Source organism: Nocardiopsis nanhaiensis (genome assembly GCF_054778635.1).
In genome coordinates, this window is the sequence record NZ_BAAGZJ010000001.1 from 1 (window position 1) to 114362 (window position 114362).

The following is a 114362-nucleotide window of genomic DNA, read 5'->3' on the forward strand; positions in this document are numbered from 1 at the left end:
GTGCCGATCTCCGTGGTGCGTGAACTCCTGGGTGAGAGCTGGATCCGCCGCCTGGTGGTGGAGCAGAAGAGCGGGCAGGTGTTGGACGTGGGCCGGTCCTGCCGGTTGGCTCCGCCCAAGATCCGGGCGGCCGCCTTCCACGGCCACACGTCCTGCGCCTGGCAGTACGGGTGCGACGTGCCCCTGCCCTGGACCCAGGCTGATCACATCGTGGAGTTCTGGCAGGGCGGCACCACCAGCGCCGCTAACATCCAACCCCTGTGTGCGACCCATAACCAGATCAAGCACCGGTGGGCGGTGCGCACCGCCCACCGGATGTGGTCGGGCCGCAACCGAGGCCGTACCGGTAACCGGGATGGGGGTGGGGGTTCGGATGCGGATGGGGACCCAGCCCCAACCCCGCACCCGTAACCGTCCACCCCCAACAAACCCCCACCCGCTTGCGCCGGGCCGCTATCCCCGCATGGCCAGGCCCCGACCCGGCCCCTGGCCCCGCCCTGCCGGTACCGGTCCCGAGCGCCCACACCCGGGGGTGGGTGTGAGCCCTGGTCCTGGAGTCACTCTCACCCCTGTTTTTGCCTCCAACAGGGGGGCTCACCCACACCCCCGGCACCGGCCGCCCCCAGACACCACCCCCCACACCGGCCGAGGTCCGCCACACACCATGACCAGCCGCGACACCCCACCCGTCAACGCTCCGGCGCAGGGGCAGGCACCGGCCGCCAGGCCGACCGGGGTTACCCGGCCGAAGGCCGGGGCCGCATGGACCTCAACCACCCGTCCCCCTTTCCCGATAGCCGCCAACCCGCCGTCGCAGCGAAGCGGGTCAAGGTGGAGCGCCCCTGCGGGCGGAGCCCCCACCGCGACGACCTTGAGGCGCGTAGCGGAGACGGCCACAATCACGCGGCGGGAAAGGAGGACACCCCAGCGTGAATGGCAGCCTCAGTTGAGGCAGCCCTTCCTCCCCTTGACCAGCGCCGCCCCCTGGCCAGTGCTTCCTGACCAGTACCCCCTGACCAGTGCCTCCTGATAAGGGCCGCCCTTCAGGCTAGCGCTAGCCCCCCTCACCCAGGGCCATTGGTGGGTGCCTTGTCATTCGAGGTCACCGCATGCCGCATTACACGCGGACCTGTGAGGCGGTTACAACCCCTCAAAACCCGTGGCTGTGGCACCGGCCGGGACGCCCTAGGCTGGAGGCATGCCGGAGTACATCTACACCATGCAAAACGTGCGCAAGGCGCACGGCGACAAGGTCGTCCTTGACAACGTTTCGGGGTCGTTCCTGCCCGGAGCCAAGATCGGTGTCGTGGGCCCGAACGGTTCGGGAAAGTCGACGCTGCTGAAGATCATGGCCGGCATCGAGCAGCCGTCCAACGGTGAGGCGCGGCTCATGCCCGGTTTCACCGTGGGTCTGCTCGCTCAGGAACCTCAGCTCGACGAGAGCAAGACGGTCCTGGAGAACGTCGAAGACGGTGTCGCCGAGACCAAGGCGATGCTGAACCGCTTCAACGAGGTCGCCGAGAAGATGGCGACCGACTACTCCGACGACCTCCTCGAGGAGATGGGCAAGCTTCAGGAGCAGCTCGACCACCGCAACGCCTGGGACCTCGACAGCCAGCTGGCGCAGGCCATGGACGCCCTGCGCTGCCCGCCCGGCGACGCCTCCATCGGCCAGCTGTCCGGTGGTGAGAAGCGCCGCGTCGCGCTGTGCAAGCTCCTGCTCGAAGCGCCCGACCTCCTGCTCCTCGACGAGCCCACCAACCACCTGGACGCCGAGAGCGTGAACTGGCTGGAGCAGCACCTGGCCAAGTACGCGGGCACCGTCATCGCGATCACTCACGACAGGTACTTCCTGGACCATGTCGCCACGTGGATCCTCGAGCTGGACCGCGGCCAGTTCTACCCCTACGAAGGCAACTACACCACCTACCTCGAGACCAAGCAGGCCCGCCTGAAGGTCGAGGGGCAGAAGGACGTCAAGAAGGCCAAGCGCCTCAAGGACGAGCTGGAGTGGGTCCGCTCCAACGCCAAGGCCCGCCAGACCAAGAGCAAGTCCCGTCTGGCCCGGTACGAGGAGATGGCCGCAGAGGCCGACAAGACCCGCAAGCTGGACTTCGAGGAGATCCAGATCCCGCCGGGTCCTCGTCTGGGCGACACCGTGGTCGAGGTCAAGAACCTCACCAAGGGCTTCGGCGACCGCGTGCTCATCGAGGACCTCAGCTTCTCGCTGCCGCCCAACGGCATCGTCGGCATCATCGGTCCGAACGGTGTCGGTAAGACGACCCTGTTCCAGATGATCGTCGGTGAGGAGTCCCCCGACGAGGGCAAGATCAACATCGGTAACACCGTGTCGACCTCCTACGTCGACCAGTACCGTGGCCGGATCGACGACACGAAGAACGTCTGGGAGACCATCTCCGACGGCGAGTCCTTCATCACGGTGGGCAAGGTCGAGATCCCCAGCCGCGCCTATGTCGCCGCCTTCGGTTTCAAGGGCTCGGACCAGCAGAAGCCTGCCGGTGTGCTCTCCGGTGGTGAGCGCAACCGCGTCAACCTGGCGCTCACCCTCAAGCAGGGCGGTAACCTGCTGCTCCTGGACGAGCCCACCAACGACCTGGACGTCGAGACCCTCGGTTCGCTGGAGAACGCCATCCTGGACTTCCCGGGCTGCGCCGTGATCACCTCCCACGACCGCTGGTTCCTGGACCGCGTCGCCACCCACATCCTCGCGTGGGAGGGCGGATCCTCCTGGTACTGGTTCGAGGGCAACTTCGAGTCCTACGAGAAGAACAAGGTCGAGCGCCTCGGCCCGGAGGCCGCGCGCCCGCACGCGGTCACCCACCGCAAGCTCACCCGCGACTAGTCGCAGGGGATACAGCGTCATCAGGCCCCGCCAGTCGGATCCGTCCGGTCGGCGGGGCCTTGCGCGTTCCCGACCCGGCCCTCCCGACCCGGCCCTCCCGACCCGGCCCTCCCGACCCGGCCGTCTCGGATCGGGCTCCGGGCCCGGAAACCCGCTGTACGTCGGGGTTCGCACGTCGCTAGTGTCGCCGCATGACGATGCTGTGCGTGCCTTACCACCTGGACGAATACCTGCCCGGCTTCCGCGTCCCGATGCCCACGGAGACGCTGGTGGAGGACCTGCCGGACGCCGACCGCTGGACCCGCATGGCGGCGCTGCACACTAAGGTCGCCGACCGGGTCGCCGACGACATCCGCGCCGGACGGGTCCCGATCGTGATGTCCGGAGACTGCATGGTGGCCCTCGGCACCACCGCGGGGGTTCAGCGCGCGGCCGTGGACCCCGCTGTCGTGTGGTTCGACGCGCACGGGGACGTCCAGACCATGGAGACCAGCGCGTCGGGGTACGAGGGCGGGATCCCGCTACGCGTACTCGCGGGTTACCGGCCGGCCCCGGCCACCGACCGGCTCGGGCTGAAGGACATCCCCGAGGAGCGGCTGCTCCTCGTCGACGGCCGCGACCTCGATCCGCCCGAGGTCGAGTACCTGCGCGGGTCCGACGTACGGCAGGCTGACGTCGTCGATGTCGAACCCTCCGTGATCCCGGACGGTCCCCTTCTCCTCCACCTGGACCTGGACGTCGCCGACCCCTCTGAGGTGCCCGGTGTGCTCTTCCCTACGCCCGGCGGACCAGCCCTCGACGAGGTAGTCACGGCAGCTCACATGTTCTTGGCAACGGGCCGGGTCGTCGCACTGAGTATCGGCTGTACCTGGGGACCGGACGAGGAGCTCGACGCCGCAGGAGGCGCCCGTGCACGACTGCTGGCCGACCTGCTGGAACCCTTGGGCTGACGGCCGGCCTCGGGACCTTTGCCGGTTATTCCCGGGTACCCGCCCGGCCTGACGGACCTGGGGCCGTCGCATACCCTGGACGCGATGACTTCCGCGCGTGATGACCACCAGGGCGCGGGCGAAGAGCCCGTGCGAATGACGTTCTACGAGGCCGTGGGCGGTGAGGAGACCTTCACCCGGCTGGTTCGCCGGTTCTACGAGGGCGTGGCCGACGACCCCGTGCTACGGCCGATGTACCCCGAAGACGACCTGGGTCCCGCCGAGGAGCGGCTGCGCCTGTTCCTCATCCAGTACTGGGGCGGCCCGCGCACCTACAACGAGCAGCGCGGCCACCCGCGCCTGCGGATGCGGCACGTCCCGTTCCGGATCGGTGCCGCCGAGCGCGACCTGTGGCTCGAGCACATGCGAGCCGCGGTCGACTCCCTGGAGCTGGACGAGGCCCTCGACCGCCAACTCTGGGAGTACATGGTGATGGCCGCGCACAGCATGGTGAACGTGCCGGAGGAGGCCACGCCTCCGGCCGTGGTCAACCCGACGTCGGTGCGCGTGGGCGGTGACGGCAAGGTCACCCGCGACACCGGGCGGGGCGGCGACGATGACGACGGCGAGCCCATCACCATCTCCCTGAAGCGGTGACCCCGGAGGAGGTTAGGAGTACTGGGCCAGGAGTGTGCGCTCGGCGTCGTTGAGGCGCCGGGCGCTCTGCGTCTCGACGTCGAATCCGACCAGCACGGTCTTGGCCCGCAGGTAGACGCGGTCGTCGTCGAGGATCTCGTAGGACATGCTGAAGCTCGCGTTGCGGACCTCGGTCACCCACAGCTCCACGCGTACCGGCTCGGTGCGGGGTAGCAGCGGGGCGACGTAGTCGGCCTCCTGACGTGCCACGACCGTCGCTCCGAAGCCCTCGGCGCCGATCTCTCCGATACCGAAGTGCAGGAAGCCGACGCGGGCGTCCTCCAAGTAGGTGAGCATCCGGACGTTGTTGACGTGCTGCTGCGGGTCAAGGTCGGCGTAGCGCACCTGCGCGAGGTGCACGTAGCGCTGCGGCCCGGTGGTCGTGGCGCTCTCGGCCTCGATCTGTGTCACGTCCTGGATCCTCTCCTGCGGTACTCCCGGGGTGCCCCGGGAGGGGTGCCGTGGTCGCGCTCTCTGTGTCGTGCACGGAACTCGTACGCGCAACGGGCACTCGAACCACGCCTCGGGTAGGGCGCGATCACCGATCGCGCCCTACCCGATTGTCTCAAAGGGCCTTCCACAGAACCGCTGTCCGGGATGTCGGAGGCCTGTGTCCTTGCTCTCCCGCCAGGCTCTGCCCAGCTGGAACGGAGCGCGGGTCAGGGGACCGGCAACCCCAGGTGGTGCGCGAAGAAGGCGAGCTGTTCGGCGGACAGGGCCACCGTCCGGCTCACCGACCTGGAGCTGTGCCCGACCTCGGCCTCGCGGCGGAAGAGGATCGGGCGCCCGTCGATCGGAGCGGAGGTGGACCGCTGCATCTCGGCGCACATCTTGCGGGCGTGCAGCGGGTCGACCCGGGTGTCGTTGTCGAACACCGTGAACAGGGTCGCCGGGTAACGGGTGCCCTCGCGCACGTTGTGGTACGGCGAGTACCCCAGCAACCAGCCCAGCTGCTCGGGCTCCTCGGCGGTGCCGTACTCTCCGCTCCACAGCTGGCCGAGGCCGAAGCGTTCGTAGCGCACCATGTCGAGCAGGGGCGCGGAACACACCGCCGCGGCGAACAGGTCGGGCCGCTGCGTGACCATGGCGCCCACCAGCAGTCCGCCGTTGCTGCCGCCCAGGACGGCGAGCCGGTCCGGGCTCGTGACCCCGGTGGCGACCAGGTGATCGCCGGCAGCGGCGCAGTCGTCGAACACGTTCTGCTTATTGCCGAGCATTCCGCCCCGGTGCCACTCCTCACCCTCCTCGAGGCCGCCGCGCAGGTTCGCGACGGCGAAGACGCCGCCGGCACTCACCCACGCCAGGACCGTGGCGGAGTAGCCCGGGGTGAGCGGGATCTGGAAGCCGCCGTACCCGTTGAGGATGGTCGGGCGCGGGCCGTCGGCCGGTTCCGCGGGGGAGACCACCAGCATGCGCACGGTGGTGCCGTCCTTCGACGTGAAGGGGATCTGTTCGGTCCGCACCTCGGGCAGGTCGATCTCGCCCGGTGGCCTTGCCCACAGCGCCACCTCACCGGTGCGCGCGTCGTAGTGGTACACGGACGAGGGGTGGGTGTTGTCGGTGTAACCGAACCACGCTTCGTGCCCGCCCTCGAGACGGTAGGTCAGGCCGGTCAGACTGCCCAGGCCGGGCATCGGCAGGGTGCCCAGGCGCTCGCCGGTGCTGGGGGAGTGTCTGCCGATCTCGCTGATCGCGTGGCGGCTCCAGGCCACGAGCAGTTCGGGTGCGTCGAGCCCGGCACCGTCGAGGAGGGCGTGCCCCTCCAGGACCGCGTCGGGGTCCTCGGGAACCAGGGTGGTCCAGTTCTCGTACCCGGGGGCGGCGGGATCGGCCACGCACAGGCGCCCGCGGGGTGCCTCCCGGTCCGTGAGGAGGTACAGGCGGCCGTCCCGGCCCAGGTGGGGGCGCAGGTCGGCGTCCACACCCTCCTGGACGGTGACCAGGCGGGGACTCTCCAACGGCCCCTCTGCCAGGTCCGCGACCCACGCGTCGGTGGCGGAGGAGGTGCCCTTCGCGGAAGTGAGGACGAGCCAGCGCCCGTCGTGGCTGACCGAGACCCCGTAGAACGCGGTCTTGTCCCGGCCGCCACCGAAGACCAGGGCGTCTTGGTCGGCGGGGGCGCCCAGGCGGTGCAGGTAGACCCGGCGGTGGTAGGAGTCCTCGCCCTCGGGGACCTCGCTGACGGGCAGGCGGCGCACGTAGTAGAAGGCCGACCCGTCGGGGAGCCAGGCCACCGGGCTGTAGCGCGTGCGGTTGATGGGTTCGTCGACGAGTTCTCCCGAATCCACGTCCATGACGCGCAGGAGCGACTCCTCGTCGCCGCCCTCGGACAGCTGGTAGGCGAGCAGTCGACCGTCCGGTGAGGGGCGCCAGGAGTCCAGGGTGGTCAGGCCGTCGGGGTCGAGGGCCCCGGGGTCGATCAGCGCGCGCTCGGGACCGTCGCCGTCCTGAACGTGCAGCACGGCGTGCTCCTGTTCGGCGGTCCGGCGGGCGAGGAACCGGCGTTGGCCGCGCCACACCGGTACCCCGATGTTCCCGGAGCCGAGGAGTGACCGTACCTGTGCGGCGAACCAGTCCCGGGCGCCGTACTTCTGGGAGACCTGGCTGTACAGGGCGTCCTGGGCGGTCGACCACTCCTTGGTCTCGGTGGAGCCGGCCTCCTCCAACCACCGGTAGGGGTCACGGACCGTGTGGCCGTGCAGGGTCTCGTGGATGTCCAGCCTGGTGGCCGGGGGATAGCGGAGTTCGCGCATACTTCGCACTCTATACACCGTTATCTCACCGAGTGTGTTCGGCGCGGCGACAGCGTGAATCCTGGCGAGTCGGCCGCACAATGGGTTTCAGAAAGCGACAACGCGTGCTTTCTGGGCAGCCCGACGTAAATTGGGGTGGCGCCGGGGCGGTCCGAACCAGCAAACTGAATGCGGGACGCAACTCGGCGGGAACCACCGGGAGGTCCGTGTGGCAAGGCGTACAGAGACACCGATCCTCGGGTCGGTGCACAGGGAGGTTTCCTGGCTGGCCGAACGGCTGGCCGGGGAAGAGACACGGCCGTCGAAACCGGCGGCAGGGGCGACACGATGAGCGCCCGGAGCGGTCAGCAGAGCGGCACAGGTGCCGCCCGTCGCCACGTACTGCTGCTCAACGCAAGCTTTGAACCCTTGACGACCCTTCCGCTGCGCAGAGCAATTCTGCTCGTTCTGCGGGAAAAGGCGGAGGTCGTGCACGACGACGGCGCTGGGGCGGTGCTGCACTCGGCGACACGAGCCTACGACGTGCCGTCGGTGATCAGGCTACGGCGCTACATCAGTATCCCGTACAGCCGCCGGGTGCCCCTCACCCGGGTGGCGCTCATGCGGCGGGACCGGCACATCTGCGGCTACTGCGGGAAGAAGGCGGAGACGATCGACCACGTCGTCCCGCGCAGCCGCGGCGGTGCCCACGTCTGGGAGAACGTGGTCGCGGCCTGCAAGCCCTGCAACCACCGGAAGGCGGACAAGTTCCTGGACGAGATCGGTTGGCAACTGCACCTGACTCCCAAGGTGCCCAAGGGCCCCCACTGGCGGTTGATCAACGGTGACATGCACGGCGATCCCCAGTGGGAGCCGTACATGGCGCATCTGGCCGCGTAACGGCGGCCGCAAGGGTCGGTTCCGGGCGTCCCACCCGGCCTAGCCAGCGCCCTCGGGAGCGCCGAACCCCCCACGGCACTCCCGGGGGCGCACCTCTGTCCGCTCCCGGCACCGCCCGTCCGCGCACGGTGCCTCGGGCAGTGCCTGGTGCCCCTGTCAGCGCCCGCCGCCCACCCGTATCCTTGGTCCATGCCCCGATGCGACTTTCGCTGCCGCGAGTGCGGCGACACCTTCGAACTCTCCCGCCCCATGGCGGAGTCCGACGCCGCCGCCGACTGCCCCCAAGGCCATGACGACACGGTCCGGCTCCTGTCCACCGTGGCGGTGGGCGGACGTGCCGCCGCCCCCGCGCCCTCCGGTGGTGGCGGGTGCTGCGGGGGCGGCTGCTGCTCCTGAGTCCTACTTCTCGATCTGGCTGATGTCCCGGGCGGCGCCGGTGGAGGCCGAGGTGGCCATCGCGGCGTAGGCGCGCAGTGCCGGCGTCACCGGGCGCTGGCGGTCGCGGGGCTGGAATCGGCCCAGTTCCTTGAGCAGGCGCTCGCGGCGGGTGTCCAGCTCGTCCTCGGGGACCTCCAGCACGATGCCCCGGTTCGGGATGTCGATGCTGATGGTGTCGCCGTTCTCGACCAGGGCGATGTCGCCTCCGGCGGCCGCCTCCGGCGAGGCGTGGCCGATGGACAGGCCCGAGGTGCCGCCGGAGAAGCGCCCGTCGGTGATGAGCGCGCACGCCTTGCCGAGGCCGCGGCCTTTGAGGAAGCTCGTCGGGTACAGCATCTCCTGCATGCCGGGGCCGCCCTTGGGACCCTCGTAACGGATGACGACCACGTCACCGGGCTCGATCTGCTTGTTGAGGATGCCCTCGACCGCCTGGTCCTGGGACTCGAACACCTTGGCGGGGCCGGAGAAGGTCCACAGCTCCTCCTCCACACCGGCGGTCTTGACGATCGCGCCGTCCGGGGCGAGGTTGCCGAAGAGCACGGCCAGACCGCCGTCCTTCGTGTAGGCGTCCTCCACCGACCGGATGCAGCCCTGTGCGCGGTCGGTGTCCAGCGTGTCCCACCGGACGCTCTGGGAGTAGGCCTTGGTGGTGCGCTTGCCGCCCGGAGCGGCGTGGAAGAGCTCCACCGCCTCGGGCAGGACCCGGTCCGAGACGATGTCCCACTCGGCGATGAACTCGCCGATGGTCTTGCCGTGCACGGTCGGCAGCGAGGTGTCGAGCAGGCCGCCGCGGGCCAGTTCGCCCATGATGGCGGGGATGCCGCCGGCCCGGTGCACGTCCTCGATGTGGTACTTCTCCGTGTTCGGAGCGACCTTGCACAGGCACGGGACGCGACGTGAGACCTCGTCGATCTCGGGGAGGCCGAATTCCACACCGGCCTCGTGGGCCGTGGCCAGCAGGTGCAGGATCGTGTTGGTGGACCCGCCCATGGCCACGTCCAGCGCCATGGCGTTGCCGAAGGCCGCCGGGGTGGCGATGGACAGCGGCAGCACCGAGTCGTCGTCATCCTGGTAGTAGCGCTTGGCCGCTTCCACCACCCGGCGCCCGGCGTCTTCGTACAGGGCCTTGCGGGCGGTGTGGGTGGCCAGCACAGTGCCGTTGCCGGGCAGGGCCAGTCCCATGGCCTCGGTGAGGCAGTTCATCGAGTTGGCGGTGAACATGCCGGAGCAGGAACCGCAGGTCGGGCAGGCGTTCTCTTCCATCTCGTCCAGCTCGGACTGGGAGACGCTCTCGTCGGCCGCGGCGATCATGGGGTTGATCAGGTCGAGCTTCTTGACGGTGGTGGCCGTGCCCTCGACCACCGTGACCTTCCCCGCCTCCATGGGGCCGCCGGAGACGAACACGGTGGGGATGTTGAGGCGCATCGCCGCGAGCAGCATGCCAGGGGTGATCTTGTCGCAGTTGGACACGCACACCAGGGCGTCGGCGCAGTGCGCGTTGACCATGTATTCGAGGGAGTCGGCGATGAGCTCGCGGCTGGGCAGCGAGTACAGCATGCCGCCGTGTCCCATGGCGATGCCGTCGTCGACGGCGATGGAGTTGAACTCGCGGGGGACGCCACCGGCCTCCTTGATGGCGTTCGCGACGACCTCGGCGACCTCGCGCAGGTGCACGTGCCCGGGCACGAACTCCGTGAAGCTGTTGGCTACGGCCACGATGGGCTTGCCGAAGTCCTCGCGCTCTACGCCGGTAGCGCGCATGAGAGCGCGGGCGCCAGCCATGTTCCTGCCGTGGGTGACCGTGCGTGAGCGTAGGGCGGGCATCGGGTGGACTCCCATCGTTACGGGTGTTTCCCCTCGATGGTAATCCCCTCCGGGGGCAGGTTTGGTCTCGACTCGAAAGACCACCGTTCCGCATGCTGAGACCCTTCGGAGGGCTCGGAGGTCAGCGAGGGGCTTTCCAGCCTTTCGGGGCGCTCTGGCCCGAACGCGGCCGTAGCGGGGTCTTCCGGGGCGAGTCGCTCGGCCCCTGGCATGCGTAGGGCCCGGAGGCCACCACGGTGTGGCCGGTTTCCGGGCCGTTCCTCGACGGGGGAGGGGGGTCAGTAACGGGGCGGCAGGGCCTTCTTGGCTGCCTGGTAGATCTCCTCGATCTCGGTCTCGCTGAGGCGGTCGCGCCCGCTGCGCAACCACTTGCGGACCTTGTTTCCGGTGATGATGTCCACGCCCCTGAGCCGATGGCTGTCCCAGGGCATGCCTGGTCCGTAGATGGCCAGGGACGCGCGTACCGAGATTTCCCGGCCGAGCTCCGTGCTGATGAGCTCCTCAGCGCGCTTGGCCTCCTCCAGGGCCTCGTCGATCCGTTCGTTCTTGCTGAACCGTCCGTGGTAGAGCTTCTCCAGCTTGTTTCGCAGCGGGAGGCGCTTGTCCCAGGACTCCGAGTCGATGGCGAACGCGCCGCGCCGACCCACGATGAAGTGGTCGATCTGGCCGTTGCCGCCGGGCACGGCGCGTGCGTGAAGCACGCGGTAACCGAGCTGCTTCATGAGCTTGAGCTGGGCTTCGGTGCGGCGCTGGGCGGCCGAGGGCTTGCGCCAGCGGGGGATCTCCGACTCGCGCCGGGAGCTCCAGACCATGACCGCGACCAGGGCGATGATCCCGAAGGTCACACCGACCCTCCAGTCCCCGCTGAGCATGCCGAAGGCGCCCGCCGCCAGCGCGGCGGCAGCGCTCCGGAGTATCCACCGGCGCGCAGCGTCGTTGGACTTGAGGCTCCCGTAGAGGGCCTTGCTGCCCGACCCGCCGGACTCCTTGCGCTGGTTGGGGAAGAAGAGGGCTTCGGGTCGTTCGGGCTCCGACCCGTCAGACGATGGGCTACGACCGTTCACACTGGTTGCCGATTCCACGACGGACAGGTTAGTTCCATCCATATCTGAGTCCTAGAGCATTACTTCTCACACTTTGCTTCCCTTGTGTCCCCTGGCCCATGCGTGTTTGGGACACCAGGACAGGGAACGATTACCTTTTCGTCACCTCTCTAGAGAAGGCCCGTCCCACCGCCCTAGTTCCCGTTGCCCTACCCGGATAATCTCGGTGGGCATGACCCGGATTCACGAACTTCCCGCGCACCGTCTTGCGGCGTTGGTCCGCAGTCGTGAGCTGTCGCCTGTTGAGATCACTGAGCACCATCTGGAGCGGATTCACCGCCTGGACGACCGTTACGGTGCCTTCGTTACGGTCACGGATGAATTGGCACTGGAACAGGCCCGAAACGCGCAGAAACGGGCGATGAGCGACACGCCGGACGACCTGCCACCCCTCCACGGCGTTCCCGTGCCGATCAAGGACCTGGACACGCTCGCCGGGGTCCGGGTCACTTTCGGCTCACGCGTCTACTCCGACCTCGTCGCCCCCGCCGACTCCGGAATGGTCGCCCAACTGCGCGCCGCCGGCGCCGTCTTCCTCGGAAAGACCAACACCCCCGAGTTCGGGGCCACCTGTTACACGGAGAACGACATCGCACCGCCCAGCCGGAATCCCTGGGACACACGGCTTTCCCCTGGCGGCTCCAGCGGGGGAGCGGCCGCCGCGGTGGCCGCCGGGCTGGCCCCCGTGGCCCAGGCCAGCGACGGCGGCGGGTCCATCCGTATCCCCGCCAGCACCTGCGGCCTGTTCGGCCTCAAACCCACCCGGGGCCGGATCTCCGGCGGCCCAGACCGCGCCGACCTGGCGGGCCTGTCCACGGCGGGCCCGATGACCCGGTCGGTGCTCGACGCCGCCCTGCTCCTGGACGCCATGGCCTTCAACATGCCGGGCGACCTCTACTCCGCACCGCCGCTGCCGACCGGCGAGACCTTCGCCGACCATGTCCGCCGTGAACCCGGCAAGCTGCGGATCGCCCGCTACGCCGACACCGGTTCCGCCGGCATCGAGGTCCACCCCGACGTGCTCGACGCCCACGAAAGGGCCACCGAGCTGCTCCGGGACCTGGGACACGAGGTCGAGGAGATCGAGAACCCCGCCGACACCGCCTTCGGGGGCGCTTTCGCGGAGGACTTCCAGCACCTGTGGGCGGCCATTGCCTCAGCCACACCCGTCGCCCCGGGCAGTGAGGGCGAACTGACCCCGATCTACCGTTGGCTGCGCGAGCGCGCCCGCACCACCGCGGTCCCCCAGTACGTGGCGGCCAGCGTCCGCCTCCAGCGCGGGGTGCGCGCGATGCTGACGGCCACGGCACGCTTCGACGCCGTGCTCAGCCCCACCCTGGCGCGGCCTCCGGTACCGATCGGGCACTTCAACTCGGGCGGGCCCGAAGCCGAGTTCCAGCGGATGACCGAGTTCACACCGTTCACCTCGCTCTACAACGTTTCCGGGCAACCTTCGGTGAACGTCCCGCTGTACTGGTCGGAGGGCGGTCTGCCGATCGGCTCCATGCTCACGGGCCGGATGGGTGCCGAGGGGACTCTGCTGTCCCTGTCGGCCCAGTTGGAGCGGGCCCGGCCGTGGGCGCACCGGGTGCCCGACGGCTGGTCGGAGTGACCGAAGCGGGAGCCGAGGCCGAGTCGGGATCCGACGCCGAGGCCACAGCAGACGCCGCGACGGCAGGACGGGGCAGGAACAGGCTCAGCACCGCCGCCAACAGGACCAATCCGGTGGCACCCAGCACACCGCCCGCGATCCCGTTGGTGTCCACCAGGGCTCCGGTCACCGGACCGGCGACCGCGGCGCCGGTGCTCATCGCCGTGGCCATCCAGCCGAACGCCTCGGCCCGCCGCCGGGCGGGAGCGGTGTCGCCCAGCCGCCCCATGACGGCGGCCAGGGTCGGCGCCAGCGCCAGCCCGGACACGAACAGCAGCGGTGTGATGAGCAGCGGGGTGGGCAGGTGGGTGATCGGCGGGACGAACGGGACGAGTACCGCGAGGCCGAACGCCGCGGCGAAGGCCCGCAGCGCCACGCGAGGGGTACCCTTCAGTCCGCCCGCGACCGCACCGCCCACCAGGGAGCCCAGCGCCCAGATCGAGGCCAGGACCATCACGTAGTGGGGCGCGTTCAGCTCGTTGGCCCAGGCGACGATCACCAGGTCCATGCCGACCACGCCGGAGACGATCAGCAGGCACATCGCGAACACCAGACACAGCGCGGGGTGGAACAGCAGGCTGCGGCGCGGTTTCCGAGCGCTGCCCGACCCCGCCCCGCGGCTCCCGGAACCGTCCTCGGAAGCGGTATCGGCTTCGGCGTCCTCGTCCTCCACCGGGGCCGGGCCGGTCACCCCGGCCCGCCGCAGCGACAGCGCGAACCCCACAGCTCCTACCAGCCCCAGAACTCCCAGAAGCAGCAGCGCCCACTGAGGCCCCGCCATCGCGACCACACCGGCGGTCAGGATCGGGGAGAAGATGAACAGCAGTTCCTGGGTGGTGGCCTCGGTCGCGTAGACCGCCTGCCGGGCCGGCCCCTTGGTCAACCGGGGCCAGAGCGCACGCACGATCTGGTTGGCCGGGGTACCGAAGAGCCCGGTGCCCAGGGCCAGCGGAAGCGACAGCCACCACAGCGACGCGGGCAGCAGAGCCAGGGTCGTGAGGCCGACGGTGAACACCGCGCCGCACACCAGGACCAACTTGTCACTGGCGCCACGGTCCGCCATCCGCCCGCGAAGCGGCCCCACCAGAGCCATTCCCAGGGTGAACGCGCCCGCGACCAGCCCGGCCAGGGTGTAGGAGCCCGTCCAGCCTTCGACCAGGAAGGTGACCCCGATCATCAGCCCCGGGGTGTAGAACCGGGCCGCCAGGGACCAGCTCAACAGGGACAGGACGTGGGGAACGGCGAAGAGGAGCCGGTAGTTCGCGAGCACAGCATTGATTATGCGGTCTGTGCAGGATTTACGCGACGTGTTTATCACCATGTGCGGCCGGGGCCTGCGGTCGTTCCGGAAAGTCGAGGGTCAGGCCCGGACAGCGGGAATGTCACGCGAAGAAAGGAGGATCTTCTGACCCCACGCCGGGCCGACCTCCGGTGTACGCGCCTCCCCTTGGGGCATGATCGGTGTCTGTGAGGGACGTTCAGCTGGCCCGGATAGCCGAGCAGTACGGGATCGCGACCACCTACGAGGACTGGCGGGGACGACAGGTGCCCGTCAGCCCGGACACGATCCACCATGTTCTGTCCGCTTTGGGGGTGGATCCGGAAGATCCCGACAGAGCCAGGCCCGGGCGAGGCCTGTTGCCGCCCGCGGTGGTGGTCCGCGAGGGCAAGGCACCCGATCTGGTGTTGCCGGCGGGGGCCCGGAGCGCCGTGGAGACCGTCGACGGATCCCTGTTGCCCTTCGACCCCGGGCTGCCGCTTGGGGTGCACACGCTGCGGGTGACCGACAATGGTGCCGAGCACGACGCCCCGCTCTTGGTGGTCCCCGACCGGATCGAGCCCACGGCCCTGCGCGACCACCCGCGCCTGTGGGGCCTGATGACCCAGATCTACAGCGTGCGCTCCCGCGCCTCGTGGGGGACCGGTGACCTTCGCGATCTCGCGGAACTCGCCGACTGGAGCGCCCGCGACCTGGGCGCCGACTTCGCCCTGATCAACCCGGTGCACGCGACCGAGCCGCTCACGCCCGTCGAGCCGTCCCCCTATCTTCCGGTGAGCCGCCGCTACTCCAGCCCGCTCTACATCCGCGTGGAGGACGTGCCCGAGTACGCGCGCCTCGACCCGGCCCAACGAGAGGGGATCCAACGCCTGGCCCGGCCGCTGCGCGAGCGCGGCCGCACCGCCGACCTCCTCGATCGTGACGCCGTCTGGGAGGCCAAGCGCACCGCCCTCGAGATCCTCTTCACGGTGCCCCGCGCACCCGCCCGGGAGGCGGAGCTCCACGCCTTCCTGGAACGCGAGGGCCAGCCCCTGGTCGAGTTCGCGACGTGGTCGGCCCTGGCCGAGGAGCACGGGCCCGACTTCCGCACCTGGCCCGCGCGCCTGCGCGACGTCGGTGCCCGGACGGTGGGCGAAGAGGCCTTGAAACTGTGGCCGCGCGTGGAGTTCCACCGGTGGCTCCAGTGGATCCTCGACGCACAGCTCGGCCAGTCCCAGGAGAGCGCCCTCAACAGCGGCATGGGCGTCGGTATCGTGCAGGACCTCGCGATCGGTGTGCAGGCGGGCGGCGCGGACGCGTGGATGTTCGGGGACGCGCTCGTGCCCGGCCTGCACGTGGGTGCCCCGCCGGACGAGTTCAACCCGCGCGGCCAGGACTGGGGGCAGCCCCCGTGGAACCCGACCCGTCTGGCCCAGCTCGGCTACGGTCCGCTCCACCAGATCCTGTCCCACAACCTGCGGCACGCGGGCGGCCTGCGGATGGACCATGTCATGGGTATGTTCCGGCTGTGGTGCGTGCCCGAGGGCGCCTCCGCCGACCAGGGCACCTACCTGCGCTACGACCACGAGGGCATGGTCGGAACTCTGGCGCTGGCCGCGCACCGCGCCGACGCGGTGATCGTCGGCGAGGACCTGGGCACCGTGGAACCGTGGGTCCGCGGCCACCTGGCCGACCGGGGCATCCTCGGAACGTCCGTGCTGTGGTTCGAGAACGACGAGGACGGTGACCCGCTCCGCCCCGACCAGTGGCGCAGGGACTGCCTGGCCACGGTGGCCACCCACGACCTGCCGCCGATGGCGTCGTACCTGTCCGGGGAGCACGTCGACCTCCGGCACCGCTTGGGCCTGCTCAGCCGTTCACCGGATGAGGAACTGGCCGACGTCGAGGCCCGCGTGGCCCAGTGGTGTGCGCTCCTGGTGTACCTGGGGCTGCTGGAAGAGGACGCGGATCCGGTGGGTGACCCCGCCTCCGTCGCGTCGGCGATGCACGCCTTTCTGGCGGCGACCCCGGCGAGGATGCTCGGGGTCGCACTCACCGACATGGTGGGGGAACGGCGCATGCAGAACCAACCGGGAACCAGTACCGAATATCCGAACTGGCGGATACCGCTCACCAGCGGCGAGGGCGAACCCGTACTGGTGGACGAACTACTGGCGGATCCCCGCATGGTCGCCCGGATCCGCCGGACCCTGGGCCCGCTCGGCGGCCAGAACCGGAACACCTAGTGCCGCGTCAGTCGGGGTTTGCCCGTTACGGAGCGGCATTCAGGATGGTGCATCGCAAGGCGGCGGAGAGTCCTCCTAGTGGTTCCTAAGTGGGCTTTTCGCCAACGCAGCGAGGTGCCGTGCTGAGCGTCGCGACGGGGTGAACCTTGGCAGACGTGGCACTAGCGTTCAGGTGGCCGTCCACACGGTCACCTTTCCTCCCGACGTGCCCTTCCCGCCGGAAGCACCGGCCAGCGAGACGCCGTCGGTTCCGAACTCCAACGTGTGCAGCTGCTCGGTGTGACCTTCGAGTACCGCCGTTTCCGTCCAGTCCGAGGTGTCCCACAGCCGGACCGTGCCGTCGTGGTCGCCCGTGGCGACGGCACTCTCGTCCGGGCTCACCGCCACTGCCTGCACGGACGCCTCGTGCACGAGGGGCTCGGTCACCGGTTCCCCGCCGGGGAGTGAGCGGATCTGTACCAGTTCCTCCTGTGCGGAGACCACGGCGAAGGAGCCGGCGGGGGACACCGCTACCGCGCCCCGCCCCGCGACGGAGGTCGGCCCCAGCTCCCGCACGCTCGATTCATGCAGGTCCCAGATCCGGTTGGCGGCGGTTCCGGAGGTCACCACGTGCTGCCCTCCCGGGGCCGGGTGCGGGCTCACGATGGTCTCCGCGGAGGCGTGCAGTTCGTGGACCGTCTCGCGCCCGCCGGTGTCCCACAGGATCACCGCCGCCTGTGCCTCGTCGTCCTCCCTGTCGAACGCGCCGGTCATGACCAGCCATGCCCCGTCGGGGGTGAACGCGGCGCTGTGGTACCGGTCCGCTTCGTCCGGCCCGTCCAGCTCGGACCAGGTCCCGGTCTCCCACACATAGGCGGTGCCCCCGTTGCCAGCCGCCACGAGCAGGTCTCCGTCGGGGGAGAGGGCGACACGGTGCAGCAGCTCGTCCGCGTCTTCGAGCAGGTACTCCTCCGTGCCGGACTCCAGGTCCCAGACCGCTAGGTTGTTGTGCCAGGTCGCGGCGGCCAGGGTGCCGTCGGCGCTCAGGGCACCGGTGAAGAAGGCCAGGTAGTGGTCCGGGTTGACGTCGCGGAGTACCGGGCCCGAACGCCACTCGCCGGGATCGCTGGGGGACGCCGCCAGCATGTGTCCGCCGACCTCCATGACGAGGAGGGTGTCACCCGAGAATGCCATCGACTCCGCGTTGGTCTCCCACACTCGCGGTGCCGGCTTCGCCGCCAGGAGGTCCACGGTCCTCTGGGCGCCGGATGCGGTGTCGGGGCCGGGGTTCGTCTCCGGCGAGGGCTGCGGCGGGGACGGCGGCGTTGCCATGAGCCCCAGGAACATCACGATGGTGGCGGCCAGCGCGTTCAACGCGAGCCGGAGCGGACCGAAGTGCTGCCGGTGTGCCCGGCCCCGGCTCTGCTCCGAGTCCTGCTCAGCGGGGATGCCGGAATCCAGCGTCCAGTCTTCCGGGCCGTTCTTAGGGCTCGCCTGTGCCCCGGGCTGTGCTTCGTGTACCCCGGGCTGTACCGGGGGCAACGCGGGAAGGTGAGCGGGCGGCCACGCCGCACCCGGGCCCTGTCCGCCGACGTGCTGGAGCACCTGCTCCAGAGCCCACTGCGCCGAAGGGCGCCGCCGCGGGTCCTTGTGCCAGCATTCCCGGACCACCGCCCGCACGCCTTCGGGAACCGTGCCCAAACCCGGCTCCAGGGTGCGGATCCGCCACATGGTCTCCTCGTGGTTGCGGCCCCGGAAAGGGTCGCTCCCGGTCGTGGCAAACACGATCACGGTGCCCAAGGAGAACAGGTCCGATGCTTGGCCGACGGGCGCGGCAAGGGTCTGCTCGGGAGACATGTACGGGATCGTCCCGGCGATGCTTCCCCTCGCCGTCAGCGTCCCGCCGTGCGGGAACCGGGCCAGCCCGAAGTCGATGACCAGCGGACGGTCAGCGGTCAGGATGATATTGGCGGGCTTGAGGTCGCGGTGCACGAGACCCTGGCGGTGGATCGCGCTGAGCCCTTCCGCGAGCCCGGCTACCAGCGCCCACAACCCCGGGGCGCCCCGCCCGGAGCCACCCCATCCGCCGTGCTCGCGCACGGCCTCGGCCAGGTTCGGTCCTGGAACGTATGAGGTGGCCACCCAGGGCCGCTCCGCCCAAGGGTCCGCGCCCACGATCGGCGCGGTGTGGAACCCGCCGACCTGCCGGGCCGCCTCCACCTCGCGCACGAACCGGCCGCGGTGCAACCACCGCTCGGCGTGCTGGGGCAGGATCGTCTTCACCACGACCCGGAAACCACCGGGACTCTCGGCGAGGTAGACCTGCCCCATCCCGCCCGCGCCCAACCGGTGGGTGAGCCTGTGGGGGCCTATGTACTCCGGATCCTCGGACGACAGGGGCAGCACCGCAATACCCGTTCTCTCACACCGCCCCCCACCTCCCCAGTATCGGCGGCGGATGCCCCGCATACCAGGGGAGGGCCGCTACCGGACAGCACGCATCGGTGGCCTGGAACGGCACCCGGGGGCGCTCCCCGAGCAGGAGAGAACAGGAGAACGGCCCCGGAGGGTGAACACCCGCCCCCGGGGCCGTCCAAGACGCAGCACCCCGAGGGCGCCGCGTCAGGCCAACGATCAGCCGTTCTGACCGGCGGCGATGTCCGTAGCTCGGGCGCGCAGGGCGCGCTCCACCCCGGCCCGGCCCTCGATCAGCAGGCGGCGGAGCGCAGGAGCCGGGGAGTTCTCGGCGATGTAGGAGTCGGTGCGCTCCAGCGTCGCCTCCTCCACCAGCTGGCTCGGGTACATGACCTCGGCGAAGGTCTGTGCGAACTCACCGGTCCACTTGTCCCAGGCCGGGGCGAGCTGGTCGAAGTACCGGTCCAGGTAGGGCCGGTACAGCTCGGCCTGGCTCGGCTCGGTGAAGCCCAGCAGGGTCGCGCGGAACTCGGCGTTGGCGAGGTCCCCGCCCACGATCCGGTTCCAGGCGGTCTCCTTGGCCTCGGGGGTGGGGATCGCGGCCCGGGCCCCGGCGGCGTTGCGCTGACCGGTGGCGGTCGGGTCGGCCGCCACCTCGGCGGCGATCTCCGCTTCCCCGGCCTCGCCGGCGGCGACCAGGCGGCGCAGCAGCGTCCAGCGCAGGTCGGTGTCGACGGTCAGACCGTCCACGGTGAGAGCGCCGTCCAGCAGGCCGCGCAGCAGCGACAGGTGGGCGTCGCTCACGGCTGCGCCCGCCAGCGCGTTGATGTAGGCCAGCTGCAGATCGCCGCCGGGCTCGGCGGCGGACAGCAGGTCGCGCAGCCGGTCGGCCAGCTTCTCGAAGCCGAAAGGGCGCCACGCCGGGTCCGCGTAGTTGTACAGCGTGCCCGAGGCCTGGCGGAGCAGGGTCTGGGCGACCGTGACGTCGTCCACGCCGCTGATCCCGGAGATCACCAGGGCGACGTAGTCGCGGGCGGCCATCTCGCCGTCGCGGGTCATGTCCCAGGCGGAGCTGAAGGCCAGGGCGCGCGGTAGGGACTCGCGGATCTCACCGGCACTGTCCACCACGGTGCGCAGCGAGCGCTCGTCCAGACGGATCTTGGTGAAGGTGAGGTCGTCGTCGTTGATGAGTACCAGGTCCGGCTGTGCCTTGCCGACCAGCTCGGCGACCTCGGTGCGCGCCCCGCTGACGTCCAGTTCCACGCGCTCGCGGCGCACGATGCCGTCCTCGGTGCGGTCGTACAGGCCCACGGCCAAGCGGTGCGAGCGCAGCGTCGGGTGCTCCGGGGCGGCCTCCTGCAACACGGCGAAGGACGTGAAGTTGCCGTCCGCGTCGACCTCGAACTCCGGGCGCATGGTGTTGACGCCGGTGGTCTCCAGCCACTCGCGTGACCAGCCGGACAGGTCGCGGCCGGAGGCGGCCTCCAGGTGCTTGAGGAGGTCCTTCAGCTCGGTGTTGCCGAACGCGTTCTCCTTGAAGTAGGCGCGCACACCCGCGAAGAAGGCGTCCACACCCACGTACGCCGCCAGCTGCTTGAGCACCGAGGCGCCCTTGGCGTAGGTGATGCCGTCGAAGTTCACCTCGACCGCCTGGATGTCGACCATGTCGGCGGCGATCGGGTGGGTGGAGGGCAGTTGGTCCTGGCGCAGCGCCCAGGCCTTCTCCACGTTGGCGAAGGTCGTCCAGGCATCGGTCCACTTGGTGGCGTTGACCATGCAGTACACGCTGGCGTATGTCGCGAACGACTCGTTCAGCCACAGGTCGTCCCACCAGCGCATGGTGACCAGGTCGCCGAACCACATGTGCGCCATCTCGTGGAGGATCGTCTCGGCGCGGACCTCGTAGCGGGCGTCGGTGACGCGCGAACGGAAGACGTAGTCTTCCAGGAACGTGACCGCGCCGGCGTTCTCCATCGCGCCCGCGTTGAACTCGGGCACGAAGAGCTGGTCGTACTTGCCGAACGGGTAGCGCAGGTCGAACAGGCCGTGGAAGAAGTCGAAGCCCTGCTTGGTGACCTCGAACAGGGCGTCGGAGTCCAGGTGTTCGGCGAGCGAGGCGCGGCAGTACAGGCCCAGCGGGATGCCGTCGTGCTCGTCGCGGACCACGTGGTACGGGCCGGCGATCAGGGCGGTGATGTAGGTGGACATCACCTCGGTGGCGGGGAAGTGCCAGCGCACCCGCTCGTCGCCCGCGGCTTCGCGCTCCACGTCCGGGGCGCTGTTGGACACGATCTCCCACGACGGGGGAGCGAACACGGTAAGTTCGAACGCGGCCTTCAGGTCCGGCTGGTCGAAGCACGTGAACATGCGGTGCGCGTCGGCAGTCTCGAACTGGCTGTAGAGGTACACCGAGTCGTCGACCGGGTCCACGAACCGGTGGAGGCCTTCGCCGGTGCGCATGTAGGCGGCGTCGGCGACGACCGTCAGCTCGTTCTCGGCCGCCAGATCGGGCAGAGTGAGCCGCTCTCCGTCGAACAGCTCCGCCACGTCCAGATCGCGGCCGTTGAGCACGGCGCTCCTGATGGTGGGCGCGACCAGGTCGATGAAGCTCCGGGCGCCAGCCTCCTTGCTGGAGAAACGGACCTGGGTGGTGGACCGGAAGGTCTCGTCACCGGTGGTCAGGTCCAGTTCCACAGCGTAGGAGTCGACGCTGAGAATGCGCGCCCGCTCCCGAGCCTCGTCCCGTGTCAGGTTCCCTGCCACGCCACGCTCCCTCCACGGCCGCCATCGTCGCCGGCCGGAAAATTGTTGCCGACCACGGCGAGCCTGCCGACTGGGGTGGGCATCGTCGGGCCGGAGGTCGTCTTCTCGTCGGCATCGATCCTGTCACGCGCGGGGGTGGAATGCGCAACCGATTCCCGTGGTTGGGGCTCTACGGCGAGATATTCGACCTTCCAGACAGAGGAGCAGCGATGACTCAGACCGCCGGACAGCGGGCTGGTGAGGCTGGCGGGGAGACCGCCTACGCCGACATGTGGTTCGACCCCGCCTGCCCTTGGGCATGGATCACCTCGCGCTGGCTCGTGGAGGTGGAGCAGGTCCGTCCGGTGCGGGTGCGGTGGCGCGTGATGAGCCTGGGCGTGCTCAACGAGGGCCGGGACCTGCCCGAGGAGTACAAAGAGTCGATCGCCCGCTCCTGGCAGGCGGTACGCGTGTGCGTGGCCGCCGAACAGCGCTTCGGGCCCGAAGTCCTCGGTGGCCTCTACACCGCTCTGGGCACCCGCATCCACAACAACGGCGAGCCGCGCACCCTGGACACCGTCCGTGCGGCGCTGGCCGATGTCGACCTGCCCGCCGACCTCGCCGAGGCGGCGGACTCCACCGAATACGACGAGGCGCTACGGGCCTCGCACGGTGAGGCGATGAAGCTGGTCGGCGAAGACGTGGGAACCCCCGTCATCCAGGTGGAGGGCGTCTCGTTCTTCGGCCCGGTCGTCACCCCCGCCCCGCGCGGCGAGGACGCCGGGAAGCTGTGGGACGGCGTACGCATGGTCGCCGGAACCGACGGTTTCTTCGAGCTGAAGCGCACCCGCACGCGCGCACCCGCCTTCGACTGATTCCTCCCCTTGCGGGCTGCCGAGGCGGTGGGCCGACCGCCCCGGGCAGCCCGCATAGAGTTGGGGTAAGGCTTGTCAGTACCACAGGGAGGAAGGCCCATGCCCGGACCCGACGACGACTTCGAGCTCTTCCCGGACACCACCCGCGACGAGCGGGCCGAAGGCTGGGGAGACGGTGAGGACGACTCCACGGCCCGCCTCATCGCCGAACGCCCCCCGCACTGGGACTGACCCGTCCCTTGGGGCTGGATGCCGTACCTCCGCGTTGTCCGGTCATCGGTGGAAGCACCGGTGCGCCCACTGGGGCACCTCCCGCACTGGTCAACCAGAATCGCGTTCTGAGACAGTGGTTCCATGCGATCCCTCTACATCGACGGCGCCTGGCGCGACTCCGCCTCAGAAGAGGCCCTGGACGTGGTCAACCCGGCGACCGAGCAGGTCATCGACACCGTTCCGGCCGGATCCACCCTTGACGTCGACGCCGCGGTCGAAGCTGCGGCTGTCGCCCTCCCCGCCTGGTCCGCGCTCACGCCGGGACAGCGGGTCACGCACCTGGCCAAGGCGCTGGAGCTGTTCAACGCCCGCCTCGGCGACATCGCCACCGAACTCACCCGTGACATGGGCGCGCCCGCGACCTTCGCCACCAAGGTGCAGGCGGGGCTCCCCTCCCTCATGTTCCGCACCTACATTGACCTTGTCGAGGAGCACGGCGAGCGCTACTTCAACGGGGAGCAGGTCGGCAACTCCCTCGTCGTGCACGAACCGATCGGCGTGGTCGGCGCCATCACCCCGTGGAACTACCCGCTGCACCAGATCGTCCTCAAGGTCGTCCCCGCGCTGCTCGCGGGCAACACCGTCGTCCTCAAACCGAGCGAGGTCGCCCCGCTGAGCGCCTACGCCCTGGCCGAGGTGTTCGACGAGGCCGGGCTGCCCGCCGGTGTGTTCAACCTGGTGTCCGGTACCGGGCCCGTCGTGGGGGAGGCGATCGCGGCCCACTCGAAGGTCGACATGGTCTCCTTCACCGGTTCCACCCGCGCCGGAACCCGGGTGTCCCAGGTCGCGGCCGAAACGGTCAAGAAGGTCGCTCTGGAGCTGGGCGGTAAGTCGCCCAACGTGGTCCTGCCCGGCGCGGACCTCACCAAGGCGGTCAAGCGCGGCGTCGCCGACGTCATGCGCAACACCGGGCAGAGCTGCAACGCGCTCACCCGGATGCTCGTGCAGCGCGACTCCTACGACGAGGCCGTGGAACTGGCCGCGGCCTCCGCCGCCAAGTACGTTCCGGGCGATCCCGCGGACGAGGGAACGAGGATGGGCCCGCTGGTGTCCGCCGCCCAGCGCGACAAGGTCCGCTCCTACGTGGACCTCGGGGTGGAGGAAGGGGCCCGCCTGGTCGTCGGCGGCTCCGAGCCGGTCGAAGGCCAGGAGAGCGGTTTCTACGTCCGCCCGACGGTCTTCGCCGACGTGCGCAACGACATGCGCATCGCCCAGGAGGAGATCTTCGGCCCCGTGATCGCCCTCATTCCCTACGACACGGTCGAGGATGCGGTCGAAATCGCCAACGACACCGTCTACGGGCTCAACGCCGCTGTGTGGTCCGGCGAGCCCGAGGAGGGACTGGCTGTCGCCCGCCGCCTGCGGGCCGGCCAGGTCGAGCTCAACGGTGGGGCGATGAACCCCCGAGCGCCCTTCGGCGGGTACAAGCGTTCCGGCAACGGGCGCGAGTGGGGGCTGCCCGGCTTGGAGGAGTTCTGCGAGGTCAAGGCCGTGCAGATGTGACGCCTGTGGCCGGAGTCACAGCCTGATTCCGTACTCGCCGGGAATCACCCCCGGTGACGTGCGCGTTGTGTGGTGTGGAAAAATTCCGACTGGTCATCCTCTGGTCGAACCCAATCGAGGTGTGAGTTGAGCAACAAGCCCGCGGTCTCCAAGGCTGGTCCTCTCGGAAAGGACCTGAAGGCCATCTTCGTGTACAACCTGATCGCGATCCTCTCGATGGCTGGCTTCGCCGCCCTCGGCCTGAGCGTCGCGGCCGCGGCCGCTGGCGCCTGAGCCAGCCGGATCCCGCACGACGAACGCCGCGCCCCGCCCGGTCCCCGACCGGGCGGGGCGCGGCGTTGCGCGCGACAGGGAGCTGTCACACTGGTGAGGTGCGTGTTTACCTTGGATCAGATCATGCGGGCTTCGAGCTCAAAGAACACCTCGTCTCCTGGCTGAAGGGGCAGGGCCACGAGGTCGTCGACGCCGGACCGGCCGTCTACGACGCGGTCGACGACTACCCTCCCTTCGTCCTGCGGGCCGCAGAGGGCGTCGCCAAGGACCCGGGTTCCCTGGGCATCGTGATCGGCGGTTCCGGCAACGGCGAGCAGATCGCGGCCAACAAGGTCAAGGGCATCCGCTCAGCCCTGGCCTGGAGTGAGGACACCGCCAAGCTGGCGCGTGAGCACAACGACGCCAACGTGCTCAGCATCGGCGGCCGGATGCACTCCCAGGAGGAGTCCACCCGGTTCGTCGAGCTCTTCCTCGCCACGCCGTACAGCGACGAGGACCGGCACACGCGCCGGATCGCCATGCTCAGCGACTACGAGGAGACCGGCGAGCTTCCCCCGCTTCCGTAACCCCGCCCGTCCTTGGACGGGGCCATGTGTCCGCCCCCGTGCGCAGGTCGCACGGGGGCGTTCGTGTGCCCGGGCGCGGCCAACGGCGGGCGGAGCCACGGCACGCCCTCAGGGGCTCTGTTCCCGCCCGGCAGGGCTGTGGGATCCTGTTCTCGCACAAGGACCCGCCGCGACCTCCGCCTGTCCTACCCCCAGCCCCCGGGTTTAGGCGGAACCCAAACCCGGGTTTACGGGGTGGAACACCCCTGGTTGCACGTGCTACGGCCGCACCGCAAGCGCTACAGTTCGTGCACAGCGGCGGGCCATCGTTGTCCGCGACACAGCGGTGCCCGCCTTCGGGCGCAACCAGCCACCACGATCCGGGCGCGTGTCCCCCACACCGCCCCAGCCCGCCGACGCAGACCGGCACCGGCGCGACCGTGACCGCACCGGTGTGCCGTGCCACGACCAGGAGTGACCCCCGCGGGTGAGCGGGTGTGCCGAGCCAGAGGATTCATGAACGCCACACCGACCGCCAAGACCACCCGGCTGCTGCGATCCACCACGCAGCGGCTTGTCGCGGTGCTCCGGCGCAAGGTGCTCTTCCGCTACCGACTCGTCCTCATCACCCTCGTCGTCATCGCCGTGGGTATCGGGATCGGCGCCGTCTGGGGCCCCGCAGGCTGGTTCCCGCCCAGTTCCACCATCCTCACCGTCCTGGCCGGGGGCCTGCTCCTCAAACGCAAGAGCCTCGCCTTCCTGCTCGGCGTGGTAGCCGCGGTCCTGGTGTTCGTGGCCTCCATGCTCGACTTCGGCCAGGTGGGACCGGGACTCCTGGTCACCATCGGTGTGACCGCCGTCCTGTCGTACCTGCTGTCCGGGGTACGTGAACGGCTCGGCGTGCAGGGCCTGAGCGGTGAGATGATGCTGTTGGACCTGCGCGACCGCCTGCGGCACCAGGGCAGGATGCCCGAGGTCCCGTCCGGGTGGGGGCGCACCGCGGTCCTGCGCCAGGCGGGCGGCTCGTCCTTCGGTGGTGACTTCGTCGTCTCCATCCGGCGGGAGAACCGGCTCGACATCGCGGTTGTGGACGTCTCCGGCAAGGGCGTGGACGCCGGAACCCGCGCCCTCATGCTCTCCGGGGCCTTCAGCGGCCTGATCGGCGCGGTTCCGGCCCGGGACTTCCTCGCCCACTGCAACGACTACCTGATGCGCAACAGCGGCGGAGAGGGCTTCGTGACCGCCGTGCACCTGAGCGTGGACACCGACACCGGCGCCTACCAGGTCGCCTCGGCAGGCCACCCTCCCGCCCTTCACTACGACGGCGGCACCGGGGTGTGGAGCACCACCGAGGCCAAGGGCGTGGTCCTGGGGGTCATCCCCGAGATGACCTACGCCTCCGTGGAGGGCAAGCTCCGCCCCGGCGACGCGATCATGCTGTGCACCGACGGCCTCATCGAGACACCCGGAGAGGACCTGGACGAGGGGATCGACCGCCTCCTGGGTGCCGCCGACACCCTGGTCACCCAGGGCTTCGCCACCGGTGCGGGCGAGGTGGTGGACACACTCAGCAAGGACAAGAACGACGACTGCGCACTCGTGGTCCTCTGGCGCACCTGATTCGGTCGGTATTCCGCCCCGCCTCCTGACACGGGGGTGCGACACGAGCACTCTTCCTGGCGGTAGGGTCGGGATGTTCCCCGACCCCGGTACGAGGTCTTCGTACACGTCCCCGGATCGCCGTGTCCGCCCTCTTCGCCCCCGGGCGCCGACGCCGCACGGCCCATCACACCAGTGACGAGGGGCCGGGACCGGGCTGTTGACCGGCCCTGGACTTCCCAGATTTCCCGGCTCCGCGGGTGTGCCCGCCGGGCCCTGAGGACAAAGGGGGTGCTTCGCATGGACGGCGAGCGCGCTGACGAACTCACCGATCTGGTCGAGAACAACGACCTGACGGGGATCAGGATCTGGTTGGCCGAACACAGGCCCCACGAGATCGCGGACGAATTCGCGCGCATATCCAGTCGTGAGGCGATCATCCCCTTCCGGCTCTTGGACAAGGACCGGGAACTGGAAGTCTTCGAGGAGCTGGACCCCAGCCAGCAGCAGGCCATCCTCCTGGAACTGCGCCGCACGGACTTCCACGACCTGCTCGAGGAGATGGATCCGGACGACCGGGCCCGGCTGATCGGGGAGGCGCCCGCCAAGATCGCCACCCGGGCCCTGGCCGGGCTGAGCCCCGCCGAGCGCAAGATGACCGCCTCGCTCCTGGGCTACCCGGAGGACTCGGTCGGCCGCTACATGACCCCGGAGACGGTCATCCTGCACCGGGACCTGACCGTGGGCCGCGCTTTGGAGGTGGTGCGCGCCAAAGGGGCCGACGCGGAGACGATCTACACCCTGCCGGTGGTCAGTGACGGCCGCCGCCTGGTCGGCACCATCACCCTGAGCGACCTGGTGATCAGCGACGACGACCGGCTCCTCAAGGACCTGGTGGACGTGTTCGCCCCGCGGGCCGGGGTCAGCGAACCGGTCGAGGACGCCGCCCGACTCATCCAGGAGGCCAACCTGGTCGCCCTGCCGGTGGTGGACTCCGAAGACCGCTTCGTGGGCGTGTTCACCTTCGACGACGCCTTGGAGGTCATCGAGGCGGCCGACTCCGAGGATATGGCCCGCCAGTCCGGTGCCAGCCCGGTCGGCGACCACTACGTGACTGTCGGGGTGTTCCGGCTGGTCAGCGCCCGTGTGGTGTGGCTGTTGCTGCTCATCGTCGCGGCGACGCTGACGGTCAACGTCATGCAGGTCTACGAGGCCACCCTGGAAGAGGTCACGGCACTGGCGATGTTCATCCCGATGCTCATCGGGACCGGCGGTAACGTCGGCGCCCAGTCGGCGACGGCGATCGTGCGCGCCCTGGCGGTCGGTGAGGTCCGGATCCGGGACCTGCCCTCGGTGCTGTGGAAGGAGAGCCGGGTCGGGCTGCTGCTCGGAGTGGTGCTCGCCGGGGTCGCCCTGGTCATCGGCTCGGTGCTGGTGGGCTTCGACATAGCGGTGGTGGTCTCCTTGTCGGTGATCGCCATCTGTACCTGGGCGGCGGTCATCGGTTCCGCGATGCCGCTCCTGGCCCGCAAGGTCGGGGTGGACCCGGCGGTGGTCTCGGCCCCGATGGTCGCGACCCTCGTGGATGCCACCGGTCTGCTGATCTACTTCTCCGTCGCCCGGATGGTGCTCGGCCTCTGACTCCGCCCTCCGAGAGCGCGGAGCGGTGGTGACGCGGAGCGGTGGGGATGTGTTCACAATGGTGGATGCCCTCCTCCGCTCCGCGCCGTCTGCCCGTCCTCCTCGCCAGGGTCCGCATGCCGTTGATGTGGCTGGCGATGGCCGCCCTCCTCGCCGGTTACCTCGGCCTGCCCTGGTGGGTCGGCGGAGCCCTGCTGGTGGTGGCGCTCGCGGTGAACCTGCGCCTCGGAACGGTCCGCTGTGCCCCGCGCGTCCTGGCTCCGCCGGTGCGCGGCCGTTGGATGGCGCTGAGCAGCCCGGTGGACAGTGTGCCGAGCCAAGGCACCCATGCCTACGGCCAGACCCATGCGCTCGGTCTCGTGGCCGAGGACGGCACACGCCCCGACATCGCCTGGCGCCCGCTCAGCCGGCCGCCGGAGGACTTCCCCGCGTTCGGCGCCCCCGTGTACGCGCCCGCCGAGGGGACCGTGGTCCGCGTGTACGACCGCCAACGGGACCACCGGAGCCGCAACTCCTGGCTCTGGCTGCTCGGCACCGTCCTGGAGAACACCCTCCGCGAACTACGCGGTCCCTCGGGCCTTCTGGGAAACCACGTGATCATCGATATCGGGGGTGCCCACGTACTCCTCGGCCACCTGCGTCAGAGGTCGGTCACCGTGGTCTGCGGAGACAGGGTGGTGCTCGGCCAGCGGATCGCCCACTGCGGGAGTTCGGGGGCCTGCACCGAACCGCAGGTGCGGGTGCAGCTGATGGATCTGCGCCACCCGCTGTTCGCCGCTGGGATCCCCATGGTGTGGGGGAGCGGCTGGCGGGCCAAGGCCCCGGAACGGGAAGGACTCCCCGAGACCTGGCGGCCGGTTGAGATCATGGGGCCCGAGGTTGTACCCGCCGGTCAGTCCAGTTCGGCGGGAGATTACCCTGGTAGTGAGGTAAGGCGAGCCTAACGATCTGATGGGCGGGGGTGTGCGGTGACCGCGACCGACGGTGCGCCCTGCAAGCTCACGGTCTGCCGCGGCTGCTGCTGCGGCACGAAGAAGAAGGTGCCGGGCGTCGATCACAAGGCCCAGCTCGCCCGGCTCAGCGCCATCGACGACCATGCCGCCCGCCGCATTCCGGTCCGTACCAGCAAGTGCCTGGGGATCTGTTTCCAGTCCAACGTCGTCGTGGTCCAGCCCTCCACGGAGGGGCGCGCCGCGGGCGGCCGCCCCGTCTGGTTCGGCCAGATGACCGAGGACAAGCTCCTGGACGCGCTGGACGACTGGATCTTCGAGGGCGGCCCCGGCCTCACTCCGCTCCCCGCGGTCCTGCAAGACCACGTGACCTCCAAGGACGCCAAGAAGCCGAAGAAGTCCAAGAAGCCCAAGAAGGACAAGGGTTCCAAGGCTGAGAAGAAGGAGCGGAAGAAGGCCGCGGAGAAGAGGGCCAAGCGTGAGAAGGAAGCTAGGAAGCCCAAGGACAAGCGGCCCAAGAGCGAGGGCGACAAGGGTCTGAAGAAGGCCAAGCAGGAGAAGAAGGCCAAGCAGGAGAAGAAGAGTCGGCGCGAGACTGGGGCGCTGCCGCTCTGAGAAGGTCTGGCCTCTCACGCGCTTGTCGACTGGCGGCACGGCCGGGAGAATGTCGCTATGCGCATCGGTGTGCTCGGCACGTTGCGGGTGGTCGCCGACGGACGGGACACCGACGTCGGCGGAGTCCGGCTGCGTGTCCTGCTCACCCGGCTGGCCCTGGGCGTCGGGGACACCATCCCCCCGACAGCGCTGACCGAGGCGCTCTGGCCGTACGAGAGCCCCGCGAAACCCGATTCGGCGCTGTACTCACTGGTCTCCCGGCTGCGGCGCGTGCTCCCCGAACCCACAGTGGTCCGCTCCGAACCGGCCGGCTACCGGCTCGCCCTTCCGGCCGACTCCGTCGACGCCGTCCGCTTCGAACACCTCGTAGCTCACGGGCGCCGGGCCTTGCGGGTCGGGCAGCGGGAGGAGGCGGTGGACCTGCTCCGGATGGCCTTGGACCTGTGGCGCGGCCCGCCGCTCACCGACACCGCCCACCTTCCCTTCGCCGGAGCGGCCGCCGTCCGGCTGGAGAGGGTCCGGCTGGGGGCGCGGGAGGACCTGTTCGCCGCCGAACTCGGATTGCCGGAGGCCGACGCCGGCACACGGGTGGTGGAGCTGGAAAAGCTCGTGGCCGACCACCCGCTGCGCGAACGGCTCCGCGAACTCCTGATCGCCGCACTCACCGCTGACGGAAGGCGGGAGGAGGCGCTCCTCGTCCACGAGAACTACCGGCGCCTCCTCGCCGAGAAACTGGGCGCCGACCCCGGCCCGAGGCTGCGGGAGCTCCACCTCCGCCTGCTACGCGACGACCCCGCCCGGTACGACCCCGGCCCCTGAGAGAGCTCCCTGGCCCCCGGCTGCGTTCTTACCGCGACTGGGGGGCGAACTGGGTCCGGTACAGCGCCGTGTACAGGCCCCCCGTCTCCAACAGCTGGTCGTGTGTGCCGCGCTCCAGGATCCGGCCGTCCTCCAGAACCAGGATCTGGTCGGCCTCCCTGACGGTGGCCAGCCGGTGCGCGATCACCAGCGAGGTGCGGCCCTCCAAAGCGATGGCCAGGGCCTCCTGCACCGCCGCCTCCGACTCGGAGTCCAGGTGGGCGGTGGCCTCGTCCAGGATCACGACGGACGGGGCCTTCAGCAGTAGTCGGGCGATGGCCAGCCGCTGCTTCTCCCCGCCCGAGAGCCGGTAGCCCCGGTCACCGACCATCGTGTCGAGGCCGTCGGGTAGCTGCTCCAAGAGCGGACCCAGCCGTGCCATCCGCAGCACCTCCGCCAGTTCCGCTTCGGTCGCCTCCGGCCTGGCATAGCGCAGGTTGGCACCCACTGTGTCGTGGAATAGCTGTGCGTCCTGGGTGACCACGCCCACGCTGTCGCGCAGGGAGCGGCCCGTGGCGTCGCGCAGATCCAGCCCGCCGATCCGCACGGAACCCTCGGTCGGGTCGTAGAGCCGCGACACCAGGTGGGTGAGCGTGGTCTTGCCCGCACCCGACGGGCCCACCAGCGCCACCATCTGCCCGGGCTCCGCGGTGAAGAAGACCCCGCTGAGCACCTGCGTGTCGTCGACCGCCTCCGACTGCGGTGTCAGTTCCAAGGACGCAACCGACATCTCCGAAGCGGCCGGGTAGCGGAAGGACACGTCGTCGAACCGTACGCTCAGCGGCCCCTCCGGCAGGGGCCGTGCCTCCGGGCTCTCCTTGATCTGCGGCTCCAGGTCCAGCACCTCGAAGACCCGGTCGAAGGACACCAGCGCGGTCATGATCTCGACGTGCACGTTGGACAGCGTGGTGACCGGCCCGTACAGCCTGGCGAGCAGGGTGGTCAGGGCGACCAGTGTGCCCACCTCGAAGGCGCCGCCCACGGCCAGCACACCGCCCACGCCGTAGACCATCGCCATGGCGAGCGCGGTGATCGTGGCCAGCATCGTGAACAGCAGACCGCCGTACACCGCCTGGCGGACCCCCAGGTCACGGACTCGAGCGGCCCGGCGGGCGAAGCCCTCGGACTCCTCGTCCGGCCGCCCGTAGAGCTTGACCAGCATGGCCCCGCCCACGTTGAACCGCTCGGTCATGAGCGAGCTCATTCCGGCGTTGGTGTCCATGGCCTCCCGCGAGATGTTCGCGAGTTTCCGGCCGAGCAGCTTGGCCGGGACGATGAACAGCGGCAGCAGCGCCAGCGCCAGCAGGGTCACCTGCCAGGACAGGGCCAGCATCGTGATGAGCACCGCCACCACGCTGATGAGGTTGGACACCACCGACTGCAGAACCGAGGTGATGGCGCGCTGGGCACCGACCACGTCGGTGTTCAGCCGACTGATCAGCGAACCCGTCTGCGTGCGGGTGAAGAAGGAGATCGGCATCCGCTGCACGTGCGTGAACACCTGGGTGCGCAGCAGGTAGATGACGCCCTCACCGATCCGGGAGGACAGCCACCTGCCGGTCAGGGTGATGACGCCTTCGAGGAGTGCCAGCCCCGCTGCGGCGATCGCCAACCAGATCACGATGGACGTGTCCCCGGGGATGATGCCCTGATCGATGATGGCCCGGAGCAACAGGGGGTTGGCCACGACGATGGCCGCGCCCACGGAGGTCACCGCCAGGAAGAGGAGGATCGCCCGCCAGTGCGGCCTCGCGTACGACAGGATGCGTTTGGTGATCCCAGGGGGGAGCTGTTGTCCCCGCGCGCTTCCGTCGTTGACCAGGGCCCTGTAGGAGGGCCTACCTGACATCATCCGCAGCCTCGTTCTCTACACAGGTTCGCCACGCATGCGTCAACACCGGTCTGCTCCCGCCGCTTCCCGAAGCGGGCCCAGCACTCCTGCGTAAGCCGTAGAGGCCCGCGCAGCCCTGTCGGGGCCCCGCACACCAGCCCGTCTAAAGGGAGTGCGCGAGACGGCCGAGCGCGGCGGTCGTGGAGCGGCCGGCGGTGAAGGGCAGTTCCCAGGCTTGGGCGTCGAGGGCGTCCGCGCCTCGGATCTTGGCCTGGGTGTAGCGGTCCCCGGCGGTGAAGGCCAGGGCCGCCGGCGCGAGTGGCCTGAGGAGTTCCGCGTAGGCTGCCCAGTCGGCGACCGACGGCGGGCCGTCGATGATGAAGGAGCCGGTCACGCAGGCCAGGGCGGCGATGGTCTCGGCCCTCTCCTCGGCGGGGTTGACCGGTCGTCCGGGGCCCTTCCAGGAGCGGACGCGCTCGTCGGACTCGATACCCACGACCAAGGGGAGTCCGCGTTCTGCGATGGAACGCAGAAAGCGGACGTGACCGACGTGGAGAACGTCGAAGACACCCGTCACCACGACCGGCCGCTCCAGAGCCTCCGGTCGCTGGAACCAGAGCGCGCTGAGCGGTCTGGTCATCTCGTGTGTCTCGCCTGAGTCCGTCATCTGGCCCCCGTTTCGCCGAACCCGAGGGGCACCCGCACTCGATCGCGCCGACGGGTCCGCCCGAAGGGTCAACGTACCCGCTTGGGATGGGTATTCCGTCTCTCGGGCCCGTGGAACCGAATGTTGTTCGCCGGGGCGTGATCCCTTTCACTGAACCGGCGTCCCGTCGCGGCCGTGGCCGGACGAAGCTGCACGAACCGACCTGGAACCACCGCCGTCTGAGGTGAATCACATCACCTGGAAGTCCGTAGGCGCAGTCCGTGTTCGGGAGAGATGCCAGAGATGTCATGCGTGGTCATCGTCGAGGAGATCCGCGGTGGAGGCATGGTGCGAACCTACCGGGCAGAGGGCCGCCAGGGGGTTTCCGGACCGGGAGAGCGCTCGTGAGGAGGCTCTGCGACTGGCGAGGGACCACACTCCGGGCGACTTCTGGCATGAGCGCAGCCGCGAGGTCCACAGGGTGTCCGAGAACCACTTCGAGGTTCGCGCCCACGGGATGATGAGCCAGTTCCATTTCAGGACTCTGGTCGCCGAGCGGATCTAGCCTCGGCCAGCGCTGAACCGGGAACCGTGGAACGAGCGGTTCAGGGGTTTCGGGGGTGGTCCCCCGGGTGTGGTGGCGGAGCGAGGTGGTGCCGTCAGGCACACAGCTCGCCCGGAGTGGTTCGGGGGTTTCGGGGGTGGTCCCCCGGGTGTGGTGGCGGAGCGAGGTGGTGCCGTCAGGCACACAGCTCGCCCCGAGCAGAGCGGGCGACGAGAATCGAACTCGCATAACCAGCTTGGAAGGCTGGGGTTCTACCATTGAACTACGCCCGCGTGGCGCCGGAGACTTCGAGTTTCCTCTAGACTCGTGGAGCCGACGGAGACAAGAGTACAGTCTCTGGGGCGTTGGTCGCACACCCGATTTCGGGAACGTGTGTCCGCGCCGGGTCACGGGGTGTAGCGCAGCTTGGTTAGCGCGCATGCTTTGGGAGCATGAGGCCGCGGGTTCGAATCCCGCCACCCCGACGAAAGGTTCCGTGGTTGTACGGCTGAGCGCCGTGCGCCATGGCCCCCTGCGTATCTGCCCTAGACTTGGTGCGATCAGCAGGAAACTGTAAGTCCCAGCCCGTCGCAGGGCACCCCATGGAACATGGTCATCACTGGCCGGGGTGCGCGCGTGCATTCGCCGATTGTGTGGTGCGCCTGCGGGCCGACGCGGACACCAGCCGGCAAACCTAGGAGTACCGCCCCGTGAAGACCGATGTCGAGGAGCTCAGCCCGACCCGGGTCAAGCTGACCATCGAGGTGCCCTTCGAGGAGCTCGAGCACGCTTTCGACGTGACCTACAAGTCGCTCGCGAAGCAGGTTCGGATCAAGGGCTTCCGCCCGGGCAAGGCGCCGGCGCGGTTGATCGACCGCTACGTCGGTCGCGGCGCGGTGATCAGCGAAGCTGTCAACCACGCCGTCCCTGAGCTCTACAACGAAGCGATCCAGAAGGAGGAGATCTTCGCGCTCGGCCAGCCCGATGTCGAGGTCTCCAAGCTGGAGGACAACGACGAGCTCGTTTTCACCGCCGAGGTCGACATTCGACCGAAGTTCGAGGTGAAGGACTACAAGGGCATCGAGGTGACCGTCGACAACGCGGCCGTCACCGACGAGCAGGTCGACGAGCAGATCGGCACCCTGCGCGAGCGCTTTTCCACCCTTGTTGGCGCAGACCGCCCCGTGGAGGACGGTGACCACCTGTCCATCGACCTCTCCGCCGCGATCGACGGCGAGAAGCTCGAGGACGTCGCGGTCAGCGGCTACTCCTACGAGGTGGGCACCAACGGCATGCTGGAGGGTCTCGACGAGACCCTGCGCGGCATGGAGTCGGGTGGCGAGGCCACCTTCAAGACCACCCTCGTCGGCGGCGACCACGAGGGCAAGGAAGCCGACGTCACGGTCAACGTGCACTCGGTGAAGGCCAAGGAGCTGCCCGAGCTGGACGACGAGTTCGCCCAGCTCGCCTCGGAGTTCGACACCATCGACGAGCTGCGTGACGACGTGCGCAAGCGCATGGCCGACGTCCGTCGCATGCAGCAGCTCTCCTCTGCTCGTGACAAGGCTCTGGAGAGCCTGATCGAGTCCGTCGACATCCCGCTGCCCGACGCGGTCGTCGACGAGGAGATCACCCGTCGTCGCCAGAGCCTCGAGCAGCAGCTCGGCCAGAGCGGCCTCACCAAGGAGGCCTACCTCGAGTCGCAGGAGAAGACCGAGGAGGAGTTCGAGGAGGAGCTGAAGACCGGCGCCAACTCCGCCGTGAAGGCCGGGTTCATCCTCGACCAGCTGGCCCTCCAGGAGGACCTGAGCGCCGACCAGGGCGAGCTCAGCCAGTACGTGTTCGAGCAGGCCCAGCGCATGGGTGTGAGCCCGGACCAGCTGGCCCAGCACCTGGTCGAGTCGAACCAGATCCGTGTCGCCTTCACCGAGGTCGTCCGCGGCAAGGCTATGGACCTGGTCCTGGCCGGTGCCAAGGTGACCGATGAGGACGGCAACGTCGTCGAGCAGGAGATCGTCGAGGACTCGGACGAGAACGCCGTGGAGGACGCCGCCAAGGCCGCCGCCGCCGCGGTTGAGTCCACCGACGTCGAGTCCGCCGAGAGCGACGGTGCCGACGAGGCGAAGAAGGATGACGAGGACGCCGACAAGGCCGACTCCAAGTAACTCTTCGAGAGCGTTCGAACGGGCCCCGACCGTCCCGCCCAGGGACGGTCGGGGCCCGTTGTGTGTTCGCTGGTGGGAGAAACGGGGGTCCGGGCTTGCCGTACCCTGCGCTCAAAGCGAACAGGGACGGGATCCGGACGAGCCCGTCGCCTGTCGGCGTTAGTGTCGCTGTAGTCGCAACCGTTTCGATTCCGGAGCAGGTGACGAGAGTGCCGCCGACCTTTGATGAGTCCCCGCGTTCCGACGCATACGCGTCCGAGCCGCAGATTTCCCCTTTTATTGAGCAGACGCCTCAGCGCCTGTTGCGCCAGCGAATCGTTTTCCTCGGCCAGCAGGTCGACGATGACATCGCCAACCGACTGGTTGGAGAACTCCTGCTTCTGTCCGCTGAGGACCGCCAGCGAGACATCACCATGTACATCAACTCGCCCGGTGGTTCCGTGACGGCGGGTATGGCGATCTACGACGTCATGCAGTACATCCCCAACGACGTGCGCACCGTGGGTATCGGTATGGCCGCGTCCATGGGCCAGATGCTCCTGTGCGCCGGTGCGCCCGGTAAGCGTTACGCGCTGCCGCACACCCGCGTCATGATGCACCAGCCCTCCGGTGGCATCGGGGGTACCGCCTCCGACATCCGGATCCTGGCCGACCAACTGCTCTACGTGAAGAAGATGTTCATCGAGAAGATCTCCGAGCACACCGGGCAGGCGGTCGAGCAGATCGAGAAGGACGCCGACCGGGACCGCTGGTTCACGGCTCAGGAGTCGCTGGAGTACGGCTTCATCGACGAGGTGCTCGAGGGCACCCTCGACGTCACCAGTAGCTGAACATAGCTCCAGAGCTTGCCTGGCCCAGTCCATGAATCGGCGCAGTGCGTGGAAGGCGTGAAATGACCGAGTTCAACCCCAGTCCTATCGGCGGCGCGGCCTCGATGGCTCCTCAGAGCCGCTACGTCCTGCCGTCCTACGTGGAGCGTACGTCGTACGGCGTCAAGGAGATGAATCCGTACAACAAGCTCTTCGAGGAGCGGATCATCTTCGTCGGCGTCCAGATCGACGACGTTTCGGCCAATGACCTGATGGCCCAGCTCATCACGCTTGAGCAGCTCGACTCCGAGCGGGACATCCAGATGTACATCAACTCGCCGGGCGGGTCCTTCACCTCGCTCATGGCGATCTACGACACCATGCAGTTCGTGCGCCCCGACATCCAGACGGTGTGCATCGGACAGGCCGCCTCGGCCGCCGCGATCCTGTTGGCGGGCGGCACCACGGGCAAGCGTGGTGCCCTGCCCAACGCCCGGATGATGATCCACCAGCCCGCGACCGAGGGAATGCACGGTCAGGCCAGTGACATCGAGATCCAGGCCAACGAGATCACCCGGATCCGTCAGCAGCTGGAGAGCACTCTGGCCAAGCACACGGGCCGCTCGGCCGAGCAGGTGTCGCGGGACATCGAGCGGGACAAGATCCTCACGGCGGAGGAGGCCGTCGAATACGGCCTCATCGACTTCGTGCTTCCCTACCGCAAGGCTTCCCTGAAGTAGGGTTCCCATAGGCCGACCACCTCTGGCCGGGCGTTTTCGCGGACGCGAAGGCGTTTCCGGGCAGGGGGATTCGGCCGCCAGAAGTACCTACCGGACCGGTTTCTGACCCGCCTGGGACAGCCCGGTGGTGAAGCCGGTCCGGTTTTTCGCTTAGTCTGGCGGAGAGCGACACACAGATCGCCCCGTTCGTGGCTGGCCGGTCGTGGACGGGAAGCGGGAGAAACCTCCCGCTCCGTCCGGTGCCGAGCACGCCGGGAGCGGGGCGGCCTTAGTTTTGAGGAGTGGCTGGGTGGCACGCATCGGCGACGGCGGGGACCTGCTGAAGTGCTCATTCTGCGGTAAGAGCCAAAAGCAGGTGAAGAAGCTCATCGCGGGCCCCGGCGTGTATATCTGCGATGAGTGCATCGATCTGTGCAACGAGATCATCGAAGAGGAACTCGCTGACGCCACCGAGCTCACGTGGGACTCCCTCCCCAAGCCCCGGGAGATCTACGAGTTCCTCGACTCCTACGTGATCGGCCAGGAACAGGCCAAGAAGTCCCTCTCCGTGGCCGTGTACAACCACTACAAGCGGGTCCGTTCGGAAGGCGACCGTCCCAGTGACGAGGACGTGGAGATCGCCAAGTCGAACATTCTGCTGCTGGGCCCGACCGGGTCGGGTAAGACCCTGCTGGCGCAGACGCTCGCCAAGATCCTGAACGTCCCGTTCGCCATCGCGGACGCCACGGCGCTCACCGAGGCGGGTTACGTGGGCGAGGACGTCGAGAACATCCTCCTGAAGCTGATCCAGGCCGCTGACTACGACGTCAAGAAGGCCGAGACCGGCATCATCTACATCGACGAGGTCGACAAGGTCGCGCGCAAGAGCGAGAACCCGTCGATCACGCGGGACGTGTCCGGTGAAGGTGTCCAGCAGGCGCTGCTGAAGATACTGGAGGGCACCACGGCGAGCGTTCCCCCGCAGGGCGGCCGCAAGCACCCGCACCAGGAGTTCATCCAGATCGACACCACGAACGTGCTGTTCATCTGCGGTGGCGCCTTCGCCGGGCTGGAGCAGATCATCGAGTCCCGGGCCGGGCAGCAGGGCATGGGATTCAACGCCGTGCTGCGGCCCAAGAGCGAAGAGGGCGAGACCGCGCTGTTCGGCGAGGTCATGCCGGAGGACCTGCTCAAGTTCGGGATGATCCCGGAGTTCATCGGCCGTCTGCCGGTGATCACCAGCGTGCACAACCTCGACAAGGCCGCGCTGATCCAGATCCTCACCGAACCGCGCAACGCCCTGGTCAAGCAGTACCAGCGGCTGTTCGAACTGGACCACGTGGACCTGGAGTTCAGCCAGGACGCGCTGGAGGCCATCGCTGAGCAGGGCATCATCCGCGGGACCGGCGCCCGCGGTCTGCGGGCCATCATCGAGGAGGTCCTGCTCTCGGTGATGTACGAGGTTCCCAGCCGCGAGGACGTGGCCCAGGTGATCATTACCCGGGAGTCGGTCGAGGAGCACGTGAACCCGACCATCGTGCCGCGTGCCCAGTTGGAGGCGGACGACCGCCAGGAGAAGTCGGCCTGACCCCGCGGCCCGCTCAGCGGGCGCAGGAAGCGACGACGCAGTTCGGGGCGCCCCCTTTCACGGGTGGCGCCCCGACGTGCGTGTAGCGGGCCCCTGGGCGCTGCTCCAGCGGCCCTGGGCCAAGGGCCGCTGGAGCCTGAGGGGTCCTAGTCGCCCTCGAGGACGTTCGCCATGCGGGTGATCTCGGTGTTCTGCTCGGCGATGAGGTCGTTGGCCATGCGCAGGACCTCTTGGTCCTTGGCCTCGGCCATGGCCTCCTCCGCCATGGTGACCGCGCCCTCGTGGTGCTCGGTCATCAGTTCCACGAAGAGCTGGTCGAAGTCGTCGCCTTCGGCGTCGGTCAGGCGCTCCAGGTCCTCTTCGGCGACCATGCCCTCCATATCGTCGTGGTCGACTTCGAGGAGGCACTCGGGGATGTCCTCGTCCTCGGCGTGATGGCTGCCGTCGCCTTCGAGGCCGCAGAAGTTCTGGTGGGCGGGGTTCTCCCTGGCCGGGGCGAAGATGTTCACCTCCAGCCAGCTCTCCATCGCGGAGATCTCGGGATCCTGCGCGGCGGCGATCCGGTCGGCGATGCGCTCGATCCCGTCTCGCTCGAAGCGGTCCTCGACGAGATCGGTCATCTCCAGGGCCTGGGTGTGGTGTTCGATCATCTTCACGAGGTAGGTGACGTCGGCCTCGTTGTGTCCCTGCTCGTCGGCGAGGGCGGCGATCTGCTCGGAGGTAGCGGGGGAGGCGGACTCTCCGGGGGCCCCGGGGGCGATGACGTTGGCCGATTCCTGCCCGTCCTCATCGCCGCTGCAGGCCGAGGCTGCGAACAACACGAGGGCGGTTCCGGCTGCGAGTGCCAGGCGACGCACGAGGACTCCTCCAAAGGTGGGGGACAGCGGGCCGGATGCCCGCCGGCTGCCGCTTGGAACACGACATCCTGCCGGTTTTCTACTCACTGCACGGGTGTTTTGTCCAGTGCTGGGTGCGTGTCGGGCCCGCTCTGTCTGGTCCGCGCCCCTGAGCATGCCCTATGGGCGAGCACGGCGTTTCGTCTGGTCTGCGGCGTGTTCAGCCGATAGAACCCAAAGTAGTCAACTGGTTCCTTTATGTGGTTTTCGGGGGTGGGGCATGGTTTCGGGAACGGGACGAAGACACGGCTGCCGAGGGGCTCTGGCGGTCGCCTCGCTGGTCGTGGGACTCCTTGGGGCTCCGGGGGCCGCGGCCGACGACGGGGTGAGTACGGGCGGGGGAGTGGAGCACCTGGCCAACGTCCCCAAGCCCAGTGCGCTGTCCTCGTCGTTCAACTCGGACCTGGCCTTCACCGGTGACTACGCCATCGGCGGCAACTACGACGGCTTCGTGGTCCACGACATCTCCGACCCGGCCGCCCCCGTCGTGGTGGCCACAGTTCTGTGTCCCGGCGGCCAGGGCGATGTGTCGGTCAGCGGGGACCTGCTGTACTTCTCCGTGGACTACCCGCGCGCCGGTGAGGAGTGCGGTGCGCCGAGCGTGCCCACCACCGATCCGGACGGGTTCGAGGGCATCCGGATCTTCGACATCTCCGACAAGTCCGATCCCGAGTACGTCGCCGCGGTGGACACCGACTGCGGTTCGCACACCAACACCCTCGTGCCGGGGGCGGACGGGGAGAGCGACGTGGTGTACGTGTCCTCGTACTCGCCCGCGGAGAACTTCCCGAACTGCCAGCCGCCGCACGACAAGATCTCGATCATCGAGGTACCGCACGACGACCCCGAGGCGGCCGCGGTCGTCAACGAGCCGGTGCTTTTCCCGGACGACGGTCACAGCACCACCACGGGCTGCCACGACATCACCGCCTACCCGGAGCAGGGCATCGCCGCCGGCGCCTGCCTGGGTGACGGGATCCTGATGGACATCTCTGACCCGCTCGCCCCCGAGGTGGAGGAACGCGTCCAAGACCCCAACTTCGCGTTCTGGCACTCGGCCACGTTCACCAACGACGCGGCCAACGTGGTCTTCACCGACGAACTCGGCGGCGGAAGCGCGCCCACCTGTAACGAGGAAGTCGGTCCCGAACGGGGGGCCAATGCCGTGTACTCGCTGGACCGCTCCGGGGGCGATTCTGAACTCGAGTTCCGGAGCTACTATAAATTGCCACGTCACCAGTCCGAAACTGAGAACTGTGTGGCGCACAATGGTTCGCTGATTCCGGTACCGGGTGCCGACTTCTTTGTGCAGGCCTGGTACCAGGGCGGTGTCTCGGTCATCGACCTCACCGACCCGGACGAGCCCGTCGAGGTGGGCTACTTCGACCGCGGTCCCGTCGATCCCGACGAACTGCGCACGGCCGGTTCGTGGTCGGCGTACTACTACAACGGGCACGTCTACTCGTCGGACATCGAGCAGGGCCTGGACGTCCTCGAGCTCACCGACACCCGGTTCGACGGGGCGGACGAACTGGTCATGGACGAGTTCAACCCGCAGTCACAACCGGCGCTCCCGAGCGGTTAAACCTCGGTTGGTGCGGCGGCGCTCCGTCGCCGCACCGGGTCACCCCGGGCTGAGTCTAGGCACCGTGCGTAGCGGGATCGGGTCAACTGGACACCGTGTGAACAACCATGTTTCTTTTGTTCCCCTCTATACATATTGATGTTGAACTGTGTACGTTCTTTCTGGTTCGCTCCAATAGGAATCAGGAGTACACATGGCGTCATCCCCCGTCCCTCCTAGCTCCCGACGCCCCATGTACCGTCGCGGAATCGTCGGCCTCGCTCTCACCGGCGTCACCGCCTTGACCATGAGCCTTCTCGGCCCCGCCACCGCATCGGCGGACGGGCCCCAGTTCGAGAGCGATGCGGAGACCAGCGACAACGTCACGCATGTGGCCAACGTCCCGAAGACCGAGGCCATGGACGACTTCAACTCGGACCTGGCCTTCATCGGTGACTACGCCATCGGCGGCAACTACAACGGCTTCGTCATCTACGACATCTCCGAGCCGGAATCCCCCGAAATCGTCTCCGAGGTCCTGTGTCCCGGCGGCCAGGGCGATGTGTCGGTCAGCGGGGACCTGCTGTACTTCTCCGTGGACTACCCGCGCGCCGGTGAGGAGTGCGGCGCCCCGGAGACGCCCACCACCGACCCTGACGGGTTCGAGGGCATCCGCGTCTTCGACATCTCGGACATGTCCAAGCCCGAGTACGTCGCCGCGGTGGACACCGACTGCGGTTCGCACACCAACACCCTCGTGCCGGGCAAGGACGGCAAGCACGACTACGTGTACGTGTCCTCGTACTCGCCCTCGGAGGACTTCCCGAACTGCCAGCCGCCGCACGACAAGATCTCCATCGTCGAGATCCCCCTTGACAACCCCTCAGAGGCGGCACTGGTCAGTGAACCTGTCCTCTTCCCCGACGGCGGGAACGACAACACCAGCGGCTGTCACGACATCACCGCCTACCCGGAGATCGACGTCGCCGCGGGCGCCTGCATGGGTGACGGGATCCTGATGGACATCTCCGACCCCGCGGAACCGGTCGTCACCGACGTGGTCCAGGACGAGAACTTCGCCTTCTGGCACTCGGCGACCTTCACCAACAACGCCGACACGGTGATCTTCACCGACGAACTCGGCGGCGGTGGCGGCGCCATCTGCACCGAAGAGTACGAGTACGAGCAGGGCGCCAACGCGATCTACACCATCGGCGGCACGGACGAGGACCCCGAGCTCGACTTCGAGAGCTACTACAAGATCCCGCGCGACCAGGCCGAAACCGAGAACTGCGTCGCGCACAACGGGTCCCTGATCCCCGTCCCCGGCCAGGACTTCTTCGTGCAGGCCTGGTACCAGGGCGGTGTCTCGGTGATCGACTTCAACGACCCGCAGGACCCGCACGAGATCGGCTACTTCGACCGCGGACCGATCGACGAGGACGAGCTGGTCCTCGGCGGATCCTGGTCGGCGTACTACTACAACGGCTACGTCTACTCGTCCGACATCACCCGCGGCCTGGACGTGATCCGGCTCGACGACCCGCGTCTGCGGTCGGCGGAGCACGTGACCTACGACGAGTTCAACCCGCAATCCCAGCCGAGTTACCGGCCGGGACGCTGACGCGCGCCACGTATCCCTCCCGGTGGCTCCTCCTGGGGAGTCAGGGCAAACGGGAGTGACAGGGGCCGCGGTCCTCCGGCCGCGGCCCCGACGCGTTCCACGCCCCGCCCCGATCCCTCGACCCGGGCCCTCCGGCCCAGCCCCGATCGTCCGACCTCCAGACCTCCCATCCCTGTCCTGACCCCCAACCCCCGCCCCCACCGTGTGAACCATTCAGGAGAAACCATGCCCGCAGCTCCCCCGGAACGGGCCAGTGGCGGCCTGCGCGGCGCGACCACCATCGCGCTGACCGCGGCCGCCACACTGTTCGCCGGGCTCCTTGGCCCGGCCACGGCACACGCCGACACGCCACCCTCCGACAGCATCACCAGCGACAACGTCGAGCACATCGCCAACGTCCCCAAACCGGACGCGGTGAGCGGGACCAACTCGGACCTGGCGTTCAGCGGCGACTACGTCATCGGCGGCAACTACGACGGGTTCGTCATCTACGACGCCTCGGACCCGGCCGACCCGCAGATCGTCTCCGAGGTGCTGTGCCCGGGCGCCCAGGGTGACGTCTCGGTCAGCGGTGACCTGCTGTACGTCGCGGTGGACTCCCCGCGCGCCACCGACGAGTGCGGTGCCCCCGAGGTGCCGGTGACGGACCCGGACGGCTTCGAGGGCGTCCGCGTCTTCGATATCTCGGACAAGGCCAACCCCGAGTACGTCTCGGCGGTGCGCACCGACTGCGGTTCGCACACCCTCACCCTCGTGCCCAGCAAGGACGGCGAGAGTGAGCTGATCTACGTCTCGTCCTACGCGCCCTCCGAAGACTTCCCGAACTGCCAGCCGCCGCACGACAAGATCTCGATCATCGACGTGCCGCTGGACGATCCCGCCGAGGCGAAGGTCGTCAACGAACCGGTGCTCTTCCCGGACGGCGGCAACCACGACCAGGACAACCTGCTGCGTCCCACTGAGGGCTGCCACGACATCACCGCCTACCCGGAGAAGGACCTCGCCGCGGGCGCCTGCATGGGTGACGGCATCATCATGGACATCTCGGACCCGGTCGAGCCGGTCGTCACGGAGGTCATCCAGGACGAGAACTTCGCGTTCTGGCACTCGGCGACCTTCACCAACGACGCCGAGACGGTGCTGTTCACCGACGAGCTCGGCGGCGGCGGTGCCGCCACGTGCACCGAGGAGATCGGGCCCAAGCACGGCGCCAACGCGATCTACACCCTGGGCGAGACCGACGACGGGCACAGCCTGGAGTTCGCGAGCTACTACAAGCTCGAGCGGCACCAGGGAGACGAGCAGGTCTGCGTCGCGCACAACGGGTCCCTGATCCCCGTTCCCGGCAAGAACTACTTCGTGCAGGCCTGGTACCAGGGCGGCGTGTCGATCCTCGACTTCAACGACCCGACCAACCCGCACGAGATCGGCTACTTCGACCCCGACGACCGGATCGACCCGGACATCGAGAACGGTAGCTCCTGGTCGGCCTACTACTACAACGGCCACGTCTACTCCTCGGACATGGTCCGCGGCCTGGACGTCCTGGAGCTCACCGATCCCCGTCTGCGCCCCGCTGAGCGTGTCGACTTCGACGAGTTCAACCCGCAGACCCAACCCAGTTACCGCCCCGACAGGTAGGCGCGGCGCCTAGACACGGCCGAACCTGAGGGGTCGGCGGACACGGTCCGCCGACCCCTCCCGCCTGGCGGGTCTCCTCCTCCCGCCCGGCCGGGCCCATGATGAATGTCATGGGCCGCCCCCTGCGGAACACAGGCCGAAGCGGTGACTCGTGCGCATGTACCCGGCGGCGCCGTTCCCCGAAGCTGGAAGCATGTTCACGACGACAGGTCAACGCCCGACCGGCGACACCGAAGACGCCGGGACCCCGCGCGACGGCTCCGTGGTCCGGGTCCGCGACCTGGAGTGCGCCTACGGCGACTTCCGAGCGGTACGGGGGGTCTCCCTCGACATCGCACCCGGCGAGCTCTGCGCGCTCCTGGGCACCAACGGTGCCGGGAAGACCACCACGATCGAAGCGCTCGAGGGCTTCCAGCGCCCCTCCGGCGGATCGGTCCGGGTCTTCGGCCTGGACCCGAGGAAGGGCCGGAAAGCCCTGCGCGGCCGGGTCAACGCGGTCCTCCAGGAGAGCGGGACGTTCAGCGACCTCACCGTCGCCGAGACCGTCGAACTCACCCGCCGCACCCACGCGGGGCCGCGCGGCCTGGAGGAGGTGCTGGGCCGGGTCGACCTCGAGGATCGGGCGGAGCTGCGGGTCCGCCAGCTCTCCGGCGGTCAGAAACGCCGCCTGGACCTGGCCCTGGCCATCGTTACCCGGCCCGAGGTCCTGCTGTTGGACGAGCCCACGACCGGCATGGACCCCGAGGCCCGACGCTCCACCTGGAACCTCATCACCGACCTGGTCGCGGAGGGTACCGCGGTCCTGCTCACCACCCACTACCTCGAAGAGGCCGAGCGCCTCGCGGACCGGTTGGCCCTGATGCACCGGGGCCGGATCGAGGTGGAGGGCCGCCTGGGCGAGGTGCTGTCGGGCTGGGGCGACCGCATCACCTTCCGAATCCCCTCCGACACCGCAGCCGACACCCTGCCCGCGCTGCCGGGTAGCGAACTCGGCGTGGTCGACACCGGCGGACGCTGTTCCGTCACCTACACGGTTACTGAAGGGGACCCGGCCCACCGCGCCCACGCGGCGATGGCCGCCCTGACGGAGTGGGCCGGCCGGGAACGAGTCGGCCTGGAGGAACTGGCCCTGCACCGGGCCTCGCTGGAGGACGTGTTCCTCAGCGTCGCCGACGGACACGAGATCCCCACCACCGGAGGCGTCACCCGATGAGTACCGACACCGCCACCACCCGGGTCCCCGACGTCCGCGACCACCGGCCGGTGGGGCTGATCCGCCAGACCTACGAGTACTCCCGCGCCGAGATGACCCTGTTCTGGCGATACCGCACGGCGCTCTACTTCGCCCTGTTCCCGCTGGGCCTGGCCCTGCTCGGACTCGTCCAGGAGGGCACGGACATCGTGCCGGGAGTGGACATGGGCGCCCACTACACCGCGGGCGCCCTCATGATGACCCCGCTGTTCCTGTCGATCATGCACGTGAGCAACCTCGTCACGGCCCGCCGTGAACAACTGGTGCTCAAGCGCCTGCTGGTCTCGGGCACACCTCCGGCAGTGATGTTCGGCGCGATCATCGTCTCCGTGCTCGTGGTGACACTGGTGATCTCCGTGGCCGTCGGCGCGGTCCTGTTCCACCACTTCGACGTCACACCCGCCGACCCAGTGCTGATCTTCCTGTCGATCCTGCTGGTGACCGTTTCCGTCTCCCTGTTCGCGATCGCCTTCACCAGGTTGTGCCGCAACGCGGAGAGCGCACAGATGCTCTGCGTCGTGCCCCTCATGCTGTTCTACGGACTGAGCGGCCTCATGCTGCCGTTGGCCGCCATGCCCGACCGGGTCGCGGAGATCTCCCGTCTCCTGCCGGCAGCCCCGGGGGTCGAGATCGTCACCAGCGCCTACTTCGGCCGCGACTTCCTCGGCGGTGCCGACGGGACCCAAGCCCTCACCGGAACGGACCTGTGGGTCGCCGCCCTCCCCGGATTCGCGGTCATCGTGGTCTGGATCGTTCTGTCCGCCTACCTGACCCGCTTCCTCCGCTGGGATCCGAGGGAGGGCAAGTGACCGAGGGGTGGCACATCGCGGACCAGCGCCTGCGCCGAGAGCGCTGGGTGGTCGTGTGCATCCTGCTCGGGATGGCCCTGCCGGTCCCCGGCCTCGTGGCGCTCCAGTGGTACTTGGGCGATCACTCCGGGCCGGTCGAACTGATCCTCGCGGGCGTGTTGGCCACGGTGGCCGCGGCGCTCGCCCTGTGGATGGTGCTGCGCCGCGTCCTGGCCCCGAACGACCACGCCATCCCACCGGGCCAGAGCGCTTCGGGACAGGGCTCCGAACGGGGCCCGGGACCGGGTGCACCGGCCCGGAGGGAACGCTCTCCGGCCCTGTTCCTGCCCTCGTTCGCGGTCCTGGTCACCGCGGTCTGGATTCTGCTGCCCGAGGGGGCGGCGGTCGTCGTGCCCGCCATGTGGTGGGGGATGGTGGCGCTGGTCGTCCCGCGCTGGTGGAGCGCCCTCTCAGGGGTGGTACTGCTGGCCCTGCCCTGGGTGTACGACCTGCTGACCGTCGGGGCCTCCCATTCCCCGCTGTGGACACTCCTGCTCCTGGCCCTGGGCTGGGCGCTCCTGGTCGGCAACTGGATGACTCTGCGGTTGTGGGACCTGAGCCGCGAGGTCGTCTCCGGGCAGCAGGCCCGTTCCCGGCTGACGGCCAGTGAGGAACGGGTGCGCATCGCCCGGGACATCCACGACCTGCTCGGCCACAGCCTCTCCGGTATCGCCGTGCGCAGCGAGCTGGCCGCCCGCCTCACAGAGGTGGACACTGCCCGCGCCGCAGCGGAGATGCGCGCCGTCCAGGATGAGGCACGCAGTGCCCTGCGCGAGGTGCGTTCGACGGTCAGCGGCTACCGCGACGCCGACCTCACCGACGAGCTGGAAGGGGCCCGCGAGGTCCTGGCCGCCACGGGTGTGCGCCTCACCGTCACCGGTCGGGTGGAGGAAGTACCCGACCACCTGCGGAGCGCCGCTGCCTGGGTGGTCCGCGAAGGGGCGACCAACATCGTCCGGCACAGTGCCGCCCGCCGCTGCGAGATTCTTCTCGAACAGGACGGAGCCGCGTTGACCCTCCGGATCCGCAACGACGGGGTGGGCTCGGATCCGGGGCAAACGAACGGGGGCAGCGGGATCCTCGGTCTGACCCAGCGTGTGACCGCTACCGGGGGGACCCTGGTCGCGGGACACGCGGGGGAGGGCCGCTTCGAGCTGCGTGCCGTGCTGCCGACGCGCGTCGCAACGCTCCAGGACGGCCACGGGAGCGACGAGGAGGGGCCGTGATCCGCATCGTGCTGGCCGACGACGCGCACCTGGTGCGCGGGGCGATCGCCGCGCTCCTGAACCTCGAACCGGACCTGGAGGTTGTGGGGGAGACGGGCCGCGGCAACGAGGTCGCCGGGCTCGTCGCCGAGCTGCGGCCCGACGTCGCCGTGCTGGACATCGACATGCCCGGCGCCACCGGTCTGGACGCCGCCGACCTGCTCGCGGGGTCCGCACCCGAGTGCGCCCTGGTAGTGCTGACCAGCTTCGGGCGACCCGGTTACCTGCGCCGCGCCGTGGCCGCCGGGGTCCGCGGCTTCCTGCACAAGGACGCCCCGGTGGGCGAACTGGCCGAGGCGGTCCGCGCCGTACACGCCGGGGAGCGGAGGATCGACCCCGAACTGGCCACCGCCGCGATGACCGCCGGGGTCAGTCCCCTGACCGCTCGTGAGGCCGAGATCCTCCGCGCCCTGGCCTCGGCCGACAGCGTGACCGAGGTGGCAGGGAAGCTGGGCATCGCCGAGGGCACCGTCCGCAACCACGTGTCTGCGGCCATGGGGAAGACGGGCACGGAGAACCGCATCGGCGCCGTGCGAACCGCCCAGGAGATGGGCTGGCTCTGAGCCCTCCAGGCCGACCGAAGTCGCCCGAACGCAGCAGAGACTGCCCGCGCGGAATACTGGTGACGCGGGGTGGGGCGGCACCCCGCCCCGTCCCCGGACGGTGTCCGGTCCTCAGTCGAAGAGCTCTTCGGGCCGTTCGACCTTCGCCGCTGCGGGGACCCACTGCTCAAGGATCTCCAGGTCGGTGCAGGACTCGATCCGTTCACGGACCACTGGGGTGACGGTCAGGCCGCGTGCCTCCAGGAACGAGATGACGTTCTTGGCGGCCTCAAGTGCCCGGCCCTCCTCGCGGCCCTCCTCACGGCCTTCCTCGCGGCCGATACCGACATACTTTCGGGCGAAGTCGCTCTGCCACTCGTAGGTTGCCAAGCTCATCAAGCCCTCCAACTCCTTTCGGGCGGCCTCGTTCAGGCCAGCGAGCACGTAGTCATAATAGAACGTGCGGTTCTCCGCCTCTGTGGAATTCAGTGCCTCCACGACCACTTTCAGCGCTTCGGGGTCGCGGTCGCCGTGTGCCCGGGCGGACAGCAGGGCCAGTTCCGGGAGATCCTGAGCCTTTTGCTCGTCAGCGATCTTCGGTACCTTGCTCGGCCCGATTGCCAGCGGCACCAAGTCGAACCCCGGGTGTCCGGTCCGGAGCGGCTCGGCGCACCAGCGCGCCATGGCATCGGTCGGGCACAGGACCAGCAGCATCGCCGGACACTTCAGGCGGACATGGAGGGTGACGAGGTAGGCTGGCCAGCTACGCCGTTTGTCGTAATCGCGACCGTTCTGCCGCTCGACCACCACCGCCATGACGTTGTCGGAGCCGTTGCGCAAGAGCACGGCACCGTCGCTGTTGAACTCCTTCGGATCGCAGTTGGTCAGTACCGAACTGGTGTTGAGCGCCTCCGTGTGGTGGGGGACCTTGAAACCGAGGGTTTCCAGCAGAGCCGGGGCCAAGGCGGGCTGGTTCTGCACCAGCCGCAGAGGGATCTCGTGTTCTCGTGTGGGCATGACGGCTTCCTGGAATCCGGGCATGGTCGAATGCGCGCGCAGTTGTGGTGCGTTTACTGCGAGAAGTAACTCGGAGCCAGCATGCCGCGCTGTGTGTTGGGAAGCCGGGACTTTCCGGAAAAGGACGAGTTCGGGTGGGACCGGAACCGTGGTCAGCTGGCGTCGAAGAGGCGGTCGGTGGGGGCGTCCAGGACCTCGGTCATGCGGCCGGTGAAGTACACGGTCCCGAGTGCCAGCACGCGCTCGCCGAAGGCGGCGACCGTGTCCGGTGTGAGCTTCTCGGCGTCGGCCCGGTTCCAGTGCCCGGGCAGGTCGTGGGCGAAGCGCAGGTGGGCCTCGGGTAGGCGCACAGCGGTGACCGGTGTTTTCCCCAGGGCAGCGACGGCGCCGGAGACGTCCTTGTGGTCGGGCAAGCACAGCAGCACATGATCCACCCCGCCCCAGAGGGTGCGTGCGTGGGCCAGGGCGGCGGCCACGCCCACGCGGTCGATGGCCGAGTCCACGAGTACCCGGGCGGTCGCGCTGCCGGGCACGGGGTGCTCGGACAGCCGGGCGGGCAGGTTCAGGGTCGCGAGGACCCGGTGCAGGCGTTCCGGGGCGGCCGCCGGTCGTTCCAGCACCTCCAGCATCCGGTCCGCGGCCGCTGTTCCCAGGACCCCCGAGGCGGCGGACAGCCCCGCGGGGCGCAGTTCCACCGGTGGTTCCGTTCCCTTGGCGGCCGGGTCCGCGACCTCCGGGGCCACTCGGCTCCCGGTCACCTCGGCCAGGGCCCGCGCCACCTCCGCGGCTACATCGGCGGTCTGGGGCAGGCTCACCAGCGCCCGGGTCCGTTCGCCGGCCACGCGCACCTTCTCGCGCGCGATCTCGGTCACGGTGTCGCCGAGGATCCCGACGTGCTCGGCGAAGACCGAACCGAGGGCCACCACATCGGGGCCGATCAGCCGGAGTTCGTCGCGGTGGCCGCCCATTCCCGCCTCGAGAACGCACACGTCCGCGCCCACGGCACGGGCGTGCAGGAGGCCAGCGACCAGGAAGAGGCCGCTCGGCGCCAGGTACCCCCCGGTTTCCCCGGCGGGCGGCAGCACCAAGCGGGCCCGCTCGATCTCCTCACCTAGGGCGTGGAGTTCCGCGTCGGTCACGGACGTGCCGTCCACCCGCACCCGCTCCCGGTACCCGCGGAAGCTCGGACCCGTCACCAGGACCGTCCTCAGTCCGGCTGCGGAAAGAGCCGCGGCGGCGTAGGTGGCGGTGCTCCCCTTCCCCTTGGAACCCACTACGCCCAGTACCGGGGTGCGGGGGGCGCTCAGGTCCAGGGCCGACAGCAGGGCGGTCGCCCGGCCCAGGCTTCGGGTCTGACCGGGGCGACGGTTCGCCCACTCGGTGAAGTAGGGGTCAATGCTAGGCATGTCCACAGTATGGTCCCGGTGATATCGGGCTCAGCACCCCCGACCCGGAGCCCGCTCCCAGGTGGGGGCGCGTACACTGACGCGGGTGTACACCCCGATCATCGAGACGCCGTGAGTGGCGCGGGCGCCGAAGGGCGCTACGCCGAGGTCACCGCGGAGATCCTCTCCCGCGCACCCGAGTCCGAAATCGACCCTCACCTGGACCGTGTCCGCACCGTCCTGGACCTGCTGGGTGACCCGCAGCGCAACTTCCGGGTCATCCACGTCACCGGGACCAACGGCAAGACGTCCACCGCGCGCATGATCGACGCGCTCATGCGCGCCCGAGGCCTGCGCGTGGGCCGCTACACCAGTCCCCACCTGAGGACGGTGCGCGAGCGTATCGTCGTCGACGGCGAACCGATCTCCCAGCAGGAGTTCGTCGAGGCCTACGACGACATCCGGCCCTTCCTCGAGATGGCCGACGCGATGCACGACGTGCAGCTGTCGTTCTTCGAGATCCTCACCGTCATGGCCTATGCCGCCTTCGCCGACTCCCCCGTGGACGTCGCCGTGGTGGAGGTCGGATTGGGCGGCAGCTGGGACGCGACCAACGTCATCGACGGGGACGTCGCGGTCGTCACACCGATCGGCATCGACCACACCGAGTACCTGCCCGACACCCTCGACGGCATCGCCGAGGAGAAGGCGGGCATCATCAAACCCGACTCCGTCACGGTCATGGCACAGCAGCCGGTGCCCGCCGCGGAGGCGCTGCTCCGGCACGCCGCCGAGGTCGGGTCCACCGTGGCCCGGGAGGGACTGGAGTTCGGGGTGACCTCCCGTGAGGTGGCCGTCGGCGGTCAGCAGATCGCCGTGAAGGGCCTCACCGGGAGCTACGACAACCTCTTCCTGCCCCTGTTCGGCGAACACCAGGCCAGCAACGCCGCTGTCGCGATCGCCGCCGTGGAGGCGTTCTCCGCTGTGGAGGACGCCGTCGGACTCGACCCCGAGATCGTGGGCGAAGCCCTGATGGGGCTGGAGTCACCCGGGCGTATGGAGGTCGTTCGCACCAGCCCGACCGTCATCGCCGACGCCGCACACAACCCGGCCGGGATGATCGCCACCGTCGGCGCCGTGGAGGAGGCCTTCTCCTTCTCGCGGCTGATCGGCGTGGTCGCGGTCATGGCCGAAAAAGACGTTGAGGGGATTCTGGATCCCCTCGAACCACTGCTCGACGAGATCGTCGTCACCCGCAACTCCTCGCCGCGTTCCCTCGACGCGGCGCAGCTCTCCACCGCGGCCCAACAGATCTTCGGTGAGGACCGCGTGCACGTGGCCGCCAGGCTCGACGACGCCATCGACCAGGCCGTGGGCTTGGCCGAGAGCGGCGGCGAGTTCGGCGGTGTCGGTGTGCTGGTCACCGGATCGGTCGTCACCGCGGGTGACGCCGTGCACCTGTTGCGCGGATCCGGCGAGTAGCGGGCGACCCACCACGAAGGGAAACTGCCGTGCGCACAGTCTGTGCCGTCGTCCTCGCGTTCGAGGTCATCGTGATCGGCCTGGCGATCCCCATCGCCATCAACCTGGAAGGCGCCGACCCCGCCGTCGCCGGAGGACTCTGGGGCGGGATGGCCGTGGCCGCGCTGGTGCTCGCCGGGCTCCAGAAGCACACCTGGGCGCACTATGCAGCCTGGGCCCTGCAGGCCGGGCTCCTGTTCAGCTCCTTCACGGTCACCGGTATGCCGCTGGTCGCCATCGTGTTCGTCTCACTGTGGGTCACCGGTGTGATCATGGGGCGCAAGGTCGACGAGGCCCAGGCGGCGCACGTCGCGCACGCGGAGGCGGCTGAGCGGGCCGAGGGCTCCGAAGGCGCTGAGGGGCTCGAAGGTTCCCAGGAGTCCGAGGGGGCCGGGGAGGGCTCCACAGCCGATGACGAGGTGGCCACCGCGTCCCAGCGTCAAACGCGATAGTCTGACGCACATCCGGGCAGGCGGGCGGCCGGATCCGCGGATCGCGGACCAACCCCTCAGCTCGCCGTCGGACCCCGGACACACATCCGTACACCTCACGCGTGCGGTCGCCACCGCGGGCGCAGGCCCGTGCGCGCCACGAGTGGGGTCCCCAGTGAGGAGTTGAAACGCACGTGGAGCGCACTCTCGTTCTCATCAAGCCCGACGGTGTCCGCCGCAACATCGTCGGTGAGGTCATCTCGCGCATCGAGCGCAAGGGCCTGAGTCTGGTCGCGATGGAGCTGCGCACGCTCGACGCCGACACCGCCAAGACACACTACGAGGAGCACGCTTCGCGTCCGTTCTTCGACTCGCTGGTGGAGTTCATCACCGGCGGCCCGCTGGTCGCGATGGTGGTCGAGGGCGAGCGTGCCATCGAGGCCTTCCGTGCCCTGGCCGGTGCGACCGACCCGGTCACCGCCACCCCGGGCACGATCCGCGGCGACTTCGCTCTGGAGGTCCAGCAGAACATCGTGCACGGTTCGGACTCCACCTACTCCGCGGAGCGCGAGATCAAGCTCTTCTTCCCCGACCTGTAAGGGGATCCGGACTCAGAGTCCATCGTCGGTGTCCCGGGGCGACCGCCCCGGGACACTTCTCTTTTCTCGCCTTTCGTCCGGTGACGAGGCAACAATTCGGTGTGTTTGCGTAACCAGCTAAGTGCTGACCGTTACGATGCGGGGACTGGACACCTAACGTGCTGGAACGACTACCTATGGTCGTTCCGTGCTTCCACGCCCGACACGGCGCCTCTGAGGACGTTACATGCCGAACAACCTTGCATTTCTCGGCCGGGACATGGCCGTAGACCTTGGTACCGCCAACACACTCGTCTACGTACGTGGGCGCGGCATCGTCCTCAACGAGCCGTCGGTGGTCGCGCTCAACACCTCGAGCGGCAAGATCGTGGCCGTCGGTATCGAGGCCAAGCAGATGATCGGCCGCACGCCGAGCAACATCACCGCCATCCGCCCCCTCAAGGACGGCGTCATCGCCGACTTCGAAGTCACCGAGCGCATGCTGCGGTACTTCATCCAGAAGATCCACCGTCGGCGCCACTTCGCCAAACCCCGCATCATCGTCGCGGTCCCGAGCGGTATCACCTCGGTCGAACACCGCGCGGTCAAGGAAGCGGGTTACCAGGCCGGAGCGCGCCGCGTCTACATCATCGAGGAACCCATGGCCGCCGCCATCGGCGCCGGGCTCCCCGTCCACGAACCCACCGGCAACATGGTCGTCGACATCGGAGGCGGCACGACCGAGGTCGCCGTCATATCCATGGGCGGCATCGTCACATCCCAGTCGATCCGCGTGGGCGGTGACGAACTCGACCAGGCCATCATGACCTTCGTCAAGAAGGAGTACTCCCTGATGATCGGCGAGCGCACCGCCGAGGAACTCAAGGTGGCGGTCGGCTCCGCCTACCCCACCGGCTCCGAGGAACTGCACGCGGAGGTACGCGGCCGAGACCTCATCAGCGGGCTGCCCAAGACGATCGTCATGTCCGAGTCCGACGTGCGTCAGGCCATCGAGGAGCCGGTCACCGCCATCATCGACGCGGTCCGGACCAGCCTCGACAAGTGCCCGCCCGAACTGTCCGGCGACATCATGGACCGGGGAGTGGCCGTCACCGGCGGCGGCGCCATGTTGCGCGGCCTCGACGACCGGCTCCTCCACGAGACCGGGATGCCCATCCACCTCGCCGACAACGCTCTCGATTCGGTCGCCGTCGGCTCCGGTACCTGCGTCGAGAACTACGAGCGGCTCCACCAGGTCCTCGTCCCGGAACGGCGGCGCTGACATGTTCCGCGACTCCTCGCGGTCCCGGCTGTTCCTCGCGGTCCTCGTCGCGGCAGCCGTGGCCCTGCTCGTCCTGGACGCCCGTCCCGGCGACGACCCGGTGACCTCACTCGCCCGAGGCGGCGGCGAGCTGGTGTTCGCACCCGCAGCCGCGGGTGTCGGCTACGTCGGCGGGCCCGTGGCCGATGTCTACGCAGGGGTGAGCCAGGGACCCGAAGCCGCTGACCGCATCGCCGAGCTGGAGGCCGCCAACGCCGAGCTCGAGTCCGAGGTGCAGGCAGCCCAGATCGACGACGGCCGCGCCGACCAGCTCGACGAACTCCTGCACCTGTCCGGGATCGGCGGATACGAGGTCGTCACCGCCCAGGCCGTCACCCGCACCACGGCCCGCGGATACGCGCACACGGCCACCTTGGACGCGGGAACATCCTCCGGGATCCAGCCGGACATGACCGTGGTCAGCGGATCCGGTTTGGTCGGCAAGATCGTCGAGGCCGGTCCCCGCACCGCCACGGTCCAGCTCGCCACCGACGTCAACTCCTCGGTCGGCGCCCGCCTGGAGGAGACCCGCAAGATCGGCGCCGTCACCGGTGGCAGCGTCCCGAACGGCCCTGAGGCCGACCTGACCCTCGAGCTCTTCGACATGGAGGCACCCATCGAGGAAGGGGACCGGGTGGTGACGCTCGGCTCCCACGACGGGGCGCCCTTCGTGCCAGGCGTGCCCATCGGGACCGTCGACGAAGTACAGGTCGCGCCCGGTGCGCTGAGCCGGATCGCGCGCATCACACCGGCAGTGGACTTCGCGGCCCTGGACGTGGTGGGGGTGGTCGTCGACGGACCGTCCGAGGACCCGCGTGATTCCGTGCTTCCGCCCAAACCCGACCCTGAGGGGGACCAATGAGGGCCGTCGCGACCCTGATCATGGTGACCGTCGCGGTGCTCGCCCAAACCACGGTCATCCACCGGTTGCCCTTCGAGTGGGGGCCGGGGCCCGACCTGGTGATCGCGGCGGTCGTCGCGGTCGCCCTGACCACCAGCCCCGCGGCGGCAGCCGGATGCGGGTTCGCGGCGGGGATGGCCATGGACGTACTGCCGCCGGCCGAACACCCGATGGGCCGCTATGCCCTCGTGCTGTGCCTGGCTGCCTACGTTCTCGCGCTCTTGCGGGCCAACACCGGCTTCGGCGGGGCGACCGGGGCCGGCGTGTCGGGCTGGGCGGCCTGCGGCATCGTCCCGGTCGTGTCCGTTGCCGTGGGTTTGGGATACGCCTTCCTCGGCCTCGTGATGGGCGACGGGCACATCACCCTCGGCTCGGTCGCCGTCAACACCGGTATCGGCGCGCTGCTGACCATGGCGTTCGCACCCCTGGTCACCCTGCCGGTGCTCTGGGTGCGCGCCAAACTCACCGAAAGCGACTTCGCCACGATCCAAGGCCCGACCTACTCGGGCGGGTGGTGAACCGGTGCGCAAGCCTCCAGTAGACCCCACGCTTCCGGGGCGCAGATTCGGACGGTTCGGCCTCATCCTCGCCCAGTTCCTGGTCCTGGTCCTGTTCGCGGTCCTGGTCGGCCGCCTCTGGTACCTCCAGGTGCCGATGGCCGACCACTACCGTGAACTCGCGGTCTCCAACCACCACCAGGAGCTCGTCGTCCCCGCCACCCGAGGGCAGATCCTCGACTCGAGCGGGCGCTCGGTGGTGAGCAACAAGACCGAGCTGCTGGTGTCGGCTGACTACCATGAACTCCAGGGAATGCCGGACGGCGGCGAGGAGGTCCTCACCGGTCTCGCCGAGGTGCTGGACGTGCCCTTGGAGGAGCTTCAGCAGCGCATGCGCCTGTGCGGTCCTGAGGTCGAGCGGCCCTGCTGGCCGGGTTCGCCCTATCAGCCCGTCACCCTCGCCGAGGACGTCGACGGGCCCGTCGCGCTCCAGATCATGGAACGCGCTGACGACTTCCCGGGTATCACCGCCCAGGCCCAGGCCGTGCGCGAGTACCCCTATGGGGAGCACGCCGGACAGATGCTCGGCTACCTGCAGCCGGTCACCCAGGAGGAGCTGGAGGCGCGTGAGGAGCTGCGCACCCAGTTCACCGGGATCGACCAGGTGGGCCGGGACGGCCTCGAAGCCATCTACGACAAGGAGTTGCGCGGCACCGCCGGGCTGCGGACCCTCGGCGTGAACAACCACGGCGAGATCATGGACGTCGTCTCCGAGCGTGCCCCCGAGGCGGGCAGGCACTTGGTCACCCACATGGACATGAACGTCCAGAAGGTCGCTGAGGAAGCCCTCGCCAGGGGTATGGCCGGCGCCCGGCCCGAGTACCAGGCCGACTCCGGGGCGGCCGTCGTCCTGGATGTCACTAACGGCGGGGTCGTGGCCATGGCGAGTGTGCCCACCTACGACCCCACCATCTGGGACGGCGGGATCGACCAGGAGACCTTCGACGCCATGCTCAGCGAGGAAGCGGGGGAGCCCCTGCTCTCCCGCGCGGTCCAGGGCACGTATCCGCCCGGTTCCACGTTCAAGGTTTCGTCGATGTCCGCCGCAGTCGAGAACGGGTACGAGCTACGCAGCACCTACGCCTGCCCGGGTTCGGTCAGTCTGGCCGGGCAGAGCTACGACAACTACGCGGGCGCCGGGCAGGGCACTATCACCCTGCGCCAGGCCATCATCGCCTCGTGCAACACCGTCTTCTACAACTTCGGCTACCAGATGTGGCAGGAGGACGGAGGGCTCCATCCCGACGGCGAACCCGACGAGGCGATGGCCAACATGGCACGCGGCTACGGTTTCGGTTCGCCCACCGGTGTGGACCTGCCCTACGAGACCGGCGGCCGCATCCCGGACCGCGAGTGGAAGCAGACCTTCTGGGAGGAGACCCGGGAGGTCAACTGCGAGCGGGCCGAGAACGGTTACCCGGACGTCGCCGAGACCGACCCGTCCCGGGCCGCCTACCTCAAGCAGCTCGCGCACGAGCACTGCGTGGAGGGCTTCGAGTGGCGGGCCAGCGAGGCCATCAACTTCTCGATCGGTCAGGGCGACGTCCTGGTGAGCCCGCTGCAGTTGGCCAGCGCCTACTCGGCCATCGCCAACGGCGGCACGCTGTACGAGCCCCGAGTGGCCAAGGCGATGGTCGCGGCCGACGGTTCCGAGGCGGAGGAGATCGAACCGACGGTCAAGCAGGAGCTGCCCGTCAGCGACGAGACCATCTCCTACCTCCAGGACGCACTGGCCGAGGTGACCGAGTCCGGTACCGGTGGCGGCGCCTTCGCCGACTTCCCACAGGACCAGGTGTCCGTCGCCGGGAAGACGGGCAGCGCCGACGTGGAGGGGCGCGAGGTCTCGTCCTGGTTCGCCTCCTACGCCCCGGCCGAGGACCCGCAGTACGCCATCGCCGTCCTGGTCTCCCAGGGAGGCACCGGCGGGGAGACCGCCGCTCCCATCGCGAAGGAGATCTTCGAGGGCATCTACGGGTTCTCGTCCTCCGGCGACATCGAAGACGTCGCGGATGGCGATCCCCTGCTGCCCGGAGGCGAACCGCACGGCGAACTGCCGATCGTCCGCTCGGACGGTTCCATCGAGATGCTGGAGCCCTGATTGATCACGAACATGGGTGGGCCGCCCCAGCGGCAGCGCGACTTCCGGAAGTCCCTGGCCTCGGCCGCTGGGGGAGCTCGCGGCCTGGACTGGATCCTGGTCTGCTCCGTCCTGGCTCTGGGAATGATCGGTTCGGTGCTCGTCTGGTCGGCGACACTGCCGGGGGACGGCAGCGACCCCTTGAACACAGTCGACCAGTTGGTCCGCCACCTCGCGCACCTAGCCGTGGCCCTGGTCGCCTGCCTGATCGTGGCGGGCACGGACTACCGTACGGTCCGCGCCTACGCGCCCATCGTCTACGTGTTCACGGTGATCGCCCTGCTGCTGGTGCTCACTCCGCTCGGAGCGGTGATCAACGGATCGCGCGGGTGGATCGTGGTCGCGGGTTTCCAGTTCCAGCCCAGTGAGCTCGCCAAGGTCGGCCTGGTCCTGGTCCTGGCCACGCTGCTCGGTGAACCCCGGGACGGCGAGACCCGGCCGATGACCCGGGATGTGCTCTTCTGCCTGCTCGCCCTGGGTATCCCGCTCGCTCTGGTGGTGCTCCAACCCGACCTGGGTACCAGTCTCGTCCTCGTCGCCATCTTCCTCGGGATGCTCCCCCTGTCCGGGGCACCCATCGTCTGGGTGGGCAGCATGCTCGCCGCCGGGGCGGCCACGGTGTTCGCGGTGCTGTGGTTCGACCTGCTGGAGCCCTACCAGATGCAGCGGATCGCCACCCTGATGGACCCGGCCGCCGACCCCCAGGGCGCGGGTTACAACTCCGCCCAGGCACTGATCGCCGTGGGGTCCGGCGGTTTCGACGGCACCGGGCTCTTCCAGGGAGAACAGACCCATGGGCGGTTCGTGCCCGAGCAGCACACCGACTTCATCTTCACCGTCGCCGGGGAGGAACTCGGGTTCGTCGGGGCCGCGGCGATCATCGTCCTGTTCGCCGTGGTCCTCTGGCGGATCCTGCGCATTGCCAAGGGCTGCGACCTTCCGTACCCGCGGCTGCTGTGCGTGGGCGTGGCCGGCTGGTTCGGGTTCCAGGCCTTCGTCAACATCGGGATGGGCCTGGGCCTGCTGCCGGTGACCGGTATCCCTCTGCCGCTCGTGTCCTACGGAGGCACCGCGATCCTGGCGAACATGCTCGCCCTCGGCTTGGTCCTGGGCGTCAACTCCAGGGATCGGGGATTCGAGTACTGACCGGGCCTGTCGGGGCTGTGGACAACCGGTCCGGGAGGCACCTTCGCCGGTACTCTGGTACTTCACCGCGCGACCGCGTCTCCAGGTCCAGTGGCCCGGTCCCACCGTCCCCGCGCGGGGACGGACGGGAACCAGCCAGACACGATGTCCGCCGATCGAAGGCCAACACCATGTCCGTCGAAAGCCTCTTCCCGCGCCTCGAACCCCTCCTGCCCCAAGTGGGCAAGCCGATCCAGTACGTGGGCGGTGAGCTCAACTCCGTCGTCAAGGACTGGGACGCCGCGAGTGTGCGCTGGGCGCTCATGTACCCGGACGCCTACGAGGTGGGCGTGCCCAACCAGGGCGTGCAGATCCTGTACGAGGTCCTCAACGAGTGCGAGGGCGTCCTGGCCGAGCGCGCCTACGCGGTCTGGTCGGACATGGAGAAGCTGATGCGCGAGCACGGCGTCCCGCACTTCACGGTCGACGCCCACCGGCCGGTCCGCGCCTTCGACGTGCTCGGGCTGAGCTTCGCCAGCGAGATGGGCTACACCAACATGCTCACCGCCCTGGACCTGGCCGGGATCCCTCGCCGTTCCACTGACCGGACCGAGGAGGACCCGGTCGTCCTCGCGGGCGGGCACGCGGCCTTCAACCCCGAGCCCATCGCCGACTTCCTCGACGCCGTGGTCCTGGGTGACGGTGAGGAGATCACCCTCGCCATCACCGAGATCGTCCGCGAGTTCAAGGAGGAGGGCGAGCCAGGGGGCCGGGACGGCCTGCTGCTGCGCCTGGCTGCCACCGGCGGAGTGTACGTGCCGCGCTTCTACGACGTGAGCTACCACGAGGACGGCCGGATCGCGGCGTACACGCCCAACCGCACAGGGGTACCGAACACGGTGCAGAAGCACACCGTGATGGACCTGGACCAGTGGCCCTATCCGAAGCGGCCGATCGTGCCCACGGCCGAGTCCGTGCACGAGCGGTACAGCGTGGAGATCTTCCGCGGCTGCACCCGCGGCTGCCGGTTCTGCCAGGCCGGGATGATTACCAGGCCGGTCCGCGAGCGCAACCAGCAGACCGTCCAGAAGATGGTCGAGGACGGGGTGAAGTCCTCCGGCTTCCAGGAGGTGGGCCTGCTCTCGCTCTCCAGCGCCGACCACAGCGAGATCGGCGACATCGCCAAGAACCTCGCAGACCACTACGAGGGCACCAACACCGGGCTGTCGCTGCCCTCGACCAGGGTGGACGCCTTCAACATCGACCTCGCCAACGAGCTGACCCGCAACGGTCGCCGTTCCGGCCTGACCTTCGCCCCCGAGGGCGGCAGCGAGCGGATGCGCCGGGTGATCAACAAGATGGTCACCGAGGCCGACCTCATCCGTACCGTCACCGCCGCCTACGAAGCCGGGTGGCGGCAGGTGAAGCTCTACTTCATGTGCGGCCTGCCCACCGAGGAGGACGAGGACGTCCTGGCCATCGCCGACCTGGCCACCGAGGTGATCCGTATCGGCCGGGAGGTGACCGGACGCAAGGACATCCGCTGCACGGTCTCCATCGGCGGTTTCGTGCCCAAGCCCCAGACCCCGTTCCAGTGGGCCGCCCAGACCTCCCACGAGGACGTGGACGCCCGCCTGCGCAAGCTGAGGGACCGGCTCCGCGGGGACCGCAAGTTCGGCAAGTCCATCGGTCTGCGCTACCACGAGGGCCGCCCATCCATCGTGGAGGGCCTGCTGTCCCGGGGCGACCGCCGGGTAGGCCGGATCGTCGAGGCGGCGTGGAACGCGGGCGGCCGCTTCGACGGCTGGAGCGAACACTTCTCCTATGACCTCTGGATGAAGGCGGGCGAGACCGGACTGGCCGGAACCGGGGTGGACGTGGACTGGTTCACCACCCGTGAGCGCGACGAGGGCGAGGTCCTGCCCTGGGACCACCTGGACGCCGGGCTGGACCGCTCCTGGCTCTGGCAGGACTGGCAGGACTCCTTGCACGGGAACGAGTCGGTGGAGATCGACGACTGCCGCTGGAACCCCTGCTACGACTGCGGTGTGTGCCCCACCATGGGCACCGAGATCCAGATCAACGACGAGGCCGGTGGCCGTCCGATGCTGCCGTTGACGGTGGTCCGGTAACCGGACCCCGACGGGCGCGCGGGGTGGTGCCTCGCGCGCCCGCGGCGTGTTCCGCTGAGCCCGATCCGGTCAGAAGGCATCCTCGCCGTGGTCGTCGGGCATCAGCGACCGCAGTTCGGGCGGCAGATCCGGGCGGCGCGACCCGGCCACGCGCGCGGCCAGGGGGTCGAGGTCGGCGATTTCGGCGTCGGTGAGCCGGAGGTCCAGGGAGCCGGCGTTCTCGTCCAGGCGGCCGGCCCGCTTGGTGCCGGGGATGGGCGCGGCGGCGACACCGGTGTCCTCGGCGCGGTGTGCCAGCCAGGCCAGCGCTACCTGGGCCGGGGTGGCGTCCCGCTTCTCGGCCACGCGCCGAACCGGGGCCAGCAGTGCCGCGTTGCCGCGGACGTTGCCCTCGGCGAACCACGGGTAGGCACGGCGCACATCGTCCTCAGTGAGGTCGTTGGGGTCGGTGAAGGCCCCGGTGAGGAAGCCGCGTCCCAACGGCGAGTAGGGGACGAAGCCGATCCCGAGCTCGACGCACGCGGGTACGAGCTCGCGTTCGGCGCCCCGGGCGAACAGGGACCACTCGCTCTGTACGGCCGCGATCGGGTGCACCCGGTGGGCGGCACGGACCTGCGCGGCGGTGACGTTGGAGAGCCCGATGTGGCCGACCTTGCCAGCTTCGACCAGCTCGGCCATGGCCGCGACGGTCTCCTCCACGGGGACGGCCGGGTCGGGGAGGTGCTGGTAGTAGAGGTCGATGTGATCGGTACCGAGGCGTGCCAGGCTCGCGTCGCAGGCCTGGTGGACGTAGTCGGCGTCACCGCGGATGCCGGTCGGCTCCTTGGTGCCGGGGTCGAAGACCCCGCCGAACTTGCTGGCCAGGACGACGTTGTCACGGCCGAAACGGGCCACTGCCGCGCCGAGCAGCTCCTCGTTCTCGCCGAAGGCGTAGGCGTCGGAGGTGTCCCAGAAGCGGATGCCGAGGTCGAGGGCGTGTTCGAGGGTGGCGAGGGCGTCGTCGCGATGGGCTGGTGCGCCGTAGGACTGGTTCAGGACCATGCAACCGAGCCCGAGGGCGGAGACAACGGGACCGTTGCTGCCTAAGGTGACGTCACGCATGACGGTGTCCTTCCGAGTAGAATCGGGATGTCCATCCCGGTTGTTCGGAATATACGGGATGGACGTCCCGCTTGTCTATTGCTCGGTGAAGGGAAGGTGGCGCGTGCGCGCCGATGCCAGACGCAACAGGGAGAAGGTTCTTCAAGCGGCGGTGGAGGCTTTCGCGACTGAAGGGCTCTCCGTGCCGGTCCAAGAGATCGCCCGGCGTGCGGGGGTCGGGACAGGGACCGTCAGCAGGCACTTCCCCGCGAAGGAGGACCTCTACCGGGCGATCGTGCTCAGCCGTATGGAGCGCTTGGTCGGAGCCGCGCGCCGGTTCGGTGCGGACATGGAGCCCTGGGAGGCCTTCGCGGCCTTCTTCTCCTTCATGGTCGAAGAAGGCGCACTCGACCACGGGCTTGGCGAGGCCCTGCGGGGAGGCGGGTTCGACGTCGCGGCCGCGGTGAGCGACACCGGTTGCGACGTGGGCGCCGCGCTCGGCGGTCTCCTGGCTGAAGCGCAGCGGGCCGGAGCCGTCCGCGAGGACGTGGACGCGACCGACGTCAAGGCGTTGATGGAGGGGTGCATGGCCCGCGAGCGCGGGGGTGCGAACGAGGCGGCGCGCCAGCGGACCGTGGAAGTGGTGCTCGCCGGGCTCCGGGCCTGAGGCGTGTGTCTGAGGAGACGGGGGAGGAGCTTGAGGGGGAGGGGCACTGGGTGCGTAACGCGGCCCAGAGCAACACGAATGCAGACAGAAACTGGCGAAACCAGTGTGCCCTGGGAAGAAAAAGAGTAGGATGCGCGCTTCGGGCGCTCTCTGCCGTGTACCCAGCCCCGCACCTCGACCCTGTGTGGAGGGGAGTCGCATCGGCTGTGTCCGGAAGGTGTACGGCCCGGCGCCCCGCTCGCGCCGGGCCGTACGTGAAGTAAGACTCGCGGGTCGCGCGATGGGTTGCCATCGATTGCGGATTTTCTTTGGATTTTTTTCTGAGCCCCCCGTGTTCTGGTGGTGAACACCGGTTCAGCACCCGCTCAGGCCCGGTCGGTACTTTTCGACCGCAGGTCAGTGGGGGAGGTACCGGTATGCGTAGTCCTGTTGGCGCATGTGCACCGCGGCGCACCGTACGCTGAACAGGACGAGGAACAGCCCCTGCGGGCCGCCACAGCCGGTCCGGACTCAGGGGGCACTGAGGAAAGGAGTTGAGCTGCCCCCCGCACACGAGGGCACCACCTCACCCTCCACCGCCAAACCCGGCCAACGGCTTCGCGTCCGCTACGCCAAGCGCGGACGCATGCGATTCGCAAGCCACCGTGATCTCGCCCGGGCACTGGAGAGGGCCTTGCGTAGGGCCTCTGTGCCGGTGGCGTTCTCCGCTGGCTTCTCACCACACCCCAAGATCTCCTATACCGGCGCGGCCCCGACCGGGGTCGCCAGTGAGGCGGAGTATCTAGAGCTCACTCTGGCCGAGGCATGCCGACCCGAACAGGTCAGGGACGCTATCGACGCGGCCATGCCCGACGGTGTCGATGTGCTCGAGGTCGTCGAGGCCCGGACACCGGGTCTGGCCGACCGGCTTCAAGCCTCCGAATGGCGAGTGGAGATGGCGGACGTCGACCCCGACGACGCCGCCAAGTCGGTGGCTGCCTATCTGGCCGCCGACAGTGTCGAGGTGGAACGGATGACGAAGAAGGGCCGACGCCGCTTCGACACCCGCCCGGCTGTTCTCGGCATCGACGTGTGTAGCGGATCCCACGGGCGCGCCCCAGGGGACCGACACGCGACATATGCCATACTTCGAATGGCCGTACGGCACACGCAACCTGCTGTACGACCAGACGACGTGCTGACCGGCCTACGCCAACTGGCCGACCTCGCGCCGCCGTCATCACCGAAGATGACCAGGCTGGCGCAGGGGCCACTGGACGAGGCGACAGGTGTGATCGCCGACCCGTTCGACGCGGACCGACCCGAAGCTCCCACCACCGAGAGCACCGGGCCCGCGCACGACAAGACGAACGATCGACGCACCCGCGCACCACGGCCGTCATCGTCCATGACGGGACCGCGAGGATGAGCGGTCCCAAAGCGGGGAACATGGGCGAAACCACAGGACTTTGCCCCGGAGGCACTCTGGTGCCGCCGGCGCTGACACAGCGACGACAGCTTTCGTGAGCCGCGACGCCGACCGCGAGGTCGCGGCGCGCCCGGAGGCTTTGACGGGAGACCGCCCGGATGCTCGACAACGAGCCCAAGAACGGTGCCGAAGGCACCGCGGGTACAACTGAAACAACCGAGAACAGGGCGGCGACGCCCCCCTCGGGGGACGGCGCGGTGCGGGTGACCACACCCGCGTCCGCCAAGGGCGCTCGCCGCGCGGCAGGTCCACCCCCCGAGCCAGACGACGTGTTCTCCGCGCCGACCAAACCGACCACCACCCTGGCCGGTTCCGGCGAGGGCGGCACGGTCAAGACCGAGGTGACCACCCCTAGCTCTCGTGGGCGGACCGTGCGTGCCGCCGGTCGCCCCGAGGACGCTCCGGCCGCAGCCACGCGCCGCGGCCGTACCCGATCCACGGGCGAGCAGGCCTCGGCGAACAAGGCCCAGGAGAGCAAAGGCGAGGGGAACAAGGCCTCGGACGACGCTGACGAGTCCGAGGGCACCGGTCCCAAGGGCCGATCCCGCACCAGGACCCGCGGCCGTGCCGCGAAGACGGTCGAGGCGCCCGCCGCTGAGGCTCCCGAGGAAGAGGTCCGGGAGGAGGCCCCCGAAGAATCCGGCGGCTCCGCCTTCCAGCCGCCCGGCGGCATGCTCTTCCAGCCTCCGGTCGTCCATCAGAGCGCTCCGGTCAAGGCCAAGGAGAAGGCCAGGAAGGCCCAGCAGAAGCCCCAGGAGGTCGCTGAGCCGGAGGCTGAGGAAGAGACCGACGAGCAGGACGACCCGGCCGAGGAGACCGGTTCGGACGAGCGCCCGAGTCGCCGCCGCCGTCGCCGAGGCGGCCGCGGCCGCGGCCGGTCGCGTGGTGCCGATGACGGCGACAACGAGGACGACCAGGACGACACCGCGCCCGCGGAGGGCTCCACCAAGGACCGACGGAAGACGGAGAAGACGGAATCGTCCGCCACCGAGGAGGACGACGGCTCCGAGGGCGGCTCCGGTGGCGACTCCGATGACGGTGATGAGCGGGGCAGCAGCCGTCGCCGCCGCCGTAGGCGGCGCCGGACGGGCTCGGGTGGTGAGAACACCAACGACGACCCGCCGAACACCGTGGTCAAGGTGCGCGAGCCGCGTCCGGAACGGCCCATCGAGAACGAGGTCCAGGCGGTCCGCGGTTCCACCCGCCTGGAGGCCAAGAAGCAGCGCCGCCGCGAGGGGCGCGAACAGGGTCGGCGCCGCGCGCCGATCGTCACCGAATCGGAGTTCCTGGCCCGCCGGGAAGCGGTCAAGCGCGACCTGGTGGTCCGCAGGACCGGTGACCGCACCCAGATCGCCGTACTCGAGGACGACGTCCTGGTCGAGCACTACGTCGACCGGGCCGCGCACCGTTCGTACGTGGGCAACGTGTACCTGGGCCGGGTGCAGAACGTGCTGCCGTCGATGGAGGCCGCCTTCGTCGACATCGGCAAGGGCCGTAACGCCGTGCTGTACGCGGGCGAGGTCAACTGGGACTCCTTCGGCCTGGAGGGTCAGCCCAAGCGCATCGAGTCCGTGCTCAAGTCCGGCCAGTCGGTGCTGGTGCAGGTCACCAAGGACCCGGTCGGACACAAGGGCGCTCGCCTGACCAGCCAGATCAGCCTGCCCGGCCGCTACCTGGTGTACGTGCCCGGCGGTTCGATGACCGGTATCAGCCGCAAGCTCCCTGACAAGGAGCGCGCCCGCCTCAAGGCCATCCTCAAGAAGGTGATGCCCTCCGGCGCCGGGGTGATCGTGCGCACGGCGGCCGAAGGCGCCAGCGAGGAGGAGCTCGAGCGCGACATCAACCGGCTGGCCAAGCAGTGGGACTCGATCAAGCGCAAGTCCAAGTCTGCGAGCGCCCCGGCCCTGCTCAACAGCGAGCCGGACCTCACCGTCCGAGTCGTGCGCGACGTGTTCAACGAGGACTTCTCCAGCCTCGTCGTCTCCGGTGACGAGGCGTGGACCACCGTCCACGAGTACGTGGACTACGTGGCGCCCAACCTCGCCGAGCGCCTGTCGCACTGGTCCGAGGACCAGGACGTCTTCTCCGCCTACCGGATCGATGAGCAGATCAACAAGGCTCTCGACCGCAAGGTCTACCTGCCCAGCGGCGGTTCGCTGATCATCGACCGGACCGAGGCCATGACCGTGGTCGACGTCAACACCGGCAAGTTCACCGGGCAGGGCGGCAACCTCGAGGAGACGGTCACCAAGAACAACCTCGAGGCGGCCGAAGAGATCGTGCGCCAGCTCCGGCTGCGCGACATCGGTGGCATCATCGTGGTCGACTTCATCGACATGGTGCTGGAGTCCAACCGCGACCTGGTGCTCCGCCGGATGCTCGAGTGCCTCTCGCGCGACCGCACCAAGCACCAGGTGGCCGAAGTCACCTCTCTGGGCCTGGTACAGATGACCCGTAAGCGAGTCGGGCAGGGTCTGCTCGAAGCTTTCTCCCACAACTGTGACCACTGCAACGGTCGCGGCCTGGTGGTCTCCAGCGAACCGGTGGAGAACAAGGGCGGCGGCAGCACCGGTGGCCGCAAGAAGAAGAAGGGCAAGGCCGAGGCCGAGCCCTCGGGTGAGAAGGCCGACAAGGACAAGCAGGACAAGGCCGACAAGTCCGCGGGCGGCGACGAGAACGCCGATGGCGGAGACCACCCCGGGGACAAGACCGAGACGTCGGGCAAGCCGGCCAAGGCCGCGGCCAAGGGCCGAAGCCGCCGGGGCGCAGGGCCGCCGGAGACCGAGCCCGAGCCCGTCGAAGCACAGGCACCTGAGCCCGAGCAGGCAGCTTCAGAGCCGGTCGCAGCTGAGCAGGACGCGTCCGAGCAGCCCGCACCCGTGAAGAAGACCCGTAAGCGCACGTCCCGGGCCAAGAAGGCAGCGGACCCCGCGGAGGCCGGGGACGAGGCGCAGCAGGACGGACAGAGCACGGAGCAGACCGAGGCCCCCGCGGCCGAGGAGGCCCCGGCGAAGAAGACCCGCAGGCGCACCAGCACCCGCAAGGCCGCGAAGGCCGACAGCGGTGAGGGTGGGCAGGCGCAGGCGAGCGGTGACGAGCAGGACTCGGACACCGACGCCGCCGAGGCACCCGCCTCCGCCGACGGCGAGTCCGACGGCACCGCTGAGCGGCCCAAGCGTCGCCGTACGCGGCGGACCAAGACGGCGGTGACCTCACCGACCAGTGGGTCCACCGCGGTCGACGCCGGCTGACCAACCGGCGGTAAAGGCGGGACAGCAACCTGGTCCGGACCCGGTAACGAACGGGTCCGGACCAGGGTACGTGTGCGGTCCTGTGCCGGGGCGATGGTAATCTGGTGGACGGTGCGTCGGCGCGCCCCAAATGTTCGCGCGCCCCGAGACCGAAGTGCTCTCCACCAAGGTGGGTTTGTTTCCCTCAGATCCCCACGCCCCGCTACAGGCGATTCGTGGATCGTGGCATCACGGTCATGAGTGAGCGCATTATTCGTTGAGCGAGCAGGAAGAGAGTTCCCCGGTGTACGCGATCGTGCGAGCGGGCGGCCGACAGGAGAAGGTGTCTGTCGATGACGTCCTGAACATCGACAGGGTCTCCGACGAGACCGGTGCCACCCTGACGTGGCAGCCCATCCTTGTGGTCGACGGTGACAGTGTCATCAGCGAGGCCGACAAGCTGAGCGGCTACTCGGTCACCGCCGAGGTCCTCGGCGAGACCAAGGGCCCCAAGATCAACATCCTGAAGTACAAGAACAAGACCGGTTACAAGAGGCGCCAGGGGCACCGCCAGAAGCACACCCAGGTGCGCGTCACCGGCATCGCGGCGAAGTAGGAGGCCTGGAGACATGGCAAGCAAGAAGGGCGCTTCGTCCACCAAGAACGGTCGCGACTCCAATGCCAAGCGCCTTGGAGTGAAGCGGTTCGGTGGTCAGCAGGTTTCCGCTGGTGAGATCCTGATCCGTCAGCGCGGCACCAGGTTCCACCCCGGCGCCAACGTCGGCCGTGGTGGCGACGACACGCTGTTCGCCCTGGTCGAGGGCGAGGTCAAGTTCGGCAGCTTCCGCGGCCGCAAGGCCGTCAACATCGTTCCGGCCGGCGTCTAGCAGTTCGCGCCGATCAAGAGCGGTTTTCGGGGGCGGGCCAGGGAAACTCTGGCCCGCCTCTCGCGTTGTCACAGGTGACACGCGTGCAGTACCGGGCTCCGCCAGGCGGCGGTGGCCCCTGAACTTCGGGGAGAGCAATGCCTGACTTCGTCGACGAGGCGGTCTTGCACGTCAAGGCCGGAAACGGCGGGCATGGCTGCGCCTCCGTGCACCGGGAGAAGTTCAAGCCGCTGGGCGGTCCGGACGGCGGCAACGGCGGCCGGGGCGGCGACGTCGTCCTCGAGGTCGACGCGCAGTCCGCGACGCTGCTGGACTACCAGCGCCGCCCGCACCGCAGCGCGCAGAACGGCACACCCGGCCAGGGCGGCCACCGCGCCGGTGCCAACGGCCAGGAGCTCGTCCTGACCGTGCCCGACGGCACCGTGGTCGTCAAGGACGACGGTGAGGTCATCGCGGACCTGGTCGGACACGGCACCCGCCTGGTGCTGGCCAAGGGCGGCAACGGCGGCCTGGGCAACGCCGCGCTGGCCTCCAAGAAGCGCAAGGCCCCCGGTTTCGCCCTCAAGGGCGAGGAGGGTGAGGCCTTCGATATCCGGCTGGAGATGAAGACCATCGCCGACGTCGGCCTGGTGGGCTTCCCCAGCGCAGGCAAGTCCTCGCTGATCGCCGCGATGTCCGCGGCCCGGCCCAAGATCGCCGACTACCCGTTCACCACCCTCATCCCGAACCTGGGCGTGGTGGAGGCGGGTGCCACCCAGTACGTCATCGCCGACGTGCCCGGTCTGATCCCCGGCGCGAGCGCCGGCAAGGGCCTGGGTCTGGAGTTCCTGCGCCACATCGAGCGCTGCTCCACCCTGCTGCACGTCCTGGACTGCGCCACATTCGAGCCCAACCGGGACCCGGTCAGCGACCTGGACGCCCTGGAGGCCGAGTTGGCCGCCTACGGCGAGCAGGCCGGTGTGGACCTGTCCGACCGCCCGCGCATCGTCGCCCTGAACAAGGTGGACGTGCCCGACGGCCGCGACCTGGCCGACCTGGTCACCCCGGTCCTGGTGGAGCGCGGGTACAAGGTCATGGAGGTCTCCGCGGCCTCCCGTGAGGGGTTGCGCGAACTCTCCTTCGCCCTGGGCGAGCAGGTCGCCACGGCCCGGGCGGCCGCGCCACCCGCCGAGCCCACCCGCGTCGTGATCCGGCCGAAGTTGATCGGCGACACCCCCTTCGAGGTCGTGCCGATCGGCGACAACGTCTTCCGGGTGCGCGGCGACAAGCCCGCCCGCTGGGTGCGCCAGACCGACTTCTCCAACGACGAGGCCGTCGGCTACCTGTCCGAGCGCCTCAACCGACTGGGTATCGAGGAGGCGCTGGCCAAGGCGGGCGCCAAGGAGGGCGCCGAGGTGCATATCGGCACGGAGGAGGACTCGGTGGTCTTCGACTGGGACACCTCCGCGGACGCCGAGGCCGTCCCGTCCGGCCCGCGCGGAACCGACGCCCGGCTGGGCTGACCCGCGCGGGGACCGACCGCTCCATACCAGCCGGACCCGTACAGGCAGGGACACGGCGCCCGGTCCGGGCGCCGTGCCACGGATGGAAAGCCCCTCGTGGTGCACAGCGCAAACACCGAACAGCAGCACATCGACCCCTTGGAGCAGGCCGGTCGCACGGCGGTCGGCGACGCCCGCCGGGTGGTGGTCAAGGTGGGGTCCTCCTCACTGACCACCTCGGACGGGCTGATCGACTCCGGCCGCATCCGGGGCCTGGTCGAGGTGCTGGCCGCCCGACGCGCCCTCGGCCAGGAGGTGATCCTGGTCTCCTCCGGCGCCGTGGCGGCCGGAATGAGCCCGTTGGGGATGCCGCGGCGCCCGCGTGACCTGGCCTCCCAGCAGGCCGCAGCGAGCGTCGGCCAGGGCCTGCTCGTGGCCTCCTACGCCGCCGAGCTGGCCGGGCACGGGCTGACCGCCGCCCAGGTCCTGCTCACGGTGGAGGACATGATGCGCCGGGTGCAGCACCGCAACGCCCAGCGCACCCTGCGCCGCCTGCTCGACATCGGGGCCCTGCCGATCGTCAACGAGAACGACACCGTGGCCACCCACGAGATCCGTTTCGGCGACAACGACCGCCTGGCGGCGCTGGTGGCGCACCTGATGCGCGCCGACGCCCTGGTGCTCCTCTCGGACGTGGACGCCCTCTACGACGGCAACCCCGCCGACGAGGGCACCTCGGTGGTGAACCTCGTCCGCGGCCCCGCGGACCTCGACGGCATCGACATCGGCAGCACCGGCAAGCGCGGTGTGGGCACCGGCGGCATGGTCACCAAGGTGGACTCCGCCCGGATCGCCACTGAGGCGGGCGTGCACACCGTGCTGACCTCGGCCGCCAACGCGCGCGCGGCCCTGGCGGGGGACCGGGTGGGCACGTTCTTCGCCCCCGCCGACCGCCGCCGCCCCTCCGCCCGCCAGCTGTGGTTGGCACACGCCACCGCCGGCCGCGGCAGCCTCGTCCTGGACCCGGGCGCGGTCAACGCGGTGGTGAGCGAGAAGGCCTCGCTGCTACCCGCCGGGGTGGTGAAGGTGCACGGTGAGTTCAGCGCCGGGGACCCCGTGGACCTGCGCGACGAGTCGGGTGCGGTGGTCGCCCGCGGTCTGGTCAACTACGACGCGGCCGAGGTGCCCGACCTCATGGGCCGCTCGACCCGCTGGCTGGCCCGGGAAATGGGCCCCTCCTACGAGCGCGAGCTGGTCCACCGCGACGACCTCGTCGTGCTCTGAGCCCTCCCGTTGAGGGCCGGACTGCCCGCCGGACGCCACATCGGGGTTCCACTGCCCTCCTCGGTCCGCCCTGCCGTGCGCTTGTGAAAAACTCCATGACAGGACTCCCTGAGGAGGGTGGCACCCATGCCGAGCCTGATGACGCGCCTGCTGTCTCTGGCCCTCCGGGTCTTCCGTAAACCAACCCTGGAATCGGCGGAGGACACCAGGGAGTGGCTCCACGAACCCAAGGACGACCCCGACCCGCCCGTCTGGCTCACCCAGCGGCACTGGATCACCCTTCGGGAGGTCGGTGGCTTTTCCACCTACACGGTGCTTCCCCGCGAAGTCGAGGAGCCGGACAAGGCCGTGCTGTACGTGCACGGAGGCACCTACGTCAGCGAGATCGCCGCGTGGCACTGGGTGCTGATCTCCAGGATGGCCGACGCGGGCTGCCGGGTGGAGGTGCCGATCTACGGGCTGGCCCCCGAACACACCTACCGGGAGGCCTTCCCGTTCCTGACGGAGGTCTACCGGGAGCTTCTCGGGGACGTGTCACCCGGGCGCACGCTGATCGCGGGGGACTCCGCCGGTGGAGGGCTCGCGCTCGCCCTGGCCCAGACCCTGACCGGCGCGGGGCTGCCGGAGCCCGCGAGGTTGCTTCTGATCTCCCCGTGGGCCGACATGACGATGTCCAACCCCGGCATCGCCGAAGTGGAGGTGCGCGACCCCTGGCTGAGCCCCGTGGGAATGGTGGAGGCGGCCAGGTCGTGGGCGGGCGGGGACGATCTGTCCCTGCCCCGGCTGAGTCCGGTCTACGGGGAACTGGCGACCCTGCCGCCCATGGACCTCTACATCGGTACGCGCGACCTGCTGTTGCCGGACACGCGCCGACTGCACGAACTGGTGACAGAAGTGGGGGGAGAGTCGTACCTGTTCGAGGAGGAGGGCGCCTTCCACATCCACCCGCTGGTCCCGGTTCCCGAGGGCAGCGACGCACGGGACCGGATCATGCGGACCGTCCACGAGCTGTGACGCCGCCCCGGACGCGCGTCAGGCGCGCCCGGGGCTGTGGGGTCAGCGGCCGGCGCGGCGGATGATCTTCATGCAGCGCCGCTCCAGCAGGCGGCTGGCCAGCCAGAAGAACCGGAACGCCGGGTTGGTGGTCTGCCCGTGGTGGTACCGGTAGTAGATCTGCTGGCAGATGACCGCGAGGCGGAACAGCCCGAAGACCTCGTAGAACGCCCACTCGCGTTCGGTGAGCCCGATACCGGCGCGCTCCAGGTAGTGGTCGCGGGCCTCGGCACGGGTGAGCATGCCCTCCAGGTGGGTGGGCTGGCGCCGGAACAGGCGGAACAGCGGGTCGTCCCCGGCCTCCACCCAGTACGCGAGGGAACCGCCCAGGTCCATGAGCGGGTCTCCGAGGGTGGCCATCTCCCAGTCCAGGAGTCCGACCGGGCGGGTGGGGTCCTCGGCGTCCAGGACGACGTTGTCGAACCGGAAGTCGTTGTGGATCAGGCAGGTGCGCCGGTCCCGCGGCTGGTGGGCCGCCAGCCAGCCCATCACCTTCTCGAACGAGCCCGCGTTCCAGGTCTTGGCGGCCCGGTACCGCTTGGACCAGCCCGCGACCTGGCGGGCCACGTACCCTTCGCCGCGGCCGAACTCGGCCAGCCCTGCCGCCTCGGTGTCAACCGAGTGCAGGTCCGCGAGCAGGTCCAGCACGTTCAGGCACAGCCGCCGGACCTCGTCGGGGGAGAGGGAGACGTCGCGGGGGAGCTCCTTGCGGGGGATCGGCCCCGCCAGGCGCTCCATGACGTAGAACTCCGAGCCGATGACGGACTCGTCGTCGCAGAACGCCAGCATCGCCGGGACGTGCGGGAACACCGGGGCCAGCCGGGACTGGACGCGGTACTCGCGCCCCATGTCGTGCGCGCTCTTCGCCTTCTGCCCGGCTGGCGGCCGGCGCAGGATGAGGTCCCGTCCCGGGTAGCGCAGCAGGTACGTCAGGTTGGAGGCCCCGCCGGAGAACTGGCGCACCTCGGGTACGCCATCGATCCCGGACGGGTCCTCGGCGTGCTCGCGCAGCCAGTCGGCCACTGCGGCCACGTCGAAGGCGTCCTCGTCCCGGACCTCGCGGGCACCGGAGACGCGGTCGGTGGGCCCGGTACCGGGGGTGTCGCTCATGTCAGCTTCCTGACCACGGAGAGCGGCAGGCGCTTCATGAGGAAGCCGATCGGGGCCCAGGGCCACGCCGGGACGTACGCCTTGACCTTGCGTTTCTCGATGGCCGCGACCATGGAGCGGACCCCGGGTTCGGTGTCGACCATGAACCGGGTCTTCTGGGCGACGTGTTCGTTCATCTCCGAGCGGATGTAGCCCGGGTAGACGACGGACACGTCCAGGCCCGGCACGCGCTCGGAGCGCAGGCCCTCGGCGATGGCCGCCACACCCGCCTTGGTCGCGGCGTAGACGGTCATGGCCTTGCGCATGCCGCGCAGCGCCGACATCGAGGAGACCATCACGAGGTGTCCGCGGCCCTGTTCGCGGAAGATCTCCATGGCCGCCTCCGACTGGGCGAGCGCGCCCACGAAGTTGGTCACGGCGGTCTGCCGGTTGGCGTCGAAGCGGCCCTTGCCGAGTGCGGCGCCCTTGCCCAGGCCCGCGTTGACGATGACCCGGTCCACGGCGCCGAACTCGGCGGCGAGCTCCTTGAAGACCCGGAACACGGCCTCGTCGTCGGTGACGTCGAGGGCCTTCAGCACCACCCGCCGGTCGGGGTGGGCCGCACCGATCTCGTCCCGGAGGGCGGCCATCTTCTCGGTGCGCCGGGCGCACAGGCCCAGGTCGTATCCGAGGGCCGCGAACTGCCTCGCCATCTCGGCGCCGAGGCCCGCGGAGGCCCCGGTGATGATGATCGTTCCCTTGCTCATGCGTGCGTCTCCGTGCTGCTCTTCGTAGCGGCGTCGTTCCGCTCGACGCGGCGGCGGACGCCTTCGGCCACCCGGCGCATCGTGCGGTCGTACAGGGGGCGCAGTAGGCGTTTGGTGCGCACCGCGACGCGCCCCGCCCGGTCGGTGAGGATGACCGGCTTCCGGCGGTCCATGCCCTTGAGCACCTCGGCGGCGATGTCGTCCGCGGTCAGCCTCGAACCGTTGATCAGCTTGCTCGCGGAGGCCTCCACCTCGGGGTCGCTGCCGCTCAGGGAGGCGGCCAGGTTGGTCCGGAAGAACGACGGGCACACCACCGACGTGGTGACGCCGTAGGGCGCGAGTTCGTGCTGGAGGGTCTCGCTGAGCGCCACGACCGCGGCCTTGACCGCGTTGTAGGAGCTCATGGTCGGCGGGTGGATCAGCCCGGCGGCCGAGGCGGTGTTGACGATGTATCCCGAGCCCTGGCGTTTGAACAGCGGGGCGAAGGTGCGGCAGCCCCGGACCACGCCGAACAGGTTGATCTCGGTGATCCACCGCCAGTCGTCCACGGTGAGGTGGTCGATCCGTCCGCCCGCGGCCACGCCCGCGTTGTTCACCAGGACGTCCAGGCCGCCGCCCTGCTCGACGTGGGCGAGGGCGGCCGCCCAGTCGCCGTCGGAGGTCACGTCCAGCCGCAGGTACTCCACGCCCCGGGGCAGGGAGTCTGGCGCCTGCTCTGCGAGGTCGGTGGCGATCACCCGGTAGCCGCGCGCGGCGAAGGCGGCGACGAGGGCGGCGCCCAGCCCCGAGGCCCCGCCGGTGACCAGGACCCGGCGGCCGGGCGCGCTGGGTGCGCTCATCTCTTCGCTCCGTGCTTCATCAGTTCGAGGCGGGCGACGACCCCGCGGTGGACCTCGTCGGGGCCGTCGGCCAGGCGCAGGGCACGCGCGCTGGTCCAGGCGCCGGCGAGCGGGAAGTCGTTGGAGAGCCCGGCGCCGCCGTGCAGCTGGATGGCGAAGTCGATGACCTCCTGGGCCATGTTCGGCGCGGCCACCTTGATCTGGCTGACCTCGCTCAGGGCGTTCAGCGGGCCGCCCTGGTCCAGCTTCCAGGCGGCGTTGAGCACCAGGAGGCGGGTGGAGTCGATGGCGATGCGGGCGTCGGCGACGCGTTCGCGGTTGCCGCCCAGGTTGACGAGGGGCTTGCCGAAGGCCGTGCGGGACAGGCCGCGCTCGCAGGCGAGTTCGAGGGCCTTCTCGGCCAGGCCGATCAGGCGCATGCAGTGGTGGACGCGGCCCGGGCCCAGGCGCCCCTGGGCGATCTCGAAGGCGCGTCCCGGTCCGGCGATGACGTTGGCCAGGGGCACGCGCACGTCGGTGAAGGTGACTTCGCCGTGGCCGCCGGGCTCGTCCTGGAAGCCCATGGTGTCCAGCTGGCGCTCGACCCGCACCCCCGGGGTGCTGCGGGGGACGATCACCATGGTGTGCCGTTGGTGGCGGTCGGCCCCGGGGTCGGTGAGGCCCATGACGATGAGCATCTCGCAGTCGGGGTGCCCGATGCCGGTGGACCACCACTTGCGGCCGTTGACCACGACCTCGTCGCCCTCGACCTCCGCGCGCAGTTCCATGTTGGTGGCGTCGGCGGAGGCGACCCCGGGTTCGGTCATGCAGAACGCGCTGCGGATGCGCGCGTCGAGGAGGGGCTCCAACCACCGCTCCTTCTGCTCCTCGGAGCCGTACTTGAGGAGCACCTCCATGTTGCCGGTGTCGGGGGCGTCGCAGTTGAACACCGCCGGGGCGATGTGTGAGCGGCCGGTGAGCTCGGCCACGGGTGCGTAGTCGGTGTTGCTGAGTCCTGCGCCGCCCAGGGTGCCGAAGCGCTCGGCGTAGGGGCCCTCGTGCCCCGCGGGCAGGAAGAGGTTCCACAGGCCCTGGGCGCGGGCCTTGGCGCGCAGCTCCCCGATCACGGGGAGGGGCTGCCAGGGGTCGCCGTCCACCCTGCGGGCGGCCAGGTCCCGGTGGTAGGCCTCCTCGACGGGGTCGATCTCGGTCTCGATGAAGGCGCGTACGCGTTCGATCAGGTCGGCGGCGCGCGCGGAGGGTGCGAAGTCCATGGCGTTGACACTACGTCCTTATTGAGCAATGCTCAATAGTGTGAGCGAGGAAGCGCCGCGCCGGACGCGGATGACCCAGGACGAACGCAGGCGTCAGCTGGTCGGGATCGGCCTGAGCATGCTGGTGGAGCGGCCCATCCAGGAACTGGCGATCGACGAGGTCGCCAAGGAGGCCGGGATCTCCAGGGGACTGCTGTTCCACTACTTCCCGAACAAGACCGCCTTCCACGAGGCGGTCGTGGCGGCCGCCGGGCGCCGGGTCGTGCGCAACACCGCCCCCGACGAGGGGCTGGAGCCCTGGGGCGCGGTGGCCCAGTTCGCCGAGCGCTACTACCAGCAGGTGGACCGGCGCCGGGAGTCGTACCTGGCGCTGGTGTTCGGCGGGGGGTCGGTGACCTTGGACGGCGATCTGGTGGAGGACCTCCGGGAGACCATGGGCGCCCGCGTGCGCGCCCTGCTGGCGCTTCCCGAGTCCGCTGGGCCCACTGCCCACGCCTGGACCGCCTACGTGGAGGACCGCGCCCTGCAGTGGACCGCCGTCCCTGCCGAAGAGCGCCCGCGGGGCCTCGCCGACGAGGTGGACCACTGCGTGCGCGCCCTGAAGGCACTGCTGGGCCTGTGAGCCGGTCGGCCCCGGCGGGCCGGCCTCCGCGGCCGGGTCTCTCGTGCCAGTGGGTGCGAAGAGCCCTAAGATGCCTGCGTGAACCAACAGACGACACAGCACAGTGACGGCCACCCCCACGAAGGCGCGGTCCGCGAGGTCCCCACGGGACGCAACGCCACCAAGCTCGTGTACGCGCCCGAGCGCGACGGTCTGGCCGATGCGGGCGAGATCGTGTGGACCTGGGTCCCCTACGAGGAGGACCCTGCCCAGGGCAAGGACCGCCCCCTCCTCGTGGTGGGCCGAAAGGGCGGGCGCCTGCACGGCCTCATGCTCTCCTCCCAGGCCCCCGACGAGCGCGAGCGCCAGGACTGGCTGCCGATCGGCGCGGGTACCTGGGACCGCGAGGGCCGCGACTCGTACCTTCGGGTGGACCGGCTCTTCGAGTTCGACGAGGCCTCGATCCGCCGCGAGGCCGCCGTCATGGACGAGCGGATCTTCTGGAAGGTCGCCGCGGTACTCCGGGAACGCTACGGCTGGAGCTGAGCGACCTCTCGGACCTGGAACTGCCCCAGATCCCCTCCCCAGAGAGCGGAGGCGTCTCGTAGGCGCAAGATCTCGGAGTGGAACGGCCGTCGGTCCAGCTTGGCCGGGTCGACGGACCTCCGCCGCGGGTATCAGCGGCGCCGGTAGGCGTCTCTGCGGTGGTGAACCGCGAGGACGAAAACCGTCTTCGCGTCGTCGTCGATGCGGTATCGGACTCGGTATTCGCCCCGGCGTGCACGGTAGTCACCTTCGAACGGAGCTCGAAGCGGCGCGCCGACCCGTTGAGGGTTGTCGGCGAGCGGGCCCATGATGAACTCTGCGCAGGCCGCCGCGGCGAACTCCGGGAGCCGTTCGCGCAGGTGACGTGCGGCCGTGGGGGAGAGCTGGATGGAATAGGTCAACGCGGTCCCTTCCTGCGCAGGGACTCAAGCAGGTCACCGCTCTCCTCCGGGGAGAGTGCCTGCCCCTCAGCGATCTCATGCTTGCTCTGCTGGACTTCCCTGATGGCCTCGGGGTCCCCCAACAGCTCGAGGGTGGCCTCGATCTCCTCCATGTCCTCTGCGGACATGATGACGAGGTAGTCACGTCCGTTCTTGGTCACGGTCAGGCGCTCGTGGGTACGGTCGACCTCTTCGGCGATCTCGGACAGGTGGGCTTTGACTTCGGACAGCGGCAGAGTTCTCATAGACCAGAATTATAGTCTGTCAATCCGTGTCGTGGGAGTGCGGAACCGAAGGGACAGGGCTGCGGCATCGATCAGTGGGAGCGGGTTCGGGCGGGCCCGGGTCGCACACTGTGGATAACTTCGGTCACAGCTGGCGGTGCGCTATACGCTGGAGGTGATCACCCACGTCCGGTGCCCTTCGACGCGGCAGGGACCACCGGCCCGGGCGACCTCCCGAGCAAGGAAGAACACTCATGACTGACATCGAGCGTGAGGTCCACGCGGTAGCCGAACGTGCCGGGGACGCGGCGGCCGACCTCGCCCCGCTCAGCCGGTCGGTGAAGGACGCCGCCCTGGTGGCGATCGCCGACGCCCTGGTCAAGCGCGCGGACGAGATCACCGCCGCCAACGCCCACGACGTGGAGCGGGCCCGGCAGGACGGCACCAGTCCGGCTATGATCGACCGGCTCACCCTCGACCCGCGGCGGATCGAGGCCATCGCCGACGCGGTGCGCGAGATCGTCGAGCTGCCGGACCCGGTCGGGGAGTCCGTGCGCGGCGGTGTCCTCCCCAACGGCCTCGACCTGCGCCAGATCCGCGTCCCGCTCGGTGTCATCGGCATCATCTACGAAGGCCGCCCCAACGTGACGGTGGACGCCGCCGCCCTGTGCCTCAAGAGCGGCAACGCCGCCCTGCTGCGCGGCTCCTCGTCGGCCTACAACTCCAACACCGCCATCGTCGGCGTACTGCGCGACGCCCTGGCCGACACCGGGGTCCCGGTCGATGCCATCCAAATGGTCCCGGGCCGCACCCGCGAGTCCTCCACGGCGCTCATGCGGGCGCGCGGGCTCGTGGACGTCCTCATCCCGCGCGGCGGCGGCTCGCTCATCCAGGCCGTGGTCCGCGACTCCACGGTCCCGGTCATCGAGACCGGCGAGGGCCTGTGCCACGTGTACGTGGACGCCGACGCCGACCTCGACAAGGCCGTGGCCATCGCCACCAACGCCAAGGCCCAGCGCTGCTCGGTGTGCAACTCGGCCGAGACCCTCCTGGTCCACGAGGCCGTCGCCGAGGAGTACCTTCCCCGGGTACTGGCCTCCCTGTCCGAGGCCGGCGTGACCGTGCACGGCGACGCCCGGACTATGGAGGTTGCCGCCGCGAGGCCGACCGGGGCGACGGTGGTCGAGGCGACCGAGGAGGACTGGTCCACGGAGTACCTGTCCCTGGACCTGGCCGTGCGGGTGGTGCCGGATGTCGACGCGGCGCTCGCGCACATCCGCAAGTACTCCACCCAGCACACCGAGGCGATCGTCACCGACTCGCTCAGCACCTCGCGGTACTTCGTCTCCCGGGTCGACTCCGCGGCGGTGATGGTGAACGCCTCCACGCGCTTCACCGACGGTGGCGAGTTCGGTTTCGGTGCGGAGATCGGTATTTCCAACCAGAAACTGCACGCCAGGGGTCCTATGGGACTGACCGAAATGACTTCCACAAAGTACGTGGTCACGGGCGACGGTCACCTGAAGTAACCATGGAACCCGTGGTTCGATCATGATTCGACCTTGAATGGCCGCTCGGGAAACCGGGCGGCCATTCGGTTGCCCGTCCTTACCAGGCGCGCCTCCAGGCCTCGCAGGCCACATGTGTCACTACGCCCGTTATCCCTCCGGAAACCTGGACAGAAGCGAATCTTCGCCGAGTAAGTATTCCCAAATCGCGCGCAGGTCGGTACTTTCACTGTGGTGTCACACGACGCTCTTCCCGCACCCTCATCAGGAGCGTCGGACCCTACCGGTCACGACGAAAGGAAATCCCCCGCATGAAGCTCGGGAGTAAGATCGCCGCGTCCACCGCCACCGCGGCCCTGGCGATCGGCGGTGTCACCGCCATGGCGACCCCTGCCAACGCGGACCTGGTCACCCTCTGCTCGGGACACGCAGGCGAGGTCACCCTGCCCACCGACCTCAAGGTCCCCTCCGGTGCGAGCTGCTTCCTTGACGGCACCGTCGTCCAGGGCGACGTCACCGTCGACAGCGACGCCAACCTGCACATCATCGACGGTGAGATCGAGGGCGAGGTCACCGTCTCCGAAGACGCCTACTTCGACGCCTCCAGCACCGCGGTCGACGGCGACGTGGTCAACACGGGCGCCTACGGAACCTACCTGGAGGACGGCACCTCGGTGGCCGACCTGACCGCTCAGGGCGCCGAGGGCGCCGGCAACGACGGCTTCGTCTTCGTCGTCGGCGCTTCCGCCTCCTCCATCGACGCCGCGGTCGGCGACCTCTACGTCACGGGTGCCCGCCTCGGCGGCGTGTCCGCGGACGGGGTGGAGTACGCCGACATCTTCGACAGCGTGGTCCGCGGGGACCTGTCCGTCAGCGGGGCCGCCAGCGGCGGCATCCTGTGCGACAGCGAGGTCATCGGGGACGCGTCCTTCACCGCCGGCAGCGGCCCGGTCGCCGTCGGCGCCGGTGAAGAGGACGGCTTCTGCAGCTCGGTCAACTACGTGGACGGCGACCTGTCGGTCACCGACGTGTCCGGCGGCGTCTACATCGACAACAACATCGTCGGCGGCGACCTGACCGCGGCCGACAACAGCCCGACCGCCGAGGTCGGCGACGACAACCGCGTGCGCGGCGACATCATCACCGAGGAGGTGGCCCTCCGCGCGATGGCCGCCGAGGTGACCGCCGAGTTCGAGGCGCACGAGGCCGACCTGGAGGAGTCGGTCGAGGAGCTGCGCGCAGAGACCATCGACGAGGCCAACGCGGCCGGTCCCGCCTTCTAAGCAGCCCCTTTCGGGGACCCGCCTCGGCCCTTTCCCGGCCGGGGGCATCCACCGTTGCTGACTGCCAGCGCCGACGGCCCCGTGCCGTCGGCGCTGTCTTTGTTCCGTGTCCGGTCTTTTGCGCTCGGCTGAGCCGGTGCAGCGGCCGCTACGGACAGGAGACCATCCGAGTTGCACCCGTTCCATCCACAACCCACTTATGTCGTACCCGTGACGACAGTCATAGTCGAGTGATACATTCCCGGCATGGCTGACTCCGAACGGCGTGTCGTGGTCTCCGGTGGCTCCGGCGGGATCGGGCGGGCCATCGTGCTCTCCCTGGCGAACGAAGGCGACGAGGTGATCGCCCTCGGGCGGGACTCCGGCCGACTCGCCGCGCTGGAACGCAGAGCCCGCGCACACGGACTCGACGTCACCTCACGGGTGTGCGACGTCACCGACGAGAAGGCGGTCGACTCCCTGGTCAGGGAGCTGGACGGGGTCTCGGTGCTGGTGAACAACGCGGGCCAGGCCCAGAGCGCGCCCCTGCGAGGCACCGGCCTCGACCTGTGGAACTCCCACCTGAACACCAACGCCACCTCGGCGTTCCTGCTGACCCGCGCCCTGCTGCCGGACATGCTCGAACGCGATGACGGCCGCGTGGTGTTCATCGCCTCCACCGCGGCGCACACCGGCTCCCGCTACACCGCCGCCTACACCGCGTCCAAGCACGCGATGCTCGGCCTGGCCAGGGCAGTGGCCGCCGAGGTCGTGGGTACCGGGGTGACCAGCAACGCGGTGTGCCCTTCCTTCGTCCGCACCCCCATGACCGAGCGATCGGTGGACACCATCGCCGAACGCACCGGCCGGGGCCGTGAACAGGCCGAGGCCGCCCTGGCCAGGGCCACACCCCTGGGGCGGCTCATCGAACCGGAGGAGGTGGCCGCGGCCGTGGCCTACCTGGCGAGTCCTCTGGCCCGGGCGGTCAACGGCCAGTCCCTGACCATCGACGGAGGAGACACCCACCGATGAGCCCGTTCCGGGCGTCCGCGCCCTTGACCGAAGAGTGGAACCACTTCGACCTCCACCGGGCCGACGGGGTGGCGACCGTGACCCTCAACCGGCCCGACAAGCTCAACGCCCTCACCTTCGACGCCTACGCGGACCTGCGCGACCTGCTGCTGGAGCTCCCGCACCGGGGTGACACGCGGGTCCTCGTGCTGCGGGGGAGCGGCCGGGGCTTCTGTTCCGGCGGGGACGTCGACGCGATCATCGGCGAGACCCTGAGGATGGAGCCGGACGACCTGCTCGCCTTCACCCGCATGACCGGTGAGGTGGTCAGGGCCATGCGCGAATGCCCGATCCCGGTGATCGCCGGGCTGCACGGGGTCGCGGCGGGGGCGGGATCGGTCCTGGCGCTGGCCTCGGACTTCCGCGTGGTCGCCCGCTCGGCCCGCTTCGCCTTCCTGTTCACCAAGGTGGGCCTGTCCGGCGCCGACATGGGCGCCGCCTACCTGCTGCCGCGGATCGTGGGCCTGGGCCACGCCACGCGCATCCTGATGCTGGGCGACACGGTCGACGCGGAGGAGGCCGAACGCGTCGGCCTGGTCAGCGAGCTCGTCGACGACCACGAACTCGACGCCGCGGTCACCCGGTTGGCCGCCCGGCTGGCCGACGGGCCGTCCTTCGGCTACGCCCAGACCAAGGCGCTGCTCTCCAGGGAACTGGACATGAGCCTGTCCGGAGCGATCGAGCTGGAGGCCATGACCCAGGCGCTGCTCATGAAGAGCGCCGACTACGCCGAGTTCCACGCCGCGTTCACCGGCCGCCGATCCCCCGAGTGGAAGGGGCGCTGAATGGAGCCCGTACACCTGCCGCCGACCCCGCACACACTGGTCAACCCGCCTGAACTGGGTCCCACGTCCGGGTTCTCCCACGCCGTGGTGCCCGCCCCCGGGCGCACGGTCTACCTGGCCGGGCAGATCGCCAGCGGCCCCGGGGGCAAGCTCGCCGCGGTGACGCTGCCAGACCAGTTCGAGGTGGCCCTGGCCAACGTCGTCACGGCCCTGCGTGCCTCCGGGGGCTCCCCCGAACACCTCGTGAACCTCGCCATCTACACCACCGACGTCCCCGCCTACCGGGCGGCTACCCGCGAGATCGGCCGTGCCTACCGCGCCCATCTGGGGCGCCACTACCCGGCGGTGGCGCTGTTCGGGGTGGTCGAGCTCTTCGAGCCGGGCGCGCTGGTGGAGCTGGTCAGCATCGCCGTGATCCCGGGGCCGAGCGACTAGGGCGTGTCGGGTTTGGCTGTCGACTGAGAGATGCGCAGTGACAGTGCCGCTGGGGCGACGCGCAGCAGGGTATGTGTCCGCCGAACACGCCCTAGAGCCCGCGGGCGGACCGGCTAGGCCGGTGTCATGATGTCCCGCACGTGTTCCAGCCCGGGCTCGCGCAGGAGCGCGTGCAGGTCGAAGAAGACCCGCGCCGCCCGGCTGCCCGCCCAGCGGTCCGGGAGCAGTTCGGGCGGCAGGCCCGGGTCGAGGAACGGCATCCGCCGCCAGGCGTCCACCGCGCGCAGGTGGTAGGCGAAGGCCGCCGCGCGCTGCTCGGGATCGGCCGCCGCCCGAGCGGTCCGGCGGCGCCAGGCGGTCAGTACGGGCTCGTGCTCGTCGAGGAACGCGCGGTACATCGCTTGGAGTGCGGGCAGGTCCCACCACCGCGCCACCGACTCGCTGAGCTCACGGAAGTCCAGGTAGGTGGCGTGGAACAGCTCCGCATGGGCGTCCAGCTCCAACGCGCGCAAGGCGCCGCGGGCCTGGTCGGTCAGGTGGGCGGGCGCGATCCACACCCCCGAGGCCGTGGTGCCGAAGCCGAGCCGGGTGAGCTGGGCCCGCAGGGCGTGGCGGCGGCGGCGCTCGGACTCGGGGACGGAGAACACCACGAGCACCCAGCCGTCCTGGGCCCGGGCGACCCGGTGGCCGAAGATGCGCTGGTCGCCTTCGGTGAGGATGCGGTGGCCCTCGTCGGACAGGCGGTACCCGGCCACCCCGCCCAGGCGTTCGGAGGCCAGGAGTCCGCGGCGCTTGAGCCGGGAGACCGCGGACCGGACGGCGGGGCCGTCGACGTCGAGTTCGGCCATGAGCGCGATGAGGTCGGCCACCCCGATCCATCCGCCCACGTCGCGGGCGTAGGAACCGAAGAAGGACACGATCAGGGACCTCGGACGCCGTCGTTCGGGGTCGGTCGACGCGGCCCCAGGCGCGTAGGTCCCGGTCGAGGGGGCGTCAGCGGCCGCGGGGTCGGGGGCCGGGGGCCGGGCGGTTCCGGCTGCCCGTTCGCTGTTGGACGTCACGCGGACACGATAGCGGCCGGGTCCGGTGTCGGAGGGCCGCCCCCTCTCTTCGGGGCGAGGGCGCACTTCGGCATTCTCCCCATGCAGCTCTATTGACGATCGTCATGATTATTGTACATTTGGCGATGTGGGGTGGATCACCTACCCAAGGAGAGTCGAGGTCGCCCATGGGACTCCCCCCGAACGAGACCGATCACGATTTCGCGCGCTGGGTCGACGCCCGCGCCGCCAAACTCGACCCGGACCCGCCCAGCGAACCCGGACGGGTAGACCGCGCCCTGGTCCGCGGCCTCGGCGATGCGGGGCTCCTCCCGGCGCTCTTCCCAGGCGGGGCGGGGGACGGTCCCTTCCGCGAGGCTCCCGCCACCCGCCTGTGCCTGTTGCGGGAACGCCTGGCCCGGGAGGACACCCACGCCGAGACCGCTCTCGCACTCCAAGGCCTGGGCGCCTACCCGGTCCTGCAGTCGGGCACCGAAGCCCAGCGCCAGCGCTGGATCCCCGAGGTCGCCGCGGGCCGCGCGGTCGCCGCCTTCGCCCTCACCGAACCCGACGCGGGCTCCGACGCCGCGGCCTTGGAACTGCGTGCGGAGCCGGCCGGGGACGGATGGCGTCTGCACGGCGAGAAGACCTGGATCTCCAACGCGCCCGACGCCGACGTCTACACGGTCTTCGCCCGCACGACCCCCGGCACCCGCTCCCGGGGTGTCACCGCCTTCTGTGTCCCGGCCGACCGCCGGGGCCTTACCGGCACCCCGCTGGAGATGCTCTCCCCGCACGCCTTGGGCCACCTGGTCTTCGACGGGGTCGAGGTCGGCCCCGAGGACGTGGTCGGCCTGCCCGACCAGGGCTTCACCGTCGCCATGCGCACGCTGGACCTGTTCCGGCCCAGCGTCGGGGCGTTCGCGGTCGGGATGGCCGAGGCCGCCCTCGCCGCGGCCAAGGAGTACACCGGCCGGCGCCGCGCCTTCGGCGGTCCGCTGCGCCAGCTCCAGACGGTCGCCCACACCCTGGCCGAGATGGCCACCCGCACCGAGGCCGCCCGGCTACTCGTCTACTCCGCCGCCGCCGAGTACGACTCGGGCGGCCCCGAGGTGACCGTCAAGGCGGCCATGGCCAAGCTCTTCGCCACAGAGACCGCCCAGTTCGTGGTGGACTCCGCCGTCCAGCTGCACGGAGCGCGTGCGCTGCACCGCGGCCATCTGCTCGAACACCTCTACCGGGAGGTCCGCGCACCACGTATCTACGAAGGCGCTTCGGAGATGCAGCGACAGATCATCGCCAGACACATGTAGCGCCAGGCCGCAGCGCCGCCTTCTGGAGGTCCACCATGTCGAACCCGACCCCTCCCGACCGACAGCACCCGCACCCAGCCCCCGACCCGCCCACCGTGCCGGAAGCGCGCGGGGAGCCAGTCCCGCCCAGCGCGTCCGGAGGGCCCGCCCCGGCCGCCGACGCCGGAGAGCCCGCTGCCCCGGTAGTCGCACTGACCCCCAGCGCGTACGAGGACACCTTCACCCGGGAGCACCTGCCCCCGTTCGAGGAGTGGCCGCTCCTCCGGCCGCTGGAGTATCCCGACCGGCTCAACTGCGCGGAGGAACTCCTCGACGGCACCATCGCCCGCTTCGGCGCCGACCGCCGGTGCGTGGTCGGCGAGCACGAGAGCCTGACCTACGGCCAGCTCAGGGACCGCGTGGACCGGGTCGCCCGCGTCCTGGTGGACGAGCGCGGCCTCCGGCCCGGCGAGCGGGTTCTTCTGCGGGGCCCGAACTCGCCCTGGCTGGCCGCCTGCTGGCTCGCGGTCCTCAAAGCCGGGGGAGTGGTCGTCACCGTCCTGCCGGTCCTGCGCTCCGGAGAGCTTGCCACCATCGTCCGCGCGGCCCGGGTCGCACACGCACTCTGTGACGCCCGCTTCCTCGACGACCTCACCGAGGCGGCCGAACAGCTCGACCACGAGCCCGGCGGGACCGCCCCGAGCGTCCTGGCCTACGGGGGAGACGGCCCCGAGGACCTCACGGAGCGGATCGGCGCGCACCACGCCCGGTTCACCGCCGTACGCACCACCGCCGACGACGCCTGCATGATCGCCTACACCTCGGGTACCACCGGGGACCCCAAGGGCTGCGTGCACTTCCACCGCGACGTCCTCGCCATCGCCGACACCTACTCCGCCCAGGTCCTCAAACCCGCCCCCGACGACCTCTTCGTCGGCAGCCCGCCCTTCGCCTTCACCTTCGGCCTCGGCGGGCTCCTGATCTTCCCGCTGCGCGCCGGGGCCGCAACAGTCCTGCTCGAACGCCCCCGCCCGGAAGCGCTGCTCGAAGCCGTCTCCGAGCGCGGAGCGACCGTCGTGTTCACCGCCCCCACCGCCTACCGGGTGATGCTGGCCCAGCGGGGCGACCGCGACCTGTCGTCCCTGCGCCGCTGCGTCTCCGCGGGGGAACACCTGCCCGCCGCCACCTGGCAGGCCTGGTACGACGCCACCGGGATCCGCATGCTCGACGGCATCGGCGCCACCGAGATGCTGCACATCTTCGTCTCCGCCACTGACGAGCACATGCGGCCCGGCTCCACCGGCCGACCCGTTCCCGGTTTCGAGGCGGCCATCCTCGACGACAAGGGCGAGCCCGTCCCCGACGGCGAACCCGGCCACTTGGCCGTTCGCGGGCCGGTCGGTTGCCGCTACCTCGCCGACGAACGCCAGCGCGAGTACGTCCGCCACGGCTGGAACCACACCGGCGACACCTATGTGCGCGACGCCGACGGCTACTTCTGGTACCGGGCGCGAAGCGACGACATGATCGTCTCCGCCGGGTACAACATCGCCCCCGCGGAAGTGGAAGAGGCCCTGCTCACCTCGCCCGACGTGGAAGAGGCGGCGGTTGTGGGTGCCGAGGACCCCGAGCGCGGCCTGGTCGTACGCGCCTACGTGGTCCCGCGCCAGGGGCTCGCGCCGGACGACGACCTCGCAGACCGGCTCAAGGAGCACGTCCGCTCCAGCATCGCCCCCTACAAGACGCCGCGTTCGCTGGTCTTCCTCAGTTCCCTGCCGCGTACGGCGACCGGCAAGCTCCAGCGCTTCAGGCTGCGGGAGGACGCCCCCTGACCCGGGGAGAACGCTCTCATCGCCCACGCCGGGATCGGGGGAGCGCTCTCGCCACCACCCGCAAGGCATACCGGACGCCAGAACTGGACTCCGTACGGGACGCCAGCGCTGGACGTCAGCGAACAGGAAGGCGGCAGGATGCGCATCGCGTGTATCGGGGCGGGACCCGCGGGACTCTACTTCGCGGCCCTCGCCCGCCAGCTGGACGCCACCCACGACATCACCGTCTACGAGCGCAACGCCCCCGATGACACCTTCGGTTTCGGGGTGGTGCTCTCCGACGAGACCCTCGGCGGCATCGAACACGCCGATCCCGCCGTCTACGCGGCGATGGCCGCCGAGTTCGCCCGTTGGGACGACATCGACGTCCACCACCGGGGCTCGGTCACCACCTCCGGCGGTCACGGCTTCGCCGCCATCGGCCGCCGTCGGCTGCTGGAGATCCTGCGTGCCCGCTGCGCCGAGCTGGGAGTCAGGGTCCTCAGCCGCACCGAGGCACCCCCCGCCGCCGAACTGGCCGCCACCCACGACCTCGTCGTCGCCGCCGACGGGGCCAACAGCGCCACCCGCAACGCCCACGCCGCGGACTTCGGCACCAGTCTCGAACCCCACCGCAACCGCTTCATGTGGCTCGGCACCGACCTCGTGTTCGACGCCTTCAACTTCCACGTCCTGGAGACCCCGCACGGCGTCATGCAGCTGCACTGCTATCCGTACTCGGCCGACAGCAGCACGTTCATCGTGGAGATGGCCGAGGACGTGTGGCAGGCGGCCGGGTTCGTCGACCGCGACCTCCAGCCCGGGGAAAGCGACCTCGACGCGATCGCGCGCTGCGAGAAGCTCTTCGCCGACGTCCTGGGAGGCCACCGCCTCCTGCCCAACAACTCCCGCTGGCTGCGCTTCACCACCGTCCGCAACCGGACGTGGTGCCGCGACAACGTCGTCCTGCTCGGAGACGCCGCCCACACGGCCCACTTCTCCATCGGCTCGGGCACCAAGCTCGCCATGGAGGACGCGCTCGCCCTCGCCGCCTGCCTGCATGAACAGCCCACCACCGAGGCCGCTCTGGCCGCCTACGAAGTCGAACGGCGCCCGGTCGTGGCCAGTACCCAGCGCGCTGCCCAAGCCAGCCTGGAGTGGTTCGAGGACATCGCCCGCCACGTCGACGCCGCACCGGTCCGCTTCGCCTTCGACCTGCTCACCCGCAGCCGCAGGGTCACCTACGACAACCTGCGCCTGCGCGACCCGGAGTTCGTCGGCCGCGTGGACGACTGGTTCGCCCGCCAAGTCGACCCGGCCCGACCCTCCCCGCGCCCGCCCATGTTCCACCCCTTCCGCCTGGCCGACCTGGAACTGGACAACCGGGTCGTGGTCTCAGCCATGGACATGTACTCCGCCGACGACGGCGTCCCAGGCGACTTCCACCTCGTCCACCTCGGCAGCAAGGCCCTCGGGGGCGCCGGACTGGTCATGACTGAGATGGTGTGCGTCTCCGCCGAAGCCCGCATCACCCCGGGCTGCACGGGCCTGTACGCACCCGAGCACGAGACCGCCTGGCGCCGCGTCACCGACTTCGTCCACGCCAACAGCCGGGCCCGGATCGGCGTGCAGCTCGGCCACGCCGGACGCAAGGGATCCACCCGCCTCATGTGGGAGGGCATCGACCAACCCCTGACAGAGGGGAACTGGCCCTTGGTCGCCCCCTCGCCCCTCCCCTACACGGAGGGCGTCAACCAGGTCCCCGAGGAACTCGACCACGCAGGCATGGCCGCCATCCGCGACGACTTCACCTCGGCGGCGCGCTCCGCCGACCGTGCCGGGTTCGACCTCCTCGAACTCCACTGCGCCCACGGCTACCTGCTCTCCTCCTTCCTCTCCCCGGTCACCAACCACCGCACCGACCGCTACGGCGGCGACCTCACCGGCAGACTCCGCTACCCCCTGGAAGTCCTCGCCGCCGTTCGCGCGGTCTGGCCCGACCACAAACCCCTCACCGTCCGCGTCTCCGCCACCGACTGGGTGGCGGGCGGCACCACCGCCGACGACGCCGTGGAGATCGCCCGCGCCCTCGTCGAGGCCGGGGCCGACGCCATCGACGTCTCCACCGGGCAGGTCACACCGGACGAACAACCCGCCTACGGGCGCAGCTACCAGGTGCCCTACGCCGAGCGCATCCGCCGCGACCTCGGTGTCCCCGTCATAGCCGTGGGCGCCATCGCCTCCCACGACGACGTCAACTCCACCGTCCTCGCCGGACGCGCCGACCTGTGCGCACTGGCCCGGCCCCACCTGTACGACCCGCACTGGACCCTGCATGCCGCAGCCGACCAGGACTACACGGGCCCCGGCGCCACCTGGCCCGCACCGTTCCGCGCGGGAAGCCGCAAACCGCCCACCGGCCGTGCCGATGGGCCGCGCCCCCGCCTCGAACTGCTACGTTCCTCCAACGAGACGGACGGCACCCGACACCAGCGGTGGCGCCCCGGTCCGTCCGGGACCGCCCCCGAACCAGCCGGGACCAGGACAGCCATGACCAAGGGAGACCACGGTGGCAACCACCTACGGTGAGCACCCCAGCCAGATCGTCCACCGCTGGGACCCCGAGGCGCCGGAAAACCGGGGCTTCCGCGCGGGCGCACCGGCGCCCGTGGCGGTGCTCCTGCACGGCGGCTGGTGGCGCGACCGGCACGACGCCCACCTCATGGACCCGCTGGCCCGCGACCTCGCCGATGCGGGGTGGGTGGTGTGGAACATCGAGTACCGACGCACCGGGGCCGACGGCGGCGGCTGGCCGCGGACCCTCGACGACGTCTCCCACGCCCTGGACTTCCTCGCCGCCACCGCCGCGAACGACGAACGGATCGACACTTCCCGCGTGGTCTCGATCGGCCACTCCGCCGGAGGCCACCTCGCCCTGCTGACCGCGGCCGACTCCGTCGTCACGTCCGTGGTCCCCCTGGCTCCCATCACCGACCTCCGGCGCTGCGCCGAGGCCGGACTCGGTGAGGGCGCCGTCGAACCGTTCCTCGGTCCCGACCCAAGCCCCGAGCTGTACGCCGAGTCCTCACCCTTGTACCGGTTGCCGCTCGACATCCCGCAACTCGTCGTCCACGGCGACGCCGACCAGCGTGTTCCGGTCGAGCACAGCCGTGACTACGCGGCCGCCGCCCAGGAGGCGGGCGACCCCGTCGACTACCGGGAGATCCCCGGTGCCGACCACTTCGCCGTCATCGACCCGGAGCACGCCGCCTGGCAGACGGTGCGCCAAGCCCTCGCGTCCGGCTGGGGGTAACTCCCCGGTCGGCCGGGGGACCAGCCGCGGCACGAGGAGGTGCCGCATCAACCACCCCCCGGAAGGCGGACATCGCCATGTCCTCGGACACGCCCACACCACCCGACGACCCGCAACAGGGCGGCCACGGCACCTCGCCGGACGCCGCCGACACAGCGGCGAAGAGCGCTCCCGCCAAGCCCGTGAGCAGGCACAAACGGCTGATCGTCGTCGCCATCTGCGCCTTCGCGATCATCCTTGACGGTTACGACCTCACCGTCTATGGCGCTGTCGTGCCCAGCCTCCTGGAATACGAGCCGTGGGACCTCACGGAGACCCAGGCGGGCACCCTCGGCTCCTACGCCCTGGTGGGCATGCTCCTGGGCGCCCTGCTCATCGGCACCATCACCGACCTCGTCGGACGGCGCCGCATCATCATAGGCTGCGTCATCTGGTTCTCCACCGGGATGGCACTGACCGCCTTCGCGCCCTCCCCGGAGGTCTTCGGGCTGCTGCGCTTCCTCACCGGCCTGGGGCTGGGCGGGGTCATCCCCACCGCCATCGCCCTGACCATGGAGTACGCGGAACCGCACCGGCGCAACATGACCAACGCGTTCATGTTCAGCGGCTACGCCATCGGCGGCATCTGCGCGGCGCTCGTCGCCATCCCGGTGCTCGCCCGCTTCGAGTGGCAGACCATGTTCTGGCTCGGCGCGCTGCCCGCGCTGATCCTCGTGCCCCTGGCCTACTACGCCCTGCCCGAGTCCCCGAGCTACCTCCGTGCCCGCGGGCGGGAGGAGGAGGCGCAGGAGTTGGCGGCGCGGTACGGCGTCACCCTGGAAGCACCGGACAAGGCCGCGCCCACCGGGTCCAAGCGCGGAGCCATGGCCAATGTCGGCACCCTCGTCAACCGCCGCTTCCTCTCCGGGACACTGCTGTTCTGGCTGGCCAACGGCATGGGGCTGCTCCTGGTCTACGGGCTCAACACGTGGTTGGCGGAGATCATGTTCTCCGCCGGGTTCCCACTGGGCTCCTCACTGACCTTCCTCCTGGTCCTCAACGCGGGCGCCATCCTGGGTGCGCCCACCGGCGGCGCGCTCGCCGACCGGTTCGGGTCGCGTCCGGTGGTGAGCACCATGTTCCTCATCGCGGCGACCTGCATCCTGCTGATGAGCCTGGAGCCGCCCACAGCGCTGCTCTACGTGTTCGTGGCGCTCGCCGGCGCCTGCACGATCGGCACGACCATCCTGGTCAACTCCTACACCGGCAACTTCTACCCGGCCGCGCTGCGGGCCACCGGACTCGGCTGGGCGCTGGCCGTCGGGCGGATCGGGGCGATCATCGGGCCGATCTACGGAGGTCTCGTGATGGCCTCCGGTATGGGCATCGAGGTGAACTTCTACGCGTTCGCCGTGCCGGCGGTGATCGGGGCGCTCGCGATCCTGGTGGTTCCGAAGTCCCGGGCCGCGGTCCTGCCCGAACAGCAGCCGCGCTGAGCCGACCGTGCCGCGACACACAACGGGGCGGCGCCTTCCACAAGGCGCCGCCCCGTTGTGCTCCGGCCGCGCGGCTTCGATCCGGGGCGGTGTGCCCCGGACGGCGGACGGCAGCGTTCAGCGGTTGCCGCCGCTGTCGTTGCCCGGTCCGTCCTGGCCGCCCTCTGCGCCGCCGCCTCGCCAGCGGTCGGCCACGGTGTCGAAGAACGAGCCGCCGGCCCGCCCCGCGCCGCCGGCCACGTCCCGGATGGTCTTGACCAGCGGGTCCGTGGAGCGGTTCCAGCCGTCCTGGTAGGACTTGGCCGCGCCCGCGGCCTCCTCGGAGACGCTCGCGTCGCGATCGGTGCCACGGCGCGGGTAGTCGCCGTCGAGGATCCGCTGGTACTCGCCGCTCTCGACCCAGCGCTGCAGCTCGGCGACGCGGACCACCGCGAAGGGGTGGCTCTGCGGGAGGGTGGTCATGAGCTTGAGGACGCTGTCCACGGCGTCACCGCCGCCCTCGTACTCGCGGGCCTGCTCCATGAACGCGTCGGGGTTCATCTGCGACAGGTTGGAACCGCCGGCCAGCTTCATGAGGGCGCGCTTGGCGGCATCCGGGTTCTGGCAGGTCAGCAGGCCCGCACGGTCACTGGACAGCTCGGACTTGCGCTGCCACTCCTTCAGGGCGGTGATGATCCCCTGGATCGCGATGGCCCCGAGCGGGATCCACATGATCTTGGTGGACAGCCAGATCAACAGCAGGAGGATGGTGCGGTACACGGTGTGGCCGCTGAGCACGTGCCCGACCTCGTGGCCGATGACGAACCGCTTCTCCTCGGCGTCGAACAGGTCGAACAGGCCGGTGGTCATGACGATGAACGGCTTCTTCTTGCCGATCGCCATGGCGTTGGGCTGGGGATCCATCTTGACGTAGAGCTCGGGAACCTCGTCCAGGTCGAGGACGTAGGCGGCGTCCCGGAGGTAGTCGTGCAGCTCCGGGAACTGGGTGGGGCTCACCCGGACGGCGCTGGAGAGGTACAGCAGGCGGATCGTGCGCTCGTTGATCCGTCCGAAGAGGGATTTGACGAGGGTGTCGAAACCAGTCAACGACCGCAGCGCGACCAGGGCGCCGCGGTCGGCCGGGTGCTCGTAGGCACGGGCGGAGATATCGGGAAGCCGGACGCGGACGCGGTCTGGTGAGTTGGCCATATCGGCATGCTATGCGTCACGAACCAGCTTGGCCACGGTTTGCGCCCAACGAGATATGACGCGATTGACGGGTGTCCCGTGAAACCTCCGGGGAAGTAACGCGGTACGCCCTTTGTTTGAGCAGTGCCGGAGCGGAGCGTACTTGTCCGCTTCCGACAGGGCAGCGGGTCGGTTAACCTCGGTTGGCCGAAACCGGCGAAAACGGCAGCGCCACTGCGAAACGGAGCGCACAGTGACACACCAGGCCACCGGCGTCTCCCACGGGGGGAGTTCCCCCGCGCGACGGGACGGCTCCGTGCCGACCAAGGTCGGCGTCATGGGCGGCACCTTCGACCCCATCCACCACGGGCACCTCGTGGCCGCGAGTGAGGTCGCCCACCTCTTCGGCCTCGACGAAGTGGTCTTCGTCCCCACGGGGCAGCCCTGGCAGAAGGACCTCGCCACGGTCACCCCCTCGGAGGACCGCTACCTCATGACGGTCATCGCGACCGCGGAGAACCCCCAGTTCAGGGTGGACCGAATCGAGATCGACCGGTCCGGCCCCACCTACACCCTCGATACCCTCCGCCAGATGCGCTCCGCCTACGGCCCCTCCGTCGAGCTGTACTTCATCACCGGAGCGGACGCGCTCGGCGCGATCTTGAGCTGGCACAACGTCGACGAACTCTTCGACCTCGCGCATTTCGTAGGCTGTAACCGGCCCGGACACCACCTCAGCGACAACGGCCTGCCCGCGGGCAAGGTCTCCCTGGTGGAAGTCCCAGCGCTCGCCATCTCCTCGAGTGAGTGCCGCGAACGCGTCCGCAAGGGCGAACCCATCTGGTACCTCGTGCCCGACGGAATCGTCCGCTACATCAACAAGACCGGGCTCTACTTGGAGTCGTGAACCGCGGCGCGCGAACCCTCGGGCCCGCGCCGCGCCGGTCGCCACACCGAACTAGTAAGGCAGCAAGCACAACGTGACAGCCACCGACAGGGCCGTGGAACTCGCCAAGGTCGCCGCAGAGGCCGCCGCCGAGAAGCTCGCCCAGGAGATCATCGCCTACGACGTCAGCGACCAGCTCGTCATCACCGAGGCCTTCGTGCTGTGCTCGGCGCCCAACGACCGCCAAGTCCGCTCCATCGTCGAGGAGGTCGAGGACCAGCTGCGCATCCAGGCTGGCGCCAAGCCCGTCCGCCGCGAGGGCGAACGCGACGGACGGTGGGTCCTTCTGGACTACGCCGACATCGTCGTGCACATCCAGCACGAGGAGGAGCGCGGCTACTACGGCCTCGAGCGCCTCTGGAAGGACTGCCCCGAGATCGAGCTGCCCGAAGGCGCCCGCGGTGCCGAGCGCACCCCGCTGGACGAGCAGTAACCACTCGCGGCCGTCCAGGTCGCCGAACTGGAGAGACACACCACGTGAGTGACGCCCCGCGTGTGCTGTTCTGGCGGCACGGACGCACGGCCTGGAATGTCGAGAAGCGCTTCCAGGGACAGACCGACATCGACCTCGACCAGGTCGGCCACGCCCAAGCCGAACGGGCCGGCCGACTGCTCGCCACCCTCAGCCCCGACGTGGTCATCGCGTCCGACCTCAAACGGGCCGCCGACACTGCCGGGTACCTCGGACGTTCCTCCGGGGTCCCGGTGGAGTTCGACAAGGGGCTGCGCGAACGCTTCGGCGGCTCCTGGGAGGGCTATACCGCCACGGAGCTCGCCGAACGCTGGCCCGCCCTGCACCCGCGCATGGACATCCCCGACGGCGAGGACATCGCCGAGGTCGGCGACCGCATGACAGCGGCCGTAGAACGGGGCCTGGACAAGACCCCGCCCGGCGGCCTCCTCGTCGTGGTCAGCCACGGAGCCGCACTGCGCGTCGGGATCTCCCGCATGATCGGTGTTCCCGACGAACGCCGCGAGCTCCTCGGGCCGTTGAGCAACTGCTGCTGGTCCGTGCTCCAGGCCCGCGGAGAGACCTGGCGGCTCATGGAGCACAACGCCGCCAGCCTCCCCGAACCAGTGGTGCTCAGCGACGACTCCTGAAATCCGTTTCGACGAACAGACAGGATTCCGCTATGGTTCAGGGAGTCGGAAGGGCACACCAGCCCACACGGCTCCCGCACGGGGCTATGGCGCAGTTGGTAGCGCGCCTCCATGGCATGGAGGAGGTCTGGGGTTCGAATCCCCATAGCTCCACGAGTCGGCCCGCGTGGTCGGTTGCTTGGCAACCTTCCCCGCGGGCCGTTCCTGTTTTCGGGGGGCGACCCCCCCGTGCCCCCGGTGTGCGCTCGCGCACCTCGCCGCCAGGTTCACGGACTACGTCAGCTTAGATTGACGCCAGTTCCCGGAAGAACGCGCGGATGTCGTTGACCAACAGGTCCGGCTTCTCCATGGCCAGGAAGTGGCCCCCCTCACCGAGTTCGGTCCACCGCACGATGTTGTGGTCCCGTTCGGCCCAGGAACGGACCGTCACGTCGTGCGCGGAGAGCAGCACCCCCGTCGGCACCGTCCCGCGCTCCGGGGTCCAACCGCCAGAGTTCTCACCCCAGGCCGATGCGTCCCCGTCGCTCCAGTCGTTGGCGGAGATCTCCTCGTAGTAGATCTGGGCGGCGGAGCCCGCGGTGCCGGTGAGCCAGTAGATGGAGACGCACGTGAGCATCCGGTCGCGGTCCATGACGTCCTCTGGCAGGCTCTCCTCCGGCATGGACAGCTCCTTGAACTTCTCCGTGATCCAGGCGAGCTGGCCGACAGGGGAGTCGTGCAGACCGTAGGCGACGGTCTGCGGCCGCTTGGAGTTGCACTGCAGGTACCCGTCGTTGAAGTCCTGCATCGAGTCCCAGCGGCGGCGGTCCGCCCCTTCGAGGGCTTTCTCCTCATCGTCGGTGTAGGGGAAGGTGATCATCGCGTTGAGGTGCACCCCGACTACGTTGTCTGGTGCCTGCTTGCCCATCTCCGGGGCGATCCACGATCCGGTGTCGTAGCCCTGGACCCCGTAGCGCTCGTAGCCGAGTCGGGACATCAGCTCCACGAACACCCCGGCCATCCGGTTCGTCCCCATACCCGGACCGGCCAGCGGGGTGGAGAAGCCGAACCCCGGCAGCGACGGGATCACCAGGTGGAACGCGGCCTCGGGGTCGCCGCCGTGGGAGCGGGGGTCGGTGAGCGGGCCGACGACGTCGAGGAAGTCAGTGACCGCGCCCGGCCAGCCGTGCAGGAGGATCAGCGGCACGGCGTCGGGCTCGGGCGAGCGCACGTGGAGGAAGTGGACGTTCTGGCCGTCCACTTCGGTGGTGAACTGCGGATGGGCATTGAGTTCGGCCTCGTGGGCCCGCCAGTCGTAGGTGGTGCGCCAGTACTCGGTGAGCTCCTTCAGGTAGCCCACCGGAACCCCGCGGTCCCAGCCCGTCCCCGGCACCTCGTCCGGCCAGCGGGTGTTGGCCAGCCGGGCCTCCAGATCGACCAGCTGCTCCTTGGGGACGTCGATGTGGAAGGGACGGATGTTCTGCTGTGAGTTCGTCATGGTTCCACGCTAGAGAGTGCTTAGGTCAGTTTCGGTCCTAAGTCGATGGCAGGATCAGGGCATGGCTGAGACCTCCGCCCGGCTGCTCGCGCTGCTGTCGCTGTTCCAGACCCACCGGGACTGGTCCGGCGCCGATCTGGCCGCCCGCCTCGACGTCACCACCCGCACCATTCGCAGGGACGTGGACCGCCTGCGCGAACTCGGCTACCCGGTGCACGCCACCCAGGGCACGGCCGGATACCGGTTGGGGCGGGGAAGCGCCATGCCGCCCCTCCTGCTCGACGATGAGGAGGCCGTGGCCGTGGTCGTCGGGTTGCGCACCGCCGCCGACGGGGCGGTCAGCGGCGGTGAGGAGGCTTCGCTGCGTGCTCTGGGAAAGCTGGAACAAGTGCTGCCCTCGCGGCTGCGGCAGCGGGTGACCACGTTGCACGGTGCCACGTCGCGGGCCGGTGCCGAACCCGGGCCCACGGTCTCCTACGGGACCCTGATGGCGGTCGCCGAAGCCTGCCGCCGGCGCGAGCGGCTGCGCTTCGACTACGCCAGTCCGCGCGGAGGTGACTCGGTCCGGAGCGTCGAGCCGCACCGCCTGGTCAGCTTCGGGCGGCGCTGGTACCTGGTCGCCTTCGACGTCGACCGTGACGACTGGCGCACCTTCCGCGTGGACCGGCTCACCCCGCGGACCCCCACCGGTCCCCGGTTCACCCCGCGCGAGCCGCCCTACGGTGACGCGGCCCGCTACGTTTCCTACCAGCTGTCCTCGGCCACCTGGGACTACCGGGCTGTGGTCCGGCTCCATGAACCCGTCGAGGCGGTCGCCGACCGGATCTGGCCCGGCATGGGGGTGCTGGAGGCGGTCGACGCCCACAGCTGCCTGTTCCACCTGGGCGGGGAGAGCCCCTACGACCTGGTCTGGATGATCACGTCGGTCAACGCCGACTTCACCCTGGTCAGCGGTCCGCCCGAACTCGCCGAGGCCTTCCGTGCCCAGGCCAGGAGGTGCGCGGCCGCTCTGGACCGCCAAGGCTAGCCGGTGACCAGCGCGTACCCGGCGTGTGCGGCGAGGGCGGCCCCCAGGACCACCAGGATCCACACCACGGCCGACGAGCTGCTCTTGGCCAGGTAGTTGTTCAGCCGGTGGAGCAGCGGGTCCAGGCGGCGGTGCCAGAACAGCCGGGCCAGGGTGATGAGGGCCGCGGGCAGGACCATCACCAGGTTGTACAGGCCGAGCCAGCCCGCGTAGCCCACGACACCCAACTGCGCGTTGACCAGCAGGCCGATGGAGACAAGGTAGGGCAGCATCGTCGCGACTTCCAGCCCCACCGCGATCAGGGCGAGCTTCATGACACTGCCGTTGCCGTTGCCGCCCGCGCCGGTCATCGCGCGGTCGCGCCAGCGCTGGAGTCTGCCGGGGCCCGCGCCCTCCGCCCGCTTGCCGGACCGCACACCCCACCAGATGCCCGCGGCGACGAGGACGGCGCCGGCGGCCAGCTGGAGGGAGAGCAGTACCGCGTCCGGGATCTGCGCGAAGGTGTCGCGGACCGCGTCGACGAGCATGTCCGCCCCGGCTGCGATCGCCAGGCCCGCCACGAAGTAGAAGGCCACGACGGTGCCCAGGTACACGGCCATCCGGCCGACCCGTACCTTGCCCGGAGCCATGAGCAGCCACAGGGGAATCAGGAGGGTGCCGAACGCGGTGCTGTCCAGCAGCGCGAGCCCGACCAGAGCGGTCAGCAGTCCGAAGGTCATGGCCGGGCCTCCAAGCAGAGGAGGTCGAGCTGGGCGGTGATCGCCGCGCGGAGTACGTCGGGTCCGAATCGGTCGGGGTCGGTGACGCCGTGCAGGGAGAGACCGTTGACGAAGGCGATCATCGAGGCGGCGGCGGTATCGATGTCCATGTCAGCGGAGAGTTCGCCGCTGTGCTGTGCACCGCGAAACGCCGCACGGACCCAGTCCAGGCTCTGATCGACCATGTCATGGTGGATCCGGGCCTGTTCGGGGTTGGCCATGGACGAGTGGGCGAAGGCCAGCCACACGCGGACCTCCTGTCCGCGGACCTCATCCAAGGGCAGCAGCTCCTCGATGATCCGCTGGAGGCGAGCGCGGAACGGTGGTGTGTCCGGGGCCGAGTAGATCCGCTCCATGGTGCGCTGGGTGACGTACTCGATGCCGAAGGTAAGTAGCTCGGCCTTGGTGCGGAAATAGCGCTGGACCAGCCCGACGGAGACCCCCGCCGTCGCGGCGACCTGTCGCAGGGTGGTGCCTTCCAAACCGTGCTCGCTGATGACCAGGAGAAGCGCTTCACCGACTTGGTGGCGGCGGCTCTCCTCGTCTCTGTGTGTAGCCATGAAAAAATAATACAGCATTATTTTTTGTCGGTAGGGAACCCCGGGGCGGTCGGGGCCCGATCTACATCGCGTCGCCCAGCCAGACGGTGGTATCGCCGGGGAGTGCCATCCCGTCCACCTCGGTGCTGGCCAGCAGCACCTCGCCCCGGGGGAGCGGGACCGGGTCCCGGCCCGTGTTCACCACGACCAACACGTCGGCGCGGTAGAAGGCCAGCACCGGGCCCCGGTTCAGGTGGTCGTTCCACACCAGGGTCTCGTCGGCGGCGAAACGCCCGCGTACCCGCAGGGCGTTCCGGTACAGCCACAGAGTTGAGTCGGGGTCGCCCTCCTGCGCCTCCACCGAGTACTCACCCCACCAGGAGGGCTGGGGCAGCCATGCCCCGTTGCTCCCGAAGCCGAACGACGGGCCCTCCCTGGTCCAGGGGAGGGGGACCCGGCACCCGTCCCGGCCCTTGTCGGTGTGGCCGCTGCCCCGCCAGCGCGGGTCCTCCAACGCCTCAGAGGGAAGGTCCGCCACCTCGGGCAGCCCCAGCTCCTCGCCCTGGTACACGTACGCCGAGCCCGGCAGCGCCAGTTCGAGCAGGGCGAGTGCCCGCGCGCGGTCCCGGCCGAGTTCGGGGTCCGGCTCCGGTTCCCGGCCGTCCGAGAGCAGCCAGGCGCGGGGGTCGGTCCCCGCGGGCAGCCCCAGAAGGGAGGGCTTCCGGACGACGTCGTGGTTGCCGGTCACCCACGTGGGCACCGTGCCCACCCGGCCGGCGTCCGAGAGGGAGGACTGGATGATCCCCCGGTGGGCCTCCGCGTCCCAGGGGGCGGACAGGAACTCGAAGTTGAACGCCTGGTCGAGCTCGCCCGGCCGCGTGTACCGCACCCGCCGTTCGCTGGGCAGCCAGACCTCGGCCACGGTGGCGCGCGGCGGGTCGTAGGCGGACAGCACCCGGTTCCAGTCCCGGTACACCTCGTGCACCTCGGGCCGGTCCAGGTAGGGGTGGTCCGGGTTGGCGCTGAGGTCGTCGAACCGTCCGCCGTCCACCAGCACCAGGTCACGCAGCGGTTCCAAGTCCTTGACCAGCGCGTACGCCACGTCGATCCGGAAGCCGTCCACGCCCCGGTCACTCCAGAACCGCAGGATGTCCCGGAACTCCTCGCGGACGCGCGGATGGTCCCAGTTCAGATCGGGCTGCTCGGGGGCGAACATGTGCAGGTACCAGAGGCCGTCCGGGACCCGGGTCCAGGCCGGTCCGCCGAAGGTCGACCGCCAGTTGGTCGGTGGGAGCCCACCCTCCTGCCCGCGCCCTTCCCGGAACACGTACAGGTCCCGCTCGGGGGCGTCGGGGGAGGCCAGCGCCGCACGGAACCACGGGTGTGCTTCGGAGGTGTGGTTGGGGACGATGTCGATCATCACCCGGAGGTCGCGCGTGTGCGCGGCCGCGACCATGGCGTCGAAGTCCGTGAGCGTGCCCAGGGCCGGGTCCACCCCGCGGAAGTCGGCCACGTCGTAGCCGCCGTCCGCCCAGGGCGAGGGGTAGAACGGCGAGAGCCAGAGCCCGTCGGCGCCCAAGGACGCGATGTGGTCCAGCCGGGAGGTGATTCCCGCGATGTCGCCGACCCCGTCGCCGTCGGCGTCGGCGAGACTGCGCGGATAGACCTGGTACAGGACGGCGTCGCGCCACCATGGCCGCATGTTCAGCTCCCTCGTCGGTTGGGTCAGGACAGCCCCTGGGTGCTTCTCGGGGCGGAGGTGGTCTGGCGGGGGATGATCTGGGTGGGCATCTCCACGTGGGTGTCCCGCGGACGCGTCCCGTCCACGACCTCGACCGCGAGCTCGCCCGCCGCGGAACCGATGCGGCAAGGGGACTGGTCGACCGTGGTGAGGTCGAGCATGGCGGCCCCCTCGTGGTTGTCGAACCCCATGAGGGAGATCGCGTCGGGGACGCTGATCCCCGATCGGCGCAGCGTTCGGTGGGCCCCCATGGCGATGTCGTCGAACTCGGCGAGCACGGCGGTGGGCGGGTCCAGGTCGGAGAGCAGCTCACCCATGGCGTGCTCACCTCCCTCGTGCCCGGGCGCCTTGACAACACTCCAGGGGGTGAGCCCGGCCTCGTCCATGGCCGCTTGGTATCCCCGCAGCCGGTCCCTCGAGCTCGCGCTGTACCAGGATTCGCCCTGCGAACCGATATAGGCGATCCGGGTGTGCCCGAGATTCAGCAGGTGGCGCGTGGCCCCGACCGCGCCGGTGCGGTCGTCGATGAACACGCTGGCACGTCCCGGTACGCGCTGGCCGGTGAGGACCAGTGGCACGCCGACGTCGTCCAGGCGCCGGCACTCCTCCTCGGACAGGTCCATGGACACGGTGACCACCGCGTCGCAGTTGCGGCGCAAGGGCAGGGTGCGGGTCCAGCCGGGCCGGGCCCGGAGGTCGCCGACCTTGTAGACGAGCATGTCCAGCCCGGCGGGGCGCAGGACGTCGCTGATCCCCGCCAGCACGGAGCCGAAGAACCACGGCTGGAGGAAGGGCACCACGACCGCGACCCGGCCGGTGCGTCCCGTGACCAGTCCCGAGGCATTGCGCGACACCACGTAGGAGAGCTCGTCCGCCGCGTCGCGCACGCGTTCGCGGACCGTGGGCGCCACCCCGGGGGCACCGCGCATGACCCGGGAGACCGTGGACAGGGAGACCCCGGCGCGCCGTGCGACGTCACGCATGCTCGGGGGACGACTGGACATGCCGTCCACGTTAGGAGTGTGACCTGTGGCATGGCAACGTTTTCACCAGATTTGCCTCTGCTCAGGCCTTCTTTTACCTGCGTTATGTAGTTGACGCGAGTATCTCTGTTGACTACGTCACATTGGCGGTGGCATCGTTTTCAAACACCCTGGGGGAGGCCCACAAACACCTCGAAGCCGCGCTCCCACCCCCTGTAACGGGCGCGAAAGGAGAGAGTCATGCCGGAACTTTCATGGCACCGGAGGCACTCATGGCGGGCGGGCGGTGCCGCGGTCGCCGCCCTGGTCCTGACCCTCAGCGCCTGCGGCGAACCCCCGACCGAGGAAACCGAGGGCGAAGCCGAGGGCGAGAGCGCTGGGTTGGCCGACGACCCCCAGTTCGTCTGGGCGGTCACCGGCGCGGACCGCCAGATCCACGAGGACGTCGCCACCCTGTGGAACGAGAACAACCCAGACCAGGAGGTCGAGGTCTTCTTCCTGGCGCCCACTGCCGACGAGCAGCGCCAGGCGATGTTCCAGGACCTGCAGACCCAGGCCGGAGAGTTCGACGTCCTCGGCCTCGACGTCATCTGGACCGGCGAGTTCGCCGACGCCGGCTACATCGAGAGCCTGGAGGACCTGCGCCCGGAGGTCGAGGGGACCAGCCTCGAGGGGGCCATCGACAGCTCCCAATGGCAGCAGGAGCTCTACGCTCTGCCCTACTCTTCCAACGGCGGCTTCCTCTACTACCGCACGGACCTCATCGACGAGCCCCCCACAACCTGGGACGAGCTCTACGAGACCGGTATGGAGGCGGCCGATGAGGAGGGCATCTCGCCCTTCGTCGGCCAGGGCGACCAGTACGAGGGCTTCGTCGTCTCCTACCTGGAGATGTTCTGGTCCGCGGGCGGCGAGCTCTTCGACGAGGGGCAGGAGAACTCCATCTTCCTGGAGGGCGACGCGGCGGAGACCGCCCTGGACTTCATGACCGAAGCCCAGGAGGCCGGCTTCTTCGCCGAGGGCTACGACTCCATGGTCGAGGACGACGCCCGCGCCCTGTTCCAGTCGGGCGAGGCCGTGTACATGCGCAACTGGCCCTACGCCGTCCCGCTCCTGGAAGGCGAGGACGAGGAAGAGGAGACCGAGGTCGCGGGCGACTTCGACGTCGCCCCGCTCCCGACCTTCACCGGTGAGGGCACCACCAGCGCCCTGGGCGGACTCAACAACGCCGTCAGCACCCTGAGCGAGAACCAGGACCTGGCCACCGAGTTCGTGCAGTGGGCCGCCACCGACGAGGAGGCACAGGCCATCCTCGCGAGCCACAGCCTCCCGCCGACCATGCTCAGCGCCTACGACGACGCCGAGGACCCCAACTTCGAGCTGCTCGGTGAGATCCTCGAGGACGCCGACGCTCGGCCGCCGGTCCCGGGGTACAACTCGCTGTCCCTGTCGATGCAGGACAACCTGCACCCGGCCTTCTTGGGGCAGGAGGACGCCGACAGCGCGTTGGAAGCGGTGGACACCGCGGCGGGCGACGCGCTCGAACAGGACTAGCGCCGCGATGGCCCGATCGAGCAGTACTGACCGGAAAGTCGGCACACGCATACGAGCACAGGGCCTGGGCGAGCGGGCGATGGGGCGGATCTTCCTCGCCCCGTCGCTCGCCTTCATGGCCCTGATCGCGCTCTTCCCAGTCTTCTACGCCGTCGGGATGAGCCTGTACAACATCCGGGGATTCCAACAGGACTTCATCGGAGGCGACAACTACGCAAGGGCGCTGACCGACCCCAACTTCTGGAACGCCGCCCAGAACACGCTGATCTTCACCGTGGCGTCGGTGTCCCTGGAGTTCGTGATCGGCATGGCGTTCGCGCTGATCATGCACCAGGTCTTCATCGGCCGGGGCCTGACCCGAGCGGTCATCCTGGTGCCCTGGGTCATCCCGACGGCGGTCGCGGCCCAGGTGTGGCGGTACATGTTCGACCACAACCCCGGCTTCGCAAACGCGGTCCTGGGCACGGACATCAACTGGCTGCGGGACCCGGCCTGGTCCATGGTCGGCATCATCAGCGCGGACGTGTGGAAGACCGCCCCGTTCGTGGCCCTGCTGCTCCTGGCCGGGCTCCAGACCATCCCGAGGGACTACTACGAAGCGGCCAAGGTCGACGGGGCCAACGCGGTCCAGCGGTTCTGGTCGATCACGCTGCCGCTGCTGCGCCCGGCGATCGTCGTCGCGCTGCTGTTCCGCACGGTGGACGCGCTGCGGATGTTCGACTTCGCCTACGTGTTCGCCGGGTACTCGAACTCGCTGGCCACCCTGTCGGTGTACGCCCAGCGGTTCCTGGTAGCCGAGCCGGAACTGGGCTACGCGAACGCGCTGTCCACGGTCACGTTCGTCATCGTCATGCTGGTCGGGCTGGCCTTCATCAGCCGACTGGGCCGACACATGGTCGGTGACGCGGGGCAGAAGGAGAGGCGATGACCACCCACGAGAGCCGGGCCGCCGTCCGGCGGGCGCACAAGCCCAAGCCCAAGACGCCACCGTTCGTGATCAACTCGCTCAAGCTGCTGGGGCTGTTCCTGGTCCTGGGCTGGTGCCTGTTCCCGTTCCTGTGGATGGGCATGACCAGCCTGCGCACGGGCTCGGTGGCGCTGACCGACCCGAACATCTTCCAGGGGCCGTTCGACTTCGGCAACTACGAGGAGGTCGTCAACCAGGGCTTCCACTTCGCGCTGCGCAACTCGCTGATCGTGGCGTCGGTGACCACGCTGATCTGTATCCCCGTGGCGGCACTGGCCGGGTACGCGCTGGCGAGGCTGCCACTGGCCGGGAAGTTCGCGCTGCTCGCCGCCACCCTGGTGGCGACGCTGTTCCCGCCGGTGGCGCTGGTCAACCCGCTGTACCGGATGTACTTGCAGCTCAATGAGCTGACCGGGATCAACCTGCTCAACTCCTACGCGGGCATGATCATCCCGTACGTGGCGCTGACCCTGCCGCTGTCGATCTTCATCCTCGCCACGTTCTTCGCGGGCATCCCGAAAGAGATCGAGGAGTCCGCGAAGGTGGACGGGGCGACGCCGTTCCAGGCCTTCCTGCGGGTGGTGGCCCCGCTGGCGGCACCGGGTGTGGGAGCCGCGGCCATCCTGACCTTCGTGTACTCCACCAACGAGTTCCTGCTTGCCTTCTCGTTCGCCCCCCGCGACCTCAACGTGCAGACGGTGCCGGTGTTCGTCGGCACCTTCGAGCGGGTCGGTTACGAGAACCCGATCGGACAGGTCATGGCTGCCTCGGTGCTGGTCTCGATCCCGCTGATCGTCTTCGCGCTGGTGTTGCAGCGGAGGATCGTCGCGGGGCTGACCTCGGGCGCGGTGAAGGGCTGAGGGCCGGGGCCGTGCAGGGGCGCGGACTCAGGGCTCCACACAGGCCCGGATGACACGGACGTACTGCTCACGCGGCTCGACGACCTCGGGCCGCGTGAGCGCGTGCATGATGAGCCCGTCCGCGTAGGCGAGCAGGGTCCGTGCGGCCGCCTCCGGGTCGGGGGCGCCGAGGCTGGCCAGGATCGGGGCGCTCCACTCGCGGATGCGGTCGTGGCCCCGGTTGAGTGCGGCGCGCACCTCGGGGTTGTGCGCCGCCTCCATGGCCAGGGTGTAGCGGGCGACGGTGCGGACCCGGTCGGTGGTGTTCATGGCGGTGACGAACCCGGCGACGGCGTCCGCGAGGTGGTCGACCGAGGCCACGGTGGCGTCGTAGAGCCGGGCCCAGTCCTGCCGGTCGAGCTCCTCCAAGCGTTCCACGGCCCCGCTGACCAGTGCGTCCCTGGTGCGGAAGTGGTTGGACGCCGATCCTTTGGGGAGTCCGGCGGCGGCATCGACCTTGCCGTGGGTCAGGGCGTGGAGGCCGCGGGTCCCCAGGAGTTCGATGGCCGCGTCGACGGCTCGGGCCTTGGTCCGGGACATCCGTTCACTATATTCATAGTGGCGATTTACTATGATCGTAGTAGTCTGGTGAGCATGAACGGAAGAGCACTGGTGGTGGGCGGCGGCATCGCGGGTCTCACCGTCGCCCGGGGGCTGCTGCACGGTGGCTGGGAGGTCGACGTACGCGAACGGCTGGTCGGGCCACCCGATATCGGCGGGGCACTCGGTGTGTGGCCCAGCGCCTTGGCCGCCCTCGACCGCCTCGGCCTGGGGGAGGCCGTGCGCGAGCGGGCCGAACACCGGGCGGAGGCCGCCCTGCTCCGGCCGGACGGAAGGGCTCTCCTGCGCACGGGCGCCGGTGACGGGGCCCACCTGGTCTCCAGGTCGGAACTTCTCCGGATCCTCGTGGAAGGGGTGCCCGACGGCCTCGTCCGCTGGAACACGCCCGTCACCGTGTCCGACCTCGCCCCGGGGAAGCGGTTCGACGTGATCGTGGGCGCCGACGGCATCCACAGCCTTGTCCGCCGCACCGCGTTCTCCCGCGCCCGGCCGCCCCGCCCCCTCGGGTCGATCGCCTACCGGGGGACGCTTCCCGGCCGGGTCGAGCGGGTCACCGAAACCTGGGGAGGGCGACGGATCTTCGGGGTCACTCCGCTCGGCGCGCACACCACCAACTGGTACGCGGCCCTCGACGCGCGACTGCTCACCGAGGACGAGCGTGCGGCGCCGGACGTCACCGCCCACGCGAAAGTGCTGCGGAGGGAGTTCGGCGGCTGGCACGCGGAGGTCGCCCGGGTCCTGTCGGGGCTGGAGGTCCATGGGGTGGACCGGCGGGCCCTCTACGACCTGCCGGCGCTTGGCCCCTACGTCCGAGGGCGCCACGCGCTCATCGGCGACGCCGCCCACGCCATGGCGCCCAACCTGGGTCGGGGCGCTTGTGAGTCCGTGGTGGACGCGGTGGCACTGGCCGACGCACTCAACAGGGAGCCCACCGTCCCGAGGGCCCTGATCCGCTACGACCGCGCCCGGCGCCGTCCCACCCGGCGTATCGTGGCCGCCTCCAGGGCGCTCAACCGGGTCAGCATGACGGGTCTGGCCGGGCGGCTCCCAGCCCGTGCTCCGGCCGCACGGTCCCCGTTCCGGTAAGGGGCCCATCCGGCGAGGGGCCGGGGGAGAGGGCTCCCTAGGAGGGGGTGGACCACGGGGCAGCCGCGGCCGCCGTGGTCAGTCGCGGATAGTGGCCAGGAAGGCCCGGACCTCGTCCACGTACCGGTCGTGTGCCTCCAATTGGGCCCAGTGCCCGCATTCGGGGACCATAACCAGCCGGGCGTTCGGCATCTGCTCCGCCGCCCGCCGCGACCCCTCCGGCGGCACCATCGGGTCCAGTTCACCGTGGAAGAAGAGTGTGGGGGCCGAGATCTCCGAGACCACGGGCAGCAGGTTGTTGCGCATCCCGCGTGGGCCGAGGGTGGCCTGGTTGTAGCGCATGTAACCCCGCGAGGGGCCGTGTCGGAGGGCCTCGCGGCGGAACTCCGCCACCACCTCGGGCGGCATGGTCGACACGTCGTGCACCACCGCGCGCAGCGCCGCCCCGACGAACCGGTTGGCCAGGGTCGCCATGGGAACCAGGAGTGCGTCGGGCAGCCGCGCGGACCACCAGGCGGCCTTGTGCGTGAACCGGTTCCCTACGCGCTCCACCAGCCCGCCGGGGGCGATCAGTACCAGCCCTTCGATCAGGTCGGGGTGGCGCAACGCCAGGTTCAGCACCACGTCACCGCCCATGGACACGCCCGCGACCACGGCCCGGTCCACCCCGAGTTCGGCGAGGACCCGCGCGAGGAAGTCGGCCTGGGCCGCCGGGCCGCCCACGGGATCGATGCCCACCGTGCCGCCGAACCCGGGCAGCTCGGGCGCGATCACCCGGTGGTCGGAACCGAACTCCTCGAACATCCGGAACCACGAGATCGTGGCGTTGTCGTTGCTGCCGCCGTGCACCATCAGGAACGGCGGCGCCTGGTCCGGGCCGCTGCGCAGGACACGCACCCGGCCCCCGTCCATGTCGAGGAACTCGGTACGGGCGTTCGGCGGGAGGAATGTCATGGCCGGCTCCAGAGTGATTCGAGGTCGTCGGCGAGGCGCCTGAAGCACTCCTTGCCGGGTGTGGTGTCAGTGACGTCGGTGTCGGCGGCGCGCGCGATCATTTCGCCCATCCCCAGGATGAGCGCGTCGAGGTCCTCGTGCGGCGCGGTCTGGACCAGGCCCACGTTCCAGACCGCCAGGTTGGCGGCCAGGGTCTCGGGATCCAGGTCGGCCCGGACCATGCCCGCGTCCCGCATCCGCCGGACGAAGTCCGCGCTGACCGGCAGCCGGGACCGGTACAGGGCCGTCTGGTCGTCGGGACGCCGCCCCGTCCGGACGGCCCCCTTGTACAGCGCGCGTAGCAAGGGCCGGGTGTACAGGGCTGTCAGTGAGTGGACGAAGAGCCGGGACAACAGGCCGCCGCGCGGGTCGGCGGCCACCTCGGACCGGGTAGTGGCCAGAGCCAGCCCCAGCTCGCGGGCGATCACGGCACGCGACAGGGTCTCCTTGCTGTCGAAGCGCAGGTAGAGGACGCCCTTGGCGACCCCCGCGCGTGCAGAGATGTCGTCCATGGTGGTGCGCTTCGAGCCGTGTTCCGCGAGGACTTCGGCGGCCGCGTCGAGGATGACTTCGGTGTCCACGCTGGGGCGGGCCATAGATCTGTCCTTAATGACTGGATTCGTTCATTTAGTCATTATAGGGCGATGCGTTGGTTGATCACCAGGGTGGTGGCGGAACAATGAAGGGGAGCGCTCTCAGAACAGCCAATGAGGGCGCTTCCCCGTCGCGGTTACGGCCGTCGAGTGACGTCCGCAGAGTCCAGATCGGCGATGTCCTTGCCCATCAGCTCCGCGGTGATCTGCAGCTCGGCCAGGAACGCCCGCAGAACGTGCTCCACGCCCGAAGCCCCGTCCACCGCCAGGCCGTACACCCACGGCCGACCCAGCAGGACCGCCTGTGCGCCCAGCGCCATGGCCACGGCCACGTCGGCACCCGAGCGCACACCGGAGTCGAACAGCACCGCCGCCCGGTCACCGACCGCCGCCACCACCTCGGGCAGCGCGTCCAGCGCCGCTACCGAGGCGTCGATCTGGCGCCCTCCGTGATTGCTCACCACGATCCCGTCCACGCCCGCGTCCACCAGGTCCGCGGCCTCGTCCCCTCGGACGACCCCCTTGACCAGCACCGGAAGATCGGTCCACTGGCGGATGCGGGAAATGTTCTCCGTGCTCAACGACTTGCTGGCGAAGGCACCAAGGAAATGGAAGACCGCCTCGGTGAACACGCCGCCCGGCTCGGGCTCCTCCTTGAGCCGGGCCCGGAACACCGGATCGCTGAAGTAGTTCGCGGTGCCCTGGCTGCGCAGGAACGGCAGGTGCCCCGCGGAGAGGTCGCGGGGCCGCCACCCGAGCCGCTTGGTGTCCGCGGTGACCACGATCGCCTTGGCCCCGGCCGCCGCCGCGCGCCGTACGAAGGACTCCGCCAACTCGTCGTCGCTGGGCCAGTACAGCTGGTACCACCAGGAGTCCGCGGCCTCGGCCACCTCCTCGATCGGGGTGGAGGCTGCGGTGGACAGGGTCACGGGGACCCCCAGCGTGTTCGCTCCCCGGGCCAGGGCCCGCTCGCACTCGGGGTGCACCTGCTCCAGAACCCCGATCGGCGCGGTCAGCAGGGGAGTGGGGTAGCGCTCTCCGAACAGCGTGACACCAAGGTCCCCCGCGGCCTCCGCCCCGGGCCGCAGGCTGCGCGGCCGCAGGGCGTACCGGGAGAAGGCGTCGACGTTGGCGTCCGCGGTGCGCTCGCGTCCGGCGCTCCCCTCCACGTAGCCGAACGGACCCGGCTCCATGGCCTCCCGGGCCAGCTCGCGCAGCTCGTCGTGGTGGTACGGCAGCTGGGGGAGCTTGCCGTTGGTCGCGTCGGCGTAGACGCTGTCCTGATACTGGGCGTAGTTGCTCATCGATCCCTCGCGGGCGCCGGGGCGCCGGTTCCGCGCGCCGCGGGTGGGGCGGGCGCGCCTCGGGCGTGTCCGGGGGACAGACCACTGCGTCCACCGGAAACCGCCCGTGCCGAACAGGTCGCCGCGGGCACGGGACCCCAGGGACCCGCACCCGCGACGAGCGGGCCGTTCGCGCCTGCCGGTCCGCTCTGGCGCGGATGTTACTACCCGGGTGGTCACGAGGGGGAGGCGCTGACAGTCACCTCCTCGCCACGGTCCCCGCCCGCAGCTGGACGGTCACGGCCCTCGGTCTCCGCGATATGCAGGGCCGCGACGAGGTCCCGGTACAGGGTGTCCTTCGCGAGCAGCTCTTCATGGGTGCCCTGGGCCCGGATCCCGCCGTCCTCCATCAGGAGGATGCGGTCGGCGCGGATCACGGTGGACAGCCGGTGCGCGATGGTCACCACGGCCGCCCGCTCGGCCTGGCGGCGAACGCTCCGGGTGATGGCGGCCTCGGTGATCGCGTCCACCTGCGAGGTGGCCTCGTCGAGCAGCAGCACGTCCGGGGCGCCGAGCAGGGCGCGCGCCAAGGCGACGCGCTGGCGCTGTCCGCCGGAGAACGAGGAGGCGTCCAGCCGCGTGTCCAGCCCGTCCGCCAGCTCCTCGATCTTCTCGGACAGGAGCACCTCCGCCACCACCCGCCTCACCTCCTCGTCACCGGCTTCCGGGCGGGTGAACAGCAGGTTCTCGCGGACGGTGCCGGGGATGACCGGGGTGTCCTGCTCCACATAGGAGAAATGCGCGCGTACCTGCTGCGGAGACAGCTCCCGGTAAGGCTCCCCGTTGATCAGGAGCTGCCCGTGTTCGGGTTCAAGGAAGCGCAACATCAGGGAGAAGACGGTGGTCTTGCCCGCACCGGAGGGGCCCACGATCGCGGTGTGGCCGCGCCGGGGGATAGCCATGTCGACACGCTCCAGAGCCGCGGCCGCGCCCGGCGCGTACCTGGCGGTGACCCCTTGCAGCTCCAACAGCGGGCTCCCGTGGCCGTTGTCGGCGTCGGGGGCGGGGCCGTCCGTGCCGGAACCCTCGGGGGCCGGTGCGCCGCCGGTTCCCTCCTCGGCGGCGGGTTCGAGCGGGAGGGCCTCCACCTCGCGGATGCGCTTGGCGGCGGCGATACCCGACTGGAGGGTGGTCACGCTGTTGGAGAGCTCCATGACCGGGGTCAGCAGGGTGAACGCGTACAGGAGGAACGCGACCAGGGTGGAGACCGCCATCTCGCCCGAGGCGACCCGGAGCGCACCTACGCCGAGGATGGCGATGATGGCCAGCTGGATGCCACCGAAGGCGATCGTCCAGGCCACGGCCTCGCGGCGGACCGACCGGATCCCGTACCTCGCGGAGTCCTCGGCGTGGGTCAGGATCTGCGTACTGAGGCGGCCCTCGGCCCGGCTGACCTTGACCGTGCGGATCGCGCGGAGGGACCCGTCGAGCACCCCGCCCATCAGCCCGAGGGAGTTCTGCGCTCTCTCCTGGGCCTTGGCGATGGCGGGCATCAGGGTCAGGAAGAGGACCGTGACGACGGCCACCGCGGTGACCGTGACTCCGAGCAGGACCAGGTCCAGGACGCCCATCATGATCAGTGTTCCGACCAGTAGCACACCGCCGTTGATGAGGCTGATCACGCTGCTGGAGGCCGCCTCGCGCAGGAGGACGGTGTCGGAGGTGGCCCGGGTGACCAGCTCGCCGGAGGAGCGCTTGGAGAGCGGGATCAGGGCGGCCCGGAAGTAGCGGCGCACGAGTGAGGTACGCGCGTCCAGGACCACCTTCTCCGCGACGGTGCCGAGCACGATCCAGTGCCAGAGCCCGGACACGATGCCGAGCGCGAAGAGGCAGAGCAGGATCGTGATCGGCATGGCGAGGCTGCCGGCTTCGGAGACGGTGTCGAGCACGAACTTGACCACCATCGGGTTGGCCAGCTCTAGTGCGGAGCCGAACAGGGCGAGGACCAGGCCCAGGAGGAGTTTGCGCCGGTGCGGGCGGACGAAGGACCAGAGCACCTTCAGCTGCGCGAAGCGCGGTTCCGCGGTGGCTCCGGTGGTTCCGTCAGGCGGATCGGGTGGTGCTCCACTTGCTATTGAATGATCAGTCATGGCTCAAAGTAGGTCATATATGACCGATTATTGTCAACCAAGTACCTGCACATCTAGACTGAAGGCATGGTGAAGAGCGCTCCCTCAGAGCAAGAGACGAGGACCCGCGCACGGACCCGCCGCGCGATCCTCGACGCGGCGGTGGAAGTACTGGGAGAGAACCGGGCCGCGCCGCTGTCGCAGGTGGCAGCCGAGGCCGGGGTCGCGCGCAGTACGCTGCAGCGCTACTTCTCCGAGCGCGCCGAGCTCGTTACGGCCCTGCGCGACTACACCGACGAACTGGCCAACGAGGCCACCGAGAGGGCGCGCACCACCGAGGGCACCGCCATCGAGGCGTTCTCCCGGCTGGCGTCCGAGTACTTCTCGCTGCGTACGATCGCCATGCTCACCTTCGCCGACGACGACCCCACCGCGGAAAAGGGCGACGAGGAAGAGTGCGGGCCCGGTGACCTGGCCCTGTTCGACCTCATAGAACGCGGGCACGAGGACGGCACCATCGATCCCCGCGTCACCCCGCTGTGGGCGCAGCAGCTCATGTGGTCATCCCTCTACGCCGGATGGACCTACGTGACCGCCGCCCGGGTCCCGGCTTTCGAGGCCCACAACTTGTGTCTGATGTCGCTGGTCAAAGCGGTCGCCCGGGAGAAGTGAACCGGATCGCGGAAACACCGCGCCACTCCGTGGCGCACAGGAAAGCCGGGGCCCAGTCGCATGCCGGGCCCCGGCCATGGCAAGTGGAAGCGGGTTCGGGGGCTCAGAGGTAGAGGCCGGTGCCCCGGTCGGGAGCCTCGTTCGCGATCGCGTGGACGTCCCGCTCCCGCAGAACGACGTACCGCTCACCGTTCAACTCGACCTCGCCCTGCTCCTCGGGGTCGAAGAGCACACGGTCGCCGGTCTTGACGTGCCGGGCCCCGGTGCCGGCGCCGCGCACCTCACCCCACGCGAGGCGGGTCGCCAGCTTCACCGTGTCCGGGATGACCAGACCCGCACTGCTGCGACGCTCACTCTTGTCCGGAACCGCCTTCACCAACAGGCGATCGTGGAGCATCTGGATTTCAAGCTTTGTTTCGGGCACCACTCCAGGATATTGGTCCCGAACCGCTGCCGACCCCGAGCCCCGGCCTGAACCAGAGGCAACCGGAGTACACACGTGAGACATCCGAGGTTTGACGTTGGTTCGACCCACCCTTGGCGTCCGGTAGAGTGTCCATGTGCCGAGGCGGGGGAACCGCCCGGCCAACCAGGGGCTATGGCGCAGTTGGTAGCGCGCCTCCATGGCATGGAGGAGGTCTGGGGTTCGAATCCCCATAGCTCCACGAGTCGGCCCGCGTGGTCGGTTGCTTGGCAACCTTCCCCGCGGGCCGTTCCTGTTTTCGGGGGGACGACCCCCCGGGCCCCGGTGTGCACTCGCTGGCGCTCGCGCACCTCGCCGCCCCTGCTCGCGCGTGAACGCGCTCACCGCGGCGGCTCGCCTCCGGCTGAGGTCCGCGACCCTCCTTTTGTGCAATGTATTGGTTGCGCAATCATGTCCTTATGTGCAACCCTGTGGTTGCCATAAGGAGGCGGTCATGGACAGCATTGAAAAGCAGATCGACATCGACGCCACGGCTGAACGGGTCTGGGATCTGGTGTCGGAGCCAGGGTGGTTCATCAATGACGGCGCGATCGTGGAACACCGGATCGAGAAGG

The 114362-nt window shown here is 69.6% G+C and carries 100 protein-coding genes and 4 tRNA genes (1 of these 104 running past the window's edge); 71 read left to right on the forward strand and 33 right to left on the reverse strand.

Annotation, left to right across the window (positions count from 1 at the left end; translation table 11 throughout):
* The 4 genes from ACYVD1_RS00005 to ACYVD1_RS00020 form a co-directional block, all read left to right on the forward strand.
* The coding region (locus ACYVD1_RS00005; RefSeq protein WP_460765560.1) for an HNH endonuclease signature motif containing protein at positions 1–411 on the forward strand (411 nt) is incomplete at its 5' end.
* Positions 412–1198: 787 nt separating this feature from the next.
* Positions 1199–2863 (forward strand): energy-dependent translational throttle protein EttA, encoded by a 1665-nt coding sequence (gene ettA / locus ACYVD1_RS00010; protein ID WP_460765563.1) that lies wholly within the window; start codon positions 1199–1201, stop codon positions 2861–2863.
* Between the two features lie 191 nt (positions 2864–3054).
* On the forward strand, positions 3055–3813 hold the full coding sequence (locus ACYVD1_RS00015; RefSeq protein ID WP_460765567.1) for an arginase family protein: 759 nt from the start codon (positions 3055–3057) through the stop codon (positions 3811–3813).
* Positions 3814–3897: 84 nt separating this feature from the next.
* A complete protein-coding gene (locus tag ACYVD1_RS00020) occupies positions 3898–4449 on the forward strand; it encodes a globin (protein WP_460765572.1) in 552 nt (183 codons plus the stop codon).
* 12 nt (positions 4450–4461) lie between these two features.
* Here the strand turns inward: ACYVD1_RS00020 and ACYVD1_RS00025 are convergent, their stop codons facing one another.
* Together ACYVD1_RS00025 and ACYVD1_RS00030 are read right to left on the reverse strand one after the other, a co-directional pair.
* On the reverse strand, positions 4462–4899 hold the full coding sequence (locus ACYVD1_RS00025; RefSeq protein WP_460765579.1) for an acyl-CoA thioesterase: 438 nt from the start codon (positions 4897–4899) through the stop codon (positions 4462–4464).
* Between the two features lie 248 nt (positions 4900–5147).
* On the reverse strand, positions 5148–7241 hold the full coding sequence (locus tag ACYVD1_RS00030) for a prolyl oligopeptidase family serine peptidase (protein ID WP_460765582.1): 2094 nt from the start codon (positions 7239–7241) through the stop codon (positions 5148–5150).
* 327 nt (positions 7242–7568) lie between these two features.
* Here ACYVD1_RS00030 and ACYVD1_RS00035 point away from each other — a divergent pair, with 327 nt between their 5' ends.
* Positions 7569–8120, forward strand: coding sequence for an HNH endonuclease (locus tag ACYVD1_RS00035; RefSeq protein ID WP_460765585.1), 552 nt, complete (start codon positions 7569–7571; stop codon positions 8118–8120).
* 189 nt (positions 8121–8309) lie between these two features.
* Positions 8310–8516, forward strand: coding sequence for an FmdB family zinc ribbon protein (locus ACYVD1_RS00040; protein WP_460765588.1), 207 nt, complete (start codon positions 8310–8312; stop codon positions 8514–8516).
* A gap of 3 nt (positions 8517–8519) precedes the next feature.
* Here the strand turns inward: ACYVD1_RS00040 and ilvD are convergent, their stop codons facing one another.
* On the reverse strand, positions 8520–10382 hold the full coding sequence (gene ilvD, locus ACYVD1_RS00045; protein WP_460765592.1) for a dihydroxy-acid dehydratase: 1863 nt from the start codon (positions 10380–10382) through the stop codon (positions 8520–8522).
* A gap of 278 nt (positions 10383–10660) precedes the next feature.
* Positions 10661–11446, reverse strand: coding sequence for a nuclease-related domain-containing protein (locus tag ACYVD1_RS00050; protein ID WP_460766123.1), 786 nt, complete (start codon positions 11444–11446; stop codon positions 10661–10663).
* Positions 11447–11657: 211 nt separating this feature from the next.
* On the opposite strand from ACYVD1_RS00050, the gene ACYVD1_RS00055 reads away from it, so the two are divergent.
* Positions 11658–13097, forward strand: a complete 1440-nt coding sequence (locus ACYVD1_RS00055) for an amidase (protein ID WP_460765597.1) — start codon at positions 11658–11660, stop codon at positions 13095–13097.
* Here ACYVD1_RS00055 and ACYVD1_RS00060 read toward each other — a convergent pair.
* Positions 12994–14406, reverse strand: a complete 1413-nt coding sequence (locus ACYVD1_RS00060; RefSeq protein ID WP_460765600.1) for an MFS transporter — start codon at positions 14404–14406, stop codon at positions 12994–12996. The genes ACYVD1_RS00055 and ACYVD1_RS00060 overlap by 104 nt on opposite strands.
* 197 nt (positions 14407–14603) lie before the next feature.
* Between ACYVD1_RS00060 and malQ the strand changes: the two genes are divergently transcribed.
* Positions 14604–16640 (forward strand): 4-alpha-glucanotransferase, encoded by a 2037-nt coding sequence (gene malQ, locus ACYVD1_RS00065; protein ID WP_460765606.1) that lies wholly within the window; start codon positions 14604–14606, stop codon positions 16638–16640.
* Between the two features lie 168 nt (positions 16641–16808).
* Here malQ and ACYVD1_RS00070 read toward each other — a convergent pair whose 3' ends face one another.
* Positions 16809–19025 carry a WD40 repeat domain-containing serine/threonine protein kinase gene (locus ACYVD1_RS00070; RefSeq protein ID WP_460765609.1) on the reverse strand — a complete coding sequence of 739 codons (2217 nt, stop codon included), beginning with the start codon at positions 19023–19025 and terminating at the stop codon, positions 16809–16811.
* Between the two features lie 228 nt (positions 19026–19253).
* Positions 19254–21797, reverse strand: a complete 2544-nt coding sequence (pepN, locus tag ACYVD1_RS00075; protein ID WP_460765613.1) for an aminopeptidase N — start codon at positions 21795–21797, stop codon at positions 19254–19256.
* Between the two features lie 209 nt (positions 21798–22006).
* Here pepN and ACYVD1_RS00080 point away from each other — a divergent pair, with 209 nt between their 5' ends.
* The 10 genes from ACYVD1_RS00080 to ACYVD1_RS00125 all read left to right on the forward strand — a co-directional run bounded on the left by ACYVD1_RS00080 (position 22007) and on the right by ACYVD1_RS00125 (position 30869).
* On the forward strand, positions 22007–22651 hold the full coding sequence (locus tag ACYVD1_RS00080) for a mycothiol-dependent nitroreductase Rv2466c family protein (protein ID WP_460765616.1): 645 nt from the start codon (positions 22007–22009) through the stop codon (positions 22649–22651).
* Positions 22652–22750: 99 nt separating this feature from the next.
* Positions 22751–22882: a hypothetical protein gene (locus tag ACYVD1_RS00085; RefSeq protein WP_460765620.1), complete on the forward strand. Its 132-nt coding sequence runs from the start codon at positions 22751–22753 to the stop codon at positions 22880–22882.
* 123 nt (positions 22883–23005) lie between these two features.
* Positions 23006–24427 carry an aldehyde dehydrogenase family protein gene (locus ACYVD1_RS00090; protein WP_460765625.1) on the forward strand — a complete coding sequence of 474 codons (1422 nt, stop codon included), beginning with the start codon at positions 23006–23008 and terminating at the stop codon, positions 24425–24427.
* A gap of 126 nt (positions 24428–24553) precedes the next feature.
* A complete protein-coding gene (locus tag ACYVD1_RS00095; protein WP_460747341.1) occupies positions 24554–24700 on the forward strand; it encodes a hypothetical protein in 147 nt (48 codons plus the stop codon).
* Positions 24701–24798: 98 nt separating this feature from the next.
* Positions 24799–25266, forward strand: coding sequence for a ribose-5-phosphate isomerase (locus ACYVD1_RS00100; protein ID WP_460765631.1), 468 nt, complete (start codon positions 24799–24801; stop codon positions 25264–25266).
* Positions 25267–25761: 495 nt separating this feature from the next.
* Positions 25762–26865, forward strand: coding sequence for a PP2C family protein-serine/threonine phosphatase (locus ACYVD1_RS00105; RefSeq protein ID WP_460747343.1), 1104 nt, complete (start codon positions 25762–25764; stop codon positions 26863–26865).
* Between the two features lie 279 nt (positions 26866–27144).
* The gene (gene mgtE, locus ACYVD1_RS00110; RefSeq protein WP_460765636.1) at positions 27145–28485 is read left to right on the forward strand and encodes a magnesium transporter; all 1341 of its coding nucleotides are present in this window, start codon (positions 27145–27147) and stop codon (positions 28483–28485) included.
* Between the two features lie 65 nt (positions 28486–28550).
* The gene (locus tag ACYVD1_RS00115; RefSeq protein ID WP_460765640.1) at positions 28551–29429 is read left to right on the forward strand and encodes a M23 family metallopeptidase; all 879 of its coding nucleotides are present in this window, start codon (positions 28551–28553) and stop codon (positions 29427–29429) included.
* A 24-nt stretch (positions 29430–29453) separates the two neighbouring features.
* Positions 29454–30050 carry a (2Fe-2S) ferredoxin domain-containing protein gene (locus ACYVD1_RS00120; RefSeq protein ID WP_460765644.1) on the forward strand — a complete coding sequence of 199 codons (597 nt, stop codon included), beginning with the start codon at positions 29454–29456 and terminating at the stop codon, positions 30048–30050.
* A 57-nt stretch (positions 30051–30107) separates the two neighbouring features.
* On the forward strand, positions 30108–30869 hold the full coding sequence (locus tag ACYVD1_RS00125) for an AfsR/SARP family transcriptional regulator (RefSeq protein ID WP_460765649.1): 762 nt from the start codon (positions 30108–30110) through the stop codon (positions 30867–30869).
* 28 nt (positions 30870–30897) lie between these two features.
* Here ACYVD1_RS00125 and ACYVD1_RS00130 read toward each other — a convergent pair whose 3' ends face one another.
* The 3 genes from ACYVD1_RS00130 to ACYVD1_RS00140 form a co-directional block, all read right to left on the reverse strand.
* The gene (locus tag ACYVD1_RS00130) at positions 30898–32760 is read right to left on the reverse strand and encodes an ABC transporter ATP-binding protein (protein ID WP_460765652.1); all 1863 of its coding nucleotides are present in this window, start codon (positions 32758–32760) and stop codon (positions 30898–30900) included.
* 142 nt (positions 32761–32902) lie between these two features.
* Complete coding sequence (locus ACYVD1_RS00135) at positions 32903–33406, reverse strand: adenylyltransferase/cytidyltransferase family protein (protein ID WP_460765655.1); 504 nt, start codon at positions 33404–33406, stop codon at positions 32903–32905.
* 745 nt (positions 33407–34151) lie between these two features.
* A tRNA-Gly gene (locus ACYVD1_RS00140) sits at positions 34152–34222 on the reverse strand.
* 117 nt (positions 34223–34339) lie between these two features.
* Here ACYVD1_RS00140 and ACYVD1_RS00145 point away from each other — a divergent pair.
* The 5 genes from ACYVD1_RS00145 (at position 34340) to clpX (ending at position 39210) form a co-directional block, all read left to right on the forward strand.
* Positions 34340–34414 (forward strand) — tRNA-Pro (locus ACYVD1_RS00145).
* Positions 34415–34639: 225 nt separating this feature from the next.
* On the forward strand, positions 34640–36094 hold the full coding sequence (tig, locus tag ACYVD1_RS00150) for a trigger factor (protein WP_460765659.1): 1455 nt from the start codon (positions 34640–34642) through the stop codon (positions 36092–36094).
* A 266-nt stretch (positions 36095–36360) separates the two neighbouring features.
* Positions 36361–36924, forward strand: coding sequence for a ClpP family protease (locus ACYVD1_RS00155; RefSeq protein WP_460766127.1), 564 nt, complete (start codon positions 36361–36363; stop codon positions 36922–36924).
* A 62-nt stretch (positions 36925–36986) separates the two neighbouring features.
* A complete protein-coding gene (locus ACYVD1_RS00160) occupies positions 36987–37643 on the forward strand; it encodes an ATP-dependent Clp protease proteolytic subunit (protein ID WP_460765662.1) in 657 nt (218 codons plus the stop codon).
* Between the two features lie 289 nt (positions 37644–37932).
* The gene (gene clpX, locus ACYVD1_RS00165) at positions 37933–39210 is read left to right on the forward strand and encodes an ATP-dependent Clp protease ATP-binding subunit ClpX (RefSeq protein WP_460747354.1); all 1278 of its coding nucleotides are present in this window, start codon (positions 37933–37935) and stop codon (positions 39208–39210) included.
* A gap of 146 nt (positions 39211–39356) precedes the next feature.
* Here the strand turns inward: clpX and ACYVD1_RS00170 are convergent, their stop codons facing one another.
* Positions 39357–40067, reverse strand: coding sequence for a DUF305 domain-containing protein (locus ACYVD1_RS00170; protein WP_460765665.1), 711 nt, complete (start codon positions 40065–40067; stop codon positions 39357–39359).
* Between the two features lie 259 nt (positions 40068–40326).
* Here ACYVD1_RS00170 and ACYVD1_RS00175 point away from each other — a divergent pair, with 259 nt between their 5' ends.
* The 7 genes from ACYVD1_RS00175 to ACYVD1_RS00205 all read left to right on the forward strand — a co-directional run bounded on the left by ACYVD1_RS00175 (position 40327) and on the right by ACYVD1_RS00205 (position 48863).
* A complete protein-coding gene (locus ACYVD1_RS00175; RefSeq protein WP_460765669.1) occupies positions 40327–41691 on the forward strand; it encodes an LVIVD repeat-containing protein in 1365 nt (454 codons plus the stop codon).
* 193 nt (positions 41692–41884) lie between these two features.
* Positions 41885–43294 (forward strand): LVIVD repeat-containing protein, encoded by a 1410-nt coding sequence (locus ACYVD1_RS00180; RefSeq protein ID WP_460765671.1) that lies wholly within the window; start codon positions 41885–41887, stop codon positions 43292–43294.
* Between the two features lie 225 nt (positions 43295–43519).
* Positions 43520–44935, forward strand: a complete 1416-nt coding sequence (locus ACYVD1_RS00185; protein ID WP_460765673.1) for an LVIVD repeat-containing protein — start codon at positions 43520–43522, stop codon at positions 44933–44935.
* 193 nt (positions 44936–45128) lie between these two features.
* Positions 45129–46148 carry an ABC transporter ATP-binding protein gene (locus ACYVD1_RS00190; protein WP_460765676.1) on the forward strand — a complete coding sequence of 340 codons (1020 nt, stop codon included), beginning with the start codon at positions 45129–45131 and terminating at the stop codon, positions 46146–46148.
* Entirely contained in the window at positions 46145–46996 is an 852-nt protein-coding gene (locus ACYVD1_RS00195) for an ABC transporter permease (RefSeq protein ID WP_460765679.1), read from the forward strand. Before ACYVD1_RS00190 ends, ACYVD1_RS00195 begins: the two co-directional genes overlap by 4 nt.
* On the forward strand, positions 46993–48261 hold the full coding sequence (locus tag ACYVD1_RS00200) for a sensor histidine kinase (RefSeq protein WP_460765682.1): 1269 nt from the start codon (positions 46993–46995) through the stop codon (positions 48259–48261). Before ACYVD1_RS00195 ends, ACYVD1_RS00200 begins: the two co-directional genes overlap by 4 nt.
* On the forward strand, positions 48258–48863 hold the full coding sequence (locus ACYVD1_RS00205; protein ID WP_460765685.1) for a response regulator transcription factor: 606 nt from the start codon (positions 48258–48260) through the stop codon (positions 48861–48863). The genes ACYVD1_RS00200 and ACYVD1_RS00205 overlap by 4 nt, the downstream gene beginning before the upstream one ends.
* A gap of 111 nt (positions 48864–48974) precedes the next feature.
* Here ACYVD1_RS00205 and ACYVD1_RS00210 read toward each other — a convergent pair whose 3' ends face one another.
* Both ACYVD1_RS00210 and ACYVD1_RS00215 read right to left on the reverse strand, forming a co-directional pair.
* A complete protein-coding gene (locus ACYVD1_RS00210) occupies positions 48975–49859 on the reverse strand; it encodes a hypothetical protein (protein WP_460765688.1) in 885 nt (294 codons plus the stop codon).
* Between the two features lie 152 nt (positions 49860–50011).
* On the reverse strand, positions 50012–51265 hold the full coding sequence (locus tag ACYVD1_RS00215; protein WP_460765694.1) for a hypothetical protein: 1254 nt from the start codon (positions 51263–51265) through the stop codon (positions 50012–50014).
* Positions 51266–51376: 111 nt separating this feature from the next.
* Here ACYVD1_RS00215 and ACYVD1_RS00220 point away from each other — a divergent pair, with 111 nt between their 5' ends.
* The 9 genes from ACYVD1_RS00220 to ACYVD1_RS00260 all read left to right on the forward strand — a co-directional run bounded on the left by ACYVD1_RS00220 (position 51377) and on the right by ACYVD1_RS00260 (position 61947).
* Positions 51377–52726, forward strand: coding sequence for a bifunctional folylpolyglutamate synthase/dihydrofolate synthase (locus ACYVD1_RS00220; protein ID WP_460747366.1), 1350 nt, complete (start codon positions 51377–51379; stop codon positions 52724–52726).
* A 29-nt stretch (positions 52727–52755) separates the two neighbouring features.
* Positions 52756–53217: a DUF4233 domain-containing protein gene (locus ACYVD1_RS00225; protein WP_460765698.1), complete on the forward strand. Its 462-nt coding sequence runs from the start codon at positions 52756–52758 to the stop codon at positions 53215–53217.
* A 173-nt stretch (positions 53218–53390) separates the two neighbouring features.
* Positions 53391–53795, forward strand: coding sequence for a nucleoside-diphosphate kinase (gene ndk / locus ACYVD1_RS00230; RefSeq protein ID WP_460747368.1), 405 nt, complete (start codon positions 53391–53393; stop codon positions 53793–53795).
* Between the two features lie 226 nt (positions 53796–54021).
* Complete coding sequence (locus ACYVD1_RS00235) at positions 54022–55056, forward strand: rod shape-determining protein (protein WP_460747369.1); 1035 nt, start codon at positions 54022–54024, stop codon at positions 55054–55056.
* Between the two features lies 1 nt (position 55057).
* On the forward strand, positions 55058–55957 hold the full coding sequence (gene mreC / locus ACYVD1_RS00240) for a rod shape-determining protein MreC (protein ID WP_460765701.1): 900 nt from the start codon (positions 55058–55060) through the stop codon (positions 55955–55957).
* Positions 55954–56514, forward strand: coding sequence for a rod shape-determining protein MreD (gene mreD, locus ACYVD1_RS00245; RefSeq protein ID WP_460765705.1), 561 nt, complete (start codon positions 55954–55956; stop codon positions 56512–56514). Before mreC ends, mreD begins: the two co-directional genes overlap by 4 nt.
* A 4-nt stretch (positions 56515–56518) precedes the next feature.
* The gene (gene mrdA, locus ACYVD1_RS00250; RefSeq protein WP_460765707.1) at positions 56519–58651 is read left to right on the forward strand and encodes a penicillin-binding protein 2; all 2133 of its coding nucleotides are present in this window, start codon (positions 56519–56521) and stop codon (positions 58649–58651) included.
* Entirely contained in the window at positions 58652–59836 is a 1185-nt protein-coding gene (rodA, locus tag ACYVD1_RS00255) for a rod shape-determining protein RodA (RefSeq protein WP_460765710.1), read from the forward strand.
* A gap of 170 nt (positions 59837–60006) precedes the next feature.
* Entirely contained in the window at positions 60007–61947 is a 1941-nt protein-coding gene (locus ACYVD1_RS00260; RefSeq protein WP_460765713.1) for a TIGR03960 family B12-binding radical SAM protein, read from the forward strand.
* Positions 61948–62016: 69 nt separating this feature from the next.
* On the opposite strand, the gene ACYVD1_RS00265 is transcribed toward ACYVD1_RS00260, so the two are convergent.
* Complete coding sequence (locus tag ACYVD1_RS00265) at positions 62017–63048, reverse strand: aldo/keto reductase (RefSeq protein ID WP_460765717.1); 1032 nt, start codon at positions 63046–63048, stop codon at positions 62017–62019.
* Positions 63049–63151: 103 nt separating this feature from the next.
* Between ACYVD1_RS00265 and ACYVD1_RS00270 the strand changes: the two genes are divergently transcribed.
* The 8 genes from ACYVD1_RS00270 (at position 63152) to ACYVD1_RS00305 (ending at position 73058) form a co-directional block, all read left to right on the forward strand.
* Entirely contained in the window at positions 63152–63694 is a 543-nt protein-coding gene (locus ACYVD1_RS00270) for a TetR/AcrR family transcriptional regulator (RefSeq protein ID WP_460747376.1), read from the forward strand.
* A 625-nt stretch (positions 63695–64319) separates the two neighbouring features.
* Positions 64320–65102, forward strand: a complete 783-nt coding sequence (locus ACYVD1_RS00275; RefSeq protein WP_460765720.1) for a TIGR03936 family radical SAM-associated protein — start codon at positions 64320–64322, stop codon at positions 65100–65102.
* A 158-nt stretch (positions 65103–65260) separates the two neighbouring features.
* Positions 65261–68413, forward strand: coding sequence for an Rne/Rng family ribonuclease (locus tag ACYVD1_RS00280; protein WP_460765725.1), 3153 nt, complete (start codon positions 65261–65263; stop codon positions 68411–68413).
* A 283-nt stretch (positions 68414–68696) separates the two neighbouring features.
* On the forward strand, positions 68697–69008 hold the full coding sequence (rplU, locus tag ACYVD1_RS00285; RefSeq protein ID WP_460766130.1) for a 50S ribosomal protein L21: 312 nt from the start codon (positions 68697–68699) through the stop codon (positions 69006–69008).
* Positions 69009–69021: 13 nt separating this feature from the next.
* Entirely contained in the window at positions 69022–69279 is a 258-nt protein-coding gene (gene rpmA / locus ACYVD1_RS00290; protein WP_460765728.1) for a 50S ribosomal protein L27, read from the forward strand.
* Positions 69280–69416: 137 nt separating this feature from the next.
* Positions 69417–70781 (forward strand): GTPase ObgE, encoded by a 1365-nt coding sequence (gene obgE / locus ACYVD1_RS00295; RefSeq protein ID WP_460765731.1) that lies wholly within the window; start codon positions 69417–69419, stop codon positions 70779–70781.
* Between the two features lie 99 nt (positions 70782–70880).
* Entirely contained in the window at positions 70881–72044 is a 1164-nt protein-coding gene (proB, locus tag ACYVD1_RS00300; protein ID WP_460766134.1) for a glutamate 5-kinase, read from the forward strand.
* 126 nt (positions 72045–72170) lie between these two features.
* Entirely contained in the window at positions 72171–73058 is an 888-nt protein-coding gene (locus ACYVD1_RS00305) for an alpha/beta hydrolase fold domain-containing protein (protein WP_460765735.1), read from the forward strand.
* A gap of 42 nt (positions 73059–73100) precedes the next feature.
* On the opposite strand, the gene ACYVD1_RS00310 is transcribed toward ACYVD1_RS00305, so the two are convergent.
* From ACYVD1_RS00310 to ACYVD1_RS00325, 4 genes are read right to left on the reverse strand one after another with little or no spacing between them, the layout of a single operon-like run.
* On the reverse strand, positions 73101–74207 hold the full coding sequence (locus ACYVD1_RS00310; protein WP_460765739.1) for a phosphotransferase family protein: 1107 nt from the start codon (positions 74205–74207) through the stop codon (positions 73101–73103).
* Positions 74204–74953 carry an SDR family oxidoreductase gene (locus tag ACYVD1_RS00315; RefSeq protein WP_460765742.1) on the reverse strand — a complete coding sequence of 250 codons (750 nt, stop codon included), beginning with the start codon at positions 74951–74953 and terminating at the stop codon, positions 74204–74206. Before ACYVD1_RS00315 ends, ACYVD1_RS00310 begins: the two co-directional genes overlap by 4 nt.
* Positions 74950–75792: an SDR family NAD(P)-dependent oxidoreductase gene (locus ACYVD1_RS00320; protein ID WP_460765745.1), complete on the reverse strand. Its 843-nt coding sequence runs from the start codon at positions 75790–75792 to the stop codon at positions 74950–74952. Before ACYVD1_RS00320 ends, ACYVD1_RS00315 begins: the two co-directional genes overlap by 4 nt.
* Complete coding sequence (locus ACYVD1_RS00325) at positions 75789–77045, reverse strand: acyl-CoA dehydrogenase family protein (RefSeq protein WP_460765748.1); 1257 nt, start codon at positions 77043–77045, stop codon at positions 75789–75791. The genes ACYVD1_RS00320 and ACYVD1_RS00325 overlap by 4 nt, the downstream gene beginning before the upstream one ends.
* Before the next feature lie 40 nt (positions 77046–77085).
* Between ACYVD1_RS00325 and ACYVD1_RS00330 the strand changes: the two genes are divergently transcribed.
* Together ACYVD1_RS00330 and ACYVD1_RS00335 are read left to right on the forward strand one after the other, a co-directional pair.
* Entirely contained in the window at positions 77086–77667 is a 582-nt protein-coding gene (locus ACYVD1_RS00330; protein WP_460765751.1) for a TetR/AcrR family transcriptional regulator, read from the forward strand.
* A gap of 78 nt (positions 77668–77745) precedes the next feature.
* The gene (locus ACYVD1_RS00335) at positions 77746–78192 is read left to right on the forward strand and encodes a type II toxin-antitoxin system PemK/MazF family toxin (RefSeq protein WP_460765754.1); all 447 of its coding nucleotides are present in this window, start codon (positions 77746–77748) and stop codon (positions 78190–78192) included.
* 131 nt (positions 78193–78323) lie between these two features.
* Here the strand turns inward: ACYVD1_RS00335 and ACYVD1_RS00340 are convergent, their stop codons facing one another.
* Both ACYVD1_RS00340 and ACYVD1_RS00345 read right to left on the reverse strand, forming a co-directional pair.
* Positions 78324–78593, reverse strand: coding sequence for a type II toxin-antitoxin system RelE family toxin (locus ACYVD1_RS00340; protein WP_460765757.1), 270 nt, complete (start codon positions 78591–78593; stop codon positions 78324–78326).
* Positions 78590–78877, reverse strand: a complete 288-nt coding sequence (locus ACYVD1_RS00345; RefSeq protein ID WP_460765761.1) for a type II toxin-antitoxin system Phd/YefM family antitoxin — start codon at positions 78875–78877, stop codon at positions 78590–78592. Before ACYVD1_RS00345 ends, ACYVD1_RS00340 begins: the two co-directional genes overlap by 4 nt.
* Before the next feature lie 233 nt (positions 78878–79110).
* On the opposite strand from ACYVD1_RS00345, the gene ACYVD1_RS00350 reads away from it, so the two are divergent.
* The 5 genes from ACYVD1_RS00350 to ACYVD1_RS00370 all read left to right on the forward strand — a co-directional run bounded on the left by ACYVD1_RS00350 (position 79111) and on the right by ACYVD1_RS00370 (position 83917).
* The gene (locus tag ACYVD1_RS00350) at positions 79111–80385 is read left to right on the forward strand and encodes a glutamate-5-semialdehyde dehydrogenase (protein WP_460765764.1); all 1275 of its coding nucleotides are present in this window, start codon (positions 79111–79113) and stop codon (positions 80383–80385) included.
* Positions 80386–80675: 290 nt separating this feature from the next.
* Complete coding sequence (locus tag ACYVD1_RS00355) at positions 80676–81647, forward strand: hypothetical protein (RefSeq protein WP_460765767.1); 972 nt, start codon at positions 80676–80678, stop codon at positions 81645–81647.
* Between the two features lie 246 nt (positions 81648–81893).
* Entirely contained in the window at positions 81894–82658 is a 765-nt protein-coding gene (locus tag ACYVD1_RS00360) for an SDR family NAD(P)-dependent oxidoreductase (protein WP_460765771.1), read from the forward strand.
* Entirely contained in the window at positions 82655–83482 is an 828-nt protein-coding gene (locus tag ACYVD1_RS00365) for an enoyl-CoA hydratase family protein (protein WP_460765775.1), read from the forward strand. The genes ACYVD1_RS00360 and ACYVD1_RS00365 overlap by 4 nt, the downstream gene beginning before the upstream one ends.
* Positions 83483–83917 carry a RidA family protein gene (locus tag ACYVD1_RS00370; protein ID WP_460765779.1) on the forward strand — a complete coding sequence of 145 codons (435 nt, stop codon included), beginning with the start codon at positions 83483–83485 and terminating at the stop codon, positions 83915–83917. It abuts the gene before it with no gap.
* A gap of 113 nt (positions 83918–84030) precedes the next feature.
* On the opposite strand, the gene ACYVD1_RS00375 is transcribed toward ACYVD1_RS00370, so the two are convergent.
* Positions 84031–84978, reverse strand: a complete 948-nt coding sequence (locus tag ACYVD1_RS00375; protein WP_460765782.1) for a PaaX family transcriptional regulator — start codon at positions 84976–84978, stop codon at positions 84031–84033.
* Positions 84979–85145: 167 nt separating this feature from the next.
* Here ACYVD1_RS00375 and ACYVD1_RS00380 point away from each other — a divergent pair, with 167 nt between their 5' ends.
* The 5 genes from ACYVD1_RS00380 to ACYVD1_RS00400 all read left to right on the forward strand — a co-directional run bounded on the left by ACYVD1_RS00380 (position 85146) and on the right by ACYVD1_RS00400 (position 92848).
* Positions 85146–86270, forward strand: a complete 1125-nt coding sequence (locus ACYVD1_RS00380; RefSeq protein ID WP_460765786.1) for an acyl-CoA dehydrogenase family protein — start codon at positions 85146–85148, stop codon at positions 86268–86270.
* A 35-nt stretch (positions 86271–86305) separates the two neighbouring features.
* Entirely contained in the window at positions 86306–88081 is a 1776-nt protein-coding gene (locus ACYVD1_RS00385; protein ID WP_460765789.1) for a benzoate-CoA ligase family protein, read from the forward strand.
* 138 nt (positions 88082–88219) lie between these two features.
* On the forward strand, positions 88220–90649 hold the full coding sequence (locus tag ACYVD1_RS00390) for a bifunctional salicylyl-CoA 5-hydroxylase/oxidoreductase (RefSeq protein WP_460765792.1): 2430 nt from the start codon (positions 88220–88222) through the stop codon (positions 90647–90649).
* On the forward strand, positions 90630–91373 hold the full coding sequence (locus tag ACYVD1_RS00395; RefSeq protein WP_460765795.1) for an alpha/beta hydrolase family protein: 744 nt from the start codon (positions 90630–90632) through the stop codon (positions 91371–91373). Before ACYVD1_RS00390 ends, ACYVD1_RS00395 begins: the two co-directional genes overlap by 20 nt.
* A 77-nt stretch (positions 91374–91450) precedes the next feature.
* Positions 91451–92848: an MFS transporter gene (locus ACYVD1_RS00400; RefSeq protein WP_460765800.1), complete on the forward strand. Its 1398-nt coding sequence runs from the start codon at positions 91451–91453 to the stop codon at positions 92846–92848.
* Between the two features lie 117 nt (positions 92849–92965).
* On the opposite strand, the gene ACYVD1_RS00405 is transcribed toward ACYVD1_RS00400, so the two are convergent.
* On the reverse strand, positions 92966–94036 hold the full coding sequence (locus ACYVD1_RS00405; RefSeq protein ID WP_460765806.1) for a M48 family metallopeptidase: 1071 nt from the start codon (positions 94034–94036) through the stop codon (positions 92966–92968).
* A gap of 232 nt (positions 94037–94268) precedes the next feature.
* On the opposite strand from ACYVD1_RS00405, the gene nadD reads away from it, so the two are divergent.
* The 4 genes from nadD (at position 94269) to ACYVD1_RS00425 (ending at position 96215) form a co-directional block, all read left to right on the forward strand.
* Positions 94269–94922 (forward strand): nicotinate-nucleotide adenylyltransferase, encoded by a 654-nt coding sequence (nadD, locus tag ACYVD1_RS00410; RefSeq protein WP_460765811.1) that lies wholly within the window; start codon positions 94269–94271, stop codon positions 94920–94922.
* A 73-nt stretch (positions 94923–94995) separates the two neighbouring features.
* Positions 94996–95394, forward strand: a complete 399-nt coding sequence (gene rsfS / locus ACYVD1_RS00415; RefSeq protein WP_460747407.1) for a ribosome silencing factor — start codon at positions 94996–94998, stop codon at positions 95392–95394.
* A 44-nt stretch (positions 95395–95438) separates the two neighbouring features.
* Entirely contained in the window at positions 95439–96062 is a 624-nt protein-coding gene (locus tag ACYVD1_RS00420) for a histidine phosphatase family protein (protein WP_460765816.1), read from the forward strand.
* An 80-nt stretch (positions 96063–96142) separates the two neighbouring features.
* Positions 96143–96215, forward strand: a tRNA-Ala gene (locus ACYVD1_RS00425).
* A gap of 130 nt (positions 96216–96345) precedes the next feature.
* Here the strand turns inward: ACYVD1_RS00425 and ACYVD1_RS00430 are convergent.
* Positions 96346–97539 carry an epoxide hydrolase family protein gene (locus tag ACYVD1_RS00430; RefSeq protein ID WP_460765819.1) on the reverse strand — a complete coding sequence of 398 codons (1194 nt, stop codon included), beginning with the start codon at positions 97537–97539 and terminating at the stop codon, positions 96346–96348.
* A 61-nt stretch (positions 97540–97600) separates the two neighbouring features.
* On the opposite strand from ACYVD1_RS00430, the gene ACYVD1_RS00435 reads away from it, so the two are divergent.
* Positions 97601–98566 carry a helix-turn-helix transcriptional regulator gene (locus tag ACYVD1_RS00435; RefSeq protein ID WP_460765823.1) on the forward strand — a complete coding sequence of 322 codons (966 nt, stop codon included), beginning with the start codon at positions 97601–97603 and terminating at the stop codon, positions 98564–98566.
* Here the strand turns inward: ACYVD1_RS00435 and ACYVD1_RS00440 are convergent.
* The 4 genes from ACYVD1_RS00440 to ACYVD1_RS00455 form a co-directional block, all read right to left on the reverse strand.
* Entirely contained in the window at positions 98563–99285 is a 723-nt protein-coding gene (locus ACYVD1_RS00440; protein ID WP_460765826.1) for a GAP family protein, read from the reverse strand. The genes ACYVD1_RS00435 and ACYVD1_RS00440 overlap by 4 nt on opposite strands.
* Positions 99282–99884 (reverse strand): TetR/AcrR family transcriptional regulator, encoded by a 603-nt coding sequence (locus tag ACYVD1_RS00445; protein WP_460765829.1) that lies wholly within the window; start codon positions 99882–99884, stop codon positions 99282–99284. The genes ACYVD1_RS00440 and ACYVD1_RS00445 overlap by 4 nt, the downstream gene beginning before the upstream one ends.
* 61 nt (positions 99885–99945) lie before the next feature.
* On the reverse strand, positions 99946–101565 hold the full coding sequence (locus ACYVD1_RS00450) for a glycoside hydrolase family 13 protein (RefSeq protein ID WP_460765832.1): 1620 nt from the start codon (positions 101563–101565) through the stop codon (positions 99946–99948).
* A gap of 23 nt (positions 101566–101588) precedes the next feature.
* Entirely contained in the window at positions 101589–102608 is a 1020-nt protein-coding gene (locus ACYVD1_RS00455) for a LacI family DNA-binding transcriptional regulator (protein WP_460765835.1), read from the reverse strand.
* A 219-nt stretch (positions 102609–102827) separates the two neighbouring features.
* Between ACYVD1_RS00455 and ACYVD1_RS00460 the strand changes: the two genes are divergently transcribed.
* The 3 genes from ACYVD1_RS00460 (at position 102828) to ACYVD1_RS00470 (ending at position 105968) form a co-directional block, all read left to right on the forward strand.
* Positions 102828–104141 (forward strand): ABC transporter substrate-binding protein, encoded by a 1314-nt coding sequence (locus ACYVD1_RS00460; RefSeq protein WP_460765838.1) that lies wholly within the window; start codon positions 102828–102830, stop codon positions 104139–104141.
* A gap of 79 nt (positions 104142–104220) precedes the next feature.
* Positions 104221–105069 carry a carbohydrate ABC transporter permease gene (locus ACYVD1_RS00465; RefSeq protein WP_460766137.1) on the forward strand — a complete coding sequence of 283 codons (849 nt, stop codon included), beginning with the start codon at positions 104221–104223 and terminating at the stop codon, positions 105067–105069.
* Complete coding sequence (locus tag ACYVD1_RS00470) at positions 105066–105968, forward strand: carbohydrate ABC transporter permease (RefSeq protein ID WP_460765843.1); 903 nt, start codon at positions 105066–105068, stop codon at positions 105966–105968. The genes ACYVD1_RS00465 and ACYVD1_RS00470 overlap by 4 nt, the downstream gene beginning before the upstream one ends.
* A 27-nt stretch (positions 105969–105995) precedes the next feature.
* Here ACYVD1_RS00470 and ACYVD1_RS00475 read toward each other — a convergent pair whose 3' ends face one another.
* A complete protein-coding gene (locus tag ACYVD1_RS00475) occupies positions 105996–106547 on the reverse strand; it encodes a TetR/AcrR family transcriptional regulator (RefSeq protein WP_460765847.1) in 552 nt (183 codons plus the stop codon).
* Between the two features lie 54 nt (positions 106548–106601).
* Between ACYVD1_RS00475 and ACYVD1_RS00480 the strand changes: the two genes are divergently transcribed.
* On the forward strand, positions 106602–107654 hold the full coding sequence (locus tag ACYVD1_RS00480; protein WP_460765850.1) for an FAD-dependent monooxygenase: 1053 nt from the start codon (positions 106602–106604) through the stop codon (positions 107652–107654).
* A 78-nt stretch (positions 107655–107732) separates the two neighbouring features.
* Here ACYVD1_RS00480 and ACYVD1_RS00485 read toward each other — a convergent pair whose 3' ends face one another.
* The 4 genes from ACYVD1_RS00485 to ACYVD1_RS00500 form a co-directional block, all read right to left on the reverse strand.
* On the reverse strand, positions 107733–108608 hold the full coding sequence (locus tag ACYVD1_RS00485) for an alpha/beta fold hydrolase (RefSeq protein ID WP_460765854.1): 876 nt from the start codon (positions 108606–108608) through the stop codon (positions 107733–107735).
* Positions 108605–109243 carry a TetR family transcriptional regulator gene (locus ACYVD1_RS00490; RefSeq protein WP_460765858.1) on the reverse strand — a complete coding sequence of 213 codons (639 nt, stop codon included), beginning with the start codon at positions 109241–109243 and terminating at the stop codon, positions 108605–108607. Before ACYVD1_RS00490 ends, ACYVD1_RS00485 begins: the two co-directional genes overlap by 4 nt.
* A 134-nt stretch (positions 109244–109377) precedes the next feature.
* Positions 109378–110544, reverse strand: coding sequence for an alpha-hydroxy-acid oxidizing protein (locus ACYVD1_RS00495; protein ID WP_460765861.1), 1167 nt, complete (start codon positions 110542–110544; stop codon positions 109378–109380).
* Positions 110545–110759: 215 nt separating this feature from the next.
* Positions 110760–112580: an ABC transporter ATP-binding protein gene (locus ACYVD1_RS00500; RefSeq protein ID WP_460766142.1), complete on the reverse strand. Its 1821-nt coding sequence runs from the start codon at positions 112578–112580 to the stop codon at positions 110760–110762.
* Between the two features lie 159 nt (positions 112581–112739).
* Between ACYVD1_RS00500 and ACYVD1_RS00505 the strand changes: the two genes are divergently transcribed.
* Positions 112740–113324: a TetR/AcrR family transcriptional regulator gene (locus ACYVD1_RS00505; RefSeq protein WP_460765865.1), complete on the forward strand. Its 585-nt coding sequence runs from the start codon at positions 112740–112742 to the stop codon at positions 113322–113324.
* A gap of 103 nt (positions 113325–113427) precedes the next feature.
* Here ACYVD1_RS00505 and ACYVD1_RS00510 read toward each other — a convergent pair whose 3' ends face one another.
* On the reverse strand, positions 113428–113721 hold the full coding sequence (locus ACYVD1_RS00510) for a GroES family chaperonin (protein ID WP_460755643.1): 294 nt from the start codon (positions 113719–113721) through the stop codon (positions 113428–113430).
* 195 nt (positions 113722–113916) lie between these two features.
* Between ACYVD1_RS00510 and ACYVD1_RS00515 the strand changes: the two genes are divergently transcribed.
* Together ACYVD1_RS00515 and ACYVD1_RS00520 are read left to right on the forward strand one after the other, a co-directional pair.
* Positions 113917–113989: transfer RNA gene (locus ACYVD1_RS00515), tRNA-Ala, on the forward strand.
* Positions 113990–114241: 252 nt separating this feature from the next.
* Positions 114242–114362: the start of an SRPBCC domain-containing protein gene (locus tag ACYVD1_RS00520; RefSeq protein ID WP_460765869.1), read on the forward strand. Its footprint extends 317 nt past the window's final position; 121 of the gene's 438 nt are visible here — the first part of the coding sequence; its start codon is at positions 114242–114244; its stop codon lies off the right edge, out of view.

Coding starts and splice junctions, on each gene's coding strand:
- ACYVD1_RS00260 (WP_460765713.1), top strand. CDS start 60,007: ATGTCCGTCGAAAGCCTCTTCCCGCGCCTCGAACCCCTCCTGCCCCAA.
- ACYVD1_RS00485 (WP_460765854.1), bottom strand. CDS start 108,608: ATGACATTCCTCCCGCCGAACGCCCGTACCGAGTTCCTCGACATGGAC.
- ACYVD1_RS00190 (WP_460765676.1), top strand. CDS start 45,129: ATGTTCACGACGACAGGTCAACGCCCGACCGGCGACACCGAAGACGCC.
- ACYVD1_RS00465 (WP_460766137.1), top strand. CDS start 104,221: ATGGGGCGGATCTTCCTCGCCCCGTCGCTCGCCTTCATGGCCCTGATC.
- ACYVD1_RS00350 (WP_460765764.1), top strand. CDS start 79,111: ATGACTGACATCGAGCGTGAGGTCCACGCGGTAGCCGAACGTGCCGGG.
- ACYVD1_RS00315 (WP_460765742.1), bottom strand. CDS start 74,953: ATGAGCAAGGGAACGATCATCATCACCGGGGCCTCCGCGGGCCTCGGC.
- ACYVD1_RS00370 (WP_460765779.1), top strand. CDS start 83,483: ATGGAGCCCGTACACCTGCCGCCGACCCCGCACACACTGGTCAACCCG.
- ACYVD1_RS00440 (WP_460765826.1), bottom strand. CDS start 99,285: ATGACCTTCGGACTGCTGACCGCTCTGGTCGGGCTCGCGCTGCTGGAC.
- ACYVD1_RS00115 (WP_460765640.1), top strand. CDS start 28,551: ATGCCCTCCTCCGCTCCGCGCCGTCTGCCCGTCCTCCTCGCCAGGGTC.
- ACYVD1_RS00320 (WP_460765745.1), bottom strand. CDS start 75,792: ATGAGCGCACCCAGCGCGCCCGGCCGCCGGGTCCTGGTCACCGGCGGG.
- ACYVD1_RS00475 (WP_460765847.1), bottom strand. CDS start 106,547: ATGTCCCGGACCAAGGCCCGAGCCGTCGACGCGGCCATCGAACTCCTG.
- ACYVD1_RS00455 (WP_460765835.1), bottom strand. CDS start 102,608: ATGTCCAGTCGTCCCCCGAGCATGCGTGACGTCGCACGGCGCGCCGGG.
- ACYVD1_RS00210 (WP_460765688.1), bottom strand. CDS start 49,859: ATGCCCACACGAGAACACGAGATCCCTCTGCGGCTGGTGCAGAACCAG.
- ACYVD1_RS00265 (WP_460765717.1), bottom strand. CDS start 63,048: ATGCGTGACGTCACCTTAGGCAGCAACGGTCCCGTTGTCTCCGCCCTC.
- ilvD (WP_460765592.1), bottom strand. CDS start 10,382: ATGCCCGCCCTACGCTCACGCACGGTCACCCACGGCAGGAACATGGCT.
- ACYVD1_RS00135 (WP_460765655.1), bottom strand. CDS start 33,406: ATGACGGACTCAGGCGAGACACACGAGATGACCAGACCGCTCAGCGCG.
- mreC (WP_460765701.1), top strand. CDS start 55,058: ATGTTCCGCGACTCCTCGCGGTCCCGGCTGTTCCTCGCGGTCCTCGTC.
- ACYVD1_RS00310 (WP_460765739.1), bottom strand. CDS start 74,207: ATGAGCGACACCCCCGGTACCGGGCCCACCGACCGCGTCTCCGGTGCC.
- ACYVD1_RS00470 (WP_460765843.1), top strand. CDS start 105,066: ATGACCACCCACGAGAGCCGGGCCGCCGTCCGGCGGGCGCACAAGCCC.
- ACYVD1_RS00020 (WP_460765572.1), top strand. CDS start 3,898: ATGACTTCCGCGCGTGATGACCACCAGGGCGCGGGCGAAGAGCCCGTG.
- ACYVD1_RS00040 (WP_460765588.1), top strand. CDS start 8,310: ATGCCCCGATGCGACTTTCGCTGCCGCGAGTGCGGCGACACCTTCGAA.
- ACYVD1_RS00035 (WP_460765585.1), top strand. CDS start 7,569: ATGAGCGCCCGGAGCGGTCAGCAGAGCGGCACAGGTGCCGCCCGTCGC.
- ACYVD1_RS00015 (WP_460765567.1), top strand. CDS start 3,055: ATGACGATGCTGTGCGTGCCTTACCACCTGGACGAATACCTGCCCGGC.
- ACYVD1_RS00380 (WP_460765786.1), top strand. CDS start 85,146: ATGGGACTCCCCCCGAACGAGACCGATCACGATTTCGCGCGCTGGGTC.
- mgtE (WP_460765636.1), top strand. CDS start 27,145: ATGGACGGCGAGCGCGCTGACGAACTCACCGATCTGGTCGAGAACAAC.
- ACYVD1_RS00105 (WP_460747343.1), top strand. CDS start 25,762: ATGAACGCCACACCGACCGCCAAGACCACCCGGCTGCTGCGATCCACC.
- ACYVD1_RS00405 (WP_460765806.1), bottom strand. CDS start 94,036: ATGGCCAACTCACCAGACCGCGTCCGCGTCCGGCTTCCCGATATCTCC.
- ACYVD1_RS00495 (WP_460765861.1), bottom strand. CDS start 110,544: ATGAGCAACTACGCCCAGTATCAGGACAGCGTCTACGCCGACGCGACC.
- ACYVD1_RS00365 (WP_460765775.1), top strand. CDS start 82,655: ATGAGCCCGTTCCGGGCGTCCGCGCCCTTGACCGAAGAGTGGAACCAC.
- ACYVD1_RS00305 (WP_460765735.1), top strand. CDS start 72,171: ATGCCGAGCCTGATGACGCGCCTGCTGTCTCTGGCCCTCCGGGTCTTC.
- ACYVD1_RS00360 (WP_460765771.1), top strand. CDS start 81,894: ATGGCTGACTCCGAACGGCGTGTCGTGGTCTCCGGTGGCTCCGGCGGG.
- ACYVD1_RS00030 (WP_460765582.1), bottom strand. CDS start 7,241: ATGCGCGAACTCCGCTATCCCCCGGCCACCAGGCTGGACATCCACGAG.
- ACYVD1_RS00480 (WP_460765850.1), top strand. CDS start 106,602: ATGAACGGAAGAGCACTGGTGGTGGGCGGCGGCATCGCGGGTCTCACC.
- ACYVD1_RS00385 (WP_460765789.1), top strand. CDS start 86,306: ATGTCGAACCCGACCCCTCCCGACCGACAGCACCCGCACCCAGCCCCC.
- ACYVD1_RS00355 (WP_460765767.1), top strand. CDS start 80,676: ATGAAGCTCGGGAGTAAGATCGCCGCGTCCACCGCCACCGCGGCCCTG.
- ACYVD1_RS00130 (WP_460765652.1), bottom strand. CDS start 32,760: ATGATGTCAGGTAGGCCCTCCTACAGGGCCCTGGTCAACGACGGAAGC.
- ACYVD1_RS00080 (WP_460765616.1), top strand. CDS start 22,007: ATGACTCAGACCGCCGGACAGCGGGCTGGTGAGGCTGGCGGGGAGACC.
- ACYVD1_RS00235 (WP_460747369.1), top strand. CDS start 54,022: ATGCCGAACAACCTTGCATTTCTCGGCCGGGACATGGCCGTAGACCTT.
- ettA (WP_460765563.1), top strand. CDS start 1,199: ATGCCGGAGTACATCTACACCATGCAAAACGTGCGCAAGGCGCACGGC.
- ACYVD1_RS00450 (WP_460765832.1), bottom strand. CDS start 101,565: ATGCGGCCATGGTGGCGCGACGCCGTCCTGTACCAGGTCTATCCGCGC.
- ACYVD1_RS00400 (WP_460765800.1), top strand. CDS start 91,451: ATGTCCTCGGACACGCCCACACCACCCGACGACCCGCAACAGGGCGGC.
- ACYVD1_RS00505 (WP_460765865.1), top strand. CDS start 112,740: ATGGTGAAGAGCGCTCCCTCAGAGCAAGAGACGAGGACCCGCGCACGG.
- ACYVD1_RS00445 (WP_460765829.1), bottom strand. CDS start 99,884: ATGGCTACACACAGAGACGAGGAGAGCCGCCGCCACCAAGTCGGTGAA.
- ACYVD1_RS00430 (WP_460765819.1), bottom strand. CDS start 97,539: ATGACGAACTCACAGCAGAACATCCGTCCCTTCCACATCGACGTCCCC.
- ACYVD1_RS00490 (WP_460765858.1), bottom strand. CDS start 109,243: ATGGCCCGCCCCAGCGTGGACACCGAAGTCATCCTCGACGCGGCCGCC.
- ACYVD1_RS00435 (WP_460765823.1), top strand. CDS start 97,601: ATGGCTGAGACCTCCGCCCGGCTGCTCGCGCTGCTGTCGCTGTTCCAG.
- rpmA (WP_460765728.1), top strand. CDS start 69,022: ATGGCAAGCAAGAAGGGCGCTTCGTCCACCAAGAACGGTCGCGACTCC.
- mreD (WP_460765705.1), top strand. CDS start 55,954: ATGAGGGCCGTCGCGACCCTGATCATGGTGACCGTCGCGGTGCTCGCC.
- ACYVD1_RS00180 (WP_460765671.1), top strand. CDS start 41,885: ATGGCGTCATCCCCCGTCCCTCCTAGCTCCCGACGCCCCATGTACCGT.
- ACYVD1_RS00185 (WP_460765673.1), top strand. CDS start 43,520: ATGCCCGCAGCTCCCCCGGAACGGGCCAGTGGCGGCCTGCGCGGCGCG.
- ACYVD1_RS00325 (WP_460765748.1), bottom strand. CDS start 77,045: ATGGACTTCGCACCCTCCGCGCGCGCCGCCGACCTGATCGAACGCGTA.
- ACYVD1_RS00390 (WP_460765792.1), top strand. CDS start 88,220: ATGCGCATCGCGTGTATCGGGGCGGGACCCGCGGGACTCTACTTCGCG.
- ACYVD1_RS00125 (WP_460765649.1), top strand. CDS start 30,108: ATGCGCATCGGTGTGCTCGGCACGTTGCGGGTGGTCGCCGACGGACGG.
- ACYVD1_RS00460 (WP_460765838.1), top strand. CDS start 102,828: ATGCCGGAACTTTCATGGCACCGGAGGCACTCATGGCGGGCGGGCGGT.
- ACYVD1_RS00215 (WP_460765694.1), bottom strand. CDS start 51,265: ATGCCTAGCATTGACCCCTACTTCACCGAGTGGGCGAACCGTCGCCCC.
- obgE (WP_460765731.1), top strand. CDS start 69,417: ATGCCTGACTTCGTCGACGAGGCGGTCTTGCACGTCAAGGCCGGAAAC.
- ACYVD1_RS00055 (WP_460765597.1), top strand. CDS start 11,658: ATGACCCGGATTCACGAACTTCCCGCGCACCGTCTTGCGGCGTTGGTC.
- ACYVD1_RS00510 (WP_460755643.1), bottom strand. CDS start 113,721: ATGCTCCACGATCGCCTGTTGGTGAAGGCGGTTCCGGACAAGAGTGAG.
- ACYVD1_RS00160 (WP_460765662.1), top strand. CDS start 36,987: ATGACCGAGTTCAACCCCAGTCCTATCGGCGGCGCGGCCTCGATGGCT.
- ACYVD1_RS00345 (WP_460765761.1), bottom strand. CDS start 78,877: ATGAGAACTCTGCCGCTGTCCGAAGTCAAAGCCCACCTGTCCGAGATC.
- ACYVD1_RS00090 (WP_460765625.1), top strand. CDS start 23,006: ATGCGATCCCTCTACATCGACGGCGCCTGGCGCGACTCCGCCTCAGAA.
- ACYVD1_RS00085 (WP_460765620.1), top strand. CDS start 22,751: ATGCCCGGACCCGACGACGACTTCGAGCTCTTCCCGGACACCACCCGC.
- ACYVD1_RS00275 (WP_460765720.1), top strand. CDS start 64,320: ATGCGATTCGCAAGCCACCGTGATCTCGCCCGGGCACTGGAGAGGGCC.
- ACYVD1_RS00175 (WP_460765669.1), top strand. CDS start 40,327: ATGGTTTCGGGAACGGGACGAAGACACGGCTGCCGAGGGGCTCTGGCG.
- ACYVD1_RS00195 (WP_460765679.1), top strand. CDS start 46,145: ATGAGTACCGACACCGCCACCACCCGGGTCCCCGACGTCCGCGACCAC.
- ACYVD1_RS00280 (WP_460765725.1), top strand. CDS start 65,261: ATGCTCGACAACGAGCCCAAGAACGGTGCCGAAGGCACCGCGGGTACA.